Here is a 115,343-nt window from a genome sequence, read left to right on the forward strand (position 1 = left end):
TACCAATTGAAGGTTTCCTGATGATATAACCGTTCTATGTTGCCAGGGAGTTTGGTCTGACCTACCCATAGTTCAAAATTTTGATAAAAATTCCACATGACCACGGCATCCAATATATATTCTTGGAGCGTCACTTGTGTATTGGGAGCCACCATCCCCTAATAATTAGCCCAAATTCAATTTTGTCTAGGCCCGTTAAAAATCTTTTTAAAATTTTTTTAGTGGTACTACCTAAAAGTTGTATCCTTGCGGCAATTTTGGCGCTCCAAGTGCTATCCTTTCCTATTAAATTGAAAAGGCCTTTGCCAAATTCGGGGGAATTGGGTTCCTGAGAATAAGATACAAAAATAGAGCACAATGCAAGCCCTAGGGGCATTTCATTTTCATAATGTATTAGTTTTTGTCGGGTGCAAAGTACCAACACATATGTTAAGTTAATGTTAATCTATAAACAATTTTACTTTAAATGAAAAAAGCTACCTTGGCCAGAGGTAGCTTGAGATTTCAATTACATAGTCGACAAAAACTAATATTTTAAATGAAACCAATTTAGTCTTAAGACAAACGCTAAGATGGGGATAGGGATTGAATTCATTGTAATCTTAAGTTTAATTAATCGTTAAAATTGGGGTTCTGGTTTTGGCAGGCTAAAGGGAAGATGGTTTTATTATGTGTTGAATGTCTAAAAATGTATCTTGCGGCCGTTAAATAAAGACTATGAATTGGGAACAGCTTTTATCCTTAAAGCGCTCTGGGGATACCCACAAAAGAATAAGAAAGGAACAGGATGAAACCCGATTGGGTTTTGAAGTGGATTACGACAGGGTGATATTTTCTGCAGCCTTTAGGAGCTTACAGGACAAGACTCAGGTAATACCCCTTTCCAAAACCGATTTTGTGCACACCCGTCTAACCCATAGTTTGGAGGTCTCGGTGGTAGGTAGAAGCCTTGGAAGGATAGCAGGGAAGAAAATTCTGGAAAAACATCCTCATTTGCGCGAAGTGCACGGCTTTCATTTTAATGATTTTGGAGCTATTGTAGCCGCCGCGGCCTTGGCACATGATATAGGCAACCCACCTTTTGGGCATAGCGGGGAAAAGGCCATTGGGGAATATTTTAAAACAGGCAGGGGCAAACAATTTGAAACAATGTTGACCCAAAAAGAAATCAGGACATCATAGATTTTGAAGGAAATGCCAATGGATAGATTATTAACGGAATCCCGCCAGGGTGTTGAAGGTGGATTGCGACTTAGTTACGCCACTTTGGGCGCTTTTATGAAGTATCCAAAGGAATCCTTGCCCAAAAAACCGACCAAACATATTGCGGACAAGAAATTTGGGTTTTTCCAACAGGATGTGGCTTCTTTTCAGGAGGTGGCCACTGAACTTGGACTGGAATCAAGGGGAAAAGGCAAGGACATTGGTTTTTGCAGACACCCCCTAACTTTCCTAGTAGAGGCGGCTGATGATATCTGTTATACCATTATCGATTTTGAGGACGGAATCAATTTAGGGCTTATTTCAGAGGATTATGCCTTGGAATATCTAATAAAGTTGGTTAAGGACAGTATCAATATTAAAAAATATAATAATCTTGTCTATATGGAGGACCGTCTGAGCTATTTAAGGGCTTTGGCGATCAATACCTTGATATCCGATGCAATTGCTATTTTTATAGAAAATGAGGATGCTATTTTAAAGGGGGAATTTTCGGTTTCCTTGATGGATAAAAGCAAGTTCAAGGCCCAGATCCAAGACATTATTACATTAAGTGTACAGAAGATTTACAGGTCACAAGAAGTATTGGAAAAAGAAATAGCAGGGTACAGGATTATCTCGGACATTTTGGATGTATACAATACGGCATTGATCAGGAATAAGGAAGGGAACAGTTCCAATTATGACCGACTTATGATTTCTACTTTGCCCGAAGCCTATAGGGAAACCAAAGGTTCTACATACGACATACTTTTAAATACCTGCTGCTATGTTGCCAGCTTATCGGATAGTGCCGCAGTACATATCCATAATAAAATTATGGGGAAACAGCTTTAAAAATCATATGTTAAGCCAACCCCCAGCAATTGTTTAAATTGTACTTTACGCTTTCCCGGGGTTGTAATGGTACCGTCTGCAGCTTTTACCTCGTCGAAAATAATGTCGTGGTCATATAGGACATGGGTACCTATGGATGCCTTTACATATTTGTTTACGGTCAGGTCCACGTTTACTTCCCAGTCAATATCTATGTTTCCAAAATTCTTTACATAATCCGAGTATAATTGCAGCCTGTGATTTAATTTCACATTTTCATAAACCATGGTTTCCCAGGTGTTGGACACCAAAAAACCAAACTCCAGATAAACATTTTCGCCCTCTTTTATGATGTTGCCATCGGTATCTATCAGTGCTCTTTGTACCCCAAAGGCGCCGTTGTTGGCCAAGGTTTGGTCTAACACAAAGGTAGATTTGAAGGTAAGCGGGGCTAAACGCAGGTTAAATTTTTTGCCTTCGGGAATATAGGAGGTACCAGCACCCAATAGGGCATACCCAGGCGCCATAAATCTGGAAATGGGTTTGTCCCTATCAGGGTATTTGTAACCATTGGAGAATTGTGTCCTAAATTCTGCGCTGGCGGAATAGTACCAATTACTTATGGTATCCCTTCTAAACGCAAAGGTGGAGGAAAACCGCAATGCATCATCGGATTTTCTTAATTTAAAGCCTTCTTGGGCATTAAGACCATATCGTATGTCCAAATTGTTGTTTAGTTGAACGTATCTAAATTTATAATTTCGTACAAATTTGGCGCTGGCCAGTCCTGAAATGGAATTGTTACCCCCGCATTCCAGTTTACAAAAGCTACCTCGCTAAAATTAAATCCAAGTTTATTCTCCTTTTCCCAAAATGATGGAATTCTAAAACGTCTATATTTTTCTTCAAGTGGCTTGGTGCGTTTAAATGAAACAACTGGATTGGTCAGGTCCGCCCCCCGTGGAATGTACTTTATTTTGTCCTGCAAGGTCCGTATTACTATGGTGTCTATGCGCATGGAATCAACACGCATCGAATCTACCTGGGTGGAATCCGGGGATTGTGGAGCAGGAATGGTATCTTGTGAGAATAAAAAATTAAAATTTAGGAACAGAAGGACAATAATGAAAATTTTACCGTACATGCTAATCAATATTCAAAAGGTTGTTAATATAATTTTTTAAGGTCGATATGTCTATTTTAGATATTTTATGGAGTTCTTCAACGGTTCCCTGCTCTATAAAAACATCTTCAATTCCAAAAATTTTTATTGGGACAAAACTATGGATCTCGTTGGCATATTCCAAAATTGCACTTCCAAATCCCCCCATTTTACAGCCATCCTCAATGGTAATGACGCTTTCATAGGTCAAGAATATTTTCTGTAACATAAGGGTGTCCAAAGGTTTTACAAAACGCATATTGTAATGGCCAATTTGGCCCCTTTCATTCACGTCCTTTAGTAAATCACTAACCATATTCCCAATATGACCGATCGAAAGTACCGCAATTTTCGTTCCTTTTTTTAATTCTTGGGATATTCCAATCGGAATTTTATTGAATTTTTGTTTCCAATCCAATGTCACGCCTCTCCCTCTAGGGTATCTTATGGCAATGGGATGCTCTAAGCCTAGTTGTGCAGTGAACATTATATTCCTTAGTTCAATTTCGTTTAAAGGTGCAAAAATAATGAGATTTGGAATACACCTTAAATATGCCATATCATATATTCCGTGATGGGTGGCACCGTCCTGCCCTACCAGGCCTGCACGATCCAAACAGAAAATAACCGGAAGATTCTGCAGTGCCACATCATGAATGATCTGGTCATAGGCACGTTGTAAAAAGGTAGAGTAGATATTGCAAAATGGGACCAGGCCTTCTGCAGCCATTCCACCGGCCATGGTTACTGCATGTTGCTCTGCAATGCCCACATCAAATGCCCTTTCGGGGAGTTGTTCCATCATGTATTTTAGTGAGCTTCCGGTAGGCATTGCTGGAGTTATTCCCACTATTTTTTCATTGTTTTCGGCCAATTCCACGAGGGTGTGCCCAAATACATCCTGATATTTTGGAGGTTGTATTTCAGAGGTTTTGGGCCAAAGGTCGCCCGTTTCCTTATTAAATTTTCCGGGAGCGTGATATACAACTTGATTCTCCTCGGCTTTTTGGAGCCCTTTGCCCTTAGTGGTTATGATATGGAGCAATTTGGGTCCTTCAATTTCCTTTAGTCTCTTTAGTTCCTTGATCAAGGCCGCCAGATCGTGCCCATCCATGGGGCCTGAATAGTTAAAATTTAGACATTCAAATATGTTTTCGTCTTTGGCAGTACCTTTTTTAACATTGGTAAGGTATTTTTTCAAGGCCCCTACACTGGGATCAATCCCTATGGCGTTGTCATTTAGGATAATAAGGATATTGGCATTGGTGTCCCCTGCATGATTAAGCCCTTCAAAAGCCATACCACTAGCAATGGAAGCATCACCTATTACAGCAATGTGCTGCATATTCTTTATACCCTTTATTTGTGAGGCCAAGGCCATTCCCAGGATTGCCGAAATGGAGGTTGAACTATGTCCGGTGCCAAAGTCGTCATATAGGCTTTCTGAGCGTTTCGGAAATCCGCTTATTCCTCCCAATTGCCTATTGGTGTTGAATATTTCCCTGCGTCCTGTTAGTATTTTATGGCCATAAGCCTGATGGCCAACATCCCATATTAGTTTGTCTTTTGGAGTGTTAAAAACATAGTGAAGGGCGATGGTTAGTTCTACAACGCCTAGACTCGCTCCCAAATGTCCTTCTTTGGTGGCAACGATGTCTATAATAAACTCCCTTAATTCTTGGGCAAGTTGTATTAAATCGACTATTTCCAAGGTTCGAATATCCTTAGGGTCGCTAATATGTTGAAGAATTCCCTTGGGCATACTAAAAAAGTTACGCAAAACTAATGTATTTAAATATTGAATGGCATGTTTTATAGTATAGGATTGGCGGTTTTTCATGATATTTTAATCAAATGGTATTTTTTTTGAACCTTCGCCAATATTGTTTACTATTGTGCCTTAATTGTTAGGTATGATAAACCCGTTTGACGACAACTATTTTATGAAAAAGGCCTTACAAGAGGCAGAAGCTGCTTTTGAAATAGGTGAGGTGCCTGTTGGGGCCGTTATTGTTGTTGAGAACAGGATCATTGCCAGGGCACATAATTTAACCGAGCGTTTAAACGATGTTACGGCACATGCCGAGATGCAGGCCATTACGGCAGCAGCCAATTTTTTGGGGGGCAAATATCTTCACAATTGCACCCTATATGTAACCCTGGAGCCTTGTCAAATGTGTGCAGGTGCTCTGTATTGGAGCCAAATTTCCAAAATTGTCTATGCAGCAAAGGATATGGATAGGGGCTTTGTAACCATGGGAACCAAAATACATCCCAAAACCGAATTGGTGAACGGGGTAATGGAGGAGGAAGCATCGGAAATTTTAAAACGCTTCTTTATTCAGAAGCGCAATTTAAATTAGAAAGCAATCATTTGCATTTACCAAGTACGCAACTTATTAATGGCTTTTGCATCTAATTTTTAGTTCAACAATCTTGGGTAATATGAAAGCATATGGATTAATGCTCTTCTTGGGTTTGATTTTTGTCTTTACTGGATGTTCCACGGATAATGCACATGAAAAGAACGACAAGCTTGGTGGAACTTGGAGCCTGATCAATGTTAGTGGCGGTTTCGCTGGGATTGATGAAGATTTTGAAAAAGGGGCAATTGTTTGGAAATTCGACACCAAAGATGGGACATTGATCGTTGCCAATAATGACGGGTCCAACGCAATACACAATGGCTTGCCAACAGGGACCTACACTTATTCCGTTTTACAGGAGAAAGACCAATTCTATTTGGAGGTTAATGACAAGGAGATTGGGGAGATTGTGATTGACAAATCACAATTGGTGCTGGACCAAAATAGCACTACAATGGGCAATGGAGCCGATGGTTTTGTAATGGTTTTGGTAAGATAGTTAAGGAATTGATAGGTTGGTCAAAAACAAAAACCCCTAGCGGATACCAAGGGTTTACAATTTTTTCAAAATAAAATAGTATTAGCCAATTACTTGCACTTTTGCAGCAACTATACCCTTGCGCCCTTCTTCTTCCTGATATTCTACTTTGTCTCCTTCGTTAAGTTCAGTTCCGTTTAATGCAGTAGCATGAACAAAAATGTCCTTACCCGTGTCATCGTTGGTAATGAAGCCATATCCCTTGGATTCATTAAAAAATTTTACAGTTCCAGTCATTCCAATGAAATTAAAATAATAATCGTTTAGATTACTAATTTATGTTTTTTTGGTCAAAATTGGATATAATCAATTTAAAAAAATATCAAAATTACTGCTTGTCCTTGGTTTCCTTTTCCTTTCCCTGCATTTTTCTAATGTTTTCCTCGGTGAGCATATAATCCTTCATTTTTTTGCCTTTGCTCACCTTGATAAGAAAGAGGGGCATGGCGACCAAAAATATGCCGACTGTACCAAAACCTATGCATTTATTGGATAAGGCCAAGTTTTCTTCACTAATGCTAAAGCCATAAATGATGGAAGCTAAGGAAGCCAATAGAATTAAAGAAATAATATACTTCATTTCTAAGCAGGGTTTATGAGGTTAAATTTATTAATTTTCTTCTGTAAGCGGTCAAGAGCTTGGATTTGGAGATAAAACCAACATACTTTTCATCCTTAATAACGGGCAGGTTCCAAGCACCACTATTTTGAAATTTCTCCATAATATCCGTCATTTTATCCTTGTCCAATTCAATAATTTCAGGGGGGGTGTTCATTATGTCGGCCGCCATCACTTCTTTGTACAATTTCTGATCGAACATAATGGGGCGTATGTCATCCAATAAAATAATCCCCAATAGTGTATTGTCTTCCTTATCAATTACAGGAAATATATTTCTATTGGATTTTACCACCGCTTGGTGTACAATATCCCCTAGGTTCATCTCAGGGTATATAGGCACAAAACTATCCTCAATAACCTTGTCTATATCCATCAAAGTCAAAACGGCATGGTCCTTATCATGTGTAATTAATTCTCCCTTTCTACCCAATTCCATGTTGTAGACAGAGTGTGAGTGTACGTATTTGGTTATGGAAAAGGAGATTGCTGAGGTTATCATTAACGGAATAAACAATTCATACCCCCCTGTAACCTCCGCTATAAGGAATATTGCCGTAAGTGGGGCGTGGAGTACCCCGGCCATTAGACCGGCCATTCCCACTAGTGTAAAATTACTTTCAGAAATTTGGTTTGGGAAGATTCCAACACTGTTAATTGCTTTGGCAATGCAATTGCCCATTATACTTCCCATAAATAGTGTAGGGGCAAAGATACCCCCAACGCCCCCGGCTCCAAAAGTTAGGGCACAGGCAATAATTTTAAAAAAGACCAATCCTGCAAGTAATCCTATTACCAACCAGGCATTTGTTAGGTCCAATTGAAAAATGTTATTTTCCAATACCTTTTCAGGGTTGCCCTTGATGAGGTTGTTGATAACATCAAAACCTTCCCCATATAAAGGAGGGACCAGATATATTAATATTCCAATGGCAATTCCTCCATAGAGCAACCTTTTTACGGGGGAATCTATTTTGTCAAATAGCTTTTGGACCCGTTCATATACTTCTGTAAAATATATGGAAGTTAAGCCCGCAAATAACCCAAGAACTAGGTAAAAGGGAATGTCGGACATTATAAAGTCATCTTCAAGTTTAAAGGGTAAAAGAATATCGTTCCCGAAGAAAAAATAGGAGGTTATAATTCCCGAAAGTGACGCTAAGAGCAAGGGCAACATGGAGGCGATGGTCAGATCCAGGCTAAATACCTCAATAGCAAAAATAATGGCGGCAATAGGGGCTTTAAATATGGAGGACATGGCTCCGGCTGCCGCACAACCTATGAGTAAGTTCCTTGTGGTCTGGTTTACGTGGAACATCCGTGAAATATTGGAGCTTATTGCCGCTCCCGTAGCCACAGTGGGACCCTCCAATCCAACCGAACCTCCAAAACCAACAGTTATTGGTGCTGTAAGTATGGATCCAAACATCTGATATTTCCGCATGATTCCCTTTTTTTTGGAAATCGCAAAAAGGGTGGATGGTATGCCGTGGCTCACCTTGTGCCGGATTATATATTTAATAATCAGGTAAACAGTGGTAAATCCTATAATAGGGAAAACGAAGTAAAAGGCCTGGTGGTAATACCTCACCAAATTGCCTTCCAATAAATGTTGAAAAAAGTGGGTTAAATTTTTAAGTATAACGGCTGCTATCCCAGAGGTAAACCCAACCAAAACACTGAGCAGGTAAATAAATTGCCTTTGGGAAATATGTTTTGCGCGCCAAACCAAAAAGTTGGTAAGCCAAGATTTTTTTAGTGCTGCCATGATTTTGAAAAAATCCTGCCAGGTACTGGACTAGCAGGATTTTAAAGATATGATTATAAATCCAATTTTAGGTGCAGTTCCTTCAACTGCAAACCGTCAATCGGGGCAGGGGCATCGATCATGACATCGCGGCCACTATTATTTTTTGGAAAAGCTATAAAATCGCGAATAGTTTCCTGTCCGCCCAAAATGGCCACCAACCTGTCCAATCCAAATGCCAATCCCCCATGTGGTGGTGCCCCATATTGAAAGGCATCCATTAAAAACCCAAATTGTGCCTTGGCTTCCTCAGGACTAAAACCAAGATGTCTAAACATGGTGGCCTGGATCTGCTTATCGTGAATACGTATGGATCCACCGCCAATTTCGTTGCCATTCAACACCAGATCATAGGCATTGGCCTTTACAGCTCCCGGATCGGTATCCAACAACTCCAATTGTCCAGGTTTGGGAGAGGTAAACGGATGGTGCATGGCATGGTAGTGGCCAGTCTCCTCGTCCAGTTCCAATAATGGAAAATCTATTACCCAGAGAGGAGCAAACTCATCCTTTTTGCGTAGCCCTAAACGTTGGGCAATTTCCATTCTAAGTGCGCTTAACTGTGTCCTTGTTTTATTGGTGTCTCCCGATAGTACGCAAATTAGGTCCCCCGCCTTTGCTCCGGTGGCTTCTGCCCATTTAGCTAAATCTTCCTGATCGTAAAATTTGTCTACCGAAGATTTGAAGGAGCCGTCGTTGTTATATTTGGCATAGACCATTCCTTTGGCCCCTATTTGAGGTCTTCTTACCCAGTCTACCAGTGCGTCAATTTCCTTTCGGGTATAGGCCGCTCCCCCGGGGATTGCAATACCCACCACCAATTCGGCCTCGTTAAATATTGCAAAGTCCTTATGTTGGGCAAGGGCGTTAAGTTCGCCGAATTCCATTCCAAAGCGGATATCCGGTTTATCGTTGCCATATTTTTTCATGGCGTCATCATAAGTCATTCTTGGGAACTTGTCAATAGAGACACCTTTTATTTCTTGTAACAAATGTCTGGTCAGTCCCTCAAAAACATTTAAAATATCTTCCTGTTCCACAAAGGCCATCTCACAGTCGATTTGTGTAAATTCCGGTTGCCGGTCTGCCCTAAGGTCTTCGTCCCTAAAGCATTTAACGATCTGGAAGTACTTGTCCATTCCCCCAACCATCAATAATTGTTTAAATGTTTGGGGAGATTGTGGCAGGGCATAGAACTGGCCTTCGTTCATTCTGCTGGGAACCACAAAATCGCGGGCGCCCTCTGGGGTAGATTTTATCAAATAAGGGGTTTCCACTTCAATAAAACCTTGGTCTGAGAGATATTTTCTAACCTCAATGGCTACTTTATGCCGAAAAATGAGGTTGTTCTTTACAGGATTTCTACGGATGTCCAGATATCGGAATTTCATGCGGATATCTTCGCCCCCATCTGTCTGGTCTTCTATGGTGAAAGGCGGCACCAGGGATTTGTTAAGTATTTTGATCTCAGAGACCAGTACTTCCACATTTCCAGTAGGTATGTTTGGGTTTTTTGAAGTTCTTTCAATTACGGTTCCTTTGACCTGTATCACAAATTCGCGACCCAAGGATTTTGCGACTTCCATAATTTCTTTGGAAGAACGTTCCTCATCAAAAATGAGCTGGGTAATACCATATCGATCCCGAAGATCGGCCCATACCACAAAACCTTTGTCCCTTACTGTTTGTACCCATCCTGACAAGGTTACTTGTGTCTGTTGATGGGTTTCCCGCAATTCACCGCAATTATGACTTCTATACATTTTTTATATCATCTAAGAAAAGGCAAATGTAAGAAGTAATAGGGTAAGCTGAAAAAAATATCCTCAATTGAGAAATTGAAAATTTTGATTACAAAATTTTATCATATTCTAAATTATTTTAGAGAATATTAACATAACTTATTTATTTTAGTATATAATTCTAACGAAACTTAATAATATGAAACAGAAATTAATTAAGAAGAACATGTTCTTATTTTTCTTAATGGCACCTCTGCTATTATTGGCTCAGGATGTTGTTAAGGGAAAGGTAACGGACTCAAGTCTCGGAGATCCACTTCCTGGGGTAAATGTGGTCATTAAAGGAACCACTACGGGGACTACTACGGATTTTGATGGTAATTATGAACTTTCGGTCGATAATTTTCCATCCATTCTTGTGTTTTCCTCCTTGGGGTATGCCTCAAAGGAAATGCAGTTAAGCGGGCCAAGTACTTTAAATGTGGCTTTGGATGAATCTGCAACTGGTTTGGAGGAGGTTGTTGTGACAGGTCTGGCCACCTCGGTAAAACGAAGTAATGCAGCTAATGCTGTTGCTTCGGTATCTGCAGAGGAGCTAACGGGTAGGACGCCGCCACAAACTTTGGATGGTGCCTTGGCCGGGAAATTTGCTGGTGCGCAAATTACAGCTGCATCTGGAGCACCTGGGGGCGGTATGTCCGTAAAATTAAGAGGTGTAACCTCCATTAATGGGCAAGGTCAACCACTGTATATTATAGATGGGGTATATGTGAACAATAATAGCGTATATGCGGGGGGATTAAACGAAATTTCCAATGCTGCAGGTGGAGGGGCTTCATCTACGGATTCACAGGATAATGCATCCAACAGAATTGCGGATATTAATCCAGACGACATTCAAAATATCGAGATTCTTAAGGGTGCTTCTGCCTCCGCAATTTACGGATCTAGGGCAGCGGCCGGTGTAATTATTATCACAACCAAGAAAGGGAAGGCTGGTAAAACAAAAATAAATGTTTCTCAAGCTTTAGGGTGGAATGAGGCCGTAAACCTGCTTGGACAAAGAAATTGGACTGCGGCCTTGGCAGAGAGTGTTTATGGGGAAGGGGCCTTATATACTGCTGCTGAATCTGCGGGAAGACTAAGGGATTATGAGAAGGTGATATATGGGGAAAAGGGTTTTATCACCAATACCAACCTTAGTATTTCAGGTGGGGGCGAAAAGACCTCATTTTTTGGAAGTTTTACCAATAATGAGGAAGATGGAATTGTTAAAAGGACAGGAGCCTCCAAACAATCGCTTAGGTTAAATGTTGACCATAGGATAACAGACGATATTAAATTATCCTTGACCGGAAATTACTTGAAGTCCAGTGCTGATAGGGGATTCTTTAACAATGACAACTCCAATACTACTATAGGAGTTTCCCTTTTGTTTACTAGACCTTGGGACTATTTGCTTCCCGATGCGGATGGTAATTATCCTGACCACCCTGCTAATTCCTCCAATCAAATTCATACGCGTGATGTCATGACAAATAATGAATCTGTAAGCCGTTTAATAGCAGGTGGGGCTTTGGATGTTAATTTATTTAGAAATGAAAATCAAAGTTTGAAAATGATTTTAAAGGCTGGTGTTGATACCTATACCTTAAAAACCACAGTTTTTTTTCCAAGGGAATTGCAGTTTATGAGTCCGGCCGTAGGGGGAGTGGATGGTTTGTCCTCTGACGGTACTACCCAGAATGCCGATGCGAACTTTTCGGGTTTTTTGGTACACAATTTCCGTACAGATAATGAACTTAGTTTTACTACCCAAGCTGGTGTCACCAATGAACAATTTTCCCAAAATACAGTTAGGGTTACTTCTACAGGCTTAATAGCTTCTGAGCAAAATGTGGATCAAGCGGCCAATGTAAAAGTAGATCAATTTAGGTTGGAGCAGGAAGATGCCGGTTTTTTCGTTCAGGAAGAAGTTAATTACCAGGATAAAATTGTGGGAACTCTCGGTATAAGGGGAGATAAATCTTCCAACAATGGCGATGCCAATAAGTTGTTTTACTATCCAAAAGCTTCATTGGCGGCAAATATTCACAACTTCGATTTTTGGAATATTGAGGCAATGAATCAATTGAAATTGAGGGCAGCATACGGGGAAGCAGGTAACTTTGCTCCCAATGGGGCATTATTTACAACGTATATCAACTCTTTAATAAGTGGTAATGTAGGGATTATTACTCCTGCAACCCTTGGAGATCCATCTATACAGCCAGAAAGACAAAAGGAATTTGAAATAGGTCTGGATGCTGGATTTTTTAACAACAAGGTAACCTTGGAATTCACTTGGTATAATAAAAAAGTGGAAGACCTTATTCTCCAAGCGGACAACGAACCATCTTCGGGTTATACCTTCCGTTGGGCCAATGCCGGTGCTCTGGAAAATAAAGGAGCGGAAATAGGTTTAAACGTAAATGCTTTTGATTCTGAAAATTTTTCTTGGGATTCCGGTATAATTTGGTTTAGGAATAGATCCGAAATAACAGAATTAACCGTGGCGTCTTTTGATACCCAAGGTTTTGGTACTGGTTTGGGGACATTTAGGATAGAAGAGGGTAAAAGTGCCACACAGATTGTTGGTAATGACGAAAATGGTAACGTTGTGGCATTAGGAGATGCCGAGCCCGATTTTCAAATGTCCTTCAACAATAATTTCAAATACAAAGATTTTACCTTATCGTTTTTTTGGCATTGGAAGAAAGGGGGAGATAATGTAAACCTTAGTAGGCTGCTCTCGGATTTTGGCAATACTAGTGCCGATTATGATAAGATGAATTTGGACCCATCAGGTACCTTGAATAATGGAGATTATAGAAAAAGTGCATTTGGTGGGGGTTTTGCCGATCCCTTTGTGGAAGATGCATCTTATTTGAAATTAAGGGAGATAGGGTTGTATTATAACCTTCCGGAAAATGCGCTCCAGAAACTTTTTAATGGCAATGTTTCCAATGTAAAAGTTGGACTTTCCGGACACAATATCATCAATATTTTTGATTATAATAGCTATGATCCAGAAGTTTCCAATTTTGGATCGACTGCTGCAGGAATAGGAATTGAGGTAGCACCATTTCCATCGTCCAAACGATTCATGTTTCACTTGTCAATTGGACTTTAATAATTAAAAAAAAATAATATGAAAATCGCAATTAGAATAAAAGTTCTATTTATGACCATGATCGGATTTCTGGTTTTTGGTTGTACTATTGAAGATGGGAAAGATCTGAATGGACCAGAAACAGTATCCATTTCGGACGGAGTTTCCAGACCGGAATTGCCTCAAGTGGTATCTGGAATTTTAGCCGATATGAGAGATCGATTGAATACTCAGGTAGATGTTATTTCTGTAGTAGGAAGGGATTATTGGAGACATCAAAGTTCCGATCCCAGATGGACCGGAGATCTTATGACGGGTGTATTGGATGACAACGCCTTTTATCTTACAACCCCATATGCCGCCAGATATGCGGTGGTAAAGGAATGTAACCTTTTGTTGGAAGGACTGGAGAACACTACAACTGATTTTTCGGAAGCCGAGAAAAGTGCTATTAGGGGATTTGCCAATACCATAAAAGCTCATGAACTGTTGACAGTGTTAAACATGTTATATCAAAATGGTATACGCACTGATGTGGCCGATCCTGATAATTTGGGAGGTTTTGAGGGCTATGATGCCGCACTTAACACCATTTTGGGCTTGTTAAATAGTGCTGCCACTGATTTGGCAACAGGTGGGGATGTATCCCCAAATACTTTGGGTGTGTCCTATTTGGAATTCAATAGGGCATTGACAGCAAGGGTGGCCGCTTATCAAGGAAATAATTCATTGGTATTAAGTGCTCTGGATGATTCTTTCATGGACTTCGCGGGAGACATGTACCTAGGAGCATATTACCAATTTTCGGCAGCGGGTTCGGATGAATTAAATCAATTATTTTTTGCCAAGAATTCCACTGGGGCCAACGCTAGAATAGCGCATCCTGATTTTGTTAATTCCGCTGAGGCAGGGGATAATAGGTTGGATAAGGCAGTTTTAAGAACAGATGGACCTCTGAATATTGGGGGTTTAACTCCTGGCACCCATGATGTATATATTTATGAGTCCAACACGGACCCTGTGGCCATGATCAGAAATGAGGAGTTAATTCTTTTATATGCCGAGGCTAATATGACAGATAACCCAGGAGAAGCTGAAATGGCTATCAATGTGGTGAGAAATGCTGCTGGACTTGGCCCAGTCCTTCCAGGTAGTGTGGATGAGGACAGACTTTTGTATGAAAGGAGATATTCCTTATTTGCAGAGGGTCATCGCTGGATAGATTTAAGAAGGTTTGATAGGCTGGATGAGTTGGTAATAGATAGGGCAGGAGACAATAGGGTGACACAATTTCCTATCCCACAGAATGAAGGTCAATAATTTGGCGATGTAATGTATCAAAATATCGATTAAAACAGAAACTCCCTTTTTTAGGGAGTTTTTTTGTTTTGTAAACCTCTAAAAAACAAGTATTTAATGTTTCAATGTAAATTTAATGTTAACTAAAGGTTTATTTTTCGTAAAATATATGTATCTTTATTTCGTTAAGAGATTATAGATAAACATAAAATCCCAAAAAAATGAAAGGAATAACACTAATTTTTGCACTAATATTTTCAGTTGTAATCAACGCACAAGATATAAAGCCTGTTTTTGAACAAGATGGTGAAATGTTAAAAGCCACCTATTATCATGATAATGGAGTAGTTTCCCAAGAAGGTCAATTTTTAAACGGAAAACTTCATGGAGAATGGAAGATGTTTGCTGAAGATGGGAAGAAAATCGCCATGGGTGAATATACCGAAGGAAAGAAAACAGGAAAATGGTTCTTCTGGGATGCAAAGAAATTAAAAGAAGTAGATTTTGTTGACAGTAAAATCGCCAATGTAACCGAATGGAACAGTATGGGCCAATTAGCGGTGAATAAATAATATTTTTTTTTAGCATTGGAAACCCGGCGTATATCGCCGGGTTTTTTTGTTTTGGATCTTACCGGAATACGTTAACGAGCATATTATTCGTAAAAGGGAAAAGTGTATGGACTATAATTTTGCTTCCAAAATCCAATGTATAGGTATTGCCTTAGGCCTAGTTTTCCTTAATGGCTCCGGAGCCGATAATACCCCGGGTATTTCTCCAACAGGATATTGGAATTGATAGAATAAGTACAGGTATAGTGCAAAAAAAGGAGTCTGTTTTATTAAAACAGGCTCCTTTTGGAATTGGTTGCAAATAACCTAGGCCGCTGCAACTTTCTCAGTTTTTGGCTTACCAATGCCCCTTAGGGCTATTTTCATCCTGTAGGTAATATTAAATAGTACAGGAACAATGATCAACGTTAGGAAGGTGGCTACTATCAATCCAAAGATTACCGTCCAGGCCAATGGTCCCCAAAATACCACGTTGTCCCCACCCACGTATATATGCGGGTTAAATTCCGAAAACAAGGCAAAGAAGTCGATATTTAATCCTATTGCCAAGGGGATCAATCCCAATACGGTGGTAATTGCAGTTAGAAGAACCGGTCTAAGCCTGGCTTTTCCTCCCTTAATGATGGCTTCTGTTGCATCTTCCCTTGTCAATAAGGCTTTGTCATCCATGCCTAGTTTTACCTTCCTACGGTCTATAAGAATCTGGGTATAGTCCAAAAGAACCACCCCATTGTTCACCACGATACCTGCCAAGGAAATTATTCCCATCATCGTCATCATGATGACAAAAGACCAACCTGTAATCATTAGACCTCCAAATACCCCAATAAAACTTAGGAAAATGGCAATCATAATGATCAGTGGCTTGGAAATACCGCCAAACTGAAATATCAATATCAACATAATAAGGCCCAATCCGGTGAAAAATGCGCCTACAAGGAACATCATCTGTTTGTTCTGCTCCTCTATCTGCCCGGTATAGTCAATTTTAATATCGGCAGGAAGGTTTTTAAATTCTTCCATTTCCTTTTGGATCTCGGCAACAATGGCCGCCGCATCCGTAAAACCAGGTTGAAGTCCGGAATATACGGTAACTACACGTTTATTGTCCCTGTGCTTAATGGCACTAAAGGCCGACGTATTTCTTTCGCTGGCCACGGCAGAAATAGGAATTTCCTTGATTTTGCCCGTAGATTGGTCCCTAAAAATGATATTTTGGTTGAAAAGGGCACTTTTATTATATCTTAAATCTTCGCTAAATCGGACATTGATATCGAAATCATCTCCATCTTCCTTAAAAACCCCGGCTTTTTCACCAAATAAGGCCCTGCGCAACTGGTTCCCCACTTGCCCTACAGAAACCCCTAGTTCACCTGCCTTCTTACGGTCTACGGCTACCTGCATGGAAGGCTTGCTTTTGTTTACGTCGATTTTTATTTCTTCTATACCAGCGATATTTTTGGTATTGATGAAGTTTCTAATGTCTTCCGCGGTATTGATCAATTGGTCGTAATCTTTTCCTTCCAATTCAATGTTGATAGGATAACCAGCCGGAGGGCCATTGGCCTCTTTTTCCACCGAAATGGCTACACCGGGATAAACACCGCTTAGTCCGGCCTGAACCTTGGCACGGATGTCCTCCGTGTTTACTCCCCGCCTATATTTAAATTCACTGAAGTTGACAGTAATTTTGCCCTTATGGGGCATTTCGGCAGAAGAACCCCCATCGGCCAATGGGTTACCGGCGCCTTCGCCAACTTGGGATACGGCTGTGGTAACAATAAAGTTGTCCCCGTTGTAGAAATAAGTTTCGTCATTGACAATGCCATAGACCTTTTTTTCTATGTCAAGGGTAATTTCATTGGTCTTTTCTATGGCCGTACCTTCAGGGTATTCTATATAGACATATATTTCATTGGGGATATTGTCCGGGAAGAATTCTATTTTGGTCCTTCCACTGCCTACGGACATACCGAACAGCATAAACACAACAACCAGTAGCATTGCTGTTATTCCAAAATACCAGTATACATTTTTCCCCCTTAAGGCATGTACAAGTCTTTTTTCGTACCAGTTTTCAAAACGGGTCATCGTATTTTTTTGAAAGCGAAGGGCCCATTTTTTCAATACATATTTGTAAATCCAAAACATAGCCGCCGTTAAGATCATTACAGAGCCAAGTCCTCTCATTGCCCCACCGAACAACAGTATCAATAGCCCAAGACCGCCCATAACAATGCTTATGCGAATCAGCTGTTTTCTGGTCAGTTCTTTTTCATCCGTATCCATAAAATTGGAAACCAACATGGAGTTCATAAATATGGCTACAAACAGAGAGGATCCCAATACTACCGACAAGGTAATTGGAAAATAGATCATAAACTGTCCAAATATCCCAGGCCATAGACCTAGCGGAACAAAGGCTGCGACAGTGGTGGCCGTGGAAATAATAATAGGAAAGGCAATTTCACCAATTCCTTTTTTCGCGGCTTCAATTCGCGGCATTCCCTCATCCATTAGACGATACACGTTTTCTACCACTACAATACCATTATCTACCAACATTCCCAGTCCCATGATCATTCCAAATAAAATCATGGTATTAAGTGTGTAGCCCAACCAGGACAGGATCATAAAGGACATAAACATGGACATGGGTATCGCAAAGCCGACAAAAAGGGCGTTGCGGAACCCTAAGAAGAACATTAGGACCCCTACCACCAAAATAATTCCGAAAATAATATTGTTTACCAAGTCATCTACCTGGTTAAGCGTTCTTGTGGAAGAATCGTTGGCAATGGAAATGTGAAGATCGGGAGGGAAATAGTTGGCCTTTGTGGTCTTGACAATTTCCTTGATTTGATCTGATGCCGAAATGGCATTTTGGCCTGCGCGTTTTTTAACATCCAACATCACAACGCTTTCCCCAAATTCCCTGGCATAGGTGGTTTTATCCTTTTCATCAAAATAAATAGAGGCAATATCTTTAAGGTAAACGGCCCCATTCTCGGATTTAACCACAAAATCGTTGAGTTGGCTTGGATTTTCTATCTCCCCTAAAATACGTATGGTACGGCGTTGGCCACCTATCTTTAAATTTCCTGCGGACATGGTCATGTTTCCATTTCCAATAGCCTGCATTACATCGTCAAAACTAACCTTGGCAGCCATCATTTTATAGACATCTACCGCAACCTCCACTTCTTTTTCCTGTGCTCCACGGATGTCGGCCTTCTTTACTTCCGGGAGATTTTCAATCTCGTCCTGCAGGTATTCGGCATACTCCTTTAGTTTTTCTACCGGATAATCCCCGGTAAAATTGATGTTCATAATAGGAACTTCTTCAGAAAAATTTAGATCGAACACATTGGGCTCTACCTTGGCTCCGTTAAAGGTGGGCCAGTCTTCACTAGCTTTTTCACCATCAACCTCATCCTTTACCTTTTGTTTTGCCGCTTCTACGGTAATTTCTTCGTCGAACTCAACCGTGATAATGGAATAATCCTCCTGTGAGGTGGAAATAATTTCCACCACATTGCTAATATTCTTTAATTCATCCTCCAAAGGATCTGTTATCAACCTTTCTATATCCTCCGCCGTATTTCCGGGATAGGGGGTACTTATATAAATCTTGGTCTCTATGATCTCTGGGAAGTCTTCTCTTGGCATGGCCAGATAGGAGGAAAAACCGATCCATAGAAAGATACCGATCATTACATAAATAACCGATGGGTTATCTATTGCCCAGGACGATAAACTAAATTCTTTGTCTGCGTTTTTTTGTAGTTTGCTCATGGACTTTTTAGTTTAAAACTTTCACTTTTTGACCATCCTTTACGCTTCTGGCGCCTTCTTTAATGATGTGATTGCCGCTACTGATTCCAGAAAGAACTTCCACGTAACCATTTTGGGTCTTACCTGTGGTGATGATTTTCTTGGTTACTATGGCCTCGTTTTCGGCGTTAAGTTCCTCGGCTACGTAGGCATACTGCTCTCCATCGGCATTTTCGGAAACGATACTTTGTGGAATAAGAATTGCATTTTCACTGGTGTAATCGTTCAATTGTACCTTGGCGGTCAAGTTGGGCTTAATAGTGCCTGTCTTGTTGGGAACAGGGATTTCTACAGTAAAGGACCTGTTACCAGGATTAATAAAGTTTCCGGTTTGTCTAATATTGGTCATAATACTATCGCCTAGAACAGGGAAATATACTTTGGCTTCCTTGCCATTTTTTATGCTTCCCAAATAGGTTTCAGGTACCTCCACTACGATGTACATGTCCGAGAGGTTCACTATTCGGAAAACTTCGGATCCTGGACCGGGAGCAACCACTGTTCCCTGGTCTTTGATAACATCGTCTATAATTCCGGAAAAAGGCGCCCTAATGGTGGACTTGCCCAATTGACTCTGCATTTGTTTAACCGTATTTTCGGAAGCTTCATAGTTGGTCTTTGCCTGTAAATACTGAATTTCGGAACCTATCTTTTGTTCCCACAATCTTTTTTGACGCTCAAAAGTAGTTTTTGCCAATTGCGCCTGAGTTTTTAATTGCTCCAGTTGGCTGCCCATACCGCCGTCATCTATACTGGCCAAGATTTGACCTTTAGTGACTTCTTGTCCCTCCTTAACATATACTTTGTGCAGGACACCTTGCATTTCCGGATAGATCAATACATTTTGTTTGGTTTTTACGTCTCCCTGTAAGTCCAAGAAATGGTCAAATTTTTTGGGATCGGCTATAATTGTGGTAACTAAGGGAAGGTTTTCATTTCCGCTCATTGATCCAATTACCGAATCCAGTTTTTTCATTTCGGACTCCAATACCTTTTGTTGCTCAAAAAGCTCACTTTTTTTGGTGCGCAGTGCGTTAAGGTCTCCTCCAGATATAAGGTCGTCTACAGTTTTTTGATTATCGCTTCCACAAGAAACCAATAGGGTTCCCAATATGAATATTTGAAGAATTTTGTTCATAGTTATAATTTCTAGGTTGATGTTATAGTTTGCTGTTAAGTACCGTCTCCAAGGTCGTTTTATTGTTTATTACCTCTACCATGGACTGCAGGTATTCCTGCTGTGCATCATAGAGTTGTGTTTGAGCCTGCCTCAGCTCAAAACTGGTGGCAAGTCCTTCGGAGTATTTTATTTCATTTTTCATTTCAATACGTTCGGCCAAGGCCAAATTTTCACTTGCCGTATTGTACTGCTCAATAGAAAAGAGGTAATTGCTCTTGGCGGTTTGGTGTTGTAGGCGAATACTTTGTTCCGTCTCGGATTTCTGTGTTCTTGCCTTTTCAAGCGCAATTTTTGCCCTCGCGGTCTTGGCACTTCTGCCAAGGGAACTAAAAATAGGGATACTAAGGTCAAAACCCAGTATGGAGGAATCAAACCATTCCGCTTCGTTGTTTAAAAAATTAAACCTATCACTATAAGAAGTGCTGCCGTAATTTATAAAGGCATTCAGGGTAGGCAAGGCCAAACTTTTTTGCAGCTTAAGCTCCAATTCCCTTTGCTGGTTTAGGTTGTCCACCATTTTAAAATCTATATTGTTGTCCATGACCAAATCTTCATCCAAAAGATCCAAGCGAATTTGCGCCTGGGCCAAATCGGACAGATTTTCCTTTAGTTGGGTAGGAGCATCTATATCCAGACCCATTATAAGATTTAACATCTGTAGGGTAATGGACTGAAGGCGTAAGGAGTTTTTTAATTGATTTTCTACCGATGATAGGGTAATCTGCAATTGCTCTACGCTTTCCTCATCGCCAAGACCATTTTCGAAAAGCTTTTGGGTTTCAAATAAATTTTTCTCCAAATTGGCCTTGTTCTTTTCCAGTATGGCGATACTTTCCTGGGACAACAATACATTGCCGTAGGCTTCCACTACAGATTTGCGCACGTCCAATTCTGTCTTTTCCTTATTGTTGTTGCTGTAGGCAATAAATGCCTTTGTAGCTTGTATGCCAACGATATAGGAACCGTCAAAAATTTGTTGTTTTAGGGTGGCAGTGGCACTGGCAGTTTGTGGCTGACTAAAGACTATGGGGATAAAGGTTCCCGGTTCCTGCCCTGCCAATTCGCCCGGTAACAGGGAGACAGGCTGCTTTAATTGGTTTTGATAGCTAACGGCACCACTTATTTGGGGCAGGCCGGTGGCAATGGTTTCCCATTTTTGTTTTTGGGCATCCAACAGATCTCTATCTGCATTAATGGCCCCATAATTATTCTCTATGGCGAAATTAATGGCTTCCTCCAGAGTAAAACTATAAGTTTGTTCCTGGGCGTAGGACCAAGTAGCTGTAAATAGCATCAATAGCGCTAAAAAACTGTTTTTCATAAAATTGGCTTTAAGTTTTTTGATAAGGTCATTTAGCTTTAATTTATTCATAAGTTGAATTGATTATATCATTTAGTATCTTTCTACCCTTGGGTGTTACAATTCCGCGTAAATGATATTCAAGAAAATAATCCTGTAATTCTTTTGCAGAGAAATTACCTTGCGGGAAAAAGCGGTCGTCCTTAATACTGGCCACACCGGAAATATAAATCCGAGATACAAATTCCACGTTTAAATTTTCCCTGTAAATCCCCATTTCCAAACCTCTTTTGATATTGTTTACAGTACATTCCTGCATAAGTTCATATTGCTTTTTACTAAGGTTGTCAAATATTTTGGGATAGTATTTTTGCAACTGGTATTGGGGGGAAGATTTTTCATCCTTCAATTGCGAAATAACAAACTTCTTAATGTCGTACAATTCCTCAATAGGATTCTTTCCACTGGAACATATTAAATCTATTCCCAAATTAATCCGATTCAATAGGCCGAAAGTGCATTCCTGTACCAACTTTGTCTTGTTTTCAAAATGGGTGTAGATCGTTTTTTTTGATATCCCCATTTCATTCGCCAAATCATCCATGGTAACACTTTTAAACCCGAGGTTCAAAAACATATCCGTTGCCTTTTCTAAAATTTTTTCCTTCATAGAGTCGGCAAAGATAGTTGCGGAAACTTATAAAACAAAAAAAGTTTCCTAAGTTTTACGTTTTCTTAACATTTTGGTTCAACACTTCTTTTTGCATCTGAATTTGTTTCCCTATGGTAAGTGATTGCTTTTAATGTATTTTTGAAGAAAATTGCCACTATGCATTATATTGAACAGTACAGGTCCCAGTTTTTGGCCCATATGGAGCAGAAAGTGAAAATTAAGGAACCTGTAAATCTTTATGGGCCAATTTCCTATATACTAAATCTAGGGGGGAAACGATTAAGGCCAGTATTGACAATGATGACCACTGATATTTTGGGAGGCGACCATAAAAAAGCTTTGGATGCTGCATTGGCCGTGGAGGTATTTCACAATTTCTCTTTGGTTCATGATGATATTATGGATGAGGCCCCCTTAAGGAGAGGGAAACAGACCTTGCATAAAAAATGGGACCTAAATACCGGAATTTTATCAGGTGATGCAATGTTGATATACAGTTATCAGCTTTTGGAAAGTTACCCTTCCATGACTTTTAAGAAATTGTTGCAGGTGTTTAGCCAAACCGCATTGGAAGTTTGCGAAGGGCAGCAGTACGATGTGGATTTTGAGAGCAGGGAAGATGTTACTATTCCAGAATACCTGATCATGATTCAAAATAAAACTGCGGTATTGGTGGCAGCGGCTATGAAAATGGGAGCTATAATAGCAGACAAACCGGAAGATGTACAAGATTTGATATATGATTTTGGAAGGAATCTAGGTATCGCCTTTCAGTTGCAGGACGATTATTTGGATGCCTTTGGGGATCCCGAGACTTTTGGGAAACAGGTTGGGGGCGATATTATTGAAAACAAAAAAACCTATTTGTACTTGAAAGCCTTGGAAATGGGAACTCCAGAACAGGCTCAGGAGCTGGAGCACCTGTATTCCATTAAGCCCAAAGACGCCAAGGACAAAATAACTACCGTTAAGGAATTATTTGAAGAAACCGGATCAGTTTCCAGAACTATTGAAGAAATAAAACGTTATACCGACAGGGCATTCACAACTTTGGAAATGCTAGATCTGGAACCTGGGAAAAAGGACATATTAAGGCAGTTCGGGACTGCCTTAATGAATCGCGACGTTTAAGGTACCAAAGGGGCTATTCGGGTCTAGTTCAATTCTTTTTCAAGTTGGCCAAAAATTCAATTACATCCCTAATTTCCCTTTTAGACATTATTGTCCCCATAGGAGGCATCCCCGAGGCCATATTTTGTCTTTTGTCTATTCTGGACAAGGCTATTTCCATGGGTTCCGCATCCGAGGTCTTTAGTATTAGCTCATCCTCTGTTTCCTCTTCCAATATTCCTGTAACTGTTTGTCCGTCCTTTAGGGTAACCGTAACCATTCCATATCCTGGCGATAAACGTGCACTAGGATTGATCAAGGCTTCCAGTAGTTGTTCCCTGCTTAAAATGTTACCTATGTTGTCCAAGGCCGGGCCTACAGCTCCACCTGCACCACCAAGGGCATGGCATCTAACGCATTGTCCGGCGGAATTGGTGTTGAAATATTGATAACCTGCCCGACGGTCCCCGCCATTTAAGGTTTCCGTATAGGCAGCCAAACCATCTCCATGGGCTTTTAAAGTACCCAATTGGGAAATTAGCTCCTCGGATTTTGTAGCCTCTACGGCCTCAGTTAAATCCAATATAACCCCGTTGGAAAGCTTTTTGTCATTCCCCTGTTTTATAAGGGAGATTAAAACGTCCTTACTTTTTTCCAAGGGCATTTCGCCTAGGACACTCAACATCTTCTGTTGCTCCACAATAGATCCACTTTTAAAAATAGGTTCCACAATGGCGGGCAGCTTTTCTTTGGAGAGATCCAGCTGGGTTACCAATCCGACGGCCACAGTACGGACACCCCGATCTTTATCCGCCATGCCTATCTTCATGGCCTCTTCTATTTTGGTGTAATTCAAATCCCCTAGCGCAGCTAACATGGCCGAACGTACGTCCGGGGAAGCATGGTTTTTCATAATCTGTGCCAATTGGGCATTATATCCCTCGATCTTCAATGAGCTTATGGCCTTGGCTGCAGCCACCAAAATGTCCGGATTTTTATCTTTTAGGAAGTCGGGAATAAACTTTTCTATTTTTTGCTTTACTACGATGGCATCCCTGTTGATCTCACCCCTGTAACGGCCATCTACCCTATCCAATACGGATGGGGAGGCCCAAGTACCTATGGCGGCCAATGCCTCGCCTCTAAGATTGCTTGAAACGGATTCTCTTTTTGCAAAGTTGATTAGCAGGTCCAGTTCTTTCTCTCCTCCAACCCTCAGAGCGGCATTTATACTCCTGCGCAATAAAGGCTCTGAAGTATATTTTTCCTCTTTCAATAAAGAGGCCAATGCTGGTAGGGCGGGTTCAATGGACCAATCGTCGTTGATGGCCCTTGCTGTCTCGGTTACTATATATTCGTCCTGATCCTGTAAAAATAAAGCCAATTGTTCGCTCTGTAGACGTCTCAACACCAAGACTGCTGCTATGCGCAAACTTCTGTTTTCGCTCTTGGCCAGGGCAACAATTGGGGCAACTTCCCCAATTCTCGACAATGCCAGTACCCCGGCATGTCTTAGGTAAAGGTCTTCGTCATTATTGGTTTCCAACATTTTCAGAAGTGGCTCAATTGCATTTTTGTCCTTAATTCTGCCCAAGGCCTGGGCGGCAAAGAAACGGACCCTTGTATTTTCGTGTCCCAGTAAGGCAATTAAATCTTTTCCTGCATTATTGTATTTTAAATCGCCCAAGGTTTTGGCAGCCTGTGCTACTATTTCAGCGTCACTGTCCTTTAGAAGACCCATTAGTGATTCGGCCCTTTCCAAATTTTTTCTCGCCAATTGGCCAATGCCCCATATGCCATGTACCCGGGCCAATTGATTTTGCTTTTGTCCAATAGCAGCCGTAAAAGCTTTTAGCCCTTTGTTGTCCCTATTGGCCAACTCGAACTGAGCTTTTTGCCGAATACGCATATCCGGATAGGAGAGGAATTGGGTCAGTTTATCCACGCTTTGATCCGTATAATCCAAAGTCATTAGTCGCTCCGTTTCCTTTCTTTCGGCCTCCAGGTCGTTCTTATTGGGGGCCACATCCAGCTTCCAGACCCGACCGTAATTTTTGGTGTCCCATCCATTCATCCAATCGGCAATATACAGTGCGCCATCAGGGGCGAAACGGATGCCCGTTGGTAAAATTCCGCTTAGGATATCCTGTTCACTTTTCAATTCAAAAGAAGCGCCTTTTGGTTTTAGGTCAAAGCTCCATATGTGGGACCTACTTGGATTACCAACAAACTCCACCAGAAAAAATTTGTTTCTCCATTCCTTGCCCAATGCTGTTCCCGGGTTGTATGCCATTCCTGTGGGACCATTGTGAAAGTTCATTATGGGAGGAATAATATAAGCGGCCTGACCCTCCCAATGTGGGACATATAGCTTTTCATCCATCCAAACGTTGTACCCATTGTTTTTTGGGTCGGTGTACTTGCCATATTGCCAATTGGAACGCCATCCGGCGTCCGAGCCCTCTACAATGTATACCAATCGCTCACTCTCCCCACGGTGATCCCCATCATTGTCTGCCGTAATAATATTGCCGTATTCATCAAATACAAATTCGTGGGTGTTACGGACCCCCGCTGCAAAAATTTCAAAATCACTGCCGTCTGGATTGGATCTTACAATAACTCCTTGATTGGGGTATTTATGGTGTGTACCGTCCGCTGTAGTAATATTGGCGCCTATATCGCCTATACCCCAATAAATTCTTCCGTCAGGACCTTCAATGGCCCCCGACATTCCATGACCACCAAAACCTATATGAACCCCATAGCCATGTGAAATGGAGGTTTTATCGCTCATAATACCATCACCATCCTCATCTGTAATTCTCCACATATCCGGGGCAATACCCACGAACATGTCATTTTTCCGAACCAATAATGCCCCGGCCACGTCCGATACTTCATCGTGAAAATCATTAAGGATTCTTGTGGCAACATTGGCCATACCACTGCCATTCTGATCTTCCAGCTTCCAAATTTCTTCTTTTTGAACTGTAAGATCCCTCCAATCATGGATACTATCGTTATTTAAGTCCTTTAGCCATTCATTTTCCGAACTTTTTTCAGTAGCAAAAGTTTCGTGCAAAAAATTTTTCCGATCTTCTACGGATTGCAGGGCAATGGACGGTGTCATCCAATGCCTAAATCCTCTAATATCAAATTCTGAATTTTTTTGGCGATTTGTTCGCGTAAGATAAATATGTCCTTCATCATCCACGGACATGGCCACAGGATCAGGAGCCAAGGAGTCGGAAGCCCATAAGGTAAGCGTTAAGCCTTCGGCCACTTGGGCAGGAACGCTTTCCCTTATTTCCTTAAATCTGGTCCGGGCGGTTGCCGTATCCTCTTTAATAACCAACAAGGGTTCCTGTGGTTGTTTGGGTTTTTTATCGCAGGAAATAGCGAAAATTCCAAAAAGTGAAATTATTAGGGCAATTCTGAGGGAGATATTGTTTCGCATGGTTTTAAATTGGTCTAAAAAGATTAAAATATACATGTATATATCAATATTTTAAAATATTGTTTGTTAAATTAAGAATATCCTACGGATAAAGGCTTGGACAAACTCTTTTTTCGGGCATGCCATAATAATGTTTAGGTCTTGCCTAAATGTAGATTTTTCATCCAAAAAGGCAAAGATTTTTTGTGGGGTACGATTTTTAAACAATTGTCCAAAGATTAATCGGCCCTTCTTGTTATTCCTAAATAGAATATCCAACAATAGAAGGTCATAAAACCAAAAACGATCCTTTTTAAAGAAGGTGTTTAGGGGTCTATTCTCTTTTAGAAAGGGTATTAGGTTCTTTGTTTTTTGGTGTGTCCTCATAAAGGTGTAGCCGGAACTGGGCTTGGCCCATCCGCCGGCAACCCCAATATGCATAAGGTTCTTACTGTTGTGAGTATTGAAATTATAACAGCTCATGGGAATGTTTCCTTTTTCCTTCTCCAATATTTGGTAATGGTTGCAATCCAGATTATCTTTTAGATAGTCTTTTATAGCCTCTTCATATTCTTGGGTAGGTAGCAGGTTTTTGGAGAATAAGGTGTACTCCACCAGGGCCTCCGTTTCAGAAAATGGGAGCACGTACATAAATCTAGTGTTTCCTTTCTGAGGGATGGAAAAATCCATAAAAGTGGCCTGTTGACTATCAAAAACGGGTTTGTCACATTTTATAAACCATCCAATAAAATGTTGCTGTAGGACAGGGTATTTTTTTTGTTGTAAGAGGGGTTTGTAGTCGAATATGCTATTGAAAACCTTTTTGCCGATATAAGTATGGGAATCAGTGTCGACAATTATTTCGTTGTCCCTCTCCTCAATGCGGACAACATTGCCTTCCAAAAATGTGATGTTGTCATGACTATTTATTTTTGTCCGGTAGGCCTGGTAAAAATTTTCTGCCCGGATCATCTTGTAACTGTAAGGGTATATGGGCATACGTTTGGAATAGGTATCATCTGCTACCAAAATATGATCCCAGGTTTTATGTAGAATGGGATCAAATTCACCCTTGCCCTTTTCCCAAAAGCACCAAGTACGATCATTGGGTTTGTCCAGATTCTTGTCCAATAAAAGAATTGATTTTTCCGAAAAGAAACTATCGTTTCCCAGGGCGTTGGCCAACAGCAGACCGGAGGCTCCGGCACCAATAATAATATAATCGTATGTGGCCATGGACATGCTCTCTATTGACGTGGAATATGTTGGGTTAAATAATGATCCAATATCCAAATAGAGGATATTTCCAAAAGTACAAATTCTATTTATAGCGCTTACATTTCCTTGAAAGGTAAAAATTTAGCTGGGCTTAAGGCATATTGTCAAGTATTGAGAGCAATTGTTCTGCATCCAGATATTGGAAATAACGTGCTTGGGCATTAAAATTGGAATCCATGAAAACCATGGCGGGTAGGGTAAAGGGAGTGTTTTTTCTGCTGGCCAAAAGAAGCGGAATGTCGTGCACGGGATTAGGTTTGTTGGCCCTTTTATTGATAAAACTTTGTTGCCCGAAAACTATGGTGTCGGTTGTTTCCACATTCATCTTCACCGCATAAAAGTCCTTGTTGAGTTTACGGACTACCTCAGGGTCTTTGAAAGCTACTTCATCCATTTTTAGGCACGGGGCGCACCAATCGGCATAAAAATCGATAAATACTTTTTTAGGATGGGCCTTAAGGGAATCGTGCAATTGCTCAAAGCTGATCCATTGTATCCCACTTTTAGCTTGGGCATAAATATTACTGTAGCCAAAGTTAAATAGGTAGAGGAGAGTTAAAATGGTCAGCTTATTTTTCATCTCTATTACAATGATTTAATTCTTAATCCAACAAAAACGGTCCTAGGTGCCCCAGGGCCATAGACGTAGTTACTATCCCTGTTTTTGCCCAGATCGAAATCGTTCTGGTAAGCGTTGGTCAAGTTTTTTAGCCCTCCGAAAATCTCCAATCCAGTATCAATATTGGGAAATTCAAAATCGTACCCAAGTCTGATGCTAAGTTCCGTAAAGGAAGAGGAACTGGTATATTCATCCATAGCCTGTCCAGTTCCTTCCCCACTAAAATGGACCAGTTCCATAGGGCCTGTGTAGACTATATTGGCGCTGGCGCTAAATTTTTTGGTGGGCGTATAGGTAAAGGTAGCGTAACCGTATTTATTGGGGGTTCTTAGAAATTCCCTTTTGGCTTCCAGGCCTTCAATATTTTCCACGGCTTCATCAAACTGGCTCGCTTGAAGGGTAAGGCCTGCATCAACTTGAAGCAAATAATCAAAATTAGCCCTTGTTTCCAAGGTAATGCCTTTTACAGTGGCACCGCTACCGTTTCTTTTTTCGAAACGTTCTCCAAATTGGTCTTCTCCCAAGGGAAAGAGATAAAAGGCGTCATTGAGGTGGGTATAAAATCCCTCCAAGGTGAAACCTGCAATAAAATGTTCCCTAGCCTTGTCATAATTCACTGATGCCGTAAAACTGTTGGAGCGTTCTTCCTTTAAATTATCGGAAAGTGATATGCGCGAAATACCACCTCCGGCAAAGGCTATGTGCAAGTCGGTATCAAAAGCCTGGGGTGCTCTAAAACCGGTACCCCAGCCCAGTCTTAATTGTGTCTCCTTCTTCCATTTGTACAGTAGGGAGAGCCTTGGGCTTATGATGGCCTTGTCCAGGAGGTTGTGTTGGTCTATTCTAAACCCTGAAAGAAAATTCAGATCTGGAGTTATGTCCCAATCATTCTGTGCAAATCCCCCAAGGTTTCTTGTGGTCTGATCTATTTTATAATTATAGGCTTCAATTATATCCAATACCTCGTCATATACATACTCGGAACCAAAGGTAAATACGGTCTTGCCCCCCAGAAAGGAATTGAATCTATGGTTGTACTGTACACCCCCCTGATGTGTAGTAACATTGGAAATGCCATAGGGAGGGTTTGAATAGAATTGGCTTAATTGGGGTTCTTCATCAGGGATTATGCCGGTATAATGATCGCGATCGGTATATTGACCGCCGTAATAAAGTATGAGAGCACTTTTTTCTTCATTAAAATTGATTTGATAATCCAAACTGCCCATTAGGACATTATGGGTCCTTTCTTCCGACTGTTGTGCCATATGGGCGGGTTTGTCTACTATTTCTCCCCCATAGCGGTATTCATTAATACTACTTATACTCGCTTCCAGTTTTTGATTTTCTTGTGGTATATAAAAGAAGTTGGTGCCAAAGGAATTATTTTTTAGTTGTGGCAGCTCCGAAAAATTATCGCCGTTGTCATCATAGGTTTCACGGTCCCGCTTACTAACGAAAAATGTGGCGCCGGCATTTTTCTTGGTGTTGACTACAGTGGCATTACCAACAAGAAGGTGGTCGTTGCTATTGTTGCCCATATTTTGATAGGTGTAGGTAAGTGCATAATCATTTTTTCTTGGAATCTTGGTCATCACATTTACTGTTCCGCCAATGGCGCTGGATCCATATAGGGCCGAGACCCCACCGCGGACTATTTCAATACGTTCTATCATATTGGCTGGAATTTGCTCCATGCCATATAAGCCGGTAAGTGGGCTAAATATGGGTCTCCCGTTGATCAATATTTGGGAATATCCTCCTTGGAGCCCATTTATCCGCAATTGGGTATAATTGCAGGTTTGGCAATCGGTTTCAATGCGGAGGCCAGGTTGAAATCTAAGGCCTTCGGACAGGTTGCTTGCCACAACGTTGTCCAATGTCTTACTGTTTATCAAATTTACGATTACGGGAGAGTCTGTCCGTCTTTTGTCGGTTCGGGTACCCGTTACCACCACTTGTTCCAGCCCCATAACATCTTCATCCAGTTGAAAATTTAATTGCAAGGGAAGGGAGTTGTTTAGCGTAACCACTTTTTCCAGGGATTTGTATCCTATGCTCTTACACACCACGGTATAGGTGCCAAAAGGAGCCTCAAGAAGATACTTTCCGGCTTCATCGGTAGTAGTGCCTAGTTGGGTATCCTTGAGTTGTATTGTAGCCCAGGGCAGAACCTCTCCTTGGGACATGACCGTACCTGTTAAGGAGCCTGTTTGTGAATAAAGGTTTAAAAGTGGTAAAAAAAGGATTACCAGCAATGCATTTTTCATCGATTTAAATTAAAATTTAGGCAAATCTAAAAATTTGTTTTTATAAATAAAAATGTATTTTTGTGTAAATAAGTATTTAATGACACGTTCGGAAGAAAATTATATTAAGACTATTTTTCATTTAGGAAGAAAGGGGACGCAGGAAGTAGCCACCAATGCCATTGCTGAATTAATGGAAACCAAACCTTCTTCGGTTACCGATATGATCAAGAGACTGTCCGAGAAGGATCTGGTAAACTACAAGCGCTACCAAGGGGTCTCATTGACTGCCTTGGGCAACAAAACTGCTCTGGGCATTATTAGAAAGCATAGGCTTTGGGAGGTATTCTTGGTGGAGAAGTTGGATTTTTCCTGGGATGAGGTGCACGAAGTAGCGGAACAGTTGGAGCACATAAAAAGTGATAAACTAATAGATAGTCTTGATAGGCTGTTGGCATTTCCAAAGTTTGATCCGCACGGAGATCCCATACCCGACAAGAATGGCGGATTTAAGGAAAGGGACAGGGAGTTGTTGAGTGAAGTCCCCATCAATACGGGAGGAGTATGTGTTGGCGTTAAGGACTCATCCGCAACCTTTTTAAAATTTTTGGATAAGAACGGCATAGCTTTGGGGAACCAGATAAAGGTAATGGAGATAGAGGAGTTCGACGGTTCGTTGAATATTGAGATTGATGGCAGGAAAATGCAAATTTCGCATGTCATTGCTTCCAATCTGTATATTAAAGCCAATGATGAAATATGAGGGAGGTTATTGATTATTTTGAAGCAATAGACCCTATTTTGGCCGCATTTTACGCCACCTTATTTACTTGGGGATTAACAGCTCTGGGAGCTGCCCTGGTCTTCTTTTTTAAGACCATGAACCGTGCGGTGTTGGACGGGATGTTGGGCTTTACCGGAGGTGTCATGGTAGCCGCCAGTTTTTGGAGTCTTTTGGCACCGGGAATAGAAATGAGCCCGGGGGAGGGATTTGTAAAAGTAATTCCGGCTGCAGTTGGATTTTTATTGGGGGCATTATTTCTTTTTGGCTTGGATAAGGTCTTGCCGCATTTGCATATCAATTTTAAGGAAAATGAAAAGGAAGGTATAAAAACACCATGGCATAAAACTACCTTATTGACTTTGGCGATTACCTTGCACAATATTCCAGAGGGACTTGCCGTTGGGGTATTGTTCGGGGGTGTGGCCGCAGGATTTGATGGGGCCACAATTGGAGGGGCCGTGGCTTTGGCCCTGGGAATAGGGCTCCAAAATTTCCCCGAAGGTTTTGCTGTTGCCATGCCATTAAGAAGGCAAGGGATAAGTAGAAGAAAGAGTTTTATGTTTGGTCAGGCCTCGGCTTTGGTAGAACCTATTGCCGCAGTATTGGGGGCTTGGGCAGTTCTTACGTTTCAGCCCATTTTACCCTATGCACTCTCCTTTGCGGCCGGTGCAATGATATTTGTGGTGGTGGAAGAGGTAATTCCGGAGACGCAACAGGATAAGTATACGGACATTGCCACCATGGGATTTATAGGAGGTTTTATAATTATGATGGCATTGGATGTGGGACTTAGCTGAAATGTTCTATTTTTTATAAATTAATCGTATATCTTCACTAATAATATGGGAAAAACTGAAAAAAAGCATTGGTTGCTCAACTTGCTTATTGTGGTCACAATAATTGTTGTGGCCTTGGCTTTTACGGCACATTACAAAAATTGGGTAAAGACGGAGAAGGAGGAGCTGGAAATATTATCCGGAATATATTTCGTAAAAATTCCATATTCTGATATGGATAGTGTTACTATGGTGGAAAAGATACCTTCTATGGAGCGCATCAACGGTTTTTCTGTTAAGGAAAGGGAAAAGGGGGTTTTTAAAGAGGATAGTCTTAGTACGAACAAGGTGTATGTTTATGTAGATAAGCTATCCCAACAAAAGATAAGGTTGGTCTATCAGGATTCCATGAAATTATTTTTGAACATGCCCGATAGTACCGAAACCGAGCTGATGTATCAGTTTTTGTCCAATAAAATTAACCCGCCCAAGGAATAGATGTTACCTTTGGGTTTAGATTTTGCCCTAACCATGAAGAAATATAGTTGGCTATTGTTGTTTGCGTTTCCTTTTTTGGGAATGTCCCAATACAGCCTATCTGTAGAAGTGCAAGGCGTCAAATCCTCTATTGGGAATATAAATATTGCCATTTACAATCGCTCTCAGGGTTTTTTAAAATTCGAGGAAGTTTTCAAGGTAGATCGGATTGCCGCCAAAGAGGCGACCACCAATTTCAAGATTATGGATCTTCCCAACGGGGAATACGCCGTTGCCATTTTTCATGACGAAAACGGTAACGATAAATTGGATACAAATTGGCTGGGAATCCCCAAGGAATCCGTTGCCTTCTCCAACGCCAAGATCAAGGCATTTGGACCTCCCAGTTATAAGGAGTGTGCTTTTAATTTGAACAGGGACTTGGATTTGAAGATGGAGTTTAATTAGGATATATAGTTTTTAACCTTTGTAAAAAATAGTCTTATGGTACTTATAGCTCATGTAATGGGTTCCCTTTACGGACTTTTAGCGGTGGTTTTTGGCGCTTTTGGGGCGCACGCACTAAAAAAGACTTTAAATGAACAGCAGTTAAAGAGTTTTGAAACAGGGGTAAAGTATCAAATGTACCATGCCATTTTGTTGCTGATTTTAGGATTTAATCTTAATCTGGAAACTGCCTTGGAACGTTATATGATTTATAGTTTTATTATCGGGATATTTCTTTTTTCCTTTAGTATTTACGGTCTTTCCATTAGTGCGGCGAAGGGGAAGAAAATAGGGTTTCTAGGGCCAATTACACCACTGGGCGGCTTGTTATTGGTAATAGGATGGGCATTATTGCTCTATTCCTTTATACAAAATTTAGTGTAGTATTTAATCAATCTCCACTTGGGCCGTAAAATCCTTAATGGCCTGATTGGGTTCCAAGATGTTATAGCCCTTCCAAAATTCCGGATCATAATTGGGCATATAGGTGGGAAGTACGGTATTATTTTCCTTAATGGAATTGAATTCTTGTTCCGTAATATCTTCGGTATCGAAAAGGATTAGTTCGTGCTTATTAATACCACTGCTGGCCATATCCAATTTTAAATGAAGTTCATTTTGCTTATTCCTACCTTTTACCCGTTTGTTTAGTTCAATTATCTTTATAGGTCTTTTTATTCCCACCTTTGCACCCATTTCTTCTTCTAAATAGCGCAAATAATAAAATCCATCTTCATTTTTCGAGAAGATCATTTTGCCCTTGTCCAAATATTGGTCCAAGGAAATCCCTAAAAGGTTAAAAGTCCTTAGAGATTTAACGTTCTCATAATCCAAACGCATAATGGCAAAATCATCGGCATTGATATAGAGCCTACCCTTGTAGTCTGCACCCCTTTTGGGCTCAAAATCCAAAATATACACCGCATCATCGTCCCAATATGTAAAATCTATCATTTTAAAAAGGTAGCGGTTATTTTTGTTGATGAAATTGAGGTCGGAATCTTTAAGAAAGAACTGTTTTTCCATAATTTTTCCCAAACTTTCCTTTTTAAAGGAAGCAAAATTCTTCTTGCGGTCTTCTTCCTTTTTTTTCTTTTCTGCCAGTTCTTTTTTTAGGGCCTCGGCATCGGTAGAATCAGTTTTAAAGGTCAAAAATTCGTCCGCGTCCACTTTGGTGCCAAATAGGCCCGATTTAATTTTGAAATAGGAATCGGGCTTTATATTTTTCTTTAGAATGTCATTGAACTTTTCCTCCAAGGAAGTCAGGTCCAGTTCACTTTGCTTATCATAAAGGTCCGAAGCCTTTATCAGGGACAGTTTTTGGTTATCCTTTTCAAAATTGCCATAAAAGTCACCAAGGATCTCAGTGTAGCGACTGGATTTTTTTGGGATGGAATTTAGTACGCTGTCCAAAAATTTCTTGTTGAGAGCCTCTATGGTGGACTCCTTAAAGGTATAGTCCCTTTTAGTGAGGTTTTGATGGTAGGAATCCCGAAAAAACACTCTTTTTTTAGTGATGCTGTTCCCGTAATTTCTGTCGATATTGATTTTGACCTGTTCAATGAGTTCTTCTGCGGAATATTGTTTGTTGCTTACAATAACAGGATTGAGTTCTATGGGCTTTGCACTTAAGAGAATGACATTTTCCTTGAATTCGTTCAATGGCTTGCCCAAGGCCTCGTATCCCATGCATGAAATAAAAAGGGAATCGGTTTCCTTGGTGTTCGAATCCAGGAGTAAACTAAAACGGCCTTCCTCATTGGTAATTACCCCTTTTCTGTTGGATAATTGTACGGTGACGTAGGGGATAGGTTGTTGGGTAGTGGAGTCTTTTACAACAGAGGTGATAACCTGGGCCTGACTGTAGAAAAATCCTAAAACAAATAGAAGGACAGTAATTAAGCGTTTATTCATTACCATACAAGAGGTCTAAATAACACCAAATTAAGGAATTGGATAACTGATAGCAATGGTCTTATGATTATTTTAAGACACTGGAATACTTTTTTCAGCTAACGGCAGTGGTGGTGTGGCAATTATATTGGATGTATGAAAAGATTAATGACAACCGCAATCGCCCTCACCACAACTTTTGGAACTGCGTTTTTTTCCAGCAAACAAAGATTTGGGCAGCAGAAATTTCTTTACCAGATACGCCAAGGCCAAGGCCACGGTGATATAGACCAGAATGTTTTGAAGAATACTCATTGTTACTCGTTTTGGGTGTTTAACAGATAAAAGTTTAACTCCTTCCTATTAGGAATTGGACCTATAGGCCCTAGTATTTTTCTTTCAAAATAACCTTCCCGGTGTCCCGACAGTTACTTTATGATCTGGTAGGCTATCAATGCTACAATATACGCAAAAAGACTCATAAAAACTAGCTGTGCAGCAGGCCATTTCCAAGTGTTGGTCTCCCTTTTTACTATGGCCAATGTACTCATACATTGCATGGCAAAGGCATAGAAAAGCAATAAGGATATCCCCGAGGCCAGATTAAATAATGGTTTTTTTGTTTTGGGATCCATTTCGGCAGCCATTCTGTTCTTTATGGTGTCCTCTTCATCGCTGCCCACACTATATATAGTAGCCAAGGTACCTACAAAAACCTCTCTTGCGGCGAAGGAAGTAAGTACTGCTATACCAATTTTCCAATCATATCCCAAGGGGCGTACAACGGGTTCTATGGCCTTCCCCATATATCCCATATAGGAATTTTCCAGTTTGTAGCTTGCAATTTCCTGGTTCGTGGCCTTTTCGTTTAGAGCCATTTCCTTGGTTTTTAGCGAGTCGCTTATGGCTGCTTGGTCCAAGCTATATACTTTATTGTTAATATTATCCTGTAATGCCAATTTATAACTGGCCATTGTGCTTTCTATATTGGATTTGTTGAAATCTGAAAATCCTTGATTTTGTATCTGTTCAGTAACGATGTTCTCTGCATTTTCAAAATCATCGGAAAAGCCATTGGAGCCCAAAAACCATAGTATTATGGAGATGGCCAATATAATTTTACCGGCACCCAGTACAAAACTTTTAGTCTTTTCCCAAACCGTGTACACCACATTCTTGACGAGTGGTAACTTGTAATTGGGCATTTCCATGACAAAAAAGGTCTTGCTCTTGATCTTCATGATTTTGTTCAAGATCATGGCGGAAAGTATTGCTGCCCCAAACCCCATAAGATAAAGGAGCATTAAGGTCAGTGCCTGATAGCTTAGGCCCAAAAATCTTCCTTCCGGGATTACCAGGGCAATAATGATCAAATAAACCGGTAAACGGGCAGAACAAGTGGTAAAGGGGGTAACCAAAATGGTTATAAGTCGCTCCTTCCAATTTTCAATGGTCCTTGTGGCCATGATGGCAGGAATTGCACAGGCCGTTCCAGAAATTAAGGGCACTACACTTTTGCCGCTTAAACCAAAGGGACGCATTAATTTATCCATTAAAAAAACAACCCGGCTCATATAGCCAGATTCTTCCAAGAGGGCAATGAAAAGGAATAAAAATGCTATTTGGGGAATAAAAATTACGATTCCTCCTATGCCCGCGAGAATTCCTTCCGCTATCAAATTGGTAAATACTCCGGGTGGCAAAGTATCCTTGACCCATTCACTGGCAGAGGCAAAGGATTCATCAATAAAATCCATTGGATAACTGCTCCAGTCGTATATGGCTTGAAAAATAGTCAGCAGGATGACAAAAAAGATAAGGTATCCGAATATTTTATGGGTCAACACCTTGTCCAGGGTAGCTCTGAGTCCCTTGGCAGCATTAATATCTACCTTGTAGGCCTGTTTTAGGATGCCATTTATAAATTGATACCTAAGTATGGTTTCCTTTTGCTGAAGTCGCTTTAATTCGGATTTGGATTTGGTGGCAAAGGAAGCGGCAATGGTAATCGGATTCTTTTCTATGGGCATAAAATTGACATCCTGTGTAATTACCAGCCATAGTTTGTAAAGATCTTCTTTGGGGAAAGTGGCCTTAAGTTTTTCAAAATACTCGGGCGCAATTACCGTAGTGTCTACATTGGGGGTAATGGATAGATTTTTATAATCGGCGATCAATTCCTTGATCCGTTCTATACCCGTACCTTTTCTGGTACTTACCAAGGCAATTTTGGTATCCAGTTTTTCTTCCAACAATTCAATGTCCAATGAGATTCCCGTCCTGGACATACGATCTGCCATATTGATGACCAAGATCACCGGAATTTTAAGATCCTTGATCTGTGTAAAGAGAAGAAGATTTCTTTTAAGGTTTTCAACATCGCTTATGACGACGGCAACATCCGGAAAATCCTTGTCGTTTTTGTTGAGCAAAAGTTCTACCACCACACTCTCGTCCAAGGAAGTGGTATTAAGGCTATAGGTTCCTGGTAAATCCAGAATATGGGCCTTTACGCCCCTGGGCAATTTACAGACCCCTTCTTTTTTTTCAACGGTAATCCCGGGGTAGTTCCCTACTTTTTGTTTTAATCCTGTAAGTTGGTTAAAGACCGAAGTTTTACCGGTATTGGGATTGCCTATAAGCGCAACCTTGATCTGTTTGCTCATAGTGGGGAATCTTCAATAATTTCTAATTCTATTAGGGCGGCCATGGAACGCCTAATGGCGATATGGGTACCGTTAACGTTAATGTAGATAGGATCTTTAAGGGGGGCTACCTGTACCAGTTCTATTTCATTGCCCGGCAAACAACCCAGTTCCAATAGTTTAATGGGAAGAATTCCATCGGTAAATTCTTTGATGATTCCCTTTTGCCCTCGCCTTAAATGTGCTACCGTTGTAATCAATTTTTATTTAGATTGATTTTAATTAAGCACAAAAATAAAAGAAAAAGATGAAGTAAACAGCTAAAACCATAAAAAGTTAACGGTATTAAAAGGGGGTCTGCTTTTGTTTGAAGAAACGATGCCCAAGTTTTGGTTAGGACAAATACGTTTTGATGAATCGGCAAATTGGACCCTCCGTTATTATTTAATATTTTGTATGTCCTGGCAGTGCCTATATTATTGGTCCGTATAGGAAGATTTCAATATTTCAAGATCGCTCAACAGCTTCTCCATTTCTTCGGAGTCAGTGCCGTCATAGAACCCCCTGATCCTTCGTTCCTTATCTACCAGAATAAAGTTTTCGGTATGGATCATATCGTATGGGCCGCCATCGCCATCGGTCTTAACGGCAATATAGGATTTTCTGGCCAGTTCATAGATTTGTTGCTTGTCTCCGGTAACCAAGTTCCATTTACTGTCTTTGACACCTTTTTCCAAAGCGTATTTTTTTAGTTGGGGAACGGAGTCAATGTCCGGGGTAACGGAATGTGAAAGCAACATGACGTTTTCATCGTTCAAAATTTTATCCTGAATGCCGGCCATATTTTTTGTCATTATGGGGCAAATAGTGGGGCAGGTGGTAAAGAAGAAATCGGCAATATAAATTTTGTTCTCGTAGTCTTTTTGGGTCACCAGTTTTCCGTTCTGATTTGTCAATGCAAAATCGGCAATGGTGTGATATTTTTTTACGTGCTGTAGGGTGCTGTCCACCAATTCAAAATTCACCATGGCAGGTTGGTAGACGGGCAAAATTTCTTTAGGTTGCAAGGCATTGTAAAAAAGGGAAATGATTACCGCCGAAACAATCAGAAGTACAAGGCCGAGGAATTTAAATTGGGCAAAAAAAGAACGCATTTTTTTTTGTAAAGGTAAGGTAGACGGTTATATATTTCAAGTAACTAAACGGGGATCGCTACTAAATCTTTCTTAAAAAGACCTATGGGGGGAATAGTTTTTTTTTTAAGACCACGTAATAATGTACTTTTGTGCGTTTTTAAAGTTTAAAAAAATACTTAATGACGTTAGCAATACAGATTGTACAGTTTGTACTCATCATATCCATTTTGGTGATCCTTCATGAAATGGGCCATTTTTTTCCCGCAAAATATTTTAAGACCAAAGTAGAAAAGTTCTATTTGTTTTTTGACGTCAAGTTTTCCTTGTTCAAGAAAAAAATAGGGGATACTGAGTACGGCATTGGTTGGTTGCCATTGGGTGGTTATGTAAAGATAGCCGGAATGATCGATGAGAGTATGGACACCGAGCAATTGAAGCAGGAGCCACAGCCATGGGAATTTCGTTCCAAGCCGGCTTGGCAACGACTTATTATTATGACAGGTGGGGTTATTGTAAACTTTTTGTTGGCTTGGGTGATCTATACTACAATGTTGGCAAGTAATGGTGACACCTATATTCCGTCCGATAATTTAAAATATGGTATTCTGGTGGATTCCATTGGCGAACAGTTGGGGTTGAAGACCGGGGATCAAATTTTGATGGTGGATGATAAGAAGACCAGAAAATTTAACGAGGCCGTTTTGGATATCATTCTTGGGGATGAGGTAACGGTTAAAAGGGATGGTCGTGAAATTACCGTTCCCTTATCAGATGAAGGAAAGGAGACCGTTTTTGCTACCCAGGGTAAGAATTTCTTGGATTACAGAAAAAAAGCGATTATCGCTAATGTGGTTCCCAATTCGGTAGCCGAAAAGGCAGGCCTTTTGGCAGGAGATGAAATTATAGGGGTAAATGGGGAGTCTGCAGAGTTTTGGGATGAATTGGTAGCGAAAATACAGAGCTCTGCCAATCAAGAATTGGATATCAGCGTTTTGAGGAACGGTACTACCGAACATTTGGAATTGACAGTTCCCGATGAAGCCAAAATAGGGATAGAGTTGGATATTACCGATATTAGGGTTACCGATAATTATAGTTTACTTGAAGCCATCCCGGCAGGTTATAAACGTACCATTCAGGTATTGACAGATCAGATACGACAGTTTAAGGTAATCTTCAATACCAAAACAGGCGCCTACAAACAGGTTAAAGGCCCTATTGGAATTGTGGAATTAATGCCGGAAACTTGGAATTGGACCTTCTTTTGGAATTTTATGGCCATGTTCTCGGTGTGGTTGGCCTTTTTAAATATTCTTCCTATACCTGCTTTGGACGGGGGCCATGTAATGTTTTTATTGTACGAGATAATTTCTGGAAGGAAGCCTAGTGAAAAGGTGTTGGAAACAGGTCAAATTATTGGTTTTGTTATACTTATGGGGCTAATGGCAGTGGTATTCGGAAACGATATTTGGAATATCATCAAGAAGTTTTTATAGGGGAAATAAATATTTTTAAAATTTAGTTGCAAAACAGTCAAATTTTGTTTGGCGTATTTGAAAAAACATTTATATTTGCACCCGCTTAGGCGATAAAAATACACTCCTCCTTAGCTCATCCTGATAGCTATCGGGAGGTTAGGGGAAACGTTCTTTAAGAGAAATAGAAAATATTTACACTCCTCCTTAGCTCAGCTGGTTAGAGCATCTGACTGTTAATCAGAGGGTCCTTGGTTCGAGCCCAAGAGGGGGAGCTTAATTAGAATAGGCCTTACGAGAAATCGTGAGGCCTTTTTCTTTTCATGGGGACAACATAGGGACAACATTTTTTTTCCGTTCCATTTCTTCACTTTTGTTTATATTTATTGGTAGGAAGTTTGGATCTCAATGGAAAAATTCATCCAAAATGCCGGTAGGGCACTTGCCAAGGTACGGACCGCCACCAATGATTTTCTGAACGATCGGATCGGTGGCAATAGGAGGAACTTGATTCTTTTCCTAGTTTTCGTATATATCCTATTCATACTTCTTGTTTCGGCCGTCATCAATTTTAGGTCGCTTATCGACCATTATCCCGTATATCTCGGACTATTATTGGCCCTGGTCATGGCCATACTTTGGGTGGCCGTTTTCTATGAGTCCGAATCCCATATGGCCAAGGACGGACATGGATTTACATTGGAACGGTTGAAAAGGTCAAGGATGAGATTCCACCTTTTAGACCTTGATCCTGATGGGAGAAAAGAGCTTGTACGTATTCTCTCAGGTAAGAATGTCAACAATAAGATCAATTTTACCATGGGCAACAAAAGCGGTGAATCCGCAAACCACCGCATTCTATTTGTACTGTTCGATGAGATCATAGTGGGAGGAGTTACCGAGATTACAGGGGAACGGAAACAGGAATTCTTCCAATTTCTGCAAAATTCGTTTCTGATGAACGGGGAACCGATCAATCCTAATACCCTAAAGTCCAGTTTTTCCTCATGGAAGACCGATCAGGAAAAGACAAACTCCAAGAACCAGCGCAAATTGGTAAAACAAATGCTCGGCAAAGCATAATTATAGCAAAATCCTTTCCAAAACCCGATTATCGTATTGACATGTGCATATCTGTTGCCATATGTTTGTCCCGTACAAAAGAGCGATCGGCCGGTTGCACATTCTTCAAAAACCTAAAAATACGATAATGGAAAATCAACAGGATGTGGTAACACTACTTACAGAGATCAAGGGTCTATTGGCCCACAACAAAAAAACGCTCAATGTGGAGGACCTGGCACAATACACGGGCCTTTCCAAGAGCAAGATCTACAAGCTTACCCAACAGAAGCTTATCCCTATGGGCAACAATCCCCATATCAGACAAAAATTCTTCGATAAGGATACTATCGACGCCTGGCTCCTGGGAGAGCCCGACCTTTCCGATGAGACCCTGGAGCACCGTTTCAACGAGTCCCTGTTGAAGAACAGGAGGTAAACGGATGTCCAGAGGCATGGAACCAACGCAAAGAAATTTTCAGGGCATCTGGATACCCAGATCGATCTACCTGAACAAGGAGGCGAACTGGTACGCGAAGATCCTGTTTATGGAGATACATAGCTTTACCGAAAATGGGAAGGAATGCTATATGTCCAACAGGTATATCGCCTCCTTCCTTCACATTTCCGAACGACAGGTCAGCAGGTACATTTCCGAATTGAAATCCCTGGGCTGGATAGAGGAGACCTCCTTCAACGGAAGGAAGCGCTATCTGAGAAGTCTGCTCCGTTTTGGGTTCAAAATTGGCGACTCTGCCCCGACAATGGTGTCCGGGCTGCCTGGACAGAAATGTCGTGGCAGCATGGACAAAAGTGTCAAGTATACTAAACAAGTAACAAAACAAGAAAAAAAAGAATTTACCTTTTTAAAAGAAGGAAATAAAAATAGAAGTCCAATATTGGAATAATCGATATGGAAAAGGGATGGTCGGAACATTTTCGGAGAAAGCAAACGGAACCAAAACCGCTATGCGCCCCAGAGCTTTTTAAAAAAGTTTTTTATAGGGCGGCACAGGAATTTTATGCCCGGATGGATCTCGATTTTGAAGTGGACGGGACCAACAAAAATTTCCTCGGGCATTTCTGCAGGTATTGGAACCGGGACCCCGCATTCGAACTTGTGGAAAATATCTCCCTGAGAAAGGGATTGATGGTCTTCGGTTCCTACGGCACCGGAAAGACATCGAGTTTTAAGATCATCCAGAACATGAGCAAACAATATGGCCTTCGGCCACTTTGGTTCCCCTCCATCAGCGCCCAGGAGGTAGTGGACAAGTACAATGCCGAAAAGAACAAGGACGATATCATTAAATACTATTCCAAGGGAATCTTTTTGTTCGATGACCTGGGATCGGAAACAGTAGCGAACAATGTCTACCAATACGGAAAGGAGGATATATTCGTCAGGATATTGCTCAACCGTTACCGAAATTTTGAGGACCTCGGGACAAAAACGCACATCACTACCAACCTTAACGATTCCCAACTAGAAGACCGTTACGGAAGACAGATCTCGGACCGGTTCGTAAGGATGTTCAACCAGTTAAAGTTGGACGGCCCCAGTCGGAGAAAGTAGCTGGTGAAAAGAAAAACAAAATCTGAGGGTCTATGGAAAAGTACAAGAAGAGTATTCGAAAACCGGTAGCGTAGCGTATAAGGTTTGGAATAGCAAGAGGGTAACACGCCAAGGCGGTGTTACAGTTGGTAAAGGGTTGGTTTTTAGCTTCTTATTTACAAATCAAATTGAAGACGATGTCCTATTCTTACTGTAAATCAACTTGAAGGATCCAAAATCATTGGAGTTTTTACTGTAAATAATATCCTAGTGATGGCTTCTGAAAGCCAGATTACCATTGGATATGGCCCAGAAAACTTCGAAATGCTTATGATGAAGTTGGAAAAGAATTGTTATTGCAAGTCACTATTTGATGATTTGGAAAAACAAATCCAGTCCCTGCGGAAGTTGAAAAACCTTAGTGTTTTTCAACCTCCTCAAGACCGCTCATAAAAACATGGGTCATAGAAAAAATGTCCCATGCTTTTATCTTCGCCAGCGCACGGTCATTTACTTTGGATGAAATTCGAAATAAAAAAATGACATAAGTTTGTGCGCCCTAATCCGATTTTATTTTACGCTTATCTTCCCGAACACTATAAAATCGAATTAGGATCCATGCGCAGTTAAGTTTTGGTAAGATTTGGGGTTGAAAAAAGTTTAACATTGATATTAAAGTAAAGATGGGATAGATTAATACTGGTTTTAAACTTGAATGGTTTTTGTTGGATAATTGGTTCCGAATATGTTCGTTTTTGCTGTACTATACAAAACAATAATAGAAGGTAATGATTTATTAGGGTGGGTCCTTAAAACGCCTATCTACTTGATCAAATACTTAATAATTAGCAATTTCTATTGCCTTTTCCAGAAATTCGTCCCTTTCTTCTTTTATCCCCTTAATCGTTTTATGGACAATGATGTCCGGAATAAAGCCGATCCCGAACAATTGGGAGCCATTGTGTTTTACAACTTTCATACCGGTCCAACTTATTTGATATCCTCCTGACACCTCAAAAGGATTTATGTTTCCATTGGTTCCTGCCGTAGGTTGGCCAATTATTGTAGCAAGATCATAGCCTTGAACATAACCCATGTAACTTTCGGCATAACTTATTGCCGAACCTTGGGTGATAAATATTATTTTTTTATCTCCTAAATAAGGCTTTTTTGCGGTTAAATTCCAACTGAGATTTCCATAACCGATTAAATGTTCCTGATCGGGATAAACTATCTTCGGAATCTGCATCCAAGAAGTGGTGGTGTCATTTTCCTTAAGTAAATGGGATAGAAACTCATGGTTTTTGTTAGGGTAGTACCTTAAATCACATATAATCGATTTAGCTTTTTCCAGTTCAGGTAATAAGCTGTTAATGCAATCCATAGAAATTTTATTGATGTTCAGATAAACAACACTATCGTTTATCTTTTTAAAAAAAGGGGTCGGTCTAGCGGTTGAGAAAGTATAACTATTTCTAACTAGAGGAATTTTCTTGTCATTTACGGTTATTACCATTTCAGAACCCTTTTCTCCTCCAAGACTCGCATATTGTGCCCTGTGGTTCAAGTACCCTGTTGTGCCAGCAGAAATCCGAGAATTTACTTCCTTGAAGTAATCTTTAACGGTTATTCCATCGATGTGCGTTACCACATTCCCTTTTTCTATGGGGATTTTTGAATCTTGGACATCGGTTATAACAAGCTTGCCTTCGATCCATTCCCAAGTAATACCAGGGAAATAAGAGGACGTATTTCCTCTAAAGTTAACATTTATATGTCCATCCTGTAAACGGGACATAAATTTTTGCAAAGTAAACAGATGATCCTTACCTGTTTTATCAGTTAAAGATTTGGATAAGGCTTTTCCCAATTCTTGGTCCCAATCCACATCTACGACTTCCATATATGGGAAAAAATGTTGGAATACATTATAGACGTTGATGACATTTCCCAATCTAAAGGACTCTTGGTTAGGATAGTTATAAATGTTTTGATCCCTATCCCAACTCACGCTCGGGGATTCGTTGCTCGGTTCTTTGGTACCTCCCTCCAACTGCTTTTTTAAATGGGACAATTTTGAAGAATCAACAATGGGGAATGTCCCCCTTTCTCCAGAATATAGTACCAGGGGAATTTGGCAGTAAATGGAAGATGTAATTGGTTTTTCAATTAACTCTCCAAAATTTGGGGTATAATTAAAAATAGGTTGACCTATAGATTTCGTTGTGCCTATAGAGATTATAGGTTTGTTTGTCTCATGGGCATGACCATGTTTTATTGATCCATTGACACGTACACTCTTATATGGATTTGAAGGATAAAAATCGGATTGCATTCCAACACTTACTCCAAAATGTTGCCAAAATGTTGGTTGGTAGCCCTCCAGGTTTTTTGGGGTAATGGTCAATAGATCGTATTTGGATGAAACGGGGTCCTGTGTAAACCGAATGGAAGGTGCAATTGGGAGAAATAGGGCATTTAGCTCCGTCAGTAATTCATCATCAGATTTACATTTTTTTACTTGTTCCGCCCCATAAATAGAAAATGCATTCCAATCTATTGTTGAGGCTTCATCACTGGGATGGAAATATTTTACATATCCATAAACTTTGGCGAAAGCTTTTAGGTATTCTATCTTTCTTTGGTTGATTTGCGATTCAGTATTCGTTGAATAGCCAATAAATAAAAGGAATAAAATGAACGAGAGATTGTTTATCATCATTTATGGTTTACCTGTAATGTAGAGCTATGAATGTACTGACAAAACAAATATAACTAATTACTTAGTTTAAACTAAGTAATACCTCTAGAGGAACTAAGGAAGTATATTTAAACACCTCAATTTTAATAACTTATGTCTCTCATATTACATGTTTCCAATTGTTATTGTAACCCTTCCCTCAATTTTTCCTCTCTATAATAAAGATTGAGGTCGTCCAAAAGTGCCTCCTCCCCTTGCGGCAATAATCTATTGGCAATAGACAGAACTTGACGGATATACTCCTTTTCATATCTGTCGTTGATCTCATCACATAATTCGGGGTCTATTGCCTTTATGGCCAGGTAGAGCATGGCTCGGACGGTCAATACTAGGTCTACATGGTTATCTACATAAAAGAGACTTACCTCAAACTTGTTTTTAAAGAAGGAGTGGGGCTTTAATGTAGGGTGGTGGTCCAGTGCCTGATATTTTAAGCTATTGATCAATTTTTCTTCGTTCGGTTTCATAGTTCATATTTATTCAGATGATTTTGTTTTGGCATTATCCAAACCGTTCAGCTTTTCGGTTACGTAGTCCATAAAATCCATTTGACTATGGGGCAGTATATTCAGGACCAGTTCCAATACCCTGCAAACGCTGTCATGTTTGGTTGCATTTTGATTGTTTGGAGACAATAGCATTCCGTTCCCGTCCAAGGCAAATACACATACTTCCAGAAGGCTCGCTATGTTCAACAGCAGATCATTGTTGTCCTTAACCTCCAAGAATACCTTATGATTTCCTAAGGGATTAGCTGGATCTTGTTTTAAAAGCCCCATAAGATTACGGTGGTGTTTACGAATTTCCTTTAAGGTCTTTAATTTTTTCTTTTTCATAGGCTGTTTTTTAGGGTTGGTTTGAGGTTTCCAAATCGGGGAGTAAATTCCGGATCTTATCAAGGAATTCCATTTCCTCATAGGGTATCATATTGAGTACATACCCGAGTACTTCACGAATGTTCTGTTCGGGTTCTGGAACGACACTATTTGGGGTGCGTTCAGCATCCAATGCCGTGATGCATACCTTTAATAAACTGGAAATCATAAAGGAGGTTTCCAAATAGCCATCGGTGATAAGGTTTACGGTATAGAGTTCTTTTTTGGAGGGGTAGCGCTTTAAGGTATGGAAATGCTCCTTGGCCAATTCGCTTATTTTATCCAAAGTAACATTGTCTTCTAATCCTAGTCTGGCTATATTGGAAGTATCTTCATTAATTAAATTGGATTCTCTGGATGATTCTGGATTCTCCCAATGCTTTCGATATTTTGGATTATTAATGTTTTGTCCTTGTTTACTTATTTTCTTTCCCATAGCTACATTTTTTATTGATTCTCAATGAAGACCCCTTGTCATATTTCTAAACCACCCACCTAATCGTATCTATAATAAATACATTGGTGTAGAAATTCGTTACTAATGTATTTAAAATTAAACCAAATTCAAAACAAAAGTGTAATAATTTTATACATGCGTATATACTTTCTAAATTTATGTAATCAATAATTACATTTTGGATGACAAACTTGGGCTTATACTTAGCTAAGAAATCGATTAATAAGGCGGAGGTTGCCAGAAGAACTGGGTTGAGTAAATCTCGTTTAAGTCAATTAAGTTCTAAAGAATCAACCAAACTTCGCGTGGATGAACTTTATTTGATCGCTTTGGCAATCGATGTAGAACCTAGTGAATTATTAAATGAGGTTTGTAAGGGGCTTAATCTGCCAAAAGAGTAGAGGAACTCTCTGAAGGTTTTCCATATTTTACCCAAGTGAAATTATTGAACTAGTCTTGAACCAGTTCCTGCGGGAGTTCAAAAGCCCATAAGTTTTCCAACCCCCTCGGAACCGCTGATAAAAGCATGGAGCATAGAAAAAATGCCCCATGCCTTTATCCTTGCCAACGCTCGGTTATTGCTATGGATCAAAAAAATGTCGTTCCAAATTTACCTAAGCAAGTGCGCCCTAATTCGATTTTACTAAACGCGTATCTGACCGAATGCTATAAAATCGAATCAGGATCCAGGCGCAGTTAAGTTATGGTAAGATTTGGGCAAGCATTTTATAAATTGTTCGTTTTATTTAGCTTTTACATATTTTTTGTATTTTTGTTAACTCTTTACGTTAATAATATTATTATATTTGTGGAAATTAGCTACAAGTCCAGTAAACTAAAAAAACAATTGACCAGCCCACGTGAACTTGGTAGGAGTTATGGACAATTGGCGCGTAAGATTAACCAGCGACTAAATGACCTTAAATCCGCTGAAACTCTTTCTATAATGCGTCTTTTGCCAGCTGCACATTGCCATGAGTTAAGTGGAATATATAAAGGAGAGCTTGCAGTAAATATTTCCCCAAACTATAGATTAATATTTGAACCAAACCACGACCCAATTCCTGAAAAGGAAGACGGAGGCCTCGATTGGGAGTCCGTTACGAAAATCCAGATTAACAGGATTGAAGATTATCATTAGAATAAAGTCCACCACACAAAAGTCGACCACAGAATGAGTACCACAATTGAACAAGCAAAAGAATTCCTTTCTCCACCAGGAGACACAATTCAAGAAACCATCGACATCATGGGAATGAGCCAAGCAGAGCTTGCGGAACGTATGGGCCGACCTAAAGAAAAAGTGAATGATGTTATTAAAGGGCGAGAACCTATTAGCACTAATACCGCTTTTCAGTTAGAAAAAGTTTTAGGAATACCAGCCAGTTTTTGGTTAAATCGTGAAAAGGAGTACAGACGAGAATTGTTTGAGTTAGAGGAACAAGCTTTTTATGAAGGTTGTATCGGATGGCTTCAAAACTTTCCCATTCCACAAATGAAAAAATTTGGATGGCTGCCCAATACACGAGAAAAGCATGAACAGGTCGTAGCTATGCTGAAATTTTTCGGTGTAGCTACTCCCGATGAATGGACTCGAATTTATGTGCATGAAGAAGTATCAGTAGCTTTTAGGGTTTCCTTGGCAAATACTCAGAATCCACATGCGGTTTCAGCATGGCTGCGTATGGGTGAGCTACAGGCTAAACAATTAAATGTTCTAGAATTTGACAAAAAGCGGTTTAGGGAAAACTTATTTGTTGTAAAAGAACTGGCCTTTGAGCAGCCAGAAGATTTCGATGTTCAACTGCAAAAAATTTGTGCGACATGTGGTGTGGCTTTAGTTTATACACCTAACTTGCCTAAGGCACCTATTAGTGGGGCTACTCGATGGTTTCATAACAAGCCCATTATTCAATTATCTGGAAGGTTTAAAACCGATGATCATTTTTGGTTTACATTTTTTCATGAGGCAGGGCATATAATCCTGCACGGGAAAAAGGATATTTTCCTTGAAAATCTAGAAGGCACAGAAATAGATCAAGAAAAAGAAGATGAGGCCAATACGTTCGCAGCAAAAATGTTAGTGCATCAAATGGCTTTGAAGGCAATATTGAATTCCTTTCCATTAAATGAGCAGAAAATTTTGGAAGTTGCAGATATGTTTGAAATTCCTCCAGGAGTAATCGTGGGAAGATTACAACATATGGGGTATCTTCCTTATCATGAATTCAATAACCTTAAAAGAAAAATTAATTTGTTTAACTATTGATTTCTCATATTGGCACAATTCGAACTGAAATAACCAGGCTTTCTGTAAAAGTTGTACTTTTCATATGACAGTTAAACCTATCTAATTATTATTTTGAACATCAACATAACCAAGCACAGATAAATTGTGCTTATAACAATAATTATATAGTTAAGATTACTCAAAACTAAAGAAACCATTCCAAAATTTCTACACCAATATTTTCATTTAATTGATCGCCATTCAGAATATTCAGCTTTCCCATAGCGCATGTATGGTTGTCATCTCCCTCGAAAGGGATAAATTGGGGTTTTTCGGTTTCCAAGGAGGGATATAACAACAATGCTTTAGTTGAATCCCAATATTCGTTGTACACGTACATCTGTCGCAAATCATTGGTAGAAGGTTTACTACCGCCGATATTCTTCCATTTTGTATCTATTACATAGGTTTTGTCCGACTTTTCAATTACAATATCAGGTCTAATCTTGATGCCCCTCCAAAACGGTTTTGATTCTTGGCCTTTCACAACTATACCTTCTGCCGAAACCGATTTAAGCATTGTCAACACATACTCTTCCCATAAATTGTTCATATCGAAGAGGAGGGCCAGCATATTTTCCTTCCCGCTTGAGATATTTGGTGCGAAATTTAAGATGATTAGCCTAGCAATTTCTATGGCGGTTTTGTACGGTTGGGTCTTTCTGTTGGTTGTAAGTTTCTTAAACGTATTGGCATTTACATTAATCCGGGAAACCTCTGGAAAATTGGCCTGAATGCGTTTAAATTTTGAATACAGATGGGTTCCTGAAGAAAACTGACCAATAATTCCCAAGGCTACCCATAAAATTTGATGGATCTGATGATTATGGTCATAAACCTGATGGGAAGTATAGAAGCGTTCCTTGTGAATTAGGTTTTGGTTTATATGTTCCGCAAACTCCAGCTTCCCTTTTAGGGCCTTTACATTACCAACATTGGTCCGATACTGTTTAATTAAGCCCTGCCGCTCCAATAACTGTATCTCATTTAAAAACCATTCAAAATAAATATCCAATAAATGTATATGCTGTTTACTTACGTTGGCTTGGCCCAAATTATTCACTTTTAATCGCTTGGTAGCACGCAGCATGCCTATCAATACAGTTTGCCACAATGCTTCATTGGAAGCACTTCCGTCTATTTTTGGCAAGATCTCAATGGTAAGTCCGTCTATCTGAATAACACCAACATATTGCGAGAATTTAATGCCTTTATGCAGTAAGGTAAAATATTCATTGTCATGAAGCTGGTTAAGCTTCGCTAAGGCGTTGAAGTGTTTTTCTTCAAAAGTTATATCATTATACTGCCGGCCATAGTGCAATGTACTGTGCTCAAAAACCTGTAATATGTTCTGACGCTTACTCATACGAGATACCCAATAAAAGGCCAACGGCCTCTTCTACATCATCAATGTTGGTTATTAGTTCAAAGCTTTGTTCCAATTCCGGCACGGCAATATTATTGTACTTGGGAAAGTAAACTCTTTTAGCTCCCTTTTCTTCCACAAACCCACTACCTAATACCAAAGCAATTTTCTCGTAATCATTATAAAAGTATTCCTGCAATAAGGGAACAATGTTGTTTTTGAATACGTTGGATAGCCCTTCTGCATCACCACTATTCAATTTAATGAAGTACGAATGCCCAATGGTATGATCCCTATCCAATAATGCTTCAATTCGGTCATTGATAGTGGTAAGTACTTGTTCCAGGTTAAAACCATCAAAAGTTATGGTTGACAAAAGTGTTGGGTCTGGCATCACTTCCTCAAACACAAACCTTCTTCTAAGGGCGGTATCCAAAGCTTCCACACTTCTATCGGCTGTGTTCATGGTGCCAATGATATATAGGTTTGAAGGCACCCCAAATTCAGTTTTTGAATAAGGCAATTTTAGTTTTAATTCTTGTGGCTGGTCAATTCTTTTATCGTCTTCTATTAACGTTATGAGCTCTCCAAATATGGCAGAAACATTGCCCCTATTAATTTCATCAATGAAAATGGCATAATCATTATGCGGATCTTGAATGGCCCGTTGACATAATTTCTTAAAAATGCCATCTTTAATTTCGTATTCTAAGGTGGAATTCCCTTCTTCTAGTTTAGGCTTTATACCCTCAACAAAATCTTCATAACCAAAGGATTGATGAAAAGTGACAAACTCATAATTCTTGATTACCGTATCTTCATTTGGTTTGAAATCCCTGATCTCCTCCAATAATTTAATGCCCTCCGGATATAAACTTTCAACTTTATCTTTTACAACATACCATTCAGAATCGGCTTCCTTGCAAAAAAGAGAAGGCTCGCTTCTATCAACGACGTTCACATTGGGACATTCCGGAACTGTGTGTGCCTGCATCCTACTCCATGCGATTGGCCTAATATTCTTTGCATTGGACAGACTTGTTTTAGCCTTTACAATTTCATGTTCCAATAATTCATTTACAGATGTCTTGCCCAGATCGTATAAAGCAATTGCAAAAGTTTGCCACCATGTTAAATCTGCGACTTGATTTATGATGAATTGTTCTTTTGAAATAGAACTTTCACTGATAGTAAATCTCTCGAAATACTTTTCTCTTAATTTGTAGGTTTTGCCAGTACCTGGAGGGCCATACAAAATTGTGTTTAAAACCTTGTTCCGGTTGACCATTGTTATAATTTTACCATATTTTGCTCTAAATGCATTATCAAAAACTGCTTCTTCAAATGCCAAGTCCGTGTGCTTTCTAAATCCTGATTTTGCCGTTCTAGTTAATTCTTGATCAAATCCATCGTAAATAGATTTTAGCTCATCTGGAGAATAATCAGGTCTCTGTGTATAAGTGTAGTAAGGGTGGGGTAGATTGCCTTCAAACTTAATACTATCAGGCCTTATTCTGTCTTTAGATAGTACCCAATATTTACCCTTTTTGTTTGATCTAAATAACGCCCATGAATAGCGTTGTCCAATAATAAAGCTTATTCTATTTCTCTTTGTACTATAATGCAGTCTATTATCTCCCTTTTCAATTTGAAATTTATCGAGTATTTCAAATAAAAATGTAAAATACGCTTTTAGGTCAGCTTCATTGTACTTTGATAGCACTTCTTCAAATGATATACTGTCTTCTCCTTCAACAAGACTAAGAAGTTTTTCAAATTGCTCTTTTGTTGCCCTAAAATTAGTACCACTAATGCCAACATTTAAATTCCTTAATTCAGGGAAATCATCGATCTCTTCTTTTAATATAGGTGTGGCATATAAATTATGGGTAAGTTGAATATCGACTACTAAATTATTCATGTTTTCAACCTTCCATAATTCATCATCCTTTTCAGTAGGGCTTTCATATGGGTTTGAACGTACTTCTGCCAAGCCGTAACACCCAGAATTTTTTCCAGAAATCCAAATAATTACCTTATCTCCTGTTTTAATTGAACTGCTGTGTGAAGAAACGGTAAAAGTTTCTAATAATTCTTCCCCTATCGCCTTTTCCAAATCATACCTATCTGGACTTCCTTGAAACAGCCAGTATTCTGGCCCTTTATAGTCAAAATTTTCCTTTAAAAATTTAATGTAATTGTTTTTGCCCAAAATAGCCTTTGGTATACCGTTGCTGTTTTTAGAGTCGTATTCAATAAAATCGGGGTTTTTAACACGTTCTGTTTTACTCATTAAGAATAAGATGGTGTTAACCAATCCATTAATATTACTTGGGTCTACAAGAAAAAAATCAACATCATCAAAAAAATCATTTATTTCATCAAGCCTGGTTTCTATACTTTTGTTGGTATTGCCAAGATAGGCTCTATAAGACTCATAGGTGTTGGTATTTAACCATTTAGCAAAGTCTTTTCTAACATCAATCAAACCCATCTCGTACTGTTTCCACAACTTATGGCTCCAGGTAAAGTAATCAATTTCTACAGGTTTTAATTTTAAAATCTCTTTATGAAATTTAGAATCTGGGGTTTTATTATCATAATCAATTCCAAGGTTAGAGGCAATAACTCTTAAGGCATCTAACTTAAAAGCATTTAAACAATTGAAATCACCGTATAAAAAAGCGATTTTCCATTTGTAAGCATGACCTAGATCAACTTTATCAATAGCCTCAATAGTATCGCTTTTTGCAGCTTTGGCAATACTAACTATCAAACTTCTGACTGTGTCATATGCTTGCTCTTTGGTGTTACCATATTTGCCATACCAGGAATATTCACCATCAGACATTCGTTTGTTATTATAATTTTCAGATTCTAGATCTTTACGTTTAAAAATCCCAAACTTATATGCCGATCCACCCCAAATACTACCTAAATCGGTAGTTGTAGCTTCCAACCAATAACAAAAAGATGTTTCCTTATCCAGATTGGTGTACTCCTCCAGTGTCATCGTCTTTATCCGCTCTATGGGCCACTCTTTTAAAAATTCTTCTTTAAGCTTGTATAGTTTATCGTACATATCCTTACTTGACTTTTTTACCAACTTATACCCGTTTCGCTCCAATGCCTTAAAGCAATCCGTATCTTCTCCACCCTTAAAATAATTTTCTATTTTTCTGCCAATTGCATGGTAATTGGCATAGGCCATTACTGCTTTTGGCGGGTACTTTTTTTCTTCAAATACTAAGTCATAAGTTGACGAGGGTCCAAATCCTTTAGGAAATCCTTAATTCCTTGTATTATATGATCCTTACTAACCTTGTCGAACATCATCGATTTTCTTTTGATTTTTTAGCGTTAATTATCCTCTTTATTCTCAGTAAGACTATTACCGCATTCAGGACAAAACCTATAATGATTCTCCAATTTTGATTGACAGCTCTGACATAAGATAAAATCATTAATGACAGAGGTATTCTGACCATCGTCATTTTGTATAAATTCAGGTGGAATATCCTTTATAAAATCTGAAGGCGCTCCCTTTTGTGATATTAAATACAAATGATCTTCCGCCCGTGTCAATGCTACATAAAAAAGTCTTCGCTCTTCTTCCAATAAGTGATCATAATCACTTGGTTTTATGACTTGATAAATTTTATCTTGTAACCAAGGGTCTGGGAAGCCTCCTTTATTTGAATGTAATCCCAAAATAAACACTACTTTAGCCTCTAACCCTTTAGCACTATGAATAGTTTTGAATTGAATTTTATGACCACTTTTTTGGAGTGCCTGTTTTAAATCCGAGGCCATTGCCGACCGTCTATAAAGCACCAATATTTCTTCGGGGCTTATACCTTCTTCAACATGTTTTTCAATAGTTTCCCAGATAAATGAATTTGCCTGTCCCTCTTGCTCCTCATAAAAGATTTTAATTTTTTGACCACCACGTTTAACCGCTTTTATTTCTTTTGGTATTTGAAACTTATTTTTTTTAATAGCTTCCGTAGATGCACTTACTATAGGGTCTGTACTTCTATAATTTAAATTGAGTGTTAACAACTGAGAATCTGCAAAATGTTCTCCGAAATTTACTATGTAGTCTATTTCAGACCCTCTAAAACCATAAATACTCTGCCAATCGTCCCCTACACAAAATAATTGTGTTTCCTCTTTTGTAAGCAGATTAAGCAATTTTACCTGTAGGTTGTTTACATCTTGAAATTCGTCTACCAGAATGTATTTATACCTATCCTGATACCTTTCTTTTATATTGGGATACTCCTGCAACAATTGAATACTCTTGGTCAATAAGCCATCGAAATCCAAAAATGATTTATTGGTACAATAGTCATTAAATGCATTGATAATCGGCACTGCAAGTTCATAGAACATACGCACTCTTTCAAAATCACTTTTTGAAGCCTCTTCAATAAGCTGCTCTAAGGGCTTTTCTGAGTTTACAATTTTATTTCTTACCTCATTTACTTCCCTAAAAAACCTTTTTATTTCTTTTCTAAAATTTGAAAACTCTTCCTCATAGTGCAAGACAATTGCAGAACTTAAATCAGTACTAATTCTCCCCTTTATTACGCGATCTAAAACCTTATTGAATATCGCTGAATTATGAGTGGCATCATCATATGTTTTTATACAGGTATTTCCTGCAATCTTCATTTTACCTTCTTTCCAAAAAGAAGGGTAACTTTTATTACTGATATGCTCCAGGTAAATATTTGCTTGAGGGATAAAAAAATCTGGATGAAAGGCAGACCCCTCTACTTTTACCTCTGGTTCATAAACATAGTCTATACTATTACGATATAACCAATCTGCAATATATTGTTCAGATTTAGACCGTACCTTATCACCTCTTAAACTTGTGAAAAACTTGCCTTCTGGCCTAAACTCCTCTTGTTCTTTATGGTGGTGAATGAAGTCTACAAAGTAATCTAAAATGTATCGCTTTAATTTTAAAATGAAATCCTTATTCTTTGATAAGTTTATCGTAACCTTCTCAATGATTTCGCTAACGGTCTCTTCTGCAGTATTACCTATAAATTCGCTATTGCCTTTTTGATCTGCTACTATTTTAAACTTATTATCAAATACATGAACACCGTCAGTTTTTATTATTTGATAACACAGACTATGTATTGTTTTAACGGTTAATCTATTTAACCATGGAAATTTATTTAAAAAGGATTGGCGTTCTTTATATTTTTCTGCAAACGTAATGCCTTTGGTCTTTAAAAATTGCTCGTAATATCCTGATTTGTCGGCTGCCTGAATCATTCTATCTATCATTTCATTCGCCGCATTTTTGGTAAAGGTTACGGCAAGAATATTGTTTGCATTAACAAGTTTATCCTCAATTAGGTAGTTTATTTTGTGAAGTAAGGTTTTCGTTTTCCCTGAGCCTGCACCTGCTAAAACAAGCAGACGATTACACTCAGATACTACAGCTTTGAGTTGTTGGTCGTTTAATCCGGTTAAATCGGTTTTGGTTGTTAGGTTTTTCATTACGTACGCTTAAATAATTTGAGACTTAAAACAAAGTGTTGTCATCTGACACTTCTCTTTTTGCATCATCTACCATATACATAGCTTTACAGTTTGGACAAAAGAGATAATACTCATAATAATAATTTTGACCTGGTTTTATCGTTCTTTTCTTTGGGCTCTTTTTTATCACGGCAGTATTACATTTTCTACATAAATCGCCCTCTTTTTCTATTTTCTGTTCTTGGTACCAGTCTATATGCTCTAAATATTCTAGGTATCCTTCATCCTTTATTTTATGCTCAGCGTTAATACCTTTATTCGCTAGGGCATCACAACGTTCATTCTCTATATGACCCGCATGTCCTTTTACCCAGTTAAAAGTCACTATATGTTTATCTATAACATCCAATAACCTTTCCCATAAGTCTTTATTGAGTACTAAATTGCCTTTTTTTCTAATCCATTTGTTTCGTTCCCAATTTTCTGCCCAGCCTTTTTCTATGCCATCTACCACATATTTAGAATCTGAATACACCGTAACTTTTGCTTTGGTTTTTATTTTTTCTAGACCAAAAATTACCGCCATTAACTCCATTCGGTTATTGGTTGTAAGTTCATAACCTTCAAAGAATTCTTTTTGCCTTCCCTTATAGCTAAGAATTACACCAAAACCACCTTTACCAGGGTTGGGTTCTGCGCCACCATCTGTAAAAAGTTCTATTTCTGGTATTTCTTTATTTTCCAATATTGAATATTTCTTATAAAATCACCACAACTAACTACAAAACACTTTCAACTTTAATCCTAATGAATGTATATTAGCCAAAGTACTTTCTAACGTTAGGGCAGCTTGTTTAGATTCGGCAGGAGGGTTCTTAGACCCTATTTTTTCAAGAAACACATCTCTTTTCATTGTATGCCCCATTACCAACCATACCTCTTTAGATATATTTACGTCCATTTTCTTCTTTACCATATAATTCCAAATTGATTCATGTTTATCAGGATCAATTTCAGGTGGTATGCCATTAGTTCTTATTCTATTAGAAACGATGTATGGCTTTTCCTTATTTGGATTCCAAGGACTAGTCCATGTCCTAACGTTACCAGGTGGAGAATCATCAAATATTGATAACAAATGAGCATTTTTTACAGCTTGATTACAAATTTCACTTATTGCAGATGCACCATAACGTCCGTGACTTGGATTTGGTTTATTCCCTTTACCTTTTACATGTATAAATGCTATTTTTCTATCCGTTACCAAAATAAAATCTGCTGGCTCTGTATTTAAATCAGTACAAATCAATAATTCTTCTTTTTCACCATTTTCCAACATATGATTCTTCAACTCTGATCCCTCTCCTCTCCTAGCGATTAAGGAAAAAATTGAATCATCCTGCCAGGAGTCTCTGGCGGTACCGTTTTTTGTGCCTTTTTCAGAATATATTTTTGATAGAGCATCTATGGAAATCAGCATATTTGGTATAGGCGATACTGTTTGATCAAAATCATTACCAAACTTAAAATGGGGTCTATAAAATCTACCCCCAGAATAAGAAAGCCCTTTTTTCGTTAATATCCTGAAACATTGTCTTCGGTTTAAGACTTTGATTAGGTTTACAACTTTATTTTCAAATTCAGCATTGACAGTTTCAATTGCACCTGAAAGCTCTTTATTTTCTAAAATATATTTATTCCTAGGTGTATCATATTCAATTTCAATAATAAATGGAATATCGTTAATAACTAATTTAAAATTATACTTACCATTAGAATCTTTATTAATTACGGAGAATTTTTCAGGAATAGACAATGGTTCAGTATTAATTTCCTCTTCAGAATCATCGATATTATTGACAACACTAATATCAATTTCTAGTTCAAATAAATCTAGTAAAATACATTCAGGAATAGGGTCTTTTTTATTAGAAACCTCAGTAGAATATCGATTAAAAACATTAGAGGTTTTGAATGATTTTTTCAGTGAATCACATAAATAATCTATCCAATCCAAATACTCTTTGAACTTAACATTTTTACCTTCGCTCTGACTTACTCTTCCTGTACCAAAACCAATGTATGTAGGTATTTGATATTCCTCATCCTTTAGGCTTGGGTCCTTATAGTCTCTATAAACCTTCTTGTCCAGATAATGACCAAATGTTGAGCTTAAAAAATGAGAAAAATCGTTCAAATTAGGTGCTGTATCCTGAATTGATGATGCCATATAAGAATGACTATGTGGTTCTAATGAACCTATATTTGAATTTTTTAATGCAACTCGGCTAAATACAGTATCATCTGTTTGCTTAAAAATTGAACGTAGTTTTGCTGAAGCTAAGCCATAACCTATGCCCAATTTATCTTTACCCATTGGAAGTAATTTTCCAGAGTCATAAAATATTAAAAAGTCTTTTTCTTCTTTAAAAAAACATATTTGATGAGTGATTTCTGGAAAAAAAGAATTGGCTAAAAAAGGTGAATTTTTAACCGTAAAATATAAATAGAGCCCTGAATTTTTACCATAAATATTTTTATAGAAAACATGATCTTTATCTTTTAAGTTATGGTCTAAATATTCATTTATGAATTGAGAAGCATTGAATAGTTTATTCTTTTCAATAAAATTTGCCTTCAACGGTATTAGTACTTGAGTTTTTAAATCATGTTCTGTCCAGTTTACAAACTCTTCTTTGGTTAATTTTATTCTTACTTTTTTATCTATATATTGATGGTCTCCTACTTCATTTGCTACGTCATCCAATATCTGTTCAGCCAATGTTTTTGTGATTTTACCAGTCTTATCTAAATCTATAAAGCCATTCCATTCATTAACATAATCTGCTTCAGTATAGTTATATACATAAGCTATTTCATTATTTTTTCTTGGATTACGAATTATTCTCCCAATTTGTTGAACTAGGGAACGAGTGTTGTTCATTTCATCAATTATAGCTAGACATCTAAACTTACTGCTGTCTATTCCTTCAACCAACTTAAATTGATGCACCCAAATCTCCACATCCTTATCTTCTTGATCTTTAGGGACTGAGTTTAATAAATATGGTTTCAAAGCCTCATTCTTAACTTTAAAATCCTTTTTAAAAGTTTCATGAATTGAAAAAAACTGTCTATTTAGATTTATCAACTCCTTAGAAATTGAAATTATTGATTCAGAACTATCGCATTTGATAATTAATCTGGCATTTTTATGATTCTGTTTAATTAGATCAAAACGGCCTATTGCATCTTTAAGAGTGCTAATGATATTTCCTTTCTTACCGAGATCCTTAACTATCACATTTCGTAAATATTTTTGTTCTTTTAATTCTTCGTAACTTTTTTTGTAGACATAATTATCCCAGTCAATATCAAATTTCTTAAAATCATTACGGAAAGGTGTAGCAGTAAAAATAATCTTGGGAGCATTAAAAGCCCTAATTGTCATACTCCATTTAGGTGCTGGCTCATAATGTCCTTCATCAAATAGAATTAGGTTTACATGTTTAATGAGAATTTTATATAAATCGGGATTAGTATCTCGAACCTTATGTAGCTTTTGAATTGTCCAACAAATAACCGAATCAGACTTAATATTAATTTCCGAAGCTGTATCATCAAACACGGGCTTTTTTGGTTTTGATTTTAAACTTTTAAACTTATTTAAAAACAAATTTCCTGAAAGCTCTTTGAACAATTGATCTACGACCGGTCTTCTTGGAGATAAGACTAAAACACAACCTTTTCTAGGCAAACAACAAGCTAAAGAAGCAATTATTATGGTTTTCCCACTACCTGTAGGTAAAGCGACTAACCCTGATAAATCTGTTTTAGAATTATCATAGTCTAAAATGTATTTATTCATTAAATCAATTCCTTCTAATTGGTAATCTCTTAATTGACCTTCAACCTCTCTAGGTTCCAGAATTGATTTTCTTTTAGTCATTTCCCAAATATTAATTTTAATTTTTAATCTTCCTCAAAAACCTCTTTCATTCAAATCTGTATGTACTAATCCATTTCCTTAATTTCCCCAGCACTAAGCTCATCAAACCTGTTCATTAAATCAAAACTATCTGGCTCAATAGATTTCCAGATTTTGCCTGTATATCTAAAGTTATAGTACAAAGGCTCTTTATCAGTTTGGTTGTTAAATAGTACTACTTCAAGGGTATCCCCACGTTCTAGCTCAATGTTTTTATCGAATGCTTCAGGGGTGTTCAAAGTACCTACCAATAGTTCTGCATTAATTTCGAACATTGGGTGCAGATGACCAGGTAAAACTGGTGACCCCATTACATTTTCATTTTTATCCTTGTTATACCTATGTAAAACCCAATAATGATTAAGTTCTTCAATATCAATATCAGCATCAACGCAGGTACAAAACTTAATTTTATCGGAAATTATACACATACCTCCCTTTTTCCCTCAAAAACCTCCCTTAAACAACTATGCATTAACTTTTCACTATGTTCTTGGCTTTGTTGTAATTCTCGTTCCAAAATATCGCATAATGCCGTTAAGGCATTTACTTTTTGAACTATGACTTTTTGTTCTTCTTTGGGCGGAATTGAAATCAATAAATCTGTTATATCACCCATCTTCATATTAGGTTGCTGACTTTTACCATCAAATTTTGATTTGTAATAATTTAGCACCTTTGGTGATTGAATAAAAGTAAATATATAAGGATGATAAATATTATTTGTCATTGACCTAATTGAAGCAACACGTTGATTTAGTAGAGAGTTATTATATGTCGGTGGACAAATCGATATTTTCAAACCATCTTTTATATAAGGTCTTGTTAATGCTAAGATTAAATCCCCTTCCTTGATTAAATAATTGGGATATAAATCATTAAATCCTTTAGGTAAAAAATCATCTGTTTCAACAAAATTCCGGACACCGGCATTTGTGATTTTAATACATTTCACACCTCCAGTTTCATTAAAATCTCCACTTTTAAAACTAGCTCCAGCAATTATATCTGTAACTATACCTAACCTACACCAAACCCATCCTTCAGGTAATTCATAAGGAATTTCCTCTTGGGTAATTGGTGGTAGTGGCTTTTCCTTTTTTATTTTATGGTCTTTAATGAGTTGTGCTTTCTCTTTTTGGATGCGTTTTAGGAGTTCATTTGCATGATGGGATCCTGAAACTAGTTCAGGATGACTCTCTCGCCAAGATCGTGTCAGTTTTCCTTGAACAGCCAATTGTAAAACCGTTTCTCGTAACTTTTTAATGTTTGAGGTTTCATTAAAGAAAGGTTTAAAATGGTCTTGTAAAAACCTCCATTCTTGGTTTACATTATTGGTGGTGAGCTGCTGTAATGCTGATGTGACAAAATCTTCTTTTAAGCCAATACGCTGTACCGTTAATTGCTCTAATTGTTCTACTTCCTTAAATAGCGTTTCTACTACGTTTACAATTTCTTTTTGTTCTTCTAGTGGTGGAAGAACTGTAATATGTTGATAAAGTTTTGTCTGATTAACAAAAGGGATATTAATACCTCTTACTTGTTCCGATAGCCAATCGATAAAAAATGGAGATTGTAGGTAGTTTAACATCCAATTGGACATATTATTCAAATGAAAATTAAACTTACCCACTCTTTGGTAAATTATACTGGGTCCATCATTTACATCAAGGACAGCTACTTTAAGCTTGTTTTTCAATAATGGTCGATTTAATGCCATTACTAAATCACCTTCATTAATTACTTCTTCAGGATATTTTGAAGCATAATTATCAGGTAAATAGATTGTAGTGTCCCAAGATGTTTGTCCAAAACTAACATTGGCTATTTGAAAAAGTTTTATTCCAGATAAAGAATATTCAGATTTTTTATACCCTTTTCCAGTTGACATACTAAATAAATCTCCCATTCGACACCAAACCCAAGATTTAGGTATTTCATAAGAGGTTTCTTCTTTAGCGATTTTTGGCAAAACTTTCTCTTTTCTTATCTTCTTCTCTTTAACGAGCTTTTCTTTTTCTTTTTTTATTCTATCTAATAATTCCGAAGCAGGTTCAATATCTGAATTTTCTTTTCTCCAATTCGTAGTCAATTTCCCTTGTATTGCCAATTGCAGAATCAACCCTTTTAACACGTAGGCATTTTTAGGATTAACTGTAAGTTCCTTAAAATATTTTAGTAAGTACATATTATTTTAAAGCTTCGGTTAATACATTTACAATCTCCTCTTGAATAGAAGCAATTTTATTTTCGGCTGCTCTAAATTTTTCTAAAAGCACTTCTGGGCTTGCCAAATCATCAACTTCTTGATGTGGGTTTTTAATATCTAAGTTATGACCTCGCTTTTCGATCTCTTCTATAGTCACTTTCCACGCATATTCGCTTTCTTCACGTTTGTTCCACCATTCTTTTTCCAAATCGAACTCGCTGATGTTAATGGGTTTGGTTTTGTTATAACTTTTTACACCATCGGGATAAGGATGTTCAAAATACCACACCTCTTTAGTAGGAGTGCCTTTTTTAAAGAACAATAGATTGGTTTTAATGCCAGTATAAGGGTTAAACACCCCATTAGGCAGACGTACTATAGTATGCAGGTTACAGCGCTCTAATAGCTCTTCTTTAAGTCGAGTTTTCATGCCTTCACCAAACAAGGTGCCATCTGGTAATACTATGGCGCAACGTCCATTATTCTTCAAAAGCTTAATAATTAAGGCTAAGAATAAATCGGCTGTTTCTTTGGTCCTAAACTTTTTTGGGAAGTTGGTTTCCGTACCATCTTCTTCCACACCGCCAAAAGGAGGATTGGTAAGGATAATATCCAGCTTATCTTTGGCGCCCCAATCGGCATAGGGTTTACTTAATAAGTTATCCCTACGCACTGCTGGTAAATCAAAACCATGTAACATTAAATTTGTAGTACACAATAAATGTGGCAGCGGTTTCTTTTCTATTCCTCTAATAGATGTTTGCAGTACATCTCTATCCTTGGGAGTCTTTACTTGCTCCCGCATATGTTCTATGGTACAGGTTAAAAAACCACCAGTACCACAAGCAGGATCGAGTATGCTTTCTCCTAATTGTGGATCAATCATATCTACCATAAACTGCGTAACAGCTCGGGGTGTGTAATACTCCCCTGAAGAACCTGCTGACTGTAACTCCTTTAGAATGGTCTCATATATGTCATTGAACAAATGGCGTTCTGTGGTGCTATTAAAATCTATCTCATTAATAACATTTATAACTTGACGGAAGAGTGTTCCGTTTTTCATGTAGTTATAGGTGTCATCAAATACCGAACGTATAATCTGAGCTTGTGGACTTATCGTTATGTCTAAATCTTTAAGAGCAGGGAAGAGTTCATTATTTATAAACTCCATTAATTCATCACCTGTTTTTCCTTCATCATCCGCTGCCCATTTTTGCCATTTGAATTTCTCAGGAATTGGAGACTCGTAGTTATCTATAGTAATTTCCCATTCTTCTTCTTTATCGGCAAAAATTTTCATGAAAAGCATCCACACCATTTGCGAGATGCGTTGTGCATCCCCATCTACTCCAGTGTCTTTGCGCATAATATCGCGTATGCCTTTTATGTTTGTTGTTATGTTACTCATTTAATATACTATAGTTGTTTTTGTTTGTTAAAATAGAATAAACCAAGCCAGCAGAATTCTGAAATATCATAGCATCATTTACATTAAAATGAATTAATTCCGAACTTCCTTTTCTATATTCAATAGTAATGTTTTTAATAAAGTTGGCACTTTCAGCTTTTAACCTTGATAACTTTAAATTAATTCTACCAGTTTTGATGTAGGTATTAGTTTTAAATTTTGAAATTGAGAAAAAGTCTTGTGATGCAACATGGTTATAAATTTCAACATGCAAACCAATGAAAACTGCTTTTTTTTCATTTATAATATGTAACCGGCCAACAATTTCTTCATCAATATGGCTTTTCGTTTTTATAAAATTCTCTTTAAGTTTTAATAATTCTCCATCGGTATTTGTTAATTCTACTAGATCTAATATTCGAATATCTTCTAATTTTTTAAGTACACGAATTCGATTATTAAGGGTAATGGATAAATATGAGCGAGAACTTATAATACTCATCCAATCGAAATAAAATATTAATCTTTTTAAAACTTTTATTTTAAAACGAAACATATCACTTTGATTAGACTCTGCTGGTGGATCAACCAATAATACTTTTGTATGATTAATGGTATCTACAACGGTAATTAGGCCTATAAGCAAGTCAGTACCTTTTTCATACTTTTTCTTAAATTCTGCGTCTCTTTTCTTTTTTTTTATCTTATTCTTATGACTTGAAACTTTTTCTTTAATCGTATTATCCTCAACAATACTGCCTTTTGACTCAATAACAATCATCTTAGAGAAATCATCAATAACTGCACTATCAAAATCAAAATCTTTATGATTCTGAATATCGATTCTTTGCCAATCCGCCTGAGTAAGACCATAAGCTGAACCCAATACACTTAGAGCCCCTCCACAACCAATTGATTCAGAAACATGGTTTTGCTCATTTACTGTTGAATATTCAGCATAAAAACGTCCTGTTTCCTGATCAAATTGTGTATAAAAATTAACATTCCCATAAAGATCTCCGACATTCCCCTGAATCGAATTAAATGAATTGAGCTTACTTAAACTTGGATTTCTATGATGCATTTGACTATAGGTTTTGAAATCTGAAAAAGGCACAATAACATAACCTTTTTCAACTATTTTTTCTAGTTTTTCAAATTCCCTAGGATAGTTGAGCTTAAGAAGGTCGCGCTCTTCGTCATTATAGAATTCCACGTCTAATCTCATTCCCATTAGGCTCCTACATTATATATTTCATTCTCTAAATCTTTCAAAGCTTGTTCAAAATCTTTTGGTTTTCCAAAGGCCCGTACCAGCTCCACAGGAGAACCCATTTGATTTAAAGGCTTTACTTTAAGAATGGAACCCCGTTCTATGGACACAATGCCTTCTTGTTCATACTTGTCCAATAAGCTATTTAAAACCTTTTGGGCGGTCTCACTATATTTGCCAAAGTAATTGCGCTTACGCACGTTATTAGCCCGTTCCTGCCTGGTTAGAGGTGGTTGGTCGAAGGCAATGTGGCAGATTAGATCAAAGTCATCCAAATCTTTACCAACTTCCTCTCGAAGGGCCTCTAACAATACGCCATATTCGGCCAATTCCCGAATAAGTTCTTCCTTCTTTTCCGATGCATTCCATTTTTGAAGAAAGTCATCCAAAGAGGCGAATTCCTTTTCAATATTCTTTTTAGAATAATCCTTTAAAGATTCCGTAATCAATTTACCATCCTTACCATAATATTGAACGCGCTCATGGATGATGGATACTGGTATTTGGTTAACGTAATACTTTTTTATTTCATTTTCCGCACCATCAATGTCAATATTAGGCTTTGTTGGCTTAAAATTATCGGGTATTTCAGGATCTTCACTACCTGTTTGTGCAGTATCAAATTCATCTGGAGGTACGACAGGTTCCTTAGGTTTAGGCTCATAAATTTGCACTGGGTCGCCATCAAAATCTGGTCGTGCAAAAATATTAGTGGCCTTTCTAAAATCCATAATAGTAAAAAACACTTTTCCTTCAGCTTCCCTAATTCGGGTGCCCCTTCCTATAATTTGCTTAAACTCGGTAACCGATTGAATGTTGGATTCCAAAACAATAAATTTCACCATTTTGGTATCAATACCAGTAGTAAGCATTTTCGAGGTTGTTGCAATTACAGGAAAGCGTTCTTCTACATCGGTAAAATTATCAAGCTCCTGTTTTCCTACTTCATCGTCGCCAGTTATTTTTACGCAGTAATTCCAGTTTTTCGCAACCAAATCTGCATTCTCATTAATAAGTGCCTGGCGCATTCTATTGGCATGGTCAATATCTGTACAGAACACTATAGTTTTGGCAAATCTGTCCGTAGCTTTCAGATACTCTGTAATTTTTTTAGCTACAATTTCCGTTCGTTCATCAATTGCCAAGGTCTTATCGTAATCCTTTAAATTATAAATACGGTCCTTTACCTCATTCCCATACTTGTCCAGTAAGCCTGCAGTAGGTCTCCAACCATCATCAACACTAGTGGTTATTCTTACTACCTTGTAGGGTGCCAAAAACCCATCCTCAATACCTTGCTTTAAGGAATAAGTATAAGCAGGTTCTCCAAAATATTCCATATTGGAAACATCTTTGGTTTCTTTAGGGGTTGCAGTTAATCCAACATGGGTAGCGGATTTAAAATACGTTAAGACATCCCTCCAGGCGGAAGCTTCGGCAGCACTACCTCTGTGGCATTCATCAATCACCACTAAATCAAAAAAATCAGGACTGAACTCTTTATAGGCGTTCTTTTCTTCATCGTTGCTTGTCAATCCCTGATACAATGCAAAATAGATTTGATAGGACTTATCTATCTTCCTATTCTTTATTATCGTCATAATATCATTCCCGAAAGGCGAAAAATCACCATTCTTGGTTTGGGTCAACAAGGCATTCCGATCTGCAAGAAATAAGATTCGTTTCTTAACACCAGTTTTCCATAATCGCCAAATAATATTAAAAGCCGTATATGTTTTCCCTGTACCCGTAGCCATTACCAAAATAATACGATCTTGACCTTTGGCAACCGCTTCTATAGTCCTGTTTACGGCATTTTGTTGATAATACCTAGGAGACATTCCACTGTCATCCACAAAATAATCCGTTTCAATTATTTCTTTGGCCTCAGGGGTCTCAATTTCGGTATATCTCAAATATTTATCCCAAAGTTGTTCTGGGGAAGGAAACTCATCTAAAGATAATTCTTGTTCCAGGACTCCCTCCGTAGTGGTTCTATCATGAAATACAAAAGAATCACCATTGGAAGTAAATACAAATGGGATTTGAAGGATTTCAGAGTATTCCAAGGCCTGCTGCATTCCGGAACCAACAGGTTTTCTGTTGTCCTTGGCTTCAATTATGGCAATCGGAAGGTTGGATTTGTAATAAAGGATGTAATCGGCTCTTTTACTTTTCCCTCTAGTATAGAGTTTCCCTTGAACTATGATACGCCCATCAGTAAAGGACACTTCCTCCCGGACCTGTCGCTTCATACTCCAACCCGCTTTCACCAATGCAGGATTAATATACTTAGAACATATATCCCGTTCAGATAACTCTTTTTTATTCATTAATGGTATTGGCTAGGTTTAAAGTTCAAGATACATTATTTTGTTTGAAAGAAAAATCTAACAAAAGGTCAAGAGAGAAAGGATGTTTTCAACCACTCAAAAGCAGTTTCTTGGTCATATTCAATCTCCGGTCTCAATAATGCCTCCATATCCCCTGTAAAGTTAGGGTCATTTTCCTTTAGTTCCATATTTAATAAAAACTCTTTTTGGCTAGGGGTTCTGCCAACCGAAAAATTCATATATTCTTTAAAGCATTCAAGAATAAGGCCATAGTCTAATTCCAGATGCGATTTAGCAAAGTCCAAATCAAATAAATCCCGGCCTTTACTACGTTGGTATAACGCGCGTAGCTTGGTGCCAAGAAGTTCATTGATGTTATAAGTTCTAATGTTTGCACGCCCTGTAAACCAATCGCTTTTCACTCCAAAAGGAAACTCTACCCATGGCAATACATTAAAATGCTCTTTGCAGTTAATTTCTAATTTGAGGCGTAACCGTATGTCTTCGTATTCCGAAGTAAATCTATAAAACGCTTTTGCTCCATGACCGCTGACTTTGGTATTTCGGGGTTCCTCAAAAAAAGTAATTACCTCCCCGATACGCTCCATAATTGGTTTGATGGGGCCTTCCTTAATTTGAACCAAATCAATATCTTCAGAATATCTAGGTGCGGGGTGGAGGTATAGTTTGTGTAATGCCGTGCCGCCTCTAAAAGCTAAATTCTCTCTAAGATAATCATCGGAAAATAACGCTACCAGGGTTCTGCTAATGACCAAATCTTGTTCTACTTGTGAAAATGATTTCCATGGGGCATGTTCTTGCCAGGCTGCTATGTAGGGTCTTGGAATCATATATCGCTCTCTAGTTTGATGTTTACATCAACTTTCCAAAAATTAGTTACGGCTCCAGCACTTTTTTTGGATGATGGGTTGAGCAAGATGGGATAATATTTTATTTTTTTGAAATATTCAGTAAGTAATTGTACTAATTCCTCATCATCGTTTTCGAATCCATCAATGAAATACCCCAATCTTTGTAAAGTGCTTTTGTGCGGATACCAGGACAATAAATCTGATAAATTGGAGTAGGTGATATTGTCCATAAGCTCTTCTAGGACAGAGAGCATTCTATTCAATCCGCCCAATTTATTTTGATAGTGAATTAGGTCCACAGCGGTCAATACTGGATCTGAAATTTTGAAAATTCCAGCATCCGATTTTTTAGTAAGGATATTTTTTTCAGGCCAATTGGTGGTAGTAAAAAAACGTATATCCAATGCCCCTTTGTTTATGTCCAATAGGGTTGGCTTTGTAGTAATTATATAATCACGCTGAATTTGCTGATGACTTGCACCATGAAATTTTGCTGCGGAGTATAAACCGATATAATAGGGCCTTTCTAAGTATTTAAATAGCTTTTCGCTATATAATTGAATCGGCAGTTTGGACTGTTTCGAGTACCTAGGGGGGATAATTAGAAAAAATTCCCTTCTTAGCGGAATAATATCCCCTTTTTTAGTTAAGTATGATAAATCCGTTGTTAGATCCTCCTTATCTTTCTGGATCACCTCTTGGAGCTCATCCTTGGAAAAGGAGTATTCTTCAAGTGAGAGTTTTTCTTTTATGAAATCGGCGAGATACAATTATAGTAATTTTCCGAGAAAGTTAGTAATAATTACTAATTATCTCGCATTTTTACTAAAGTATTTTTAATTGAGTTGTTGAACTTCAATAATACTTCCAGACCTTTTTCTACAATATCAGTATCTAACTCTTTAAGATTGGCTAGGTAAAGGCCGGAGTCTAATAATCAGAAGTTGTTAATGAAGGGCCTGTGATGGCTATGTATTTAGCCTAAAATCTAAGATTTCAAAAATGTCTTTTAGTTTATAAAATTCCACCGTTTTTCACTTTTGCACTATTTTCATGTAACATGAAAAAGCGAAATAATTGAAAAGTGAACGTTAAGATAAAAGCAATTATAAGTAATATTCAAATGAAACTAGGAAAATTTGCGCCAACACAAAAGAACGTACGCAAATCTTAAATTGGTATGAAAAACATGTGCAATTGCCATTAATTACTTTATGCAATCGTAGGCTTTAAATTGAACTGGCCTTAAACCGCCATATCTAAAGTATCAACAAGGTAGAGTCTATTTTTGGCTAACCCTATACCAAAGCGGAAAGGGATATCAATGAATTGGATTCGGGAAAAGCTAAATGGGAGATAAGGATATCCAAGTCCCTGCGGAAGTTGTAAAACCTGTGGATTTTTCAATCTCCTCAGGACCGCTGATAAAAACATGGCCCTATTACTTCGAAATTACTGAAATTAGATTGTTAAATAATTTATACTGAATGATAATTCATGTATTAAATATAAAATTGAATCTTAATGAATGATAAATCATTCACAAGTTGGCATGCAAATCGTGATTGGCTAATGACATCTGTTTCAACACCTTTTTGTTTGAGGCAATTGGTAAAACTATGCCGGGCAACAGAATTGCTTGCATTTTCAGGTTACAGTGATATGGACTTGAAAATAGCTTGAAGAGATTTTAGTAAAATTGTCCGTGTTCATTCATTTTGACTGTTCATTGTCCATGAACATTATAAAAAAATGAACGGTTATGATGGAATATCGCAAAAAGGATTTCATTTATGAAGTTATTTCAATGCTATTTTTTTCTATTAATTGTTCGCTTTGAAAAGTTAGTGAGTATTTGCATTAGTAAGTTGCTTATTGTAAAAACATAGGATATTTTGCATTAACATTATTCTTATTGCAAATTTTCGCGATATTTTGCAATAGTAAAAAGTACCTGCATCCAATCATTTTAGCTTGTCTTTTCGCTAAACTATTTATTTTGGACTATAACAACACCTCAAGCGCCTTATCCACAATCTCAGTATCCAGTTCTTTTAGATAGGCTTGTGTAACCGCTAAATTCTGATGCCCTAAGGATTCACTAATGACATCGGTAGCCACACCTTTCTGCTTGAGGCAATTGGCAAAACTATGTCGGGCTACATAACTGCTGACATTTTTCGTGATATTACATAGTTTGGCGATCTCTTTGAGCTCCTTATTGTAAATACCGAGCATTTTATGTTTCCTATCAGCAAGTTGGGTGGGGGTATAGTCTTCGCGAAACAATAAGGGGAATACGTATTTGTTGCCATAGCCGTGAACTCGATAATAGTCCAAAATTTTCCGAACTGGGGGCATAATGGCTATGGAGAAGTTTCCTTTGGTCTTCGCTCTAGTGTAATAGATGACGTTAGCCTCAACATCTTTCCATTCCAAGCACATCATATCGGCAAAATTCATTCCTCTGGTATAGAAGCTAAAAACAAAATAGTTCTTACAATCTATTAAGTGCGGATGGTCTGACAAATCTAAATTGATGATGCGCATAATCTCTTCAAAATCCAAAGCACGTTTAAAGCCTTTACCTCTTAAGTTTGATATTTTATAGGTTTTAAAGGGATATAAGCTTTCTTTTATTACACCCCGCTCTATGGCTTTGTTAAACAATGCCCTTATAGCCCTCATTTTTACACCAACGCCACCATCTGTACCACCACGGGACCTAAGAAAGGCATCGTATTTACTTAAAAATGCGGGGTTTACCTCTCTAAAATTTAACTTCTTCATTTTATGAAAAATTTGAACCGAGGTTTTGGCATCTTTGTAGGATTTTGCATTGCCGATGCGTCCAGCAAAGGTCATTTCCTGAATAATCTCATCAAAAAAAGCGAAAACATCATTGCTTACTGGATTAAATGTAACTCTATATCTAGAATCAAATTCCTGTATACTGTAATCGGGATTTTCAATTTCTAAATCAGTTATAATTTGGTAAGCTCTTTCTTTGAACTTAACAAGTAGTCTGTTGAATTGAACATGGTTAGGATTTCTTTTATTGAAACTTCCTGTTGAATCTATCCATTCATCCAATTTTGCATTGAACGGTGTTTTGTAGTGCCTACATTGCCTTTCTTTTGTTACGCGCAAACAGACGGGATAGGTACCATCCGATAACAATTTTTTCTTGAGAACGATTTTAAGTGTAATCATATTTTATAAATTTGGGGACAACATTTAAACTTTAAAACCCTTCTATATCCCATTGCATATGATAGAAATGGGGACAACATAGGGACAACAAATGGGTAATTAAATGTAAAAATTGTATTTCTAAATACAAAACAAATTTTCATAAAACATTGATAATCAATACATAAGTAACTAAATGGCACTACATGAAAACACGTCTTTAGCGCCTGTTAATCAGAGGGTCCTTGGTTCGAGCCCAAGAGGGGGAGCTTTTTATAGAAATCCAATCTATTTGTTTAGGTTGGATTTTTTGTTTTTGGTTAGTAAGCATGGGGACTACCTTGGTTATAGCTATAATGAATTTCAATGCTACCCATTGACCATTTGCATCAACTTCATGCGATTATTAATACCTATTTTACTATAAATCCTGTGCGTATGGTCCTTTACTGTCTGAAGGCTTATGAACAGTTCGTCAGCAATTTGTTGGTTGGTCTTGCCTAAGCAGATTTGCTCAATAATCTCCTTTTCACGCTTCGAGATTTCAAATTTACGGTATATATATTCTTTTTTATCTTGTTTCGGGTTTTGGGCACTCAAAGGGGTAAAAACGAATTGGGAATTGAGCTTCAGATAGAACAAGGGGATAAAATTTGAAATAAAATACACTAATATCAATAGGGCAACTACCCAGGGATTAGTAAAGGCAAAGGGCAATACCGCCACTCTTAATGCGAGTGCCAAAAGCATCAAGAAACCAAAACGGATAACTATTTTTTTATTGGATTGTTTTTGACTTTTTAAAAAGTGCCGGACAATGCCAGCGAATATGAGCATATAGCCTAGTTCCAAACCAAGGAATATGGCCATTTCAGTTTTAATGGCATGTTCTAATATAAAAGCTGGAATGGGATCCACTAAAAAGTATATTACTGTAACTACAGCGATTACAATGGCCAAAAAATAGGCATAGTTACGAAACGCTTTAACCTTTGATTTCTCGCCAACCAGGGAAAACCCCATTTTAACCAACATGTACCAGGAAATAAGCAAAAAGGGTACACCAAGAACAGGTAAAAAATTGGTTACCGTTTTCACGGAATAAGCATCAACCTCAATTGAAGTGAGTATAACCCGCATTATGATCGGTGCCCAAATACCATAAAAGGCAAATGAATAAAATGTGACCAAATAATAAAAGTAGTTGCGATTAAATTCGGTATTGTAAGTGGTAATGAATTGGTGGCCCACCAATATACTTGCCGCTGCAATGGCGGCACAAAAAACAAATACTACTATGAAGGTTAAACTCAGCAACTATATGTATGTTATTGGTTAAAAGTATAAAAATGCAGTTAATACCAACCCCTACCTTAGTAGTGATTTTATTTTCACTACTATAGTTGGTATGAATTTGAATAAGTCGGACTTAAATTTGTATGAATTTAAAATCGACACTTATGGAAATCATCAAAGAAGAAAGAAAACCTGAAGCAACTATTACTGGAAGTTACGGTTATGGTTGGCAGCAGATGTGGAAACATTTTTTGTATTTGTTTTTAGTGTTGATCATTGTAGGTATTGCCGAATCTCCCACTTCCATTGTTCGGGATTCCGATGCCGAGAATTCTCCTGGAATGATAATTTTACAGATTCTGGCAGCGGTTTATTGGTTGTTGGTTTTTTCCGTCGTGAAATACGGTGGCAATTTAATGTACTTACGTGCCATTCGTAATGAAAAATTCGAAATCAGTGAGATGTTCGATGGCTTTAAAAAGAATTACATCAATATCATCCTTGCCAATTTGCTCACCTTTGCGATTATAGGTTTAGGGTTTGTTTTGCTAATTGTACCCGGAATTATTCTGGCCTGTAGGTTAGCATTCGTTTCCTATCTGGTCATGGATAAAAATATGGAACCTGTTGCCGCCATTGAAAAAAGCTGGGAAATGACCAAAGGACATGGTTGGCAAATTTTTGGAATGGGACTGCTTGTAATTCCTATAGTTATAGGTGGACTCATCTGTTTTATTGTGGGTATTGTATTTTCCATTATTTGGATTTCCGCTGCTTTTGCCTCAATGTACCATGCCATTGACCTTGAAGAAATGAAAGAATTGAATGATGAATTCGTTGATGGGTAAAAACCTACCCTGCCCGATGGGATCTAGAAGTAATATTTTGGTTATGAAGTTTTTGAAAGGAAACATGGAAACCCTCTTGGTCTTTTTATATGGAGGAATTCACCACCAAAAGAAACCATAACAAGGGTAATGTAGCGTTAACAATGATGGAAGTTTTTTTATCCGCTTGGCTTGGAAAGGTATACCCTGAGCCGAGTCGAAGGGAGCCCAAGAGGGGAGCAAAAGTGGAAATCCAACTTATGAAAATAGGTTGGATTTTTTTATTTAATACATGTTCTACAGTATCCAATTGCATTATATCTACTAATGGTACTTTTTAACAAAAAGTCAACTTGCCTAGTTATTGAGGAATAAAAGGTTAGCTAATAGGCTACCGCCTCAAATCTCGAGGGATCCTTTTTTTGAGCTAGGATAATAATTAAATTTATATCGTTACCAGACTAGTTCTTTTAGATAATTCAATGTCTCGCTTGTATCATGTTATCATTATGTTATATCCGATCTTTTCGAGGGCACTGGGTTAATTTATTCAAATGGCTGTCCAAAAAAAATGTTATATTTAAGTCTAATAATTAAATATTACAATGGGAAAATTTGAAATTAAGAAAGACAAATCCGGACAGTTTCGGTTTAATTTAAAGGCATCCAACGGACAGATCATTTTGGGAAGTGAGGCGTATACGACCAAAGCAGCTTGTGATAATGGGATAGCATCCGTAAGAAATAATTCGCAGGAAGATGGCAGATATGAGCGCAATACGGCCAAGGATGGCAGCCCTTACTTTAACCTTAAGGCTTCCAATGGTCAAGTCATCGGTAAGAGCGAAATGTATTCAAGTACTACTGCCATGGAAAATGGGATAGCTTCGGTGAAGAAAAATGCAGCTGAGGCAACAGTTGAAGATAACTCATGATGTTCTTTGCAATAACAACAGCACAGGTTAATAATTACTTGGAAAGGCAGTCATAAAGGCTGTCTTTTTTTTGTCCATTTGGTAAGAGAAAGCTACCCTGGGGGGAGGCGAAGGGAGACACAGAAAGGAGCAAAATCAAAAGAGGCTGTCTAAAAAGTCAAGACAGCCTCTTTTTTATTCGGGTAGGTATCGGAGAACTATTCTCAAATACGCAAATTATGGAGGGGTTGAAATACTTTTTAGACGCCCTCTTTTGTTAACGTAATCACTAAGATGTATATTACCTCCTGCGTTGCCCAGAATACTGCATGGCCTCTCCCTTACCGAAGCCGTAGCTAAAGCCAAGGGCCACAAATGTGCCCCGTTGACGTCGATTGTATACCTCATAACTGGCTTGGGCAATTTGGCTCTCGTCCACCCTTGAGGCGAACAGGTCCCTTACGCTTAAATTGAGTACGGCCTTGCCTTTCATAATGTTTTTTCGTAGTCCCATATCCATAAAAAGCATATCGCTAACGTCACTTTGTACCGTTTGGTAACTGGATTGATAGTTACCGGTCATTTCCAAATCGAAATCCGATGGAAGTTTAATTTTTGACATTAATTTGGAAGTCCATTGGTCATTGCTAAAATCGAAAACGGTGGACTCGAAGTTGCCATCCCTTTTAAATTGATTATAATTAAAATCCCCGTTCAGGGTAAGCCATTTGGCAGGACTATATTTTGCATTGAATTCTATTCCCGTAGCCCTATTGGTGCCAATATTCTCTGGTTTAGTGGTGCTAACGTTGTTTTCGAAGGTGGTAATACGTTCTATTACGTCTGTGGTATAGCGGTGATACACACCAAAATTTATACTGGCAGGACCTAAAATGTATATACTGGTTATCTCATAGGAATCGGTAAATTCGGGCTGTAAGTCGGGATTACCCTGGCGTACGCTATAATTGTTCCGGATATTGAAAAAGGGGTTCAAATCCCACATTCTTGGTCGGTAAATACGCTTGGAGTAACCAGCTTGGAGGGAAACCTTGTCACTAAACTTATAGGAGCTGTGAAGACTGGGAAAAAAATTACCATAGTTTTGTTCATTGGCCGAACTTGTAGTAACCAGCAAGGTATTCTGATCTGTCTGCTCCAACCGAAGACCTCCTTTAATGCCCCATTTTTTACCTTCATAAGAACCGGTACCGTAAAGACCTAACACCTTTTGTTCGAACTCAAAAATGTTGGTCAGACCTGGGTCGTTTACAAAGGCTCCGTTGGTGAAATTATTTACCTCATAATCATTGCTTACGTCGTTCATGACATATTGCGCCCCTGTTTCCAGGGTCAATTCGTCAGTAATAGGATTGGTATAATCCAGCTTAAATGTAAATATAGCCTCTTTAAAATCGGTTCTGGTCTGTTGTCTAGAATCATTGTCATCCCCCGAGATGGTGGTATTCAAGAATTCGGAGGATTGGTCCTTCCCAAAGAAATTTCCCAAACCACTAAAGAGCAGGGTATGGTCCTCATGGTTTTCAAAATCCTTTTTGTATTGCAGTTCGTACTGAAATTTTGGGTTTTTCGCATCTGTAACTTCGGTGCGTTCCCATTCCGAACTAATTGCATTGTTGGAGTCCAAGGCCACAAAACTGGTGTTGGAGGGTTGGTCCTCCATTTCCATGGCAAAGTTTCCCGAGAGGGTCAATACGTTATTGTCATTAATATGATAGTCTGTTCCAAGGACAAAATTATAGTAGGTTTCATTCCTATACTCGGTACCGTTGCTAAGAATGGTAGTGTTGTTTATTAGATCTACGTTACGCGTTTCCAGGTCGTTGGGCATATCCCTAAGACCTACCCCTAGTTGGGTGAACAGGTTGAAATTTTCTGTTCTTCTGTTTAGACTTACTCCTACACTATGGCTATCCGGAGCCCCGGTATTTACCGAAATGGAACCATTGAGTCCTTTTCGTTCTTCCTTTTTCAAAACAATATTGATAATGCCCGATGTTCCTTCTGCATCATATTTGGCCGAAGGATTGGTCATTACCTCAATCTTTTCGATCATATCTGCTGTAATGGTACCCAAGGCATTTCCTTCATCACTGGCAATGATCGATGGCTTGCCGTTGATGAGGATCTGCACGCCCTGACTCCCCCTAAGACTAATACGCCCCTCTATGTTAACGTTAACGGAAGGTACGTTATTTAAAACTTCCAAAGCACTTGCACCAGTAGTACTAAGATCTTTGCCTACGTTGAATACACGTTTGTCCAATTTAAATTCGGTACGTGAAACTTCTCCCTGTACCACTACTTCCTGTAATTGTTCTGCATCCTCTGAAAGGGCAACCTTCCCTAAATCTATAGTTTTGCCCTGTGTTGGTGGCGGACCAAATGTTTTGGTCCTGAAACCTAAAAAACTTACTTCTATATAGTAGTCGGTCGCATCGGTCTCCAAACTAAAACTGCCATCATCCATAGTGGTAGTACCATCAAGGGGTTTCTTGGTTTCGTTATCGCCGACCATTACCGTGGCATAGGCAATTGGCTGTCCGCTGGATTCCTCCACCACTGTTCCCTTTATAGTCACCTGCGCCATGGCAACAGGGCCATAGAGCAGGAATGAACATGCGATTAAGATTTGTACCGAAATTTTTTTCATTGCTTCTTTAATTGGTTTAAATTGGAATTGTAAGAGTTACAAAGATTTATTTTTTTATTGATAAGGGTGGGGTATTTTCTGTGAACGACAAAAGTATTCCATTGAACGACCGCCTTTAGTTTTTTGGTTTGGGATACGCTGTTTAGGGGATTAATTATGCCGTTGGGAGGCCTCTATTTTATGAAACCACGGCAATAGCTTAGTTTTGGAGAATGAAAAAAGCCATGATTTCCCGGAAGGAACTTTTCTTTCAAATCGTGCTCCATATCCTGGTGCTGCTTTTCTATTCCTTTGATAAGTACAATCCGGGTATTACCTTCGCCCAACTGGTTTTCTTTTTGGTCTATACCATTTTTGCCGCTTTTATTACCTACTTTTTGATGCCAAGATTACTATATCGAAAAAAATATTGGCAGTTTTTAGGCATGGTCGTGTTGGTGTTGTTTGGGGTTATCTGGGCCGAGGAACTTTTGGAAATGGTTTTTTATCCAGGAACCAAAAGAGCAAATATTGTCCCTGGGATCTATTATGCCGTTTTCGATGTTTTGCCGGTAATTGGAATTTTGTCGGGATTTAAGTTTGCTTGGGACGCTATAAGCTCCCAAAGTGAAGTGGAAAAGTTAAAAATGTCGGCACAGGAAAATGAATTGCAATTTTTGAAATCTCAGATCAACCCCCATTTTTTGTTCAACAATTTGAACAATCTTTATTCATATGCCATTGATAATTCCCCAAAGACGCCTACCATTATTTTGGAACTTTCCTCGGTATTGAGGTATATGTTATACGATTGCAAGGAAAAGTATGTTCCCCTATCCAAGGAAATAGAACACTTGAAGAACTATACGCAATTAAGTGAATTACAAATTGAAAATAGGGGAACCGTAGATTTTAAAACGGATATTACAGGTTCCGGATACCGAATTGCACCATTAATATTGACCGTATTCGTGGAAAACGCCTTCAAACATAGTACCGCAAGCCAATCCGAAGATATATTGATTAGTGTAGATATCGAGGTAACCGAAAAGGGCCTATTAAAATTTGAATGTACCAATTCCTTTAGGCGTGAAACCAATACCGATGATCTTTCGCATGGGATCGGTCTAGAGAACGTAAAAAAGCGTTTAGGGTTGATTTATCCCAATGCCCATAGTCTATCTATTGAAGAAACGGAGACCACCTACTCCGTTGTATTAAACATTGATCTTAATAAAGGCAGTTCATGATTCGCTGTATCATTATAGAGGACCAACCGCCGGCACAACGGGTACTTCAAAAGTATATTGGTGAAATGAAGAGTTTGGAGCTCAAATCTACTTTTGCAGATGCCCTCAAGGCCATGGATTATCTAAAAACCGAAGAGGTAGACCTGATTTTTTTGGATATCCATTTGCCCAAGATTTCGGGAATGGATTTTTTAAGGGCATTGAACAAAAAACCTCATGTAATACTAACAACTGCCTTTTCTGAATACGCACTGGAGAGTTATGAATATCATGTGATGGATTATCTGTTGAAGCCGTTTTCCTTTGAGCGATTTGTAATGGCCGTTTCGAAAATCCCGATGCCCAATCTACAAAGATCGTCTGTGGAAAATGATGTGGAAAGGAAGACATTGCCGGAAGTAATCTTTATAAAGTCGGGCTACGAGCATCTTAAAATCGCCGTTGCGGATATATTTTATATCCAATCCGAAGCGGACTATACCGAAATTTACACCTCTGAAAAAAAGCATCTGACCTCCCATTCCTTAAGGTATTGGTTGCAGACCCTACCTTCGGATCAGTTTGCCCAGGTACATAAATCCTATATTGTTAACACACGGCAAATTTCAAAGGTTTCTGGCAAGCGTATCATTTTTGACAAAGATACCTATGTGCCTATTGGGCGTGCCTTTAAGGAAGATTTTGTAGAGCGCTACCTGAAGTAATTATTTTGTGAATATAAATTCTGTAATGGGCTTAGGGCTGTGTTGCCTAGGTTTCTCCATATTTTCCAGTTTTATCAATTGTTTTAGGACCGGGATAGGTTCTTATTAAGATGAAAGAGGCCGGATTGGTAGATTCCGACTTTTTGGTTCACCTCAATTTTAACGTCTAAAATTATGCTGGCATGCGCATCTTTATTATTTTAGCGTAATCGATTACATGAATTTAATATTATGATAACCAGACAACTATTTTCCATAGGTATATTTCTCTTTTTTCTAATTTCAGGTCTTACCCTTAACTCTTGCAAGGAAGCACCAAAAAAGCAATCGGAGGTTGTTGATGTATTTGCAGCGGCCGATAGGATTGTCAACGATATTGTTGTGCCGGAATTTCCCGACAGGAATTATAGTATTATGGATTTTGGAGCAGTACCCGATGGTACTACCGATAATACCCAAGCCATTAAACTGGCCATTGAAAGTTGCCACACCGCGGGTGGCGGCAAGGTAATTGTTCCTTCAGGCCGTTTCTTGACCGGACCCATACATTTAAAGAGTAATGTTAACCTGCATTTGGAGGAAGGGGCCGTGGTTTTGTTTTCCAAAGATTCCAAAGCCTATTTGCCAGTGGTGCATACTTCTTATGAAGGGGTGGAGCTCATGAATTACTCTCCACTTATTTATGCCTACAAGCAAAAGAATATTGCAGTAACCGGGAAGGGTATTTTTGATGGTCAAGCGGATAAAGCAAATTGGTGGCCATGGTGTGGCGCGGAGAGATATGGTTATATTGATGGTGAACCTCAACAAAAGGATGACCATAACTTGCCCAGGTTACGTAAGATGAATGAAGAGGCTACACCGGTTGTAGACCGTTTGTTTGGGGAAGGTTACCAATTGCGTCCAAGCTTTTTTGAACCTTTCGAGTGTGAAAATATTCTGGTTAAAGGGGTAACTTTTACCAATGCTCCTTTTTGGGTGATGCACCCTATTAAATCAAACAATATTACCATTGATGGGGTAACGGTAAAAAGTCATGGGCCCAATAATGATGGATGCGATCCTGAGTATTCCAAAAACGTTCGTATCGCCAATTGTGTTTTTGATACCGGAGACGATTGTATTGCCATTAAGTCTGGGAGAAATGATGAAGGAAGAAGGGTTAATATACCGAGTGAAAATATTGTTGTAGAGAACTGCGAAATGAAGGATGGTCACGGTGGTGTTGTTATTGGAAGTGAAATTTCTGCTGGAGTAAGGAATGTTTATGTTAGAAACTGTAATATGGATAGCCCCAATCTGGATAGGGCCATTCGCATAAAGACCAATACGCTGAGAGGGGGTTTTGTAGAAAATGTTTTTGTGAAAAATATTAAGGTCGGACAAGTAAAGGAGGCGGTGCTCAAAATTAATACCTACTACGCCATTTATGCCAATCAGGAAGGCGATTTTATTCCTTCGATCAAAAATATCCATTTAGAGGATGTTGAGGTGGAAAATGGTGGGGAATATGGAATTTTAATTAAAGGAAGGGTGGAGAGCCCGGTTGAAAATGTTACCCTGACCAATGTTCATATAAAAGGAGCCAAAACGCCGCTATCAGTTGAAAATTCACAACCCATTATCTTTAAGAATACCACTATTAACGGAGTTGACTATTAAACTATAACTAACCATTACTAAGATCTCATGAAAAAAATTACAATTTTATGTCTCGCCTTTTTGGCATTGATGGCTTGTAAAGAGAAAGCATCCAAAAACGACATCAATACTGATGTAGAGGAAAATGCCGTGCATTTTGCCGGTAAACCGCTTAAAACCTATGCTGAAATATCCATAAAGGAAGGCGGGGAATGGAACGGAAGAAAATATGTGGGCGGGGATAGCTTTAAGAATGTACAGGAACTTCAAGTTCCAAAAAATCATACAGACCATTCTTTTTTTATCCGCTATGAGGGACCGGGATGGGAAAACAATCAAGTTGGTTACAGGTTGTATTTGGACTGGAGAAACGCCATAGATATCTATGGCAAGAAAGTAGATTCTTTGGTGTTGCCCTATGTTGGCCAAGATGGTTTTGACTCCTATCATGAACCCGCCGCCTGGGGGCAGGATATTTTAAAGGCGGGAAAATCTATGGGAATAGGGGGTTACGGCAGATTGGTAAACGATACGGTTGCCCATTTTAGAAAGGTAGATAACACCTATGCCAGAATTGAAAACTCGGAAAATAGCTCCTCTGTACATATTGATTATGAGGGGTGGGATACCGGCGATGAGCGCATAGATTTGGATGTGGTATTGACCATTTATCAGGAAGACAGGTTTACCAAAGCAACATTGACGCCCTCCAAGGATATTTCCGGTATATGTACGGGAATAGTAAAATTCGATGATATACCTTTAATTAAAAAGGATGGGGTAAAATGGGCGTATATTGCAACTTATGGCACCCAAACTTTGGCCACAGAAACCGATAAATTGGGTATGGCTGTTTTTTATAAAATCGATGAGGTGGTGGAGCAAAAGGAAGGGGTCAATGACCACCTTATAGTTTTTAAACCGACCACGGAAAAAATTGCTTACTACTTTCTCGGAGCATGGGATCAGGAACCCAATGGGATAAAGGACCAGGCTTCGTTTATTTTGGATTTGGATAAAAAACTGGAAAAACTAAATACAACCAACTTGTTAAACTGATAAATCATGAAAAATTCAAGAACTTTTCTCTCTGCCTTTGTTATAGTTATTGGTTTATGGGCCACTTCTTGTAAGGAGGCAAAAGATAAATCCAAAGAAACTAATACGGCAACCACGGCCGAATTATTGGTTCCCGAAGATTTAAAATGGTCGGAGAGAATGTTGATTTCTGAAATTGAACGTTTTCCCGATGCCACCAAACTCGACTTTGTAGATAAACCCCGATGGAGCTATACCAACGGCTTGGTCCTATCTGCCGCTATCAAGGTTTACGAACAGACCAACAAGCAAGAATATTACGATTATATCTATGCGTATGCCGATGATTTAATAGATAGTACAGGGACTATAAAAACATACTCCCTGGAAGACCAGAATTTGGATATGATCAAGTCCGGGGATGTTTTGCTATACCTTTACGATAAGACAGGGGAAGAGCGTTTTCTAAAAGCCATGCAGACCTTGAGTAGCCAAATGGAGTCCCAGCCCAGAACTTCGGATGGTGGTTTTTGGCACAAAAAGCGATATCCTTACCAAATGTGGTTGGACGGGCTGTATATGGCAGAACCTTTTCACGCCCGTTACACTAACCTATTTGAAAATGATCCTACTGAGGCCAAAATAATCTACGATGACATTTTACTTCAATTCGATTTGATCCAAAAGCATAGTCGTGATGAAAAAACGGGCCTTTTATACCATGGATGGGATGAAAGTAGGGAGCAAAGATGGGCAGATAAAAAGACTGGGACCTCCCCGCATTTCTGGTCCAGGGCTATGGGTTGGTACGGAATGGCCATGGTAGATGTTCTGGATTTTTTACCTGAGGATCACCCTGGGCGCGATAGAATAATTACCTACCTCAATCAATTTGCCGAAGCTGTAACCAACTATCAGGATGAATCAGGTCTATGGTACCAGGTGCTGGACCAAGGTAATCGTGAAGGTAACTATTTGGAGGCATCTGGTAGTGCAATGTTCACCTACGCCTTTGCAAAAGGCGCCCAGAAAGGATATTTGCCCGAAAAATATTTAGAGGTCGCGGAAAAGGCCTATGCCGGAATATTGGATAATCTAATTTCTATTGAGGATAACGGTGTGGTTAATCTAAATCAAGTTTGCGGTGTGGCCGGTTTGGGAGGGGATCCGTATAGGGATGGTTCGTATGAATATTATGTAAACGAAATTATTCGCCCCAACGACCCTAAGGGAACCGGACCGTTTATATTGGCGAGTTTAGTACTGAATAAATAATTATTGGAAAAGGATCCTCTTTTGACCTAGGAAGAAAACTAGCAGAGACCTTATTCCTTTTCTGAACGGACAAGTGTATCAACTATTTCATGATAAATTGAAGAACTATTTAACATGAAATAGTTGAAAATTGCAACATTGTCACAGGCCATTTTGGTGTTGGCGCCTCTTTCAAGGTAGCCGACTGTAAGCTTCAAGGCCTGGGTTTACCTGGTATGGAATTTCACGGATAAAAATGACAAGGGCGATGGCCCTAGGGCTATTTCCTTTAATTTCTCTAGGCATACCACCGCCTATAGGCAACTAAATATGATATAATGTTTTAGTTCTTTGAGGGCTTGGTCCACTAATTAAAATCTTATTTCCTCACTTTCAATTGTAGGGAACTGTCGTTTATCTCAAAATCATTATTTTTCAATAAGTGTATTATCTCGGCACCGGCCAGCATTACGGGACCGTATCCGTGAGCCGCAAACACATTGATGGGCCTATAGAAATAAAAGGCTGGATCAAAACCCATTCCAGTACCTACACAGGTGCCCTCTACCTGTCCTTTGGAATTCACCTTTGTGGCAACGGCATTCCAGCCCAATAAGGCTACTGGTGAATAGGCCAGTTTATCAATATATCCCCTATTTATGGCCCTCGCTATTGCATAGGTATAAATGGCAGTTGCGGAAGTTTCCAAATAGGTATCGTTTCGGTCTATAAGCTGGTGCCAAAATCCTGTTCCGTCTTGATATGGTGCCAATCCCTTTATATGGTTACGTAATTGAGTCAACACCTTAGGGTATCCAGGATGGTTTTGTGGCAATACTTCCAGTAGTTCCACCATAGTCATTACCGCCCAACCGTTAGCTCTGGCCCAATGATATTGCGGGTGCTCTTCCATTGACATTACCCAGCCATGCATATACAAACCGTTTTCCTTATTGAACATACGCTCGGAAAACTGGGCCAATTGTTTTACGGCATCGTCATAATATTTTGCTTCCCCAGTCAATTTACCCATTTGGGCCAATGCCGGGACGCTCATGAATAGATCATCTAGCCATAAAGTATTGGGTTGCGGTCTATTTCTGGCCAGGGTTCCGTCTGAAAACCTAAATTCCTTGTTGCTTATATAATCTATAAAATTATCTATGAGCGGCCTTAGGTCTGCTTTAATACCTGCCCTTTCCGCCTTGATCATGGCTGCACAGATAGCACCTGCGTCATCCAAGGCATGGGGTTTAAGAACAGAGGATATGGGAGAGGGGAAATCCTTATTCTTTTTAAGTTGTTCCCAATAAAAGGGGGCAATGTCGGCTATGAGCTTAATCCTATCATTAGTGTAGTTGGTATATTTAGGGTTGCCAGTAGCCTCTGAGGCCAATAACATACCAGCATAGGTAACACCCCATTCGTAACTGGTAAGTCGGAATGCACCAGGGGCGAAAATGGTATTTTCATCCAGCTTTTTTAGGTTGGTAACTTCCTTATTGGACTTACTGTCTACTAAGGTTGCGGGCGTTGAAGCATCCAAAAAATTATACACCCTATCCAAGGTTGCAGTGATTTCTTCTACAGATTTGGCACCGTAGGGGGTGGGGTAGTCCGGTTGTAACAAATGTAGGGGAGTGGTAACATCATTGGCAGGCTCCTGAGCTATAGTTTCCGTTTGTGCAGAAAGTGCCAATAGTAGGATGGACAAATTATTGATATTTATACGTTTAGGTAAATTCATTTTCTTTTTAATTTTCAATTAATTTTTTACTTCTATTTCGACCACAGCGGAGAGTTGCCCGGTTAGTTTTTTTAGATAATCCGTAAAGTAGGTTTCGTTACTAAATTTTTCGTCGCTTAGTTCCCATCCGGCAATGGCATAATAGCTTACAGGTTGGTTGTCCTCGATTTTAAGTTTAGCTAGAAAACTATTGGAAAGCGGTCCGGTTTTTGGGGCTTGGGTAAATCCCAAATATTTGTCTTTTGGCAATATCAAGGCCATGCCCAACCACCATTCCTTGTTATAGGTCTGTTTGTCATGAGTGTACAAAACCACGTATTTACTGTTTTCATCAAGAACGCCCAATGAATGGTCCGTATTAATGTTCACCAGTCCAACGGCTAAATCTTCATCGCCTGTAAGTCCGGATACGGATACCGTATTTTTAAAACCATAGATGCCCGGCCAGATAGAGGTGGTTTCCTTTACCGAATAGGTCCTGTTATTGGGCTTCCAATTATTATAGCCATAGGATATTATGGAATTTACCGGTCCCTCGACATCTATGTGGAAGGTAGTTTTTTCCACATTGTTTATAGAATCTTCCACGGTTACTCCCAACCTCATGTACTCGGTTTCGTTGATAAGGGCATATCCGCCCAATCCTACAGAGTTGCCAACCGCAAGAATGTCCCTGCCCCAATCTTCCATAACGTGGTAGTTATCCTCCACGGCACCAGCGGCATCTAGACCAACATCCTCGGGAGACATGCTGCTAGTCTTTTTGCCGAAAAGGTCCTTTGCATTCCTGCCGTCCAAATAATGTCTAAACCCCACCCTATCATTTTCCCAAGATGGGCCATCTGTCTGATATTGCTGATAACCTAGGCTTTTGGGCAGTTCATTGGCCAACATGGTTTCATTGGTAGCTGGTTGCACAGCTTTGTCCGCAGACGTTCTTTTGCCAAACCTGACACTTGTTCTGGGCTCGTAAATAGGTTCATTATCCGTCCAAATAAGTGTAATAGCCTTTGATTCTTTTGGCATAAAATCGGCCACAAAAAAAAGCTCGTCCCATTGTCCGTCCATATCCGTATCATTGAGCTGTGATGGAATGGTATCTGTTTGGGATAAAACAAGGGGATACCTTACAAGGCTGTCGTTCAGTGACAGTAATTTTTTCCCAATGGAAATGGGCTTGTCCACTAATTCCACCTCTGATGTATTGGTCAATTGTATGAGCTGGCCTTTTTCTTTTACCTCTTTACATGAAATAAAGGCGAGTGGCAGAATAAACGAGAGCGAATAAATGCATGTTTTCATAGGGTTGTTATTAGTTAATTAAATATAGAATTACTGCTGTAATATGTGCCCAATCTACTGGGTTAGGTAAATTTATTACCTATTGATAGCCAAAATCAACAATGGGAGCGGGTTATCATTATATTTGAAAGTTAACGAATTCTCGGTGGAAAACAGTCATTTTAGCTTCCCGTATTTTTCCGTTTGTAGTCAATTTTTAGCTACTTCAAAAAAAGAGTCCCAATTTCTGGTCGGGACTCTTAAAAACTAAATTAACTCAACCAATTATTATTTTTAATGATCAATACCCTGGATTCTGCATTGCCGACTTTTCATCAGCGGTCAATGTACGACCTTCTGTATATACGCCGTCCCGGAATGTTTGTGGTATAGGTCTTAAGTTGTGGAAATCTTGAATATTTGGGGCTGCTTCAGGGTTATAAGCCCTAGCTCTGGCCACCAGTGTTTTGGTGCGACTTAAATCTTCCCAGCGGTGCCATTCACCACAAAGTTCCCTAGTGCGCTCATTTAAAACCAAACATAGCATTCGATCATATTCGCTGGTATAGCCTAATTTGGCAATGATGGCCTCATCTTCTGCGGGTAAACTCCCAAGGTCACCAATTGTTAGGTCGGTTGCAGAGGTAGTAACCGGAATATTATTTGATTCGTAATATGAATTTTCGTTCATAAATGAATTATCGGAAAAAGGCTGGGAAAATTCTGAGGTAGGGTAAGCGGCCGCACCATCGGTGTAATAGGAACGGTCTTCTCCACCTTTATAGGAAGCGCGGTTACGAACGGTATTAATGTATGCCAAGGCATCACCAAATGCATTTTGACGAATTTTTGCTTCTGCAGCCATAAGATAGGTTTCTGCGGAACGCGCCAAAATTTCGTCTCGCAGTCCCCTGTTATCATTAATAGATGTTCTGGCGGCATCAAAATGTTTTGTCAAAGAAGGAAATCTGGGATCTTTCAACAATCCAATACCATCGGCTGCGTAGGCCACATAAACATGGGGGATAGTTTTGCCATTATAAAGGATATTGGGATTGTTATTGTTTTTTGTAAAGCTGAAACGATTGTCATCAGGGGAATTAATGATATACATAATGCCCAAATCAACACCGGGAACATAATCGATACCATCAAAATTGCCACCTCTGTTTACACGGTGCTTGGTTCTAAAAGTCTTCCAAAATCGGGAATCGTTAATGTGATCAAAAACATCGTATGTAAAATAGGTGGCGGCAAGACGGCTATATGGGCGCATACCTGTAAGGTCACGTTTCATCATTTGCATATCGTCATAACGCGCAGTGAATGGGACCGTACTAAAATTTGAAGTAGCAAGTGCCTTATCCCGCCCAAATTGTGCGGATAAAATTAATTCCGGCAAATACTCATTTGGGCCGTCGGGTTGGGTATAATCCCAAAGTTCTTGATAGTTGCTGGTCAATGGATGATTTGCAATTACCTCCTCTGAAAGTTTGATAATTTGGGCAAGATCTGCCTCTTTTGTAGTAGTATTCCATGAATCGTTAATTTCACTTGCCCTCGTTAAATATGCTTTTGCAAGGTAATGAGCAGCGGCATCTTTGGTAATTTTGGCAGGTGCACCAACGTTATCCAGTAAATTATAGGCTTGGGTAAAATCATCCATTACTTGGGCAAGTACTTCCTCTGCACTGGCACGTGTAAATTCCAATTCCACAGTTGTACTTACCGAAAGTTTCAAAGGAACACCGCCATATTGTCTTACTAATTTTAAATAGTTGTAGGCACGTAGGAAATATCCTTCCCCTAGGGCGATCTGCTTTATTTCTGGATTTGTAGATTCGATGTTGGTTGCTGATTCAATCAATTGATTGGTTAAACCTATTCCCACATAAAAGTTATCCCATGGCTCTTCTGCCGTGGTTCTAATGGTGGTTATGGCAGAATTAAACCGACTGTCATAGTTATTCCATTGGCTATTGGTATCATCGCCACCTACGTGGAACTCATCCGTACCATAATTAGTGGTTCCAAATTGTTGTTCGGATGGAAATGGTGAAGCCAGAACTTGATAATAAGCACCTATAGCCAAAGATCTAATTCCTTCCTCACTATTGAAATATTCCGTACTTCTTTGAGTGGTTAGTTGCTCGTCAAGAAAATCTTCATTGCAAGAACTGACTAAACCTACTAGCACTAAGGCTGTAAATAAGTGAGTACAAAGGTTTTTATAATTTTTCATGATTATTGTTCTTTTTAAATTATTTGAATTTTTCATTGATTAGAATTCTATATTCATACCAACTGCAAAACCTCTATTGGATGCGGAGTTGCCCAATGTGTAACCACGGGAATTATTGGCCGGCGTAGTAACGTCCAAATCTATCCAATCTACTTTTGTAAACAGCATTCCTGGATTTGTTGCCTGAACGTAAAAGCGTAATTTGGATAGCCCAATATCAGTTGTGATTTTTTGAGGCAGATTATATCCCAAGGAAATATTTCGAATTTTCACAAATGATCCACTTCTATATCCAAGTGTGGCAAAATATTGATCCCCGAAACCTGCCGAATATATTGGTTTTTGGTATTCGGAATCTGTGTTGACCGGAGTATAGTAATCAACCTTTCTCGAATTGTATCTTCCCACTAATCCTTCACCGCCGGTATTGTATGTGTACCCAAAGCGACCGTATAAGAATATTGATAGGTCAAGACCTTTATAGTTAAACGTGTTGGTCATCCCAAGAATATATTTAGGGATGGTATTGTCAATGATTACACGGTCGTTATTGGCATCGATAACATAGTCGCCATTTTGATCCACAGGGCGCGCATTACCAGGGGCAAAAGTATGGCCGTTTGCATTGAACAATGCTATCTCCGCAGCATCCGACTCTTGCCAAATACCGTTTGATTCATAACCATAGATAACACTTTGGGATTCTCCAATAAACCAACCATTGTTTATGTCATCTTCCTTGCCATTGGCCAAGGTCACAATTTGGTTTTCCTGCCAAGATGCACTAAAATCAGAGGACCATTGAAAGTCCTTGGTCTGCACGTTTACAGTGTTAAGTGTTAGATCCAAGCCTGAAGATTTGGTTTCACCGATATTTGCATAGGTATCTACATAACCCGTAATGGTTGGAATTGTTTTAAGAAGCAACAGATCAGTGGTCTTTGAAGTGTAATAATCCAGTCCACCCGATATTCTTCCCGAAAATAAAGTGAAGTCTAGGCCATAGTTGTATTGTGTTGTCTTTTCCCAGCCCAAATCCTCATTTGCCAATGTTGATGCATTCCTTACCCCTGCGGTAGATACATTGCCAATGGGATAGAACAAAGGAATTAACCCTCCTTTTGTAGAATAGGCATCAATGGCAGAGTTACCAGTTACCCCTACACCGACACGAAGTTTTAATTGGTTGATCCATTTCGATTCCATCAGGAAGTTTTCCCTATCCAAACGCCATCCCAAAGCGGCACTTGGGAAAAAGGCCCATTTGTTTCCGTCTGCCAATTGGGAAGCACCATCAGAACGACCAGAAACCGTCAATAGATACTTATTGTCGAAACCATAATTTAAACGGGCCATGTAGGACAACAATTGTCTCTCTTCCAAATCGGAATTCCAATTGGCGAGGGCTACATTTTCACTACTTAGGGCATTCCATTTTTGACTTGAAAAGGGAATGTTGTCGGCCGACATTGAGTTTGATTCTGCGGTAAATTTCGTTTGACTCTGTAATAAAGTTAGACCAAGATCGTGCTTACCAAGTGTTTTATTATATAATAGGAGATTATCCAAGGTATATGATAACCGTTGTCTTTTAAATAAGGAGGCATAACTTGAACCTCCCCGTGCAACAGATTTACCATCAAGATAACTGCCGTTGCGGTAGGTTTCAATATCAGGACCAAAGTTGGTTCGGAAAATTAGTCCGTCCAGCCCAGAGGCAAATGCACCAAAATCCAATTGTCCGTAAAAGCTTCCAAATGCCCTTAAGGTTACACGTTGGTCCTGGGAAAAATCAACTTCGTCTATAACCGTTTTTACCGCTATATCACCTCCTGGGAACTCTATCCTATTTCCTTCATTGTCATATGGGAGGGTATATTGAAAAATACCACGTGCACTTTGGTATAATCCACTTTGCAATGAAACCCCTGAGCCACCTGCGGTAGATTGTCCATATTCTTGAGTACTATAAGCTACATTTAAGTTCCCGCCAAATGAAAACCAATCCGTTGGAGTGATATCCACGCTTAAATTTGTATTGTAACGCTCAAAGCTTTGACCAACTACCGTACCCGTATTATTGGTATAACCAAATGAACCATACGCTTTCATTTTTTCGGTTCCTCCACTGGCACTTAATGTATTTTGCGTGGTTATGCCTGTGCGTGTAACAAACTTGGTCCAATCTGTTGTGGTTAGTTTAGAACCGTCCCAAGTGCCACTTTCCCATCCTTGTAAAATGTTACTAAAGGCGGTATCATCACCAGGAAAGATGGCGGCATCATTTGCTTGGGTGGGTTGATCGCCTCGAGGATAGGTTGCCGGGTTTTCGTAATACTTTGCCCAACGGCGATATTCTATATATTCACCGGCATTGAACAATGGAGCCGCTTCATGAATATTTTGAATTGTTACCGACGTATTGTAATTCAAGGTAAATCTCCCGGTTTTTCCTTTTTTAGTGGTAACGATAACAACGCCGTTTGCACCTCGTGAACCATAAATTGCCGTGGCGGATGCATCTTTAAGTATATCGATAGATTCTATATCAGATGGGTTAACGTTGTCTATTCCTCCGGAAATTAATGGTATACCGTCCAATACATAAAGCGGGGAATTAGAGGCGGATAGGGATCGCACTCCACGAATGGTAATGCTCCCAATTTGTCCTGGTCTTTCGTTGGTACTTATGTCGACCCCAGCTGCCTTTCCTTGCATGGCTTCTATAGCATTGTTCACGGGTCTGGAGTTAATGTCCTCTGAGCTGACACTGACAACAGAACCGGTAACATCTGATTTCTTTTGAGTTCCATATCCTACAACCACGACCTCGTCTAATTGGGTATTGTCCTCTTCCATGGTAACATTGTAAACATTGGCTTGTCCAATGGTCAATTCCTGTGATTTTAACCCGATGGAACTAATAACAAGGGTACTACCTTGGGAAACGGTAATGGAATAGTTCCCATCAAAATCGGCCACAACACCATTGGTCGTGCCTTTCTCTATGACGTTAACTCCGGGTAGGGGCTCTCCACTGGACATAGATATTGTCCCGGTCACCACCTTCTCTTGGGCGTAGACCCCAATCGACAGTAAAAAAAGACAGGAGGAGAATAGTACCTTAAGTCTTCTGTGAACTTTAATTTTTTGGTTTTTCATTTTTGTTGAAGTTTAAGTTGTACAATCGATTGTATTTTTTAATGTGGATTGAAAAAAGTATAAATTTGCATGCATTCTAATAGTACAATCGATTGTATTTGTTGTTTTACTAATGTCGCTTATCTATGAATTCGTTAATGTTTAAAAAAATGCAATCGATTACTTGATTTGTCAATATTATTTTTTTTCTTTTATTAAACTATCCTGCTCTGTGCTGGTTTATGTTAAAATTGAGTAATTATTTAATTAATTAACAGTTTTATTGCCAGGAGCTGAATATCAGATATTCTTCAGAATTCTGTCTGTTAAATGGCGATTTATGAAAGATGAAATCCTACAGGCCCTTGGAAATTAGTGCAGGCAGGACTTTCTTTGTTAATTAAGCTTGTGAGATCATTGTTACTTTTTAAGAATTATTGTTGTTTCCCTGTTTTTAGAGGATAGCCTCAAAAAAAGAATATTGTTCTCAAAAGTCATATTGTCCTTTTGTTTTGGATCTGCTTTCTCGTTGTTAATCAAAATTTCTTTGGGCCGATGCTGTGTCTGTACTTTAATGGAATAGGTCCGACTTTTCATATTGTAGGGTCCTTTTGGAGCATTCACTTTAATTTCGGTTTGCAAATCGTTGTCAAATACCTCAATTAGGGTCTCGGCATACTTTCCGTTCAAATATTCCATGCTTTCCCCGTCATCATCATAAAGCAGAAAATTGCTATGGTCATTAGGATATATATCAAGATTGATATTGTTTATTTCCTTTTCCCCAACAAAATTTAGCACTTCTTGGGTAGGGATTATGGCTCCTGCCTTAATGAAAATTGGAATTTGATCCAATGGACTAAGTACACTTACATATAATTTTCCTTCATAAACTTGGTTGGTCCAATAATTGATCCATTTGCCTTCAGGAAGATATACTACCCTGGTCTGGGCTCCTTTTGTCGTAACGGGGCATATCATTAGATTTTTGCCCAACAAGTACTGATCGGTAATCCCATATACGTTTTTGTCGTTTTGATAGTCGAGTACCAAGGCTCTCATAATAGGTTTTCCAGTAGTGTGCAGTTCATAAGATGTGCTGTACAGGTAGGGAAGAAGGCTGTATCTCAACTCATCATATTGTTTAAATATCCGAAGTGCCTCCTCGCCATAATTCCAAGGTTCCTTGTAATTGGGGTGTTCCATCCCGAACAAATGTGCTATGGGACTTAAGAGCCCAAATTGGCACCATCGAATGTATAATTCTGGATCCGCCACATGTTCAAAGCCGCCCATACAGTGAGCCCAATTGCCTACCCCTGAAAGCCCAATATTTAATCCTGCTTTGATAACCGGTTCAAAATATTGCCACTCACTGGGCCAATCTCCTGCAAAAATAAAGGGGTAACGTTGAATTCCGGCGTAACCTTCGCGGGTGTGGTTCATACCACGAATATTATTGAATTCCTGAAACTTTTCATATGGAGCCTTGGCGTAGGCCAATGGAAATACATTGTGCAGGGCCTTAATTTCTTTCCCTTGTGGTCCAGTTTTATCACTTTCATTGGCCATATGGCCAAAGGCACTTCCTTCGTCTGTCTTTAAGAACATGGCACCTTGATCAGCTACTCGTTTTACCCCATTTTCCCACCACCAATCAACCGCTTTCTGGTCAAAAAAGTTAACAAATTCACCCGGATTGTCCTCCTCGGGATATACAAAGCCTTTTTCGCGGGCCGCGTCCAATAGCCGTAATGTTTTTCCATTGTCGAATCGTGGTCTCAAATGAACGCCCACCATGTTGAGGTTTAGATCATACAGATCTGAAAACATTTTTTCAGGCTCTTCAAAGGTTTCCCTCCACTCAAAAGAGGTAGCCCCTTTTCCCCCGTTTTCACCGAATATTCTCCAGGTGGAATCCAAATGCAATACATCTAAAGGAATCTTCAAGTCCCTGAATTTTTTGACGAGATCCACCACATAGTTTGTTGAAGTTTCCGACTCATACCCCCATGTTCCCCCACTATAGGTGCCAACTTGAAGCCCCAATGCGAACTTTGGCAGTAACGGCGATTTCCCCGTTATGGAAGTATATCCGTCCAAAATGTTTGAAAAAGTTGGGCCATATATAAAATAGTAATCCAACTCACCGCCCTCAGCTTCAAAGGTATAAGTTTCGGGATTGCTTAAACCCATGTCCCAGGTTGTAGGGTGCGCATTGTGAAAAAACACGCCATAACCCTTGGTGCTCATAAAAAAAGGTACTGGACAATAATTGGCTTCCAAAACATTATAGGCACCAACTATATGTGGCAAACCAATTCCCCTGCCTACATTGAGTCTAAGCTTTTTGCCCCTTCTATCCAAAAAATCCATTCGCTCTCCAAAACCAAAAAAATGTTCATCGGCGGCTAAATTCTTTACGGAACCAACTACTTCATGATTATTATATGAACCATATTGGGTACCGGATTTTGTCGTTACCTCTGATGACAGCAAGTTTCCTTGCTTGTCAAAAATTTGTATGGCAAAAGGTTGCTTTTGAATGTCAAGGCGTAAATCACGGGTTGAAATTTGAAGGGAACTTTTGGTTTCAATTAAATGGTAGGCAACGTTATCCCAGTTATACTGGGTAACCATCCAAGGTTCATTGGCTTCAAATTTATTGTTCCAACTGGTCCTAAACCTCACAATAGAAGGGGTACAGAATTTAATTTTTACCGTTGCTTTATCAGTGGCAAGATTTAGCTCATTGCCATTTTCTGAAATTATTTTTTCAAAATTACCAATTGCGGTTTGAGCATTGGAACCAGTTAATACTAAAAACAAAAAACAGAGGAAAATCAGAAAAGTATCTTTCATTGTAATATAATTGATGTAATTCAGGGGAAAAGTTATTTGTTTGCGTAGAGTATAGCATCCTGTGCTTTCCTGTTATACAAATTCAATTAATCGATTCTTGGATATATTGGCCCTAAATTATAGTAGATATATTTTATTAAGTAATTAATAATCAATCTTGTAGATATAATTTTAGTTTTATTTTCTCTTTTTTTTAAAAAACAATCGATTACAATTTTAATATGTTATTCGAAATAATAAGCCCTTTTATAGCTGATTTCTAGAATTACATTAAAAAATTAAAAGACCATTGCGTGATGTAATTCACTTATAGATATCCTAATAGGAAATAATGGAGGTATGTAGGCTTGTTCCCGGCTGAAAATCATCACTTTTTTGAAGTAACTTTAAAATTGAAACAGGATGGCACAGGATGCCGGAAGTAAATGAAGATACTATTTTTAGGTTTTTGAAATAATAATCTTATTCTTATTGGAGCTAATGTAATCGATTAACATATGGTTAATTTCTTTTAGAAGAGGTCTTACCGGGTACCCGTAATAGATGTATACTGCCAATAAAAACGAAGCTTATTAAATAATAGGATTGCTTATTCGAACATTAGAAATTAAAAACTAAATCCAAAATGAACAGTAGGTCATTCAACAAAACGGCAGTTGCCTTAATAGTGTTTTCTTTCCTTGTTCTAATGGGGTACTCCCAAGATTACACCGGTATTGTACCCAAACAAACCACTACCGTAAAGCCCTTTACCCGCTGGTGGTGGATGGGCAGTGCTGTGGATACTTTAAATTTAAAACAGAATTTAATCGACTTGCACAATGTGGGTATAGGTGGGGTAGAAATTGCCCCCATATACGGGGTAAGAGGTGAGGAGCATAATTTTATAGATTACCTCTCTCCCAAATGGATGGACATGTTGGATTATACGATCCGCACTGCAGATAGTTTAGGGATGCAGGTAGATTTAACCTTGGGGACCGGATGGCCTTATGGTGGGCCACAGGTAACCCCTGAATATGCCGCAACCAAGCTGATTGCACAGACCTATAAGGTGAAAAGAGGCGTAGTTTTTTCCGAGGACATACAGGTCAAGGATCTTAAGGAAAAGCAACCCGCCACCTTAAAATATCTACTGGCCTATGGAAATAAAGGAGGGTATACAGACTTGACCCCTTTATTAAAAGAGAATTCAATAAAATGGAAGGCAAAAAAAGAAGACTACACCATATATGCCGTATTTGAGGGTAAAACAGGGCAGGAGGTAAAACGGGCAGCTCCAGGTGGAAGTGGTTTCACCCTTGATCATTATTCTACCAATGCTCTTAAGGCATATGTAGAATCTTTTAATGAAGCTTTAACTGGGTTTGAAGGTAGAATTCGCTCCATTTTTAATGATAGCTATGAAGTTTATGGGACCGATTATACACCTGGTTTTTTTGAAGCCTTTGAAAAGTATAGAGGTTACGATCTAAAACCCTTTCTTCCATTATTGTTGAGCAAGGAGGATAAAGAAGAGGGCAATAGGATAAAAAGTGATTATAGGGAAACGCTTTCGGATTTGTTGTTGTTAAATTTTGATAATCCTTGGACCGACTGGGCCCACAGTAAAAATTTTAAGTCGCGACTTCAGGCACATGGTTCTCCCGGAAATCTGATCGATCTCTATGCCTCGGCAGATATTCCTGAATGTGAAACTTTCGGATCTATGCCTTACGATATACCAGGACTGCGTAGGGAAATGGAAGATATTAGACAAGGCGATGCAGATCCTGTAATGCTGAAATTTTCTTCCTCGGCGGCTCATATTGCAGGAAAGCCCTTAACCTCGTCGGAGACCTTTACCTGGTTGCGGGATCATTTTAAAACTGCCTTGTCCCAATGTAAGCCAGAAGTGGAAGATCTTTTTCTGAACGGCGTGAATCATGTCTTTTTACATGGCACTACCTATTCTCCGGAACGTGCCCAATGGCCAGGGTGGAAATTTTATGCCTCAGTAAATTTCAACCCCAATCTTTCTTTGGGAGAAGATGAAGAGCAATTGTTTTCTTATATCGCCAATTGCCAATCCTTTTTGCAAGCGGGCAAACCGGACAACGAAACCTTGTTGTATTGGCCTATCCACGATGTATGGAACAGTTATTTGGATGGAAACCTGTTCTTCCAATTCAAAATACATTCCTTGGAGGAGTGGCTGCACAATCAACCTTTTTACGGGACTGCACAGAGTCTCATAAAGTCTGGTTTTGGATTGGATTTTATTTCCGATAGATTTATCGAAAAGGCACATTTTGGGAATGGAGAAATTCATTTGCCCGGAGGGAGTTATAAAAGCTTGGTAGTTCCTACCACCGAGTATATGCCACTCAACACTTTGAAAAAGCTAGTGGACCTAAAAAGGCAGGGGGCACATATTATTTTTCAAAACCTTCCCGAAAACGTGCCAGGTTTTAATAACTATGAGGCTGGGAATAGTGAAATGCGTCAATTGCTGTCGGAAAATAAATCGCTGATTTCTCCTTCAGGGAATATATTTTCCGATTTGGAAATGGCTAGGGTTCTGCCCGAAAAGTTGGTGGAAAGCGGCCTGAAATTTATCAGAAGGGACTTGGAAGGGGACAAAATTTATTATCTGGTAAATCACACCTCAAATGCCATCGACCAATACATTCCAATAAACGGAATATATAAGGAGGTGCTTATATTCGACCCCAATACATCCAATTACGGGAAAGCAATAATAGAGGTTAAGGATGTTGGGACGATGGTGAAGGTACAATTGAAGCCCGGCGAAACATTATTTTTGAAAACAGGAGAAAACTCCGAGTACAAGGATTGGGAATATTTTGAAGCTGGTGAAATTACTTACGGTATATCGGCACCTTGGAAGATATCTTTTTTAAGGGGCGGGCCAGTTTTGCCTGAAAATGATACTATTAGCGACCTAAAATCTTGGACCTCCTTAGGGAAGGATGCAGAGGAATTTTCCGGAACAGCCAAATATGAATTGGAGTTTCAAAATCCAGACAACACTGTACAAGCGTGGTTATTAAAGTTGGGGGAAGTACGTGAAAGTGCCAAAATTTGGGTCAACGGTTCCTATCTTGGAACTTTATGGGCCAATCCCTTCGAAATAAACATTGGGGCACTCCACAAGGGCACCAATAAAATAACACTTGAGGTTACAAATTTGTCCGCCAATAGAATCAGGGCAATGGAACTTAGAGGTGAGGAATGGAAAAATTTCTACGAAATAAATATGGTAGACAAGGACTACAAAAAGTTCGATGCTACCCAATGGAAACCAATGCCCTCGGGTATTTTAGGCCCTGTTACTTTGGTTCCCTTAAAAAAGAATTAGATGAATTAAACTCATAAAAAATGAAAAAGCAACTGTTATTAATATGTTTAGCGGCCATAACATTACAATCGATGTTTGCCCAGATTTCCGATAAGGCCAAAGTATTGGAGCAAATGCAATTGGCCAATGATTATTTTATGAATAAATGGCCAGATGTAGGCAAAACGATCATAACCAATAAGGAACGCCCAAGCAATATTTGGACACGGGGAGTATATTATGAAGGCCTTATGGCATTACATGAAATTTATCCTAAGGAAGCCTATTACGATTATGCCTATGATTGGGCGGAATTTCACGGATGGGGTTTTAGAAATGGCAATGCCAATCGCAACGCGGATGATTACTGTGCTGCCCAGACCTATATAGATCTGTACAATTTGGAGCCGGACCCCAAAAAATTGAAGAACACCAAGGCCTGTATTAATATGCTGCTGAACACCCCGCAATTGGACGATTGGTCTTGGATAGATGCCATTCAAATGGGAATGCCCGTTTTTGCTAAATTGGGCGTTTTGGAGAAGGACAACCGATACTTTGAGAAAATGTACGGGATGTATGTATATACCAGGAACAAGCACGGCGATAATGGACTTTTTAATCCCACAGATGGACTATGGTGGCGGGATGCGGATTTTGATCCACCTTATGCGGAACCCAATGGTGAAGATTGTTATTGGAGTAGAGGAAACGGATGGGTAATAGCGGCCTTGGCAAAAGTGTTAAGTATCATCCCTAATGATGCCCCCCATAGAGATCAGTATATTAAGGACCTGAAGTCCATGGCGGAAGCCTTGGTCCCTATTCAGAGAAAAGACGGATTTTGGAATGTAAGTTTGCATGACCCCAAGAATTATGGAGGAAAGGAGTTGTCGGGTACCGCCCTGTTTATTTATGCCATGACCTATGGTGTAAATAATGGCATTTTGGACAAAAAAACCTATCTTCCTGTTATAGAAAAAGGTTGGAAAGCTATGACTGAGGAAGGTATGCATACCAATGGATTTTTAGGATATCTGCAATCTACCGGAAAAGAACCAAAGGATGGTCAGCCACTGTCCTATGATAAGGTCCCTGATTTTGAGGACTATGGCCTTGGGTGTTTTTTATTGGCAGGCAGCGAAATATATAAAATGAAAATATGATCCGGATAAAGGAAGTAAAATTATTCACCTATTTAATAATTCTAATTTTTACTTTTTTTGGAGGATTATCGGTAAACGCCCAAGAAGTTGTTCCCGTTTGGCCCGCTGCAGTGCCAAATTCCATTGAGGATAAGGATTACAAAGAGCTGCTGACCTATGATGATGCCCAAGAAATTAGGGGAGTCAGTAAGGTTACCAACCCTAGCTTGACTGCTTATTTGGCCGATGAAAATATATCCAGTGGTACTGCCGTAGTTATTTGCCCAGGAGGAGGTTATTCCCATTTGGCCATCAATAAGGAGGGGTACAAAGTAGCTAAATGGTTTAATAGTATTGGAGTATCGGCATTCGTTTTAAAGTACAGGCTGCCTAGTGACCTTATTATGATAGACAAGACTATCGGGCCCCTTCAAGATGCACAAGAGGCTTTACGAATGCTAAGGCGGAATGCGGACAAATGGAAATTGAATCCCAACAAAATTGGCATAATGGGCTTTTCTGCCGGTGGCCATCTTGCTTCAACGCTTGCCACCCATTACGGGGAAGAGGTTTATGCATCCGATACCATAAGCGCCAGGCCGGATTTCGCTATTTTAATTTATCCGGTAATTTCAATGGAAGATGGTATTACGCACAATGGTTCCAGAAAAAATTTGTTGGGAGACAATGTCAGTGCTGATTTAATTGATAAATATTCCAATGAAAGACAAATAGATTCCAAAACACCTCCTACTTTTCTGATACATGCTGTGGATGATAAGGCTGTACCTGTAGAAAATAGTATTAATTACCTATTAGGGCTTAAGGAGAATACCGTGCCTACAGAAATGCATATATATGAAAATGGAGGCCATGGTTTTGGATTGGGTAGGGAAGGAACCAATACTTATTGGCCAGAGTCCCTTAAAAGGTGGTTGATAGTAAGTAATTTTGTGCAATAATAGAAGGTGTTAATAGTTCCGGGCTTTCTTGAAGGAATTTAGAATTTTATATGTTGCCTTTCCATTTCATCAAGGGCCATTTGGGCAACCAAGGTTGCACCAGTTACCGATAGGTGTGTATTGTCCTCAATGCCATCTGGCCTATGCGCATTTTCCCCAGGGGCAAAATGTAGATGGAGTTTTTTAGAACCTTCAACACCATAGGATATTTCCATTTGTTCGGTCAATAATTGTAAATCTATAAAAGGCACTTTTAAATCCTTGGCAACCATTCTAGTTACCAAAGGATAGGCTCCATGGGTGTCTATCAATACACCGTTTTCATTAAAATTTCGTCTGCTAATGGAACTTAAAAGAATAGGGAATGCCCCTTTATGCCTAGTTTCCTCTACAAAGCGTTCGAGGTTATAACGGTATTGGGTATGCGGGTTGGTATATCGGGTTGAATCTTGTTGCTTTTGGTCATTATGGCCAAATTGGATAAATACATAGTCTTTAGGTTTTATGGCATCCAATACTTTTTGCCACCGCCCTTCTGAAATAAAGCTACGACTGCTCCTGCCATTTACGGCGTGGTTTCGTATATGGACAGCACCGTCCAATAAGTGGGGCAGCATCTGCCCCCAACCGCGCTCTGGATTGTGTTCAGGGTCAGGTTTATCGGCCATGGTAGAATCCCCAATGAGGAATAAGGTAGATTTTTCTTGGGAATGCATCAAAACACTAAAGGCGAAAAAACAAACTATAAGGTATTTCATAAGCTAATCTTTAGTTTTTTTAAAGGTACAGTTCAACTTATATGGGGAGTTATTTTCAATCAATTTTGGAATCTAGATACCAATGCGTTGGCAAAGAAGGGTTTTTTTCTGCCAGAATATTATTTAAGGTATACTTTTTTACCTGCAATTTAGTTAATTGGTGTGACCAAGCGACTCTTGTGGTAGGTTGATAACCCGGACCATCACAGTTATATTCCCCATAAAACGATTTTTTTTCCGCTTTTGTATTGGACCAATTGTCCCAGCCAATGGGCAGTATATGATTGCCCATGTGACATTCGATAAAAACTGTTTTGGCGAAGGTTCTCCATGGCCGTCCCAAATAGACCTCTGTGGCCTGTTGATCAGCCGTAAGTATGCAATTTAGGAAGACATAACCGAAACCTATGCCTTGGGGCGTGGAGGCCGCTGTGATAAAAGAGTTGGATTTACTATGTATCGTACATTTTTCAAAAACAACCGTGGCATTGCCAAAAATAAAATCGGTGGTTCCCTCTATAAAACAGTTTTTGAGATATTGTTTAAAACCTTCTCCAGAGGTATACAAGGTATCCTGATTTCCCAAAATGTTACAGTTTTCCAACAAAACCCTATCGGCACTTAGAGCTAGGGCAACAGCCTGGCCTATTGGTCCGGCCGTATTCTCTATAGTTAGGTTGGCAGCGTAAAAATCGTTCCCTTCCACAAGAAGGGTAGGCGTATGGAAGGTACTGTTTCTACCCAGAGCTATTTTGTCAAAATAGTCGTCATAAGTAATTATGGTGTTATTTTTATCCTCTCCAATAAGGGACACTTTTGGGTTCCAGGAGTATACATGGACTTTTTCCTTATATATTCCCGCCTTTACCTTTATGATTACACGTGGGGAAGGGTATGCCTTGGACGCGTTAATAGCGGCTTGAATCGTTGTATAATCACCACTGCCATCTTTGGCTACCGTAACTTCATAAGGTTCAACATAGGCAATCCATTTTGGCCATGGGTCATGCGGGGAAGTAGATTGTGCCCCATTAAATGGCATCACTAGTAAAATTAGAAGGAAGGTTTTGTTTGAAAATAGCATTACTGTGAGTTTTGTGCGGGTTCATACTTCATCTGCAGTAGTGTAAGATACCTATTGGATTTCTTTTAAAACAATATTTGTAATCGATTACACTAATATAGATAAAAAATTATATCTTACCAACCATATATGTCAATCAAGCTGTAGCCCTTTATTATATTACAGTAAACTACCTCTGGGCAAGCCTGTCTACCGACAAAGGCAGGCAGGTTTTAATCTCGATTATCGAGTATAGGTATTAAGAATTAAGATTGAACAGTCCAGCATAGCAAGGTGTTGTATAATTACGCTAATTTTGCAGCTACTTAAACCTAGAGGGTTGGAGATATCGTCCAACAAGGCATCCAATTTTGCAAAGGATACCAAACCAGATTATTGGAATTGATTTAGTTAATGAAAAAGAAAACCACCATTTACGACATTGCGGCCAAACTTGGTCTTACGGCTGCGACTGTGTCCAGGGCCTTAAACGACAATCCGAAGATCAGCAAAAATACCCGGCAGCTTGTTCTGGACACGGCTATGGAAATGAATTATGAACAGAATAAAGTAGCCTTGGCCTTAAAAAGTGGGAAAAGCTATAATGTTGGGGTAATTGTTCCCAGAATAGACAGCAATTTTTTTTCATCGGTTATCCGCGGTATTGAAGAAGAGTTGCATCCTAAGGGATATCATGTAATTATATGTCAGACCAATAATCAGGAAAATATAGAAATTGAAAAAATAAACTCGCTCTTAAATGTACAGGTAGATGGAATTTTAATGTCTATTTCCAACGCCAATTTGGAGGATAATATGGGCTTTAATAAGTTAATTAGAAGTAAAAGGACTCCTTTAATATTTTTTGATAGAAAAAAGGATTTAAAAGGGGTTAGCTCAGTGACCATAGATGATTTTAAGGGTGGCTATGATGCCACCAAGCACCTAATAGATCAAGGGTGCAAGCGTATAGCCCACCTGTCCAACGACCGACAGTTTGAAATTTTCAACAATAGGTTTTTAGGATATAAACAGGCCTTACTTGATAATGGTATTGAATTCGACGAAAGTCTGGTTATAGAAACCATGAGTAAGGTGGTGGAGGGCAGAAAATCCGCTAGGGCATTGCTGGATATGGACAGACCACCCGATGCTATTTTTTCTTCCAGTGATTTTGCGGCTTTAGGGGCTTTACAGGAAATAAAGGAGAGTGGACTTGAAATTCCGGAGGACATTTGTATTGTTGGATTTTCCAACGAACCATTTACCAAATTTATGGAATTGACCACTATATCTTCAGTAGACCAGTTTCCTATGGAAATGGGGAAAGTGGCGGCCCAAGTTTTTTTGGAAGAGGTAAGCAATACCCAGGACACCAAAATATCCAAAAATATAGTGCTTACCCCTGAATTGATTGTAAGAAAATCGTCCTTAAAACATAAAGAAGGTTGAAGTAATTATCTATTACTTCAACCTTCCAAAATATAATTATTAAGCCTATGGCTACAAGGATACTCCTCTACGCCATGGAATAAAATCGTTTTGATTCAACAATTTGGCCTTGGTCTGAATCTTACCACTGGCTACCTCGATTATAAAATCCAACATTTCTTCCGCCATTTCCTCTATGGTTTTTTCACCGCGTATTACCGCTCCAGTTTCAATATCGATTATATCTGGCATTCTTTCCATGAGTTCCGTATTGGAAGATACCTTAATAATTGGGGCAATAGGATTTCCTGTTGGGGTCCCCAATCCCGTGGTAAACAGGACCACATTGGCCCCCGAGCCTACCATGGCCGTGGTACTTTCCACGTCGTTTCCAGGTGTGCACAATAAGTTAAGGCCGGGTTTGGTTATGTATTCCCCATAATCCAAAACATCCTGTACCGGGGAGGTTCCCCCTTTTTTGGCGGCTCCTGCCGATTTCATTGCATCTGTAATAAGGCCGTCCTTAATATTTCCTGGTGATGGGTTCATGTCAAAACCTGAACCTGCATCTACTACCGATTTCTCATAGGCCTTCATTAGCTTTAAGAATTTCTGTCCCTTTTCATCTTCCACACATCGGTTTACCAATTCCTGTTCTACCCCGCATAATTCTGGAAACTCGGACAATATGGCCGTTCCGTTCAAAGCAGCCAACAAGTCAGAAACCGCCCCCAAAGTGGGGTTTGCTGAAATACCTGAAAAACCGTCGGATCCACCACATTCCAAACCAACACGTAATTTGGACAAAGGGGCCGGTTTACGCTCGGCATTATTGGCTTTTTTAATGGCCTCAAAGGACTCTTTTACAATGGCCGATAACATTTCATCTACCGTACCCATTTGCTGTTGTTCAAAAATAAGAACAGGTTTGTTGAGGTTTGGATTGATGGTGTTCAAGGCTTCTTTAAAAACACTTATCTGCAGGTTTTGGCAGCCCAAGCTCAATACTGTGGCTCCGGCCACATTGGGATTGTTAACATAGCCCGCCAATAGTTTGGCCAAGCTTTCGGAATCCTGTCGTATACCGCCACAGCCCCCTGGGTGGGTTATAAATTTCACATCAATATTATCGAATACATTAGTGGAATTGTTTTCTACCGAGGCTTCTTCAGGGCTATTGTTCACCAAGGAGCGAAGCAACATCTGGTGGGGATTCACTTTTTGTTTCAAAAGCTCCTTTTCAAAAACTTCCTTGAGGATTTCTATATTCCTGTTTTCACAAAAGACCAAAGGAAAAAATAGCCATACGTTTTCCGTTCCTACCTGTCCGTCTTCCCTATGATAGCCAAGAAATGTTTTATTTTTCCATTTTTCGACATTGGGAGCGGTCCAACCAATGGTTTCCGTTTTTCCAAAAACCTTTTCGCTTTGGTGTTTTACATTTTCGGTGGTGAGAACATCTCCCTTTTCAATTCTACCATTGGCACTTCCAACAAGCACTCCGTACATAAAGATACTGTCCCCGGCTTCAAATTTGTGCAGGGCAATTTTGTGTTTGGATTTGACATCCGATATCACTGTAATTTCCTCGCCTTCAAAGGAAATTACCTCTCCTGCCTTTAAATTGACCAAGGCAACTGCAACGTTATCCGATGAATTTACTTTTATAATTTTACTTTTCATTTTAATGACTTCTAATTAGTTTTGTTTTAATGGCCTAATACCTTTTGCTGTAATTGGCAAATCCAACTTCAATACCATTTGTGTCAATTTCTTCCAAAGCAAGGGCCACCGCCTCTGTAAGATTAACGACTTGAGTTAAATCTTCTCCCCAATACTCTACATTGCTCAAGACCTTTTTGGCTATTTCCAAATAATTATTGGATTCCCAGATTTTGGCAAAAGCATTCACTATGTCATCACTGTCATTTACAGGTAGATTCTCTCCTTTCCAGCTGCCTTTATAAAAACGAATAAGGGCTGCAAAGGAAAAGGTGAGATTGGTGGGTATTTTTTTTTGGGTGTCTGCATACTGCAATAAACTGGGTAAGACCCTCACCTTAAATTTGGAAACAGAATTTAGGGCGATACTGGATAGGTTGTGAATAATAAACGGATTCCTAAAACGGTCCAAAACCTCTTCTGCAAAGCTGTCCAGCTCTTCCTTGGCCATTGGGAGCGTATGGTTAATTTCATTAAAAATGGCGTTATTAACAAATGTACCCGTAAAATCGTTGTCTACCGTTTGCTTTACTGTAGTATTTCCATATAAGAGGGAGAAGGGCACCATAGCGGTATGCGCACCGTTTAAGATACGAACCTTTCTTGTTCTATAGGGCTGCATGTCCGCAACAATCTTTACATCCAGATCGGTTTTATGAAAGGGCAACTTTTCTTTAAGTTTTTCATCACCTTCAATCACCCAAAGAAAAAATGTTTCTGCTGCTACAATTAGATTGTCCTTGTAGTCCAATTGGGAATTGTAAGTCTCAATTTCATCCTTTGGATATCCTGGTACTATTCGGTCTACTAAAGTATTGTGGAATGTGGAATGCGTATTAAGCCAAGTTTTAAAGTCTTCTCCCAGTTTCCAGTCATCGGCATATTTCAATATTATTTCCTTGAGATTGTCCGAATTATGATTGATCAACTCACAAGGAATTATAGTTAAACCTTTATTGGCATCCCCTTTAAAATGTTTAAAGCGCTCGTGTAACAGCAGGGTGAGTTTGGCGGGGAATGAACTCGGTGGCTGCATATCCATTGTATCCGTATTTACATACGCTATACCCGCTTCCGTAGTATTGGAAATAATAAACTGAAGCTCCTCTTCTTTGGCTAGGCTCAGGTAGTCTTGAAAATTGCTGTAAGGGTCCACTCCTTTTACAATATTGGTGATAAGCTCTTTATGTTGAATCTCCTTGCCCTTCTGAATTCCTTTTAAAAATAGAGTATAAAGTCCATCTTGATCGTTCAGCATTTTTACCATTCCCCGGTCTATGGGTTGCACCACCGCTATGCCCGCATCAAAATTGGCTTCTTGATTTAATTTTTGGAAGGCGTAATCTACAAAGGCCCTTAAAAAGTTTCCTTCACCAAATTGTATGATTTTAATTGGCGGGGTCGATTCTAAATTGGTGTTTTTTCTGTTCAATGTTTTCATGGTCTTTCTTTTGATAATTTTTGTGGCCTTCTGTTTTTTTGTTGGTTTTCCGTGTATGTGATTCCCAAAGCCATAATGCTCAGTACAATCAACACTTTGTAATCGATTGCACAAAAGTAGTATAAATTATGATAATTCCAATTTTTTGAAATTGGATCTGAGTTGTTTATTTTTCAAGATGCATAAGCCTACAAGTAGGTTAGCGCATAATTTTATTGCCTATCCACTATTTAACCTATATACGGCACCAGCTTGTTGTAGCCTGCTAGTCAAGGTTACTGACCCTGATTTTAGCTGTTTAAGTAAAAACAGGGGTTGAAATTTCTGATTTTCATAGATCAATGACCTTCTTTTCCCTATTGCTTTTTAGTGCGGCTTCTATGACTCTAATGACATCCATGCCTTCCGTTCCTGTGACCGGGACTAACCCATTATTTCGCAAGGCTTGGTAAATACCTTCATAGTATTCCATATAATCCCCATTTAGGGTAGGGACCTGTTCCCTTATGATCTTACCATCTTTTTCGGTATGCAATAGTCCTTTCTCTTTATCCGGTTCTGCGCCCCAATCCTTGGATCCCGGTATATTTCCGGCCTGAAGTTCAGCTTCCTGAATATCGGCTTTGGATTTAATGAAGGTGCCCTTGGTTCCGTTCATAATATTTCCTGGCAAAGCCTCTCGGACATAATAGCTTGATTTTAAAATGACCCTATGGGTGCTATAGAATAATTTTATATCAAAGTAGTCCCCTACTTTGGAATTGGGGCGATAGGTATCCAGATCGGCAAAGACTGCATTTGGCATACCGAACAGCACCAATGCCTGATCTATCAAATGTGAACCCAAGTCATATATACTTCCAACGGCGGCTGTGGGTATTTCCTTATGAAGCTTGTAACTCAGCCCTGGGTCATAACGATCATAATGAATCTCTGCTTCAACAATGTTTCCAAGCCATCCCTCATCCAAAATCTTTTTGACCGTTTTAAAATCACTGTCATATCTTCTGTTATGGTAAACGGAAAGTGCTACATTTTTTTCCTTCGCTAACTGGATCAGTTCTTCCGCCTGTTCAACAGTTGCAGTGAACGGCTTTTCTACAACTACATTTTTTCCGGAATTGATGGCCTGTTTGGCAAAATCATAATGTGTAACACTTGGGGTATTTACAACTACCAGTTCAATATTTTGGTCTGCCAACATTTCTTCCAAAGTGCGGAAGGTTTTTATGTTTGGATATTTTGCCTGGGCGTTGTTTTTGGTCCTTTCCCAAACTCCGTATAAATTGAAGGCCGGATGTACCTCAATGAAGGGAGCGTGAAAAACGTATCCGCTCATTCCGAAAGAGCATAAAGCTGTGTTTATAGGTTTCATTGGTTTAAAGGTTTTAATTATAATATATAAGTTTTCAATAATAATGCTCTATTCCCAAGCAATTTCAAATGCACCCGGTCATCTCAATTTAATCGATAAATAGGTTGGGCAATGCCAATGAGAACCATGGAAACAAGGTAACCAAAATCAACACCAAAAAACTGACCAACAAAAATGGTAGTCCGGCCTTGCTTACCGCTCCAATGGAAATCTTCCCAATACTGGAAGCCACAAAAAGGCAAACCCCTACGGGTGGAGTAGTTAATCCTATAATTAAGTTCAGCACGGCTATCACGGCAAAATGTATGGGGTCAACGTCCACGGCCATAGCCACTTTTAATAAAATTGGGAAAAGTATCAGTAATGCGGCAATGGTTTCCATAAAGGTACCTACTACGATCAAAAGCAAATTGATCAGTAGTAAAACCACATATTTGTTGTCCGAAAACCCCAGAATTTCAGCGGAAATCTCCTGGGGAATTTGCTCTGTAATCAAGATATATCCAAATAGATTGGCAAAACCTACCAAGACCATCAAGGAGGCCGAAGTCTTCATGCTGTCCAGGATAATGACCTGTGTGTTTTTCAAATTCAATTTTTTGTAAACGAACTTTCCAATAATCATAGCATAGACTACAGCGATAATAGAGGCCTCTGTTGGAGTGAATATTCCGCCCACAATTCCATAAAGGATTATAAAGGTCATCAATAGCGACCAAAAGGTATCTACAAAACTGCGTGCCACATCCCTTAAGCTGCTGCGCTTGTGTTTTGGATATTTTTTTCGTTTGGAAATAAAATAGGCGGTGAACATAAGACCAACGCCCAATAACAAACCAGGGAGTGCGCCTGCCAAAAACAATTTCCCTACAGACAGGCCGCTCAAGGTTGCGGCTATGATCATGGGCACACTGGGTGGAATTATGGGGCCTATGGTGGAGGAAGCTGCTGTAACGGCACATGAAAAGTCCGTATCGTAACCTTCCTTTTTCATGGCAGGGATCATAATGGAGCCCATACTTGCCGTATCTGAAATGGCCGTACCCGAAATTCCTGCAAAAAGCATGGAAGCACCAATATTGACCAGGGAAAGTCCACCGCGAATATGACCTAAAAGATGGTTACAGAACTTAATTATTTTTTCGGTAAGCCCACCTTGGTTCATCAGATTTCCTGCAAGTATAAACCCAGGAACACTGAGCAATACAAAGACATCTATGCCCGAGTACATTTTCATGGGTACAATGATCAAAGGAACCCCTTTGATAACCAAATAGCTTAAACAGGCAAGTCCTAAGGCGAAGGCAATAGGAAAGCGAAGTATCAGACCAAGAATAAAAACGATAACCAATATCCAAATCATGGTCTAGAATTTTTCATAATTTTCATAATTTTTATTAGGAGGTAATAAGTAATTGATGCAGACATTATAAAGATGCTAAAGAAGGCGATGCCCATATTGAAGCCCATACTGGGAGATTTTTCCGGTATTCCCAAAATCACGAATTTAATGGCGTATATGGCCATGACTACGAAAAGAACCAGGGTAATTGCCGGTACTGCCAGATTCAATATATTTTTGATCCTTTCTGGGAATTGATTGTAAAACATGTCCAAATGCACATAAAATTCATTCTTCATAGCCAGACCTGCGGCGAAAGACATGGCATAAATAAAGAAGAGACGTGAGGCCTCCTCTGTCCAAGGAGGAGTATTGATAGGAGTAAAACGACAAATTATTTGAAGCAGAACAGTGAACAGCAGTCCATATGTACTTAATAAAGTCCCTATTTTGAGCAGGCGCCCAATAGTTTTATTTGGCATTGTCTTTTTCTTTTTTGAGTTCTCGATAAATTTTTTGCATTTCGGGCGATAGGCTTTCATAAATAGCCTTTTCGCTTTTTTTTGCAAAGGCTTCTTTGTCCACCTCTATAAATTCCATGCCTTCTGCCTTCAATTTTTCCTGGACATTTTTTTCATTTTCAAGATAGAGCTGGTGTTCATAGGCTTGCATTTCTTTACCTGCCTGTAAGAATATTTCCTGTAGGTCCAGGGGCAGTTTTTGAAATTGTTTTTCACCCACTACGGGGTACACCCAACTAATAACATGACCCGTAAGGTTGAGGTATTTCTGAACTTCCGAAAAACCGGCATTATCGATCATGGCGAAAGGATTTTCCTGGGCCTCTATGGTGCCCTGTTGCAGTGAGGTAAAAACTTCTGAAAAGGCCATGGGAGTTGGTTTGGCACCCAAGGCGCTCCAGGTAGTTACAAATGCGGGAACGTTGGGCACCCTGACAATTAAGCCTTTAAGATCATCTGGATGGCGTATTGGCCTATTTGAAGTTAAATGTCGTGGTCCCCTTTCAAAATGGCCAAGGGCACGCAATCCGGCCTTATTAATCATTTCTTCCTCCATTAATCTGCCTACCGGACCATTTATGTAGCGGTTCATATCGGTAGAGTCCTGCATTAAAAAAGGCAACTCGCAAAAAGTAGCCACTTCGAACCAATTGGTCAAAGTGGATCCGGTGGTGGTCAAATCGATAACTTCGGCCTGGATCAGGCGAATGGCCTCGATCTCTTTGGCCAATTGCTCCGAGGGGTACAGCTCTACCTTGATGCGTCCTTGGGAACGCTCCTCCACGATTTCCGCAAAATAGGCAAAGGCCTTGTACCAGGCATGATCTTCATTGACCAATAGAGCGGTCCGCATCAAAAACTTGGGTTCTTTTTTTTGGGTTTCACATTGGGTGAATAGGAATATGGAGCATATGGGGATTATTAATGTAGCAAGGAAACGGGCCATCCGAAGTGGATTTATCATGTTGTTGGGCTAAAAGTCATATTTTTCATAAATATAACTATTTAGTTTAAACAATAATAGAAAGAATAATGGTGAGGTAGGGGAGACGGATAATGGAATACACATTATTTTATATGACAAAGAATTTGCTTCCTAGTTTTGTAATAGCACAATAAGATATTGGAGATTTTAGTGTGAAAAACCCTATTGTATCCTCATGGTTGCCAAGTTGTAATTGCAAAGATATGAAGGGCCATTTAGTTGGTAATTGCTGTGCCAATAATCTACAATGATAAAATTCTTATATTCGGGGTATAGTTATGCGCAATACCTTAGTCTTAGTTTATACATGGAACAATTATCATAATCCTAAATCCCTAAAATGAATTTAAAAATCATTTTTCAGCTTTCATTGGCAGTGACATTTCTTTTTTCATGTAAAGGTGATAAATTGGACAAAATTGAGGGGGACCACACTTCCGACAAGCCCAATATTGTTTGGATTTATTTGGAGGACACGGCACCTTTATTGGGCTGTTATGGAGAGCCATTGGTTGACACTCCCAATATAGACAGTCTTGCCACAAGGGGAGTGCTCTATAAAAATGTATTTATGCCCGCCCCCGTATGTTCGGCAAGTAGGTCCAGTATCATCACCGGTATGATGTCTACTAGTTTCGGGGCACAAAACCATCATAGTTCCAGGACTACTGAGTCGGCCATATATTTGCCCGAACAGACGCAAACGATTCCCGAACTATTTAAAGGGGCCGGATATTTCACCTTCAATAATGGCAAGGACGATTATAATTTTGTGTACGATAGGAAAGACCTTTATGATCAAGAGTATGTATACCATCCCTTGTATGGGAAAAGTGGTGAACGGTTAGATCTGGCTAGCTTGAAAGGGAAAGAACCCTTTTTTGGGCAGATTCAGATGTACGGAGGAAAAGAAATTTTCAATTCCAAATTCAAGGAGAACGTGGCTTCCCCGGTGGACCGTTCCCAGATAAAACTGCCACCTTATTTGCCCCATCACCCGGCTATAGTGGAAGAGTACGCCAACCATCTGGATGCCATTCAGATTACCGATGAAAAAGTAGGTGAAATTATGGGTAAACTCAGGGAAAACGATTTGTTAAAGAACACTATAGTTTTCTTTTTTTCCGATCATGGAATGCGTTTGACCAGGAATAAGCAATTCCTTTATGATGGGGGACTACAGGTGCCCTTGATCATTGCCGATTTTAGGGAAGGGAAATCAAAAATACAAACTGGATCCGTGAATTCCGACCTGATTGCCGGGTTGGATTTGGGAACAACTGCCCTTGCTTTGGCCAAAATCCCTATTCCGGAAAATATGGAAGGCAGGGATATTTTTAATGAGTCCATAGGCCCTCGAGAGTTTGTTATTTCTACCAGAGATCGTTGCGATTTTACCATAGACCGGATACGGTCTGTGCGGTCCAAGGAGTTTAAGTATATCCGAAACTTTATGACGGACAGGCCTTATACACAACCTACATATATGGATTTTGATAAGGTAGAGTTTGTAGGGGTAATGAAACAATTACATGCGGAAGGAAAGTTGAATGAGGCACAAGATCGCTTCATGGCTGCTGTGCGGCCCTCGGAAGAATTGTATGATATAAATGCCGATCCTTTTGAATTGAACAATTTGGCGCAAAATCCTCAATATTCCAGAGTATTGGAGAAATACCGTTCTGTGTTAAATCAATGGGTTTTGGAAACCGATGACAAAGGACAATACGGAGAGGATGAGGCCGGTTTGAAATTCATGTTGGGCATATGGGGAAAGGACTGTGTTAATCCAGAGTACGATGTTCTCAGGAAGAAATATCCAAATTTTGAGGGATCGTTGGTTTATTTAAAGCGTGAACCCTCTAAAAAAGTGGAACCAGATTTTGTTGGCACGCCGCTTTTTGACATAGAAGGGGATCAACTTGTTCAATTTTCATTGCGGCCTATTGATGCGGAATAAAATACCGTGGTATTTGTGACTAATGTTATTTATACTATTGGGCTACCTAAATCTAAGGGGTATTATTTGCAAATGTTGATATTCCTGACCTAAATCATTTCAAAAATTTCCAAGAACAATTACCTTGTTTTGAAAGTAAATAATTTTGAAAAACATGGGAAAATGGCAATCATAACTAAAAAAGAGCTCCAGGATTTAGAAAGTATACGCAATGTGCATTGCATATCCATTTATATGCCTACCCATCAAAAGGGGGAAGAGGTTTTACAACAGGAGGATGCTAAATTGCTGAAAAATCATTTAAAGGAAGTTAAAAATAAATTGGAGCGGGAACCTTTGGGTAAAAGAGAAATTGCAGAATTAATCGCCCCTATTCAAGAACTGATCCACGATGGGGAGTTTTGGAGACACCAATCCAATGGACTGGCACTTTTTTTAACCAATGGCATTGTTAAAATGTATTCGCTTCCTATTTCCTTCGAATCTTTCAACCATGTAGCGAACAGTTTATATCTTGTTCCATTGCTGCCTTTGTTTACAGGGGACGAATCCTTTTTTTTACTTTGGTTACAATTGGAAAAGGTAAAATTGTACAAAAACACACGTTACAGTAGTGCCGAAGTGTACATTGAAAATATAACCCCTAGCCGAATGGAAGAGAGGGTGGGGTATGATTTTGAGCAGAAGAGCTTGCAGTTCAGAAGTCAGCAGGAAGGGCATGGTGCGGCTGCTTTTCATGGCCATGAAGAGGCAGACCGCGATCGTAAGAATGAGATTGAGAGATATTTTTCTGCTTTGGACAAGGGACTAATGACCCTGATCCAAAATGAAAACAAACCCTTGATTATAGCTTGTCAGGATTATTTGTTCCCCATTTATCAGAAGGTAAATACCTTCAAATATCTCTTGGCAGATCATATTTCATTGGATCCAACGGAAATGAATGTGTCCAAGTTACGGGAATTGGCGTGGGATAAGTTGAGTCCTGTTTTCGACAAGGAGCGTTTGGAAAAAATAGATAATTTTAAAAAGCTGGACGGGACCGCAAGAACATCCAGCAATATAGAGCAGATTTTGCCTGCTGCCATTCAAGGAAAAATAGATGCTTTATTTATTCAGAAAAATGAAGATATATGGGGGATTTATGAACCTAAAAAAAATTCGGTTAGAGTGGATAAGGAATTGCTTCCTTCCAATGTATCCCTTTTAAATAAGGCGGCCATGAAAACGTTTGTGAATGGAGGAAAGGTCTATTTAATGGAAAAAGAAGATATGCCAAATGCGTTTTCTATAATTAATGCCCTTTACAGATATTAATTTTTCTTTATTTACCCTTTGAAAGTGTGGCATGGTCTACAATAGTATCCAATTTTTTTGGACAATTTTTGTATCGTTGATTGTTTAACCCTATCTATCTGTGCAATGGAAATTAAAGAATAAAATATCTGCGTACATATTAGCTCGCAGCTTGTTTTTCCAAAGTCATTTATAAAGGCTTTGCACATTATTACGGATGTCGGACATTGATCCAAACACCTATGGTATCGTATGATTGAAAGGGTTTTTTAGATTTGGACAAGCATACCTTACTGTAATTTAAGTAAGTTTTCTGCTTTGCAAACAATTTTTGATCGAGACTAGGAGATCTGATAGGTCAGATGGTTTTACAATAAAGTCATAGGCCCCCATGTCAATACCTTTTTTAATATCCTTTTTTTCACTTCTAGCGCTAAAAAAAATCAAGGGTATATTTTTCAGATCAGCATGGGTTCCCAAAGTTTTCAATAGTTCAAAGCCATCCATCTCCGGCATCCAGATATCGCTGACAATAAGATCTGGCAAGAACTTCAAAACTTTGGAATAGCCTTCCTTTCCATTGGTGGCCGTTATAACCGAATAGCCTTCCATTTCCAAAAGTTCTGAGGTATTTTCAAGTATGGTGCGGTTGTCTTCAACAACTAGAATAGTAGCCATGGTCCATTGTTAGTTTTTTTAGGGAGTTAATGAGATAGTTTTAAATTAATGATTTTTTGACTAAAATGCCAATAATCTTAGCTGTTATTTTAAATGGGACCGAATGAAAATTCGATTTGTGAAGGTAATTTTGAGGGTTTAGGAAATTGGAATTACAATTGTAAAAGCACTGCCCTTTCCTAGAACACTCTTAAATTGAATATTTCCACCGAATAGTTCCAGATATCGTTGAACGATACTAAGTCCCAAGCCCGTACCTTGGATATGTTCTACGTTACTAGCTCTAAAAAAACTTGTGAAGAGATTTTTTTGATCTTCCTCCGGGATGCCCAAACCTTGGTCCTCAATGGTTATTGTAAGATGATCTGTCCTGAGTGCGCTCTTAATGTTTATTTGGTCATTAGAGTATTTCAAGGCATTGGACAGCAAGTTTAGGATGATATTCCTTAAAATTTTTGGGTCCAAATTAAGCCTTTTGGACCCCGTATGCCTGTAATAGATACGCTGGCCTTTTTTGAGAAGGCCTTTCATATCGGTGACAATGTTTTGTATAAACGGCTCCAGATCAAAAACTTCCTTATGTATCTGTATAATTCCCTTATCCAACTGATGTAAGGATAAAAAGTCATCCAAAATATTCACAAAATGGTCCACGGA

Annotated in this window: 86 protein-coding genes, 1 tRNA gene and 2 pseudogenes (1 of these 89 running past the window's edge); 34 read left to right on the top strand and 55 right to left on the bottom strand. The window is 39.1% G+C overall.

Going from position 1 to position 115,343, the window contains the following annotated elements; genetic code table 11:
- Positions 1-376, bottom strand: a pseudogene (locus U735_RS26170) (porin); the annotation flags it as partial.
- Between the two features lie 341 nt (positions 377-717).
- Here U735_RS26170 and dgt point away from each other — a divergent pair.
- A pseudogene (dgt, locus tag U735_RS24310) lies at positions 718-2,058 on the top strand (dGTP triphosphohydrolase).
- Here dgt and U735_RS24315 read toward each other — a convergent pair.
- Genes U735_RS24315 through U735_RS0100025 form a run of 3 tightly spaced genes read right to left on the bottom strand, consistent with a single transcriptional unit; the run spans position 2,055 to position 4,961 of the window.
- Positions 2,055-2,855, bottom strand: a complete 801-nt coding sequence (locus tag U735_RS24315; protein ID WP_316933008.1) for a DUF3078 domain-containing protein — start codon at positions 2,853-2,855, stop codon at positions 2,055-2,057. The pseudogene dgt and the gene U735_RS24315 sit on opposite strands and share 4 nt — an antisense overlap.
- Positions 2,771-3,181, bottom strand: a complete 411-nt coding sequence (locus U735_RS25850; protein ID WP_232233134.1) for a hypothetical protein — start codon at positions 3,179-3,181, stop codon at positions 2,771-2,773. The genes U735_RS24315 and U735_RS25850 overlap by 85 nt, the downstream gene beginning before the upstream one ends.
- A 1-nt stretch (position 3,182) precedes the next feature.
- Positions 3,183-4,961, bottom strand: coding sequence for a 1-deoxy-D-xylulose-5-phosphate synthase (locus U735_RS0100025; protein ID WP_031441859.1), 1,779 nt, complete (start codon positions 4,959-4,961; stop codon positions 3,183-3,185).
- Between the two features lie 151 nt (positions 4,962-5,112).
- Between U735_RS0100025 and U735_RS0100030 the strand changes: the two genes are divergently transcribed.
- Positions 5,113-5,562: a nucleoside deaminase gene (locus tag U735_RS0100030; RefSeq protein WP_031441860.1), complete on the top strand. Its 450-nt coding sequence runs from the start codon at positions 5,113-5,115 to the stop codon at positions 5,560-5,562.
- An 82-nt stretch (positions 5,563-5,644) separates the two neighbouring features.
- A complete protein-coding gene (locus U735_RS0100035; protein WP_031441861.1) occupies positions 5,645-6,064 on the top strand; it encodes a hypothetical protein in 420 nt (139 codons plus the stop codon).
- Between the two features lie 81 nt (positions 6,065-6,145).
- On the opposite strand, the gene U735_RS0100040 is transcribed toward U735_RS0100035, so the two are convergent.
- From U735_RS0100040 to aspS, 4 genes are all read right to left on the bottom strand, one after another.
- Entirely contained in the window at positions 6,146-6,340 is a 195-nt protein-coding gene (locus tag U735_RS0100040) for a cold-shock protein (protein WP_031441862.1), read from the bottom strand.
- 91 nt (positions 6,341-6,431) lie between these two features.
- The gene (locus tag U735_RS0100045; RefSeq protein WP_031441863.1) at positions 6,432-6,683 is read right to left on the bottom strand and encodes a hypothetical protein; all 252 of its coding nucleotides are present in this window, start codon (positions 6,681-6,683) and stop codon (positions 6,432-6,434) included.
- A 13-nt stretch (positions 6,684-6,696) separates the two neighbouring features.
- Entirely contained in the window at positions 6,697-8,490 is a 1,794-nt protein-coding gene (locus U735_RS0100050; RefSeq protein WP_031441864.1) for a chloride channel protein, read from the bottom strand.
- Between the two features lie 53 nt (positions 8,491-8,543).
- Positions 8,544-10,292 (bottom strand): aspartate--tRNA ligase, encoded by a 1,749-nt coding sequence (aspS, locus tag U735_RS0100055; protein ID WP_031441865.1) that lies wholly within the window; start codon positions 10,290-10,292, stop codon positions 8,544-8,546.
- A gap of 178 nt (positions 10,293-10,470) precedes the next feature.
- Between aspS and U735_RS0100060 the strand changes: the two genes are divergently transcribed.
- The 3 genes from U735_RS0100060 (at position 10,471) to U735_RS0100070 (ending at position 15,293) form a co-directional block, all read left to right on the top strand.
- Positions 10,471-13,443, top strand: coding sequence for a SusC/RagA family TonB-linked outer membrane protein (locus tag U735_RS0100060; protein WP_031441866.1), 2,973 nt, complete (start codon positions 10,471-10,473; stop codon positions 13,441-13,443).
- Between the two features lie 18 nt (positions 13,444-13,461).
- Positions 13,462-14,742, top strand: coding sequence for a RagB/SusD family nutrient uptake outer membrane protein (locus U735_RS0100065; RefSeq protein WP_031441867.1), 1,281 nt, complete (start codon positions 13,462-13,464; stop codon positions 14,740-14,742).
- Positions 14,743-14,942: 200 nt separating this feature from the next.
- Positions 14,943-15,293 (top strand): toxin-antitoxin system YwqK family antitoxin, encoded by a 351-nt coding sequence (locus U735_RS0100070; RefSeq protein ID WP_031441868.1) that lies wholly within the window; start codon positions 14,943-14,945, stop codon positions 15,291-15,293.
- Between the two features lie 306 nt (positions 15,294-15,599).
- On the opposite strand, the gene U735_RS0100080 is transcribed toward U735_RS0100070, so the two are convergent.
- The 4 genes from U735_RS0100080 to U735_RS0100095 are packed head-to-tail and all read right to left on the bottom strand — an operon-like array spanning position 15,600 to position 22,277.
- Positions 15,600-19,088: an efflux RND transporter permease subunit gene (locus U735_RS0100080; RefSeq protein WP_031441869.1), complete on the bottom strand. Its 3,489-nt coding sequence runs from the start codon at positions 19,086-19,088 to the stop codon at positions 15,600-15,602.
- 7 nt (positions 19,089-19,095) lie between these two features.
- Positions 19,096-20,265, bottom strand: a complete 1,170-nt coding sequence (locus U735_RS0100085; RefSeq protein ID WP_031441870.1) for an efflux RND transporter periplasmic adaptor subunit — start codon at positions 20,263-20,265, stop codon at positions 19,096-19,098.
- A gap of 22 nt (positions 20,266-20,287) precedes the next feature.
- Complete coding sequence (locus U735_RS0100090) at positions 20,288-21,628, bottom strand: TolC family protein (protein ID WP_031441871.1); 1,341 nt, start codon at positions 21,626-21,628, stop codon at positions 20,288-20,290.
- 43 nt (positions 21,629-21,671) lie between these two features.
- On the bottom strand, positions 21,672-22,277 hold the full coding sequence (locus U735_RS0100095) for a TetR/AcrR family transcriptional regulator (RefSeq protein ID WP_031441872.1): 606 nt from the start codon (positions 22,275-22,277) through the stop codon (positions 21,672-21,674).
- 159 nt (positions 22,278-22,436) lie between these two features.
- On the opposite strand from U735_RS0100095, the gene U735_RS0100100 reads away from it, so the two are divergent.
- Positions 22,437-23,411 carry a polyprenyl synthetase family protein gene (locus tag U735_RS0100100; RefSeq protein WP_031441873.1) on the top strand — a complete coding sequence of 325 codons (975 nt, stop codon included), beginning with the start codon at positions 22,437-22,439 and terminating at the stop codon, positions 23,409-23,411.
- Between the two features lie 28 nt (positions 23,412-23,439).
- On the opposite strand, the gene U735_RS0100105 is transcribed toward U735_RS0100100, so the two are convergent.
- The 4 genes from U735_RS0100105 to U735_RS0100120 form a co-directional block, all read right to left on the bottom strand.
- Positions 23,440-26,850 (bottom strand): HEAT repeat domain-containing protein, encoded by a 3,411-nt coding sequence (locus tag U735_RS0100105; RefSeq protein ID WP_031441874.1) that lies wholly within the window; start codon positions 26,848-26,850, stop codon positions 23,440-23,442.
- A 66-nt stretch (positions 26,851-26,916) separates the two neighbouring features.
- The gene (locus U735_RS0100110) at positions 26,917-28,065 is read right to left on the bottom strand and encodes a lycopene cyclase family protein (protein WP_031441875.1); all 1,149 of its coding nucleotides are present in this window, start codon (positions 28,063-28,065) and stop codon (positions 26,917-26,919) included.
- Positions 28,066-28,198: 133 nt separating this feature from the next.
- Positions 28,199-28,687, bottom strand: coding sequence for a thioredoxin family protein (locus U735_RS0100115; RefSeq protein WP_031441876.1), 489 nt, complete (start codon positions 28,685-28,687; stop codon positions 28,199-28,201).
- Positions 28,688-28,692: 5 nt separating this feature from the next.
- Complete coding sequence (locus U735_RS0100120; protein WP_031441877.1) at positions 28,693-30,996, bottom strand: TonB-dependent receptor; 2,304 nt, start codon at positions 30,994-30,996, stop codon at positions 28,693-28,695.
- A 79-nt stretch (positions 30,997-31,075) separates the two neighbouring features.
- Between U735_RS0100120 and U735_RS0100125 the strand changes: the two genes are divergently transcribed.
- Genes U735_RS0100125 through U735_RS0100145 form a run of 5 tightly spaced genes read left to right on the top strand, consistent with a single transcriptional unit; the run spans position 31,076 to position 33,903 of the window.
- The gene (locus U735_RS0100125) at positions 31,076-31,738 is read left to right on the top strand and encodes a metal-dependent transcriptional regulator (RefSeq protein ID WP_031441878.1); all 663 of its coding nucleotides are present in this window, start codon (positions 31,076-31,078) and stop codon (positions 31,736-31,738) included.
- Positions 31,735-32,556 (top strand): ZIP family metal transporter, encoded by an 822-nt coding sequence (locus tag U735_RS0100130; protein ID WP_031441879.1) that lies wholly within the window; start codon positions 31,735-31,737, stop codon positions 32,554-32,556. The genes U735_RS0100125 and U735_RS0100130 overlap by 4 nt, the downstream gene beginning before the upstream one ends.
- A 45-nt stretch (positions 32,557-32,601) precedes the next feature.
- Complete coding sequence (locus U735_RS0100135; protein WP_031441880.1) at positions 32,602-33,033, top strand: hypothetical protein; 432 nt, start codon at positions 32,602-32,604, stop codon at positions 33,031-33,033.
- A 33-nt stretch (positions 33,034-33,066) separates the two neighbouring features.
- Positions 33,067-33,480, top strand: coding sequence for a DUF2141 domain-containing protein (locus U735_RS0100140; protein WP_031441881.1), 414 nt, complete (start codon positions 33,067-33,069; stop codon positions 33,478-33,480).
- A gap of 36 nt (positions 33,481-33,516) precedes the next feature.
- A complete protein-coding gene (locus U735_RS0100145; protein WP_031441882.1) occupies positions 33,517-33,903 on the top strand; it encodes a DUF423 domain-containing protein in 387 nt (128 codons plus the stop codon).
- Between the two features lie 3 nt (positions 33,904-33,906).
- Here U735_RS0100145 and U735_RS0100150 read toward each other — a convergent pair whose 3' ends face one another.
- The 5 genes from U735_RS0100150 to U735_RS0100170 all read right to left on the bottom strand — a co-directional run bounded on the left by U735_RS0100150 (position 33,907) and on the right by U735_RS0100170 (position 39,211).
- Positions 33,907-35,433 (bottom strand): carboxypeptidase-like regulatory domain-containing protein, encoded by a 1,527-nt coding sequence (locus U735_RS0100150; RefSeq protein ID WP_031441883.1) that lies wholly within the window; start codon positions 35,431-35,433, stop codon positions 33,907-33,909.
- A gap of 144 nt (positions 35,434-35,577) precedes the next feature.
- The gene (locus U735_RS25645; protein ID WP_180994004.1) at positions 35,578-35,727 is read right to left on the bottom strand and encodes a hypothetical protein; all 150 of its coding nucleotides are present in this window, start codon (positions 35,725-35,727) and stop codon (positions 35,578-35,580) included.
- A 113-nt stretch (positions 35,728-35,840) separates the two neighbouring features.
- Positions 35,841-38,078, bottom strand: a complete 2,238-nt coding sequence (gene feoB / locus U735_RS0100160; protein ID WP_031441884.1) for a ferrous iron transport protein B — start codon at positions 38,076-38,078, stop codon at positions 35,841-35,843.
- A complete protein-coding gene (locus U735_RS0100165) occupies positions 38,075-38,317 on the bottom strand; it encodes a FeoA family protein (protein ID WP_031441885.1) in 243 nt (80 codons plus the stop codon). Before U735_RS0100165 ends, feoB begins: the two co-directional genes overlap by 4 nt.
- A 216-nt stretch (positions 38,318-38,533) precedes the next feature.
- Positions 38,534-39,211 carry an SCO family protein gene (locus tag U735_RS0100170; RefSeq protein ID WP_031441886.1) on the bottom strand — a complete coding sequence of 226 codons (678 nt, stop codon included), beginning with the start codon at positions 39,209-39,211 and terminating at the stop codon, positions 38,534-38,536.
- 161 nt (positions 39,212-39,372) lie between these two features.
- Between U735_RS0100170 and rseP the strand changes: the two genes are divergently transcribed.
- From rseP to U735_RS24815, 6 genes are all read left to right on the top strand, one after another.
- Entirely contained in the window at positions 39,373-40,689 is a 1,317-nt protein-coding gene (rseP, locus tag U735_RS0100175; RefSeq protein ID WP_031441887.1) for an RIP metalloprotease RseP, read from the top strand.
- Between the two features lie 180 nt (positions 40,690-40,869).
- A tRNA-Asn gene (locus tag U735_RS0100180) sits at positions 40,870-40,943 on the top strand.
- Positions 40,944-41,076: 133 nt separating this feature from the next.
- Positions 41,077-41,751, top strand: a complete 675-nt coding sequence (locus U735_RS0100185; protein WP_031441888.1) for a hypothetical protein — start codon at positions 41,077-41,079, stop codon at positions 41,749-41,751.
- Positions 41,752-41,878: 127 nt separating this feature from the next.
- The gene (locus U735_RS24805; RefSeq protein WP_198036604.1) at positions 41,879-42,169 is read left to right on the top strand and encodes a helix-turn-helix transcriptional regulator; all 291 of its coding nucleotides are present in this window, start codon (positions 41,879-41,881) and stop codon (positions 42,167-42,169) included.
- 16 nt (positions 42,170-42,185) lie between these two features.
- Positions 42,186-42,638, top strand: coding sequence for a helix-turn-helix domain-containing protein (locus U735_RS24810; RefSeq protein ID WP_198036605.1), 453 nt, complete (start codon positions 42,186-42,188; stop codon positions 42,636-42,638).
- A gap of 5 nt (positions 42,639-42,643) precedes the next feature.
- Complete coding sequence (locus tag U735_RS24815) at positions 42,644-43,306, top strand: P-loop NTPase family protein (protein WP_031441891.1); 663 nt, start codon at positions 42,644-42,646, stop codon at positions 43,304-43,306.
- 817 nt (positions 43,307-44,123) lie between these two features.
- Here the strand turns inward: U735_RS24815 and U735_RS0100210 are convergent.
- The 4 genes from U735_RS0100210 to U735_RS0100225 form a co-directional block, all read right to left on the bottom strand.
- Positions 44,124-46,007: a S41 family peptidase gene (locus U735_RS0100210; RefSeq protein ID WP_084681046.1), complete on the bottom strand. Its 1,884-nt coding sequence runs from the start codon at positions 46,005-46,007 to the stop codon at positions 44,124-44,126.
- 161 nt (positions 46,008-46,168) lie between these two features.
- Entirely contained in the window at positions 46,169-46,513 is a 345-nt protein-coding gene (locus tag U735_RS0100215; RefSeq protein ID WP_031441894.1) for a hypothetical protein, read from the bottom strand.
- Positions 46,514-46,522: 9 nt separating this feature from the next.
- Entirely contained in the window at positions 46,523-46,882 is a 360-nt protein-coding gene (locus U735_RS0100220; RefSeq protein ID WP_031441895.1) for a hypothetical protein, read from the bottom strand.
- Positions 46,883-46,892: 10 nt separating this feature from the next.
- Positions 46,893-47,357: a hypothetical protein gene (locus U735_RS0100225; protein ID WP_031441896.1), complete on the bottom strand. Its 465-nt coding sequence runs from the start codon at positions 47,355-47,357 to the stop codon at positions 46,893-46,895.
- A gap of 203 nt (positions 47,358-47,560) precedes the next feature.
- Here U735_RS0100225 and U735_RS0100230 point away from each other — a divergent pair, with 203 nt between their 5' ends.
- The 3 genes from U735_RS0100230 (at position 47,561) to U735_RS0100240 (ending at position 49,647) form a co-directional block, all read left to right on the top strand.
- Positions 47,561-47,779: a helix-turn-helix domain-containing protein gene (locus U735_RS0100230; RefSeq protein WP_031441897.1), complete on the top strand. Its 219-nt coding sequence runs from the start codon at positions 47,561-47,563 to the stop codon at positions 47,777-47,779.
- A 407-nt stretch (positions 47,780-48,186) separates the two neighbouring features.
- The gene (locus tag U735_RS0100235; protein WP_031441898.1) at positions 48,187-48,519 is read left to right on the top strand and encodes a type II toxin-antitoxin system RelE/ParE family toxin; all 333 of its coding nucleotides are present in this window, start codon (positions 48,187-48,189) and stop codon (positions 48,517-48,519) included.
- A 33-nt stretch (positions 48,520-48,552) separates the two neighbouring features.
- On the top strand, positions 48,553-49,647 hold the full coding sequence (locus U735_RS0100240; RefSeq protein ID WP_031441899.1) for an ImmA/IrrE family metallo-endopeptidase: 1,095 nt from the start codon (positions 48,553-48,555) through the stop codon (positions 49,645-49,647).
- 166 nt (positions 49,648-49,813) lie between these two features.
- Here the strand turns inward: U735_RS0100240 and U735_RS0100245 are convergent, their stop codons facing one another.
- The 14 genes from U735_RS0100245 to U735_RS24825 form a co-directional block, all read right to left on the bottom strand.
- Positions 49,814-51,034: an McrC family protein gene (locus U735_RS0100245; RefSeq protein WP_031441900.1), complete on the bottom strand. Its 1,221-nt coding sequence runs from the start codon at positions 51,032-51,034 to the stop codon at positions 49,814-49,816.
- On the bottom strand, positions 51,027-54,245 hold the full coding sequence (locus U735_RS24820; RefSeq protein WP_051891792.1) for an AAA family ATPase: 3,219 nt from the start codon (positions 54,243-54,245) through the stop codon (positions 51,027-51,029). The genes U735_RS0100245 and U735_RS24820 overlap by 8 nt, the downstream gene beginning before the upstream one ends.
- A 149-nt stretch (positions 54,246-54,394) precedes the next feature.
- Positions 54,395-56,557, bottom strand: a complete 2,163-nt coding sequence (locus U735_RS0100255) for a UvrD-helicase domain-containing protein (protein ID WP_051891793.1) — start codon at positions 56,555-56,557, stop codon at positions 54,395-54,397.
- Positions 56,558-56,582: 25 nt separating this feature from the next.
- Entirely contained in the window at positions 56,583-57,284 is a 702-nt protein-coding gene (rnhA, locus tag U735_RS25150) for a ribonuclease HI (RefSeq protein WP_198036606.1), read from the bottom strand.
- Between the two features lie 30 nt (positions 57,285-57,314).
- Positions 57,315-60,488: a DEAD/DEAH box helicase gene (locus U735_RS0100265; RefSeq protein ID WP_031441904.1), complete on the bottom strand. Its 3,174-nt coding sequence runs from the start codon at positions 60,486-60,488 to the stop codon at positions 57,315-57,317.
- A 65-nt stretch (positions 60,489-60,553) separates the two neighbouring features.
- The gene (locus tag U735_RS0100270; RefSeq protein WP_031441905.1) at positions 60,554-60,958 is read right to left on the bottom strand and encodes a hypothetical protein; all 405 of its coding nucleotides are present in this window, start codon (positions 60,956-60,958) and stop codon (positions 60,554-60,556) included.
- Complete coding sequence (locus U735_RS0100275) at positions 60,949-62,715, bottom strand: restriction endonuclease subunit S (RefSeq protein WP_031441906.1); 1,767 nt, start codon at positions 62,713-62,715, stop codon at positions 60,949-60,951. Before U735_RS0100275 ends, U735_RS0100270 begins: the two co-directional genes overlap by 10 nt.
- Before the next feature lies 1 nt (position 62,716).
- Entirely contained in the window at positions 62,717-64,147 is a 1,431-nt protein-coding gene (locus tag U735_RS0100280; RefSeq protein ID WP_031441907.1) for a class I SAM-dependent DNA methyltransferase, read from the bottom strand.
- On the bottom strand, positions 64,140-65,381 hold the full coding sequence (locus U735_RS0100285) for a hypothetical protein (RefSeq protein ID WP_031441908.1): 1,242 nt from the start codon (positions 65,379-65,381) through the stop codon (positions 64,140-64,142). Before U735_RS0100285 ends, U735_RS0100280 begins: the two co-directional genes overlap by 8 nt.
- On the bottom strand, positions 65,381-67,753 hold the full coding sequence (gene hsdR, locus U735_RS0100290) for an EcoAI/FtnUII family type I restriction enzme subunit R (protein WP_031441909.1): 2,373 nt from the start codon (positions 67,751-67,753) through the stop codon (positions 65,381-65,383). The genes U735_RS0100285 and hsdR overlap by 1 nt, the downstream gene beginning before the upstream one ends.
- A 68-nt stretch (positions 67,754-67,821) precedes the next feature.
- Positions 67,822-68,604, bottom strand: coding sequence for a nucleotidyl transferase AbiEii/AbiGii toxin family protein (locus U735_RS0100295; protein ID WP_031441910.1), 783 nt, complete (start codon positions 68,602-68,604; stop codon positions 67,822-67,824).
- Positions 68,601-69,395 (bottom strand): type IV toxin-antitoxin system AbiEi family antitoxin, encoded by a 795-nt coding sequence (locus U735_RS0100300; protein WP_031441911.1) that lies wholly within the window; start codon positions 69,393-69,395, stop codon positions 68,601-68,603. The genes U735_RS0100295 and U735_RS0100300 overlap by 4 nt, the downstream gene beginning before the upstream one ends.
- A 1,234-nt stretch (positions 69,396-70,629) precedes the next feature.
- Positions 70,630-71,838 (bottom strand): site-specific integrase, encoded by a 1,209-nt coding sequence (locus tag U735_RS0100310; protein WP_031441912.1) that lies wholly within the window; start codon positions 71,836-71,838, stop codon positions 70,630-70,632.
- A gap of 348 nt (positions 71,839-72,186) precedes the next feature.
- Entirely contained in the window at positions 72,187-73,134 is a 948-nt protein-coding gene (locus U735_RS24825) for a helix-turn-helix transcriptional regulator (protein WP_051891794.1), read from the bottom strand.
- Between the two features lie 143 nt (positions 73,135-73,277).
- Between U735_RS24825 and U735_RS0100320 the strand changes: the two genes are divergently transcribed.
- Both U735_RS0100320 and U735_RS0100330 read left to right on the top strand, forming a co-directional pair.
- Positions 73,278-73,961 carry a DUF975 family protein gene (locus U735_RS0100320; RefSeq protein WP_031441914.1) on the top strand — a complete coding sequence of 228 codons (684 nt, stop codon included), beginning with the start codon at positions 73,278-73,280 and terminating at the stop codon, positions 73,959-73,961.
- A gap of 584 nt (positions 73,962-74,545) precedes the next feature.
- Positions 74,546-74,875, top strand: a complete 330-nt coding sequence (locus U735_RS0100330) for a YegP family protein (RefSeq protein ID WP_031441916.1) — start codon at positions 74,546-74,548, stop codon at positions 74,873-74,875.
- A gap of 280 nt (positions 74,876-75,155) precedes the next feature.
- Here the strand turns inward: U735_RS0100330 and U735_RS0100335 are convergent, their stop codons facing one another.
- Positions 75,156-77,528, bottom strand: coding sequence for an outer membrane beta-barrel family protein (locus U735_RS0100335; protein WP_031441917.1), 2,373 nt, complete (start codon positions 77,526-77,528; stop codon positions 75,156-75,158).
- A 212-nt stretch (positions 77,529-77,740) separates the two neighbouring features.
- Here U735_RS0100335 and U735_RS0100340 point away from each other — a divergent pair, with 212 nt between their 5' ends.
- The 5 genes from U735_RS0100340 to U735_RS0100360 all read left to right on the top strand — a co-directional run bounded on the left by U735_RS0100340 (position 77,741) and on the right by U735_RS0100360 (position 83,415).
- Positions 77,741-78,757: a sensor histidine kinase gene (locus tag U735_RS0100340; protein WP_031441918.1), complete on the top strand. Its 1,017-nt coding sequence runs from the start codon at positions 77,741-77,743 to the stop codon at positions 78,755-78,757.
- Positions 78,754-79,461, top strand: coding sequence for a LytR/AlgR family response regulator transcription factor (locus U735_RS0100345; RefSeq protein WP_031441919.1), 708 nt, complete (start codon positions 78,754-78,756; stop codon positions 79,459-79,461). The genes U735_RS0100340 and U735_RS0100345 overlap by 4 nt, the downstream gene beginning before the upstream one ends.
- Before the next feature lie 231 nt (positions 79,462-79,692).
- Positions 79,693-81,123: a glycoside hydrolase family 28 protein gene (locus tag U735_RS0100350; RefSeq protein WP_031441920.1), complete on the top strand. Its 1,431-nt coding sequence runs from the start codon at positions 79,693-79,695 to the stop codon at positions 81,121-81,123.
- Between the two features lie 27 nt (positions 81,124-81,150).
- Complete coding sequence (locus U735_RS0100355) at positions 81,151-82,161, top strand: DUF4861 family protein (protein WP_031441921.1); 1,011 nt, start codon at positions 81,151-81,153, stop codon at positions 82,159-82,161.
- Between the two features lie 6 nt (positions 82,162-82,167).
- Positions 82,168-83,415, top strand: coding sequence for a glycoside hydrolase family 88/105 protein (locus U735_RS0100360; protein WP_031441922.1), 1,248 nt, complete (start codon positions 82,168-82,170; stop codon positions 83,413-83,415).
- Positions 83,416-83,773: 358 nt separating this feature from the next.
- Here U735_RS0100360 and U735_RS0100365 read toward each other — a convergent pair whose 3' ends face one another.
- From U735_RS0100365 to U735_RS0100385, 5 genes are all read right to left on the bottom strand, one after another.
- Complete coding sequence (locus U735_RS0100365) at positions 83,774-85,141, bottom strand: glycoside hydrolase family 88/105 protein (protein WP_051891795.1); 1,368 nt, start codon at positions 85,139-85,141, stop codon at positions 83,774-83,776.
- Between the two features lie 18 nt (positions 85,142-85,159).
- On the bottom strand, positions 85,160-86,443 hold the full coding sequence (locus tag U735_RS0100370) for a DUF4861 domain-containing protein (RefSeq protein ID WP_031441924.1): 1,284 nt from the start codon (positions 86,441-86,443) through the stop codon (positions 85,160-85,162).
- A 280-nt stretch (positions 86,444-86,723) separates the two neighbouring features.
- Positions 86,724-88,664: a RagB/SusD family nutrient uptake outer membrane protein gene (locus U735_RS0100375; protein WP_031441925.1), complete on the bottom strand. Its 1,941-nt coding sequence runs from the start codon at positions 88,662-88,664 to the stop codon at positions 86,724-86,726.
- Between the two features lie 39 nt (positions 88,665-88,703).
- Complete coding sequence (locus U735_RS0100380; RefSeq protein WP_031441926.1) at positions 88,704-91,826, bottom strand: SusC/RagA family TonB-linked outer membrane protein; 3,123 nt, start codon at positions 91,824-91,826, stop codon at positions 88,704-88,706.
- Between the two features lie 399 nt (positions 91,827-92,225).
- Complete coding sequence (locus U735_RS0100385) at positions 92,226-94,667, bottom strand: glycoside hydrolase family 31 protein (RefSeq protein ID WP_031441927.1); 2,442 nt, start codon at positions 94,665-94,667, stop codon at positions 92,226-92,228.
- A 625-nt stretch (positions 94,668-95,292) separates the two neighbouring features.
- On the opposite strand from U735_RS0100385, the gene U735_RS0100390 reads away from it, so the two are divergent.
- The 3 genes from U735_RS0100390 to U735_RS0100400 are packed head-to-tail and all read left to right on the top strand — an operon-like array spanning position 95,293 to position 100,114.
- A complete protein-coding gene (locus tag U735_RS0100390) occupies positions 95,293-98,028 on the top strand; it encodes a glycosyl hydrolase (RefSeq protein WP_031441928.1) in 2,736 nt (911 codons plus the stop codon).
- Between the two features lie 20 nt (positions 98,029-98,048).
- A complete protein-coding gene (locus tag U735_RS0100395; protein ID WP_031441929.1) occupies positions 98,049-99,173 on the top strand; it encodes a glycoside hydrolase family 88/105 protein in 1,125 nt (374 codons plus the stop codon).
- Positions 99,170-100,114: an alpha/beta hydrolase gene (locus tag U735_RS0100400; protein WP_031441930.1), complete on the top strand. Its 945-nt coding sequence runs from the start codon at positions 99,170-99,172 to the stop codon at positions 100,112-100,114. Before U735_RS0100395 ends, U735_RS0100400 begins: the two co-directional genes overlap by 4 nt.
- A gap of 38 nt (positions 100,115-100,152) precedes the next feature.
- Here U735_RS0100400 and U735_RS0100405 read toward each other — a convergent pair whose 3' ends face one another.
- A complete protein-coding gene (locus tag U735_RS0100405) occupies positions 100,153-100,872 on the bottom strand; it encodes a rhamnogalacturonan acetylesterase (RefSeq protein ID WP_031441931.1) in 720 nt (239 codons plus the stop codon).
- A 55-nt stretch (positions 100,873-100,927) separates the two neighbouring features.
- Positions 100,928-101,956, bottom strand: a complete 1,029-nt coding sequence (locus U735_RS0100410; RefSeq protein WP_083260559.1) for a pectinesterase family protein — start codon at positions 101,954-101,956, stop codon at positions 100,928-100,930.
- Positions 101,957-102,349: 393 nt separating this feature from the next.
- Here U735_RS0100410 and U735_RS0100415 point away from each other — a divergent pair, with 393 nt between their 5' ends.
- Positions 102,350-103,387, top strand: a complete 1,038-nt coding sequence (locus tag U735_RS0100415) for a LacI family DNA-binding transcriptional regulator (protein WP_031441933.1) — start codon at positions 102,350-102,352, stop codon at positions 103,385-103,387.
- A 51-nt stretch (positions 103,388-103,438) separates the two neighbouring features.
- On the opposite strand, the gene U735_RS0100420 is transcribed toward U735_RS0100415, so the two are convergent.
- From U735_RS0100420 to U735_RS0100445, 6 genes are all read right to left on the bottom strand, one after another.
- Entirely contained in the window at positions 103,439-105,049 is a 1,611-nt protein-coding gene (locus tag U735_RS0100420; protein ID WP_031441934.1) for a UxaA family hydrolase, read from the bottom strand.
- Positions 105,050-105,083: 34 nt separating this feature from the next.
- A complete protein-coding gene (locus tag U735_RS0100425; protein ID WP_031441935.1) occupies positions 105,084-106,529 on the bottom strand; it encodes a tagaturonate reductase in 1,446 nt (481 codons plus the stop codon).
- Between the two features lie 331 nt (positions 106,530-106,860).
- Positions 106,861-107,904 (bottom strand): Gfo/Idh/MocA family oxidoreductase, encoded by a 1,044-nt coding sequence (locus U735_RS0100430; protein ID WP_031441936.1) that lies wholly within the window; start codon positions 107,902-107,904, stop codon positions 106,861-106,863.
- Positions 107,905-107,992: 88 nt separating this feature from the next.
- Positions 107,993-109,267: a TRAP transporter large permease gene (locus U735_RS0100435; protein WP_031441937.1), complete on the bottom strand. Its 1,275-nt coding sequence runs from the start codon at positions 109,265-109,267 to the stop codon at positions 107,993-107,995.
- The gene (locus U735_RS0100440; RefSeq protein ID WP_031441938.1) at positions 109,264-109,728 is read right to left on the bottom strand and encodes a TRAP transporter small permease; all 465 of its coding nucleotides are present in this window, start codon (positions 109,726-109,728) and stop codon (positions 109,264-109,266) included. Before U735_RS0100440 ends, U735_RS0100435 begins: the two co-directional genes overlap by 4 nt.
- Positions 109,718-110,713 (bottom strand): TRAP transporter substrate-binding protein, encoded by a 996-nt coding sequence (locus tag U735_RS0100445; protein WP_031441939.1) that lies wholly within the window; start codon positions 110,711-110,713, stop codon positions 109,718-109,720. Before U735_RS0100445 ends, U735_RS0100440 begins: the two co-directional genes overlap by 11 nt.
- 379 nt (positions 110,714-111,092) lie before the next feature.
- Here U735_RS0100445 and U735_RS0100450 point away from each other — a divergent pair, with 379 nt between their 5' ends.
- Together U735_RS0100450 and U735_RS0100455 are read left to right on the top strand one after the other, a co-directional pair.
- Entirely contained in the window at positions 111,093-112,712 is a 1,620-nt protein-coding gene (locus U735_RS0100450) for a sulfatase-like hydrolase/transferase (protein WP_051891797.1), read from the top strand.
- A 162-nt stretch (positions 112,713-112,874) separates the two neighbouring features.
- Positions 112,875-114,029 carry a baeRF7 domain-containing protein gene (locus tag U735_RS0100455; RefSeq protein ID WP_031441941.1) on the top strand — a complete coding sequence of 385 codons (1,155 nt, stop codon included), beginning with the start codon at positions 112,875-112,877 and terminating at the stop codon, positions 114,027-114,029.
- 279 nt (positions 114,030-114,308) lie between these two features.
- Here the strand turns inward: U735_RS0100455 and U735_RS0100460 are convergent, their stop codons facing one another.
- Positions 114,309-114,686, bottom strand: coding sequence for a response regulator (locus U735_RS0100460; RefSeq protein WP_031441942.1), 378 nt, complete (start codon positions 114,684-114,686; stop codon positions 114,309-114,311).
- Positions 114,687-114,824: 138 nt separating this feature from the next.
- Positions 114,825-115,343, bottom strand: the final stretch of a protein-coding gene (locus U735_RS24830) for a sensor histidine kinase (RefSeq protein ID WP_051891798.1). The gene runs 1,200 nt beyond the window's last position; only the last 519 of its 1,719 coding nucleotides appear in the window; its start codon lies beyond the right edge, outside the window; it ends in the stop codon at positions 114,825-114,827.

The sequence above is a fragment of the Arenibacter algicola genome, assembly GCF_000733925.1.
Taxonomy (GTDB): domain Bacteria; phylum Bacteroidota; class Bacteroidia; order Flavobacteriales; family Flavobacteriaceae; genus Arenibacter; species Arenibacter algicola.

Excerpts from the sequence above, each read along its gene's own strand:
- U735_RS0100415 (WP_031441933.1), top strand. The coding sequence starts at position 102,350 with ATGAAAAAGAAAACCACCATTTACGACATTGCGGCCAAACTTGGTCTT.
- U735_RS0100405 (WP_031441931.1), bottom strand. The coding sequence starts at position 100,872 with ATGAAATACCTTATAGTTTGTTTTTTCGCCTTTAGTGTTTTGATGCAT.
- U735_RS0100270 (WP_031441905.1), bottom strand. The coding sequence starts at position 60,958 with ATGTGTATAATTTCCGATAAAATTAAGTTTTGTACCTGCGTTGATGCT.
- U735_RS0100095 (WP_031441872.1), bottom strand. The coding sequence starts at position 22,277 with ATGAAGGAAAAAATTTTAGAAAAGGCAACGGATATGTTTTTGAACCTC.
- U735_RS25645 (WP_180994004.1), bottom strand. The coding sequence starts at position 35,727 with ATGAGTATTCTTCAAAACATTCTGGTCTATATCACCGTGGCCTTGGCC.
- U735_RS0100450 (WP_051891797.1), top strand. The coding sequence starts at position 111,093 with ATGAATTTAAAAATCATTTTTCAGCTTTCATTGGCAGTGACATTTCTT.
- U735_RS0100385 (WP_031441927.1), bottom strand. The coding sequence starts at position 94,667 with ATGAAAGATACTTTTCTGATTTTCCTCTGTTTTTTGTTTTTAGTATTA.
- U735_RS0100400 (WP_031441930.1), top strand. The coding sequence starts at position 99,170 with ATGATCCGGATAAAGGAAGTAAAATTATTCACCTATTTAATAATTCTA.
- aspS (WP_031441865.1), bottom strand. The coding sequence starts at position 10,292 with ATGTATAGAAGTCATAATTGCGGTGAATTGCGGGAAACCCATCAACAG.
- U735_RS0100225 (WP_031441896.1), bottom strand. The coding sequence starts at position 47,357 with ATGGGAAAGAAAATAAGTAAACAAGGACAAAACATTAATAATCCAAAA.
- U735_RS0100135 (WP_031441880.1), top strand. The coding sequence starts at position 32,602 with ATGGGAAAAACTGAAAAAAAGCATTGGTTGCTCAACTTGCTTATTGTG.
- U735_RS0100025 (WP_031441859.1), bottom strand. The coding sequence starts at position 4,961 with ATGCCCAAGGGAATTCTTCAACATATTAGCGACCCTAAGGATATTCGA.
- U735_RS0100080 (WP_031441869.1), bottom strand. The coding sequence starts at position 19,088 with ATGAGCAAACTACAAAAAAACGCAGACAAAGAATTTAGTTTATCGTCC.
- U735_RS25850 (WP_232233134.1), bottom strand. The coding sequence starts at position 3,181 with ATGTACGGTAAAATTTTCATTATTGTCCTTCTGTTCCTAAATTTTAAT.
- U735_RS0100105 (WP_031441874.1), bottom strand. The coding sequence starts at position 26,850 with ATGCGAAACAATATCTCCCTCAGAATTGCCCTAATAATTTCACTTTTT.
- U735_RS0100345 (WP_031441919.1), top strand. The coding sequence starts at position 78,754 with ATGATTCGCTGTATCATTATAGAGGACCAACCGCCGGCACAACGGGTA.
- U735_RS0100125 (WP_031441878.1), top strand. The coding sequence starts at position 31,076 with ATGACACGTTCGGAAGAAAATTATATTAAGACTATTTTTCATTTAGGA.
- U735_RS0100380 (WP_031441926.1), bottom strand. The coding sequence starts at position 91,826 with ATGAAAAACCAAAAAATTAAAGTTCACAGAAGACTTAAGGTACTATTC.
- U735_RS24810 (WP_198036605.1), top strand. The coding sequence starts at position 42,186 with ATGGAACCAACGCAAAGAAATTTTCAGGGCATCTGGATACCCAGATCG.
- U735_RS0100210 (WP_084681046.1), bottom strand. The coding sequence starts at position 46,007 with ATGATGATAAACAATCTCTCGTTCATTTTATTCCTTTTATTTATTGGC.
- U735_RS0100255 (WP_051891793.1), bottom strand. The coding sequence starts at position 56,557 with ATGAAAAACCTAACAACCAAAACCGATTTAACCGGATTAAACGACCAA.
- U735_RS0100085 (WP_031441870.1), bottom strand. The coding sequence starts at position 20,265 with ATGAACAAAATTCTTCAAATATTCATATTGGGAACCCTATTGGTTTCT.
- U735_RS24805 (WP_198036604.1), top strand. The coding sequence starts at position 41,879 with ATGGAAAATCAACAGGATGTGGTAACACTACTTACAGAGATCAAGGGT.
- U735_RS0100115 (WP_031441876.1), bottom strand. The coding sequence starts at position 28,687 with ATGAAAAATAAGCTGACCATTTTAACTCTCCTCTACCTATTTAACTTT.
- U735_RS0100445 (WP_031441939.1), bottom strand. The coding sequence starts at position 110,713 with ATGGCCCGTTTCCTTGCTACATTAATAATCCCCATATGCTCCATATTC.
- U735_RS0100350 (WP_031441920.1), top strand. The coding sequence starts at position 79,693 with ATGATAACCAGACAACTATTTTCCATAGGTATATTTCTCTTTTTTCTA.
- U735_RS0100410 (WP_083260559.1), bottom strand. The coding sequence starts at position 101,956 with ATGCTATTTTCAAACAAAACCTTCCTTCTAATTTTACTAGTGATGCCA.
- U735_RS0100090 (WP_031441871.1), bottom strand. The coding sequence starts at position 21,628 with ATGAAAAACAGTTTTTTAGCGCTATTGATGCTATTTACAGCTACTTGG.
- U735_RS0100320 (WP_031441914.1), top strand. The coding sequence starts at position 73,278 with ATGGAAATCATCAAAGAAGAAAGAAAACCTGAAGCAACTATTACTGGA.
- U735_RS0100130 (WP_031441879.1), top strand. The coding sequence starts at position 31,735 with ATGAGGGAGGTTATTGATTATTTTGAAGCAATAGACCCTATTTTGGCC.
- U735_RS0100140 (WP_031441881.1), top strand. The coding sequence starts at position 33,067 with ATGAAGAAATATAGTTGGCTATTGTTGTTTGCGTTTCCTTTTTTGGGA.
- U735_RS0100355 (WP_031441921.1), top strand. The coding sequence starts at position 81,151 with ATGAAAAAAATTACAATTTTATGTCTCGCCTTTTTGGCATTGATGGCT.
- U735_RS0100370 (WP_031441924.1), bottom strand. The coding sequence starts at position 86,443 with ATGAAAACATGCATTTATTCGCTCTCGTTTATTCTGCCACTCGCCTTT.
- U735_RS0100265 (WP_031441904.1), bottom strand. The coding sequence starts at position 60,488 with ATGACTAAAAGAAAATCAATTCTGGAACCTAGAGAGGTTGAAGGTCAA.
- U735_RS0100420 (WP_031441934.1), bottom strand. The coding sequence starts at position 105,049 with ATGAAAAGTAAAATTATAAAAGTAAATTCATCGGATAACGTTGCAGTT.
- rseP (WP_031441887.1), top strand. The coding sequence starts at position 39,373 with ATGACGTTAGCAATACAGATTGTACAGTTTGTACTCATCATATCCATT.
- feoB (WP_031441884.1), bottom strand. The coding sequence starts at position 38,078 with ATGAGCAAACAGATCAAGGTTGCGCTTATAGGCAATCCCAATACCGGT.
- U735_RS0100170 (WP_031441886.1), bottom strand. The coding sequence starts at position 39,211 with ATGCGTTCTTTTTTTGCCCAATTTAAATTCCTCGGCCTTGTACTTCTG.
- U735_RS0100395 (WP_031441929.1), top strand. The coding sequence starts at position 98,049 with ATGAAAAAGCAACTGTTATTAATATGTTTAGCGGCCATAACATTACAA.
- U735_RS0100425 (WP_031441935.1), bottom strand. The coding sequence starts at position 106,529 with ATGAAAACATTGAACAGAAAAAACACCAATTTAGAATCGACCCCGCCA.
- U735_RS0100330 (WP_031441916.1), top strand. The coding sequence starts at position 74,546 with ATGGGAAAATTTGAAATTAAGAAAGACAAATCCGGACAGTTTCGGTTT.
- U735_RS0100145 (WP_031441882.1), top strand. The coding sequence starts at position 33,517 with ATGGTACTTATAGCTCATGTAATGGGTTCCCTTTACGGACTTTTAGCG.
- U735_RS0100050 (WP_031441864.1), bottom strand. The coding sequence starts at position 8,490 with ATGGCAGCACTAAAAAAATCTTGGCTTACCAACTTTTTGGTTTGGCGC.
- U735_RS0100100 (WP_031441873.1), top strand. The coding sequence starts at position 22,437 with ATGCATTATATTGAACAGTACAGGTCCCAGTTTTTGGCCCATATGGAG.
- U735_RS0100065 (WP_031441867.1), top strand. The coding sequence starts at position 13,462 with ATGAAAATCGCAATTAGAATAAAAGTTCTATTTATGACCATGATCGGA.
- U735_RS0100455 (WP_031441941.1), top strand. The coding sequence starts at position 112,875 with ATGGCAATCATAACTAAAAAAGAGCTCCAGGATTTAGAAAGTATACGC.
- U735_RS0100040 (WP_031441862.1), bottom strand. The coding sequence starts at position 6,340 with ATGACTGGAACTGTAAAATTTTTTAATGAATCCAAGGGATATGGCTTC.
- U735_RS0100215 (WP_031441894.1), bottom strand. The coding sequence starts at position 46,513 with ATGAAACCGAACGAAGAAAAATTGATCAATAGCTTAAAATATCAGGCA.
- U735_RS24815 (WP_031441891.1), top strand. The coding sequence starts at position 42,644 with ATGGAAAAGGGATGGTCGGAACATTTTCGGAGAAAGCAAACGGAACCA.
- U735_RS0100310 (WP_031441912.1), bottom strand. The coding sequence starts at position 71,838 with ATGATTACACTTAAAATCGTTCTCAAGAAAAAATTGTTATCGGATGGT.
- U735_RS0100430 (WP_031441936.1), bottom strand. The coding sequence starts at position 107,904 with ATGAAACCTATAAACACAGCTTTATGCTCTTTCGGAATGAGCGGATAC.
- U735_RS0100060 (WP_031441866.1), top strand. The coding sequence starts at position 10,471 with ATGAAACAGAAATTAATTAAGAAGAACATGTTCTTATTTTTCTTAATG.
- U735_RS0100230 (WP_031441897.1), top strand. The coding sequence starts at position 47,561 with ATGACAAACTTGGGCTTATACTTAGCTAAGAAATCGATTAATAAGGCG.
- U735_RS0100285 (WP_031441908.1), bottom strand. The coding sequence starts at position 65,381 with ATGGGAATGAGATTAGACGTGGAATTCTATAATGACGAAGAGCGCGAC.
- U735_RS0100280 (WP_031441907.1), bottom strand. The coding sequence starts at position 64,147 with ATGAGTAACATAACAACAAACATAAAAGGCATACGCGATATTATGCGC.
- U735_RS0100120 (WP_031441877.1), bottom strand. The coding sequence starts at position 30,996 with ATGAAAAATGCATTGCTGGTAATCCTTTTTTTACCACTTTTAAACCTT.
- U735_RS0100295 (WP_031441910.1), bottom strand. The coding sequence starts at position 68,604 with ATGATTCCAAGACCCTACATAGCAGCCTGGCAAGAACATGCCCCATGG.
- U735_RS0100150 (WP_031441883.1), bottom strand. The coding sequence starts at position 35,433 with ATGAATAAACGCTTAATTACTGTCCTTCTATTTGTTTTAGGATTTTTC.
- U735_RS24820 (WP_051891792.1), bottom strand. The coding sequence starts at position 54,245 with ATGGCCTATGCCAATTACCATGCAATTGGCAGAAAAATAGAAAATTAT.
- U735_RS0100340 (WP_031441918.1), top strand. The coding sequence starts at position 77,741 with ATGAAAAAAGCCATGATTTCCCGGAAGGAACTTTTCTTTCAAATCGTG.
- U735_RS0100275 (WP_031441906.1), bottom strand. The coding sequence starts at position 62,715 with ATGTACTTACTAAAATATTTTAAGGAACTTACAGTTAATCCTAAAAAT.
- U735_RS0100440 (WP_031441938.1), bottom strand. The coding sequence starts at position 109,728 with ATGCCAAATAAAACTATTGGGCGCCTGCTCAAAATAGGGACTTTATTA.
- U735_RS0100220 (WP_031441895.1), bottom strand. The coding sequence starts at position 46,882 with ATGAAAAAGAAAAAATTAAAGACCTTAAAGGAAATTCGTAAACACCAC.
- U735_RS0100360 (WP_031441922.1), top strand. The coding sequence starts at position 82,168 with ATGAAAAATTCAAGAACTTTTCTCTCTGCCTTTGTTATAGTTATTGGT.
- U735_RS0100365 (WP_051891795.1), bottom strand. The coding sequence starts at position 85,141 with ATGAATTTACCTAAACGTATAAATATCAATAATTTGTCCATCCTACTA.
- hsdR (WP_031441909.1), bottom strand. The coding sequence starts at position 67,753 with ATGAATAAAAAAGAGTTATCTGAACGGGATATATGTTCTAAGTATATT.
- U735_RS0100030 (WP_031441860.1), top strand. The coding sequence starts at position 5,113 with ATGATAAACCCGTTTGACGACAACTATTTTATGAAAAAGGCCTTACAA.
- U735_RS0100110 (WP_031441875.1), bottom strand. The coding sequence starts at position 28,065 with ATGGCCACATACGATTATATTATTATTGGTGCCGGAGCCTCCGGTCTG.
- U735_RS0100185 (WP_031441888.1), top strand. The coding sequence starts at position 41,077 with ATGGAAAAATTCATCCAAAATGCCGGTAGGGCACTTGCCAAGGTACGG.
- U735_RS0100375 (WP_031441925.1), bottom strand. The coding sequence starts at position 88,664 with ATGAAAAATTATAAAAACCTTTGTACTCACTTATTTACAGCCTTAGTG.
- U735_RS0100390 (WP_031441928.1), top strand. The coding sequence starts at position 95,293 with ATGAACAGTAGGTCATTCAACAAAACGGCAGTTGCCTTAATAGTGTTT.
- U735_RS0100070 (WP_031441868.1), top strand. The coding sequence starts at position 14,943 with ATGAAAGGAATAACACTAATTTTTGCACTAATATTTTCAGTTGTAATC.
- U735_RS0100335 (WP_031441917.1), bottom strand. The coding sequence starts at position 77,528 with ATGAAAAAAATTTCGGTACAAATCTTAATCGCATGTTCATTCCTGCTC.
- U735_RS0100435 (WP_031441937.1), bottom strand. The coding sequence starts at position 109,267 with ATGATTTGGATATTGGTTATCGTTTTTATTCTTGGTCTGATACTTCGC.
- U735_RS0100240 (WP_031441899.1), top strand. The coding sequence starts at position 48,553 with ATGAGTACCACAATTGAACAAGCAAAAGAATTCCTTTCTCCACCAGGA.
- U735_RS0100460 (WP_031441942.1), bottom strand. The coding sequence starts at position 114,686 with ATGGCTACTATTCTAGTTGTTGAAGACAACCGCACCATACTTGAAAAT.
- U735_RS0100045 (WP_031441863.1), bottom strand. The coding sequence starts at position 6,683 with ATGAAGTATATTATTTCTTTAATTCTATTGGCTTCCTTAGCTTCCATC.
- U735_RS0100035 (WP_031441861.1), top strand. The coding sequence starts at position 5,645 with ATGAAAGCATATGGATTAATGCTCTTCTTGGGTTTGATTTTTGTCTTT.
- U735_RS0100245 (WP_031441900.1), bottom strand. The coding sequence starts at position 51,034 with ATGAGTAAGCGTCAGAACATATTACAGGTTTTTGAGCACAGTACATTG.